This is a genomic window from Nocardiopsis sp. NPDC049922, from assembly GCF_040660275.1.
Classification (GTDB): domain Bacteria; phylum Actinomycetota; class Actinomycetes; order Streptosporangiales; family Streptosporangiaceae; genus Nocardiopsis.
Genome location: NZ_JBFAME010000001.1, coordinates 227,120 through 341,776, shown reverse-complemented (window position 1 = coordinate 341,776; position 114,657 = coordinate 227,120). Strand labels below are relative to the sequence as shown.

Annotated in this window: 105 protein-coding genes and 1 pseudogene (2 of these 106 only partly in view); 63 read left to right on the top strand and 43 right to left on the bottom strand. The window is 72.5% G+C overall.

Annotated elements, in window-relative coordinates; translation table 11 throughout:
• The 15 genes from AB0I72_RS01665 to AB0I72_RS01595 all read left to right on the top strand — a co-directional run.
• Positions 1-55, top strand: partial view of a hypothetical protein gene (locus tag AB0I72_RS01665; protein ID WP_358561547.1) — the 3' end only. It extends 143 nt beyond the left edge of the window; 55 of the gene's 198 nt are visible here — the last part of the coding sequence; the start codon falls outside the window, past its left edge; the stop codon is at positions 53-55.
• Between the two features lie 80 nt (positions 56-135).
• Positions 136-366, top strand: coding sequence for a hypothetical protein (locus AB0I72_RS01660; protein WP_358561544.1), 231 nt, complete (start codon positions 136-138; stop codon positions 364-366).
• A gap of 67 nt (positions 367-433) precedes the next feature.
• Complete coding sequence (locus AB0I72_RS01655) at positions 434-1,714, top strand: YcaO-like family protein (protein WP_358561541.1); 1,281 nt, start codon at positions 434-436, stop codon at positions 1,712-1,714.
• Positions 1,693-2,325 (top strand): TOMM precursor leader peptide-binding protein, encoded by a 633-nt coding sequence (locus AB0I72_RS01650; protein WP_358561538.1) that lies wholly within the window; start codon positions 1,693-1,695, stop codon positions 2,323-2,325. Before AB0I72_RS01655 ends, AB0I72_RS01650 begins: the two co-directional genes overlap by 22 nt.
• Entirely contained in the window at positions 2,322-3,797 is a 1,476-nt protein-coding gene (locus tag AB0I72_RS01645; RefSeq protein WP_358561535.1) for a hypothetical protein, read from the top strand. Before AB0I72_RS01650 ends, AB0I72_RS01645 begins: the two co-directional genes overlap by 4 nt.
• A gap of 127 nt (positions 3,798-3,924) precedes the next feature.
• Positions 3,925-4,497 (top strand): hypothetical protein, encoded by a 573-nt coding sequence (locus tag AB0I72_RS01640; RefSeq protein WP_358561532.1) that lies wholly within the window; start codon positions 3,925-3,927, stop codon positions 4,495-4,497.
• The gene (locus AB0I72_RS01635; protein WP_358561529.1) at positions 4,497-5,675 is read left to right on the top strand and encodes a hypothetical protein; all 1,179 of its coding nucleotides are present in this window, start codon (positions 4,497-4,499) and stop codon (positions 5,673-5,675) included. Before AB0I72_RS01640 ends, AB0I72_RS01635 begins: the two co-directional genes overlap by 1 nt.
• A complete protein-coding gene (locus AB0I72_RS01630) occupies positions 5,672-7,087 on the top strand; it encodes a SagB family peptide dehydrogenase (RefSeq protein WP_358561526.1) in 1,416 nt (471 codons plus the stop codon). The genes AB0I72_RS01635 and AB0I72_RS01630 overlap by 4 nt, the downstream gene beginning before the upstream one ends.
• Positions 7,084-7,779, top strand: a complete 696-nt coding sequence (locus AB0I72_RS01625) for a flavoprotein (RefSeq protein ID WP_358561523.1) — start codon at positions 7,084-7,086, stop codon at positions 7,777-7,779. The genes AB0I72_RS01630 and AB0I72_RS01625 overlap by 4 nt, the downstream gene beginning before the upstream one ends.
• The gene (locus tag AB0I72_RS01620; protein ID WP_358561520.1) at positions 7,779-8,909 is read left to right on the top strand and encodes a hypothetical protein; all 1,131 of its coding nucleotides are present in this window, start codon (positions 7,779-7,781) and stop codon (positions 8,907-8,909) included. The genes AB0I72_RS01625 and AB0I72_RS01620 overlap by 1 nt, the downstream gene beginning before the upstream one ends.
• On the top strand, positions 8,906-10,741 hold the full coding sequence (locus AB0I72_RS01615; RefSeq protein ID WP_358561517.1) for an ABC transporter ATP-binding protein: 1,836 nt from the start codon (positions 8,906-8,908) through the stop codon (positions 10,739-10,741). The genes AB0I72_RS01620 and AB0I72_RS01615 overlap by 4 nt, the downstream gene beginning before the upstream one ends.
• Before the next feature lie 140 nt (positions 10,742-10,881).
• Positions 10,882-11,319 carry an ATP-binding protein gene (locus AB0I72_RS01610; RefSeq protein WP_358561514.1) on the top strand — a complete coding sequence of 146 codons (438 nt, stop codon included), beginning with the start codon at positions 10,882-10,884 and terminating at the stop codon, positions 11,317-11,319.
• A gap of 130 nt (positions 11,320-11,449) precedes the next feature.
• Complete coding sequence (locus tag AB0I72_RS01605) at positions 11,450-12,340, top strand: sulfotransferase (RefSeq protein ID WP_358562787.1); 891 nt, start codon at positions 11,450-11,452, stop codon at positions 12,338-12,340.
• A gap of 111 nt (positions 12,341-12,451) precedes the next feature.
• Positions 12,452-13,573, top strand: a complete 1,122-nt coding sequence (locus AB0I72_RS01600) for a glycosyl hydrolase family 26 (protein WP_358561511.1) — start codon at positions 12,452-12,454, stop codon at positions 13,571-13,573.
• 57 nt (positions 13,574-13,630) lie between these two features.
• A complete protein-coding gene (locus tag AB0I72_RS01595; protein ID WP_358561509.1) occupies positions 13,631-14,209 on the top strand; it encodes a 3'-5' exonuclease in 579 nt (192 codons plus the stop codon).
• 110 nt (positions 14,210-14,319) lie between these two features.
• Here the strand turns inward: AB0I72_RS01595 and AB0I72_RS01590 are convergent, their stop codons facing one another.
• From AB0I72_RS01590 to AB0I72_RS01550, 9 genes are all read right to left on the bottom strand, one after another.
• Entirely contained in the window at positions 14,320-15,822 is a 1,503-nt protein-coding gene (locus AB0I72_RS01590; protein WP_358561506.1) for a glycosyltransferase, read from the bottom strand.
• A gap of 29 nt (positions 15,823-15,851) precedes the next feature.
• Entirely contained in the window at positions 15,852-17,282 is a 1,431-nt protein-coding gene (iscB, locus tag AB0I72_RS01585) for an RNA-guided endonuclease IscB (protein WP_358561503.1), read from the bottom strand.
• Positions 17,283-17,502: 220 nt separating this feature from the next.
• Entirely contained in the window at positions 17,503-17,961 is a 459-nt protein-coding gene (locus tag AB0I72_RS01580; RefSeq protein WP_358561500.1) for a UDP-N-acetylglucosamine--LPS N-acetylglucosamine transferase, read from the bottom strand.
• A gap of 387 nt (positions 17,962-18,348) precedes the next feature.
• Positions 18,349-19,896, bottom strand: a complete 1,548-nt coding sequence (locus AB0I72_RS01575; protein WP_358561497.1) for a polysaccharide biosynthesis C-terminal domain-containing protein — start codon at positions 19,894-19,896, stop codon at positions 18,349-18,351.
• A complete protein-coding gene (locus tag AB0I72_RS01570) occupies positions 19,866-20,747 on the bottom strand; it encodes a sulfotransferase (protein ID WP_358561494.1) in 882 nt (293 codons plus the stop codon). Before AB0I72_RS01570 ends, AB0I72_RS01575 begins: the two co-directional genes overlap by 31 nt.
• Before the next feature lie 82 nt (positions 20,748-20,829).
• Positions 20,830-22,053 carry an aminoglycoside phosphotransferase gene (locus AB0I72_RS01565; protein WP_358561491.1) on the bottom strand — a complete coding sequence of 408 codons (1,224 nt, stop codon included), beginning with the start codon at positions 22,051-22,053 and terminating at the stop codon, positions 20,830-20,832.
• The gene (locus tag AB0I72_RS01560; protein WP_358561488.1) at positions 22,050-23,438 is read right to left on the bottom strand and encodes a ligase; all 1,389 of its coding nucleotides are present in this window, start codon (positions 23,436-23,438) and stop codon (positions 22,050-22,052) included. Before AB0I72_RS01560 ends, AB0I72_RS01565 begins: the two co-directional genes overlap by 4 nt.
• Positions 23,438-25,225: a Wzz/FepE/Etk N-terminal domain-containing protein gene (locus tag AB0I72_RS01555; RefSeq protein WP_358561486.1), complete on the bottom strand. Its 1,788-nt coding sequence runs from the start codon at positions 25,223-25,225 to the stop codon at positions 23,438-23,440. Before AB0I72_RS01555 ends, AB0I72_RS01560 begins: the two co-directional genes overlap by 1 nt.
• 174 nt (positions 25,226-25,399) lie before the next feature.
• The gene (locus tag AB0I72_RS01550; protein ID WP_358561483.1) at positions 25,400-25,795 is read right to left on the bottom strand and encodes a DUF4190 domain-containing protein; all 396 of its coding nucleotides are present in this window, start codon (positions 25,793-25,795) and stop codon (positions 25,400-25,402) included.
• Positions 25,796-26,204: 409 nt separating this feature from the next.
• Between AB0I72_RS01550 and purN the strand changes: the two genes are divergently transcribed.
• From purN to AB0I72_RS01535, 3 genes are read left to right on the top strand one after another with little or no spacing between them, the layout of a single operon-like run.
• Positions 26,205-26,840, top strand: coding sequence for a phosphoribosylglycinamide formyltransferase (purN, locus tag AB0I72_RS01545; protein WP_358562785.1), 636 nt, complete (start codon positions 26,205-26,207; stop codon positions 26,838-26,840).
• A complete protein-coding gene (gene purH, locus AB0I72_RS01540; RefSeq protein ID WP_358561480.1) occupies positions 26,837-28,405 on the top strand; it encodes a bifunctional phosphoribosylaminoimidazolecarboxamide formyltransferase/IMP cyclohydrolase in 1,569 nt (522 codons plus the stop codon). Before purN ends, purH begins: the two co-directional genes overlap by 4 nt.
• A gap of 14 nt (positions 28,406-28,419) precedes the next feature.
• Positions 28,420-29,271, top strand: a complete 852-nt coding sequence (locus tag AB0I72_RS01535) for a bifunctional methylenetetrahydrofolate dehydrogenase/methenyltetrahydrofolate cyclohydrolase (RefSeq protein ID WP_358561477.1) — start codon at positions 28,420-28,422, stop codon at positions 29,269-29,271.
• Between the two features lie 139 nt (positions 29,272-29,410).
• Here AB0I72_RS01535 and AB0I72_RS01530 read toward each other — a convergent pair whose 3' ends face one another.
• A complete protein-coding gene (locus tag AB0I72_RS01530; RefSeq protein WP_358561475.1) occupies positions 29,411-30,016 on the bottom strand; it encodes an FHA domain-containing protein in 606 nt (201 codons plus the stop codon).
• Between the two features lie 519 nt (positions 30,017-30,535).
• Between AB0I72_RS01530 and AB0I72_RS01525 the strand changes: the two genes are divergently transcribed.
• Positions 30,536-30,970, top strand: coding sequence for a DUF3017 domain-containing protein (locus AB0I72_RS01525; protein ID WP_358562784.1), 435 nt, complete (start codon positions 30,536-30,538; stop codon positions 30,968-30,970).
• A 180-nt stretch (positions 30,971-31,150) separates the two neighbouring features.
• Positions 31,151-32,368 carry an NADP-dependent isocitrate dehydrogenase gene (locus AB0I72_RS01520; RefSeq protein ID WP_358561472.1) on the top strand — a complete coding sequence of 406 codons (1,218 nt, stop codon included), beginning with the start codon at positions 31,151-31,153 and terminating at the stop codon, positions 32,366-32,368.
• A gap of 550 nt (positions 32,369-32,918) precedes the next feature.
• Here the strand turns inward: AB0I72_RS01520 and AB0I72_RS01515 are convergent.
• Both AB0I72_RS01515 and AB0I72_RS01510 read right to left on the bottom strand, forming a co-directional pair.
• Positions 32,919-34,208 (bottom strand): LCP family protein, encoded by a 1,290-nt coding sequence (locus AB0I72_RS01515; protein ID WP_358561470.1) that lies wholly within the window; start codon positions 34,206-34,208, stop codon positions 32,919-32,921.
• A 140-nt stretch (positions 34,209-34,348) separates the two neighbouring features.
• The gene (locus AB0I72_RS01510) at positions 34,349-35,470 is read right to left on the bottom strand and encodes a galactokinase family protein (protein WP_358561468.1); all 1,122 of its coding nucleotides are present in this window, start codon (positions 35,468-35,470) and stop codon (positions 34,349-34,351) included.
• Positions 35,471-35,599: 129 nt separating this feature from the next.
• On the opposite strand from AB0I72_RS01510, the gene AB0I72_RS01505 reads away from it, so the two are divergent.
• The 5 genes from AB0I72_RS01505 to AB0I72_RS01485 all read left to right on the top strand — a co-directional run bounded on the left by AB0I72_RS01505 (position 35,600) and on the right by AB0I72_RS01485 (position 41,150).
• Entirely contained in the window at positions 35,600-36,715 is a 1,116-nt protein-coding gene (locus AB0I72_RS01505; RefSeq protein ID WP_358561465.1) for a YhjD/YihY/BrkB family envelope integrity protein, read from the top strand.
• Positions 36,716-36,873: 158 nt separating this feature from the next.
• The gene (locus AB0I72_RS01500; RefSeq protein WP_358561462.1) at positions 36,874-38,046 is read left to right on the top strand and encodes a glutamate--cysteine ligase; all 1,173 of its coding nucleotides are present in this window, start codon (positions 36,874-36,876) and stop codon (positions 38,044-38,046) included.
• Positions 38,047-38,071: 25 nt separating this feature from the next.
• Positions 38,072-39,310: a M20 family metallopeptidase gene (locus tag AB0I72_RS01495; protein ID WP_358561459.1), complete on the top strand. Its 1,239-nt coding sequence runs from the start codon at positions 38,072-38,074 to the stop codon at positions 39,308-39,310.
• A gap of 110 nt (positions 39,311-39,420) precedes the next feature.
• The gene (locus tag AB0I72_RS01490; protein WP_358561456.1) at positions 39,421-40,518 is read left to right on the top strand and encodes an adenosine deaminase; all 1,098 of its coding nucleotides are present in this window, start codon (positions 39,421-39,423) and stop codon (positions 40,516-40,518) included.
• Positions 40,518-41,150, top strand: a complete 633-nt coding sequence (locus AB0I72_RS01485) for a PH domain-containing protein (RefSeq protein WP_358561453.1) — start codon at positions 40,518-40,520, stop codon at positions 41,148-41,150. Before AB0I72_RS01490 ends, AB0I72_RS01485 begins: the two co-directional genes overlap by 1 nt.
• A gap of 603 nt (positions 41,151-41,753) precedes the next feature.
• Here the strand turns inward: AB0I72_RS01485 and AB0I72_RS01480 are convergent.
• Positions 41,754-42,578, bottom strand: a complete 825-nt coding sequence (locus AB0I72_RS01480; RefSeq protein WP_358561450.1) for a purine-nucleoside phosphorylase — start codon at positions 42,576-42,578, stop codon at positions 41,754-41,756.
• A 393-nt stretch (positions 42,579-42,971) separates the two neighbouring features.
• Here AB0I72_RS01480 and AB0I72_RS01475 point away from each other — a divergent pair, with 393 nt between their 5' ends.
• The 3 genes from AB0I72_RS01475 to AB0I72_RS01465 all read left to right on the top strand — a co-directional run bounded on the left by AB0I72_RS01475 (position 42,972) and on the right by AB0I72_RS01465 (position 45,518).
• Positions 42,972-44,354 carry an NAD(P)H-quinone dehydrogenase gene (locus tag AB0I72_RS01475; protein WP_358561447.1) on the top strand — a complete coding sequence of 461 codons (1,383 nt, stop codon included), beginning with the start codon at positions 42,972-42,974 and terminating at the stop codon, positions 44,352-44,354.
• Between the two features lie 140 nt (positions 44,355-44,494).
• Entirely contained in the window at positions 44,495-44,866 is a 372-nt protein-coding gene (locus tag AB0I72_RS01470) for a zf-TFIIB domain-containing protein (RefSeq protein WP_358561444.1), read from the top strand.
• 7 nt (positions 44,867-44,873) lie between these two features.
• Complete coding sequence (locus tag AB0I72_RS01465; RefSeq protein ID WP_358561441.1) at positions 44,874-45,518, top strand: AAA family ATPase; 645 nt, start codon at positions 44,874-44,876, stop codon at positions 45,516-45,518.
• 110 nt (positions 45,519-45,628) lie between these two features.
• Here AB0I72_RS01465 and AB0I72_RS01460 read toward each other — a convergent pair whose 3' ends face one another.
• From AB0I72_RS01460 to AB0I72_RS01440, 5 genes are all read right to left on the bottom strand, one after another.
• Positions 45,629-46,915 (bottom strand): chemotaxis protein CheA, encoded by a 1,287-nt coding sequence (locus AB0I72_RS01460; RefSeq protein ID WP_358561438.1) that lies wholly within the window; start codon positions 46,913-46,915, stop codon positions 45,629-45,631.
• A 154-nt stretch (positions 46,916-47,069) separates the two neighbouring features.
• Positions 47,070-48,509 carry a dicarboxylate/amino acid:cation symporter gene (locus AB0I72_RS01455; protein WP_358561435.1) on the bottom strand — a complete coding sequence of 480 codons (1,440 nt, stop codon included), beginning with the start codon at positions 48,507-48,509 and terminating at the stop codon, positions 47,070-47,072.
• A 734-nt stretch (positions 48,510-49,243) separates the two neighbouring features.
• Positions 49,244-51,013: a biotin carboxylase N-terminal domain-containing protein gene (locus AB0I72_RS01450; protein WP_358561433.1), complete on the bottom strand. Its 1,770-nt coding sequence runs from the start codon at positions 51,011-51,013 to the stop codon at positions 49,244-49,246.
• A gap of 81 nt (positions 51,014-51,094) precedes the next feature.
• A complete protein-coding gene (locus AB0I72_RS01445) occupies positions 51,095-51,322 on the bottom strand; it encodes an acyl-CoA carboxylase epsilon subunit (RefSeq protein ID WP_358561430.1) in 228 nt (75 codons plus the stop codon).
• Entirely contained in the window at positions 51,319-52,929 is a 1,611-nt protein-coding gene (locus tag AB0I72_RS01440) for an acyl-CoA carboxylase subunit beta (protein ID WP_358561427.1), read from the bottom strand. The genes AB0I72_RS01445 and AB0I72_RS01440 overlap by 4 nt, the downstream gene beginning before the upstream one ends.
• A gap of 251 nt (positions 52,930-53,180) precedes the next feature.
• Here AB0I72_RS01440 and AB0I72_RS01435 point away from each other — a divergent pair, with 251 nt between their 5' ends.
• From AB0I72_RS01435 to AB0I72_RS01410, 6 genes are all read left to right on the top strand, one after another.
• Positions 53,181-55,826 carry a phosphoenolpyruvate carboxylase gene (locus AB0I72_RS01435; protein ID WP_358561424.1) on the top strand — a complete coding sequence of 882 codons (2,646 nt, stop codon included), beginning with the start codon at positions 53,181-53,183 and terminating at the stop codon, positions 55,824-55,826.
• Positions 55,827-55,943: 117 nt separating this feature from the next.
• On the top strand, positions 55,944-56,801 hold the full coding sequence (locus AB0I72_RS01430) for a biotin--[acetyl-CoA-carboxylase] ligase (protein WP_358561421.1): 858 nt from the start codon (positions 55,944-55,946) through the stop codon (positions 56,799-56,801).
• A gap of 323 nt (positions 56,802-57,124) precedes the next feature.
• A complete protein-coding gene (locus AB0I72_RS01425) occupies positions 57,125-58,117 on the top strand; it encodes an adenylate/guanylate cyclase domain-containing protein (protein WP_358561418.1) in 993 nt (330 codons plus the stop codon).
• 113 nt (positions 58,118-58,230) lie between these two features.
• Positions 58,231-58,848, top strand: coding sequence for an MBL fold metallo-hydrolase (locus tag AB0I72_RS01420; RefSeq protein ID WP_358561415.1), 618 nt, complete (start codon positions 58,231-58,233; stop codon positions 58,846-58,848).
• A gap of 177 nt (positions 58,849-59,025) precedes the next feature.
• Positions 59,026-59,685 carry a TetR/AcrR family transcriptional regulator gene (locus AB0I72_RS01415; RefSeq protein WP_358561413.1) on the top strand — a complete coding sequence of 220 codons (660 nt, stop codon included), beginning with the start codon at positions 59,026-59,028 and terminating at the stop codon, positions 59,683-59,685.
• 34 nt (positions 59,686-59,719) lie between these two features.
• Positions 59,720-62,179 (top strand): MMPL family transporter, encoded by a 2,460-nt coding sequence (locus tag AB0I72_RS01410; RefSeq protein WP_358561410.1) that lies wholly within the window; start codon positions 59,720-59,722, stop codon positions 62,177-62,179.
• Between the two features lie 147 nt (positions 62,180-62,326).
• On the opposite strand, the gene AB0I72_RS01405 is transcribed toward AB0I72_RS01410, so the two are convergent.
• From AB0I72_RS01405 to AB0I72_RS01395, 3 genes are all read right to left on the bottom strand, one after another.
• Positions 62,327-62,875 carry a flavoprotein gene (locus AB0I72_RS01405; RefSeq protein ID WP_358561407.1) on the bottom strand — a complete coding sequence of 183 codons (549 nt, stop codon included), beginning with the start codon at positions 62,873-62,875 and terminating at the stop codon, positions 62,327-62,329.
• 89 nt (positions 62,876-62,964) lie between these two features.
• On the bottom strand, positions 62,965-63,591 hold the full coding sequence (locus AB0I72_RS01400; RefSeq protein ID WP_358561404.1) for a TetR/AcrR family transcriptional regulator: 627 nt from the start codon (positions 63,589-63,591) through the stop codon (positions 62,965-62,967).
• Positions 63,554-64,231 carry a hypothetical protein gene (locus AB0I72_RS01395; RefSeq protein WP_358561401.1) on the bottom strand — a complete coding sequence of 226 codons (678 nt, stop codon included), beginning with the start codon at positions 64,229-64,231 and terminating at the stop codon, positions 63,554-63,556. Before AB0I72_RS01395 ends, AB0I72_RS01400 begins: the two co-directional genes overlap by 38 nt.
• Before the next feature lie 510 nt (positions 64,232-64,741).
• Between AB0I72_RS01395 and AB0I72_RS01390 the strand changes: the two genes are divergently transcribed.
• Both AB0I72_RS01390 and AB0I72_RS01385 read left to right on the top strand, forming a co-directional pair.
• The gene (locus AB0I72_RS01390) at positions 64,742-65,263 is read left to right on the top strand and encodes a hypothetical protein (RefSeq protein WP_358561398.1); all 522 of its coding nucleotides are present in this window, start codon (positions 64,742-64,744) and stop codon (positions 65,261-65,263) included.
• Positions 65,260-65,910, top strand: coding sequence for a hypothetical protein (locus AB0I72_RS01385; RefSeq protein ID WP_358561395.1), 651 nt, complete (start codon positions 65,260-65,262; stop codon positions 65,908-65,910). Before AB0I72_RS01390 ends, AB0I72_RS01385 begins: the two co-directional genes overlap by 4 nt.
• A 72-nt stretch (positions 65,911-65,982) precedes the next feature.
• Here the strand turns inward: AB0I72_RS01385 and AB0I72_RS01380 are convergent, their stop codons facing one another.
• The 4 genes from AB0I72_RS01380 to AB0I72_RS01365 form a co-directional block, all read right to left on the bottom strand.
• On the bottom strand, positions 65,983-66,816 hold the full coding sequence (locus AB0I72_RS01380) for a succinate dehydrogenase/fumarate reductase iron-sulfur subunit (RefSeq protein WP_358561392.1): 834 nt from the start codon (positions 66,814-66,816) through the stop codon (positions 65,983-65,985).
• Entirely contained in the window at positions 66,813-68,783 is a 1,971-nt protein-coding gene (locus AB0I72_RS01375) for a fumarate reductase/succinate dehydrogenase flavoprotein subunit (RefSeq protein WP_358561390.1), read from the bottom strand. Before AB0I72_RS01375 ends, AB0I72_RS01380 begins: the two co-directional genes overlap by 4 nt.
• 26 nt (positions 68,784-68,809) lie before the next feature.
• Complete coding sequence (locus AB0I72_RS01370; protein WP_358561387.1) at positions 68,810-69,622, bottom strand: hypothetical protein; 813 nt, start codon at positions 69,620-69,622, stop codon at positions 68,810-68,812.
• 428 nt (positions 69,623-70,050) lie between these two features.
• The gene (locus tag AB0I72_RS01365; protein ID WP_358561385.1) at positions 70,051-71,046 is read right to left on the bottom strand and encodes a LysR substrate-binding domain-containing protein; all 996 of its coding nucleotides are present in this window, start codon (positions 71,044-71,046) and stop codon (positions 70,051-70,053) included.
• A 131-nt stretch (positions 71,047-71,177) separates the two neighbouring features.
• On the opposite strand from AB0I72_RS01365, the gene AB0I72_RS01360 reads away from it, so the two are divergent.
• The 3 genes from AB0I72_RS01360 to AB0I72_RS01350 are packed head-to-tail and all read left to right on the top strand — an operon-like array spanning position 71,178 to position 74,522.
• Entirely contained in the window at positions 71,178-71,840 is a 663-nt protein-coding gene (locus AB0I72_RS01360) for a succinate dehydrogenase cytochrome b subunit (RefSeq protein WP_358562782.1), read from the top strand.
• On the top strand, positions 71,833-73,779 hold the full coding sequence (locus AB0I72_RS01355) for a fumarate reductase/succinate dehydrogenase flavoprotein subunit (protein ID WP_358561382.1): 1,947 nt from the start codon (positions 71,833-71,835) through the stop codon (positions 73,777-73,779). The genes AB0I72_RS01360 and AB0I72_RS01355 overlap by 8 nt, the downstream gene beginning before the upstream one ends.
• A complete protein-coding gene (locus tag AB0I72_RS01350) occupies positions 73,776-74,522 on the top strand; it encodes a succinate dehydrogenase/fumarate reductase iron-sulfur subunit (RefSeq protein WP_358561379.1) in 747 nt (248 codons plus the stop codon). The genes AB0I72_RS01355 and AB0I72_RS01350 overlap by 4 nt, the downstream gene beginning before the upstream one ends.
• Before the next feature lie 79 nt (positions 74,523-74,601).
• Here the strand turns inward: AB0I72_RS01350 and AB0I72_RS01345 are convergent, their stop codons facing one another.
• The gene (locus tag AB0I72_RS01345; RefSeq protein ID WP_358562780.1) at positions 74,602-74,676 is read right to left on the bottom strand and encodes a hypothetical protein; all 75 of its coding nucleotides are present in this window, start codon (positions 74,674-74,676) and stop codon (positions 74,602-74,604) included.
• 36 nt (positions 74,677-74,712) lie between these two features.
• Positions 74,713-74,822 (bottom strand): annotated as a pseudogene (locus tag AB0I72_RS01340) (FAD-dependent monooxygenase); the annotation flags it as partial.
• A 90-nt stretch (positions 74,823-74,912) separates the two neighbouring features.
• On the opposite strand from AB0I72_RS01340, the gene AB0I72_RS01335 reads away from it, so the two are divergent.
• A complete protein-coding gene (locus AB0I72_RS01335; RefSeq protein ID WP_358561376.1) occupies positions 74,913-75,536 on the top strand; it encodes a TetR/AcrR family transcriptional regulator in 624 nt (207 codons plus the stop codon).
• On the opposite strand, the gene AB0I72_RS01330 is transcribed toward AB0I72_RS01335, so the two are convergent.
• The 5 genes from AB0I72_RS01330 to AB0I72_RS01310 form a co-directional block, all read right to left on the bottom strand.
• Positions 75,506-76,150 (bottom strand): GNAT family N-acetyltransferase, encoded by a 645-nt coding sequence (locus tag AB0I72_RS01330; RefSeq protein ID WP_358561373.1) that lies wholly within the window; start codon positions 76,148-76,150, stop codon positions 75,506-75,508. The genes AB0I72_RS01335 and AB0I72_RS01330 overlap by 31 nt on opposite strands.
• A 103-nt stretch (positions 76,151-76,253) precedes the next feature.
• Positions 76,254-76,889: a GNAT family N-acetyltransferase gene (locus AB0I72_RS01325; RefSeq protein ID WP_358561370.1), complete on the bottom strand. Its 636-nt coding sequence runs from the start codon at positions 76,887-76,889 to the stop codon at positions 76,254-76,256.
• Positions 76,890-76,981: 92 nt separating this feature from the next.
• A complete protein-coding gene (locus tag AB0I72_RS01320) occupies positions 76,982-77,656 on the bottom strand; it encodes an RNA methyltransferase (protein WP_358561367.1) in 675 nt (224 codons plus the stop codon).
• A gap of 21 nt (positions 77,657-77,677) precedes the next feature.
• A complete protein-coding gene (locus AB0I72_RS01315) occupies positions 77,678-78,067 on the bottom strand; it encodes a hypothetical protein (RefSeq protein ID WP_358561364.1) in 390 nt (129 codons plus the stop codon).
• A gap of 48 nt (positions 78,068-78,115) precedes the next feature.
• Entirely contained in the window at positions 78,116-78,490 is a 375-nt protein-coding gene (locus AB0I72_RS01310; RefSeq protein ID WP_358561361.1) for a DUF3054 domain-containing protein, read from the bottom strand.
• 220 nt (positions 78,491-78,710) lie between these two features.
• On the opposite strand from AB0I72_RS01310, the gene AB0I72_RS01305 reads away from it, so the two are divergent.
• Positions 78,711-80,489 (top strand): serine/threonine-protein kinase, encoded by a 1,779-nt coding sequence (locus AB0I72_RS01305; protein ID WP_358561358.1) that lies wholly within the window; start codon positions 78,711-78,713, stop codon positions 80,487-80,489.
• Between the two features lie 19 nt (positions 80,490-80,508).
• Positions 80,509-82,380 carry a serine/threonine-protein kinase gene (locus AB0I72_RS01300; protein WP_358561355.1) on the top strand — a complete coding sequence of 624 codons (1,872 nt, stop codon included), beginning with the start codon at positions 80,509-80,511 and terminating at the stop codon, positions 82,378-82,380.
• A gap of 54 nt (positions 82,381-82,434) precedes the next feature.
• On the opposite strand, the gene AB0I72_RS01295 is transcribed toward AB0I72_RS01300, so the two are convergent.
• Positions 82,435-84,645 (bottom strand): prolyl oligopeptidase family serine peptidase, encoded by a 2,211-nt coding sequence (locus AB0I72_RS01295; protein ID WP_358561352.1) that lies wholly within the window; start codon positions 84,643-84,645, stop codon positions 82,435-82,437.
• 163 nt (positions 84,646-84,808) lie between these two features.
• Here AB0I72_RS01295 and mshB point away from each other — a divergent pair, with 163 nt between their 5' ends.
• On the top strand, positions 84,809-85,675 hold the full coding sequence (gene mshB / locus AB0I72_RS01290) for an N-acetyl-1-D-myo-inositol-2-amino-2-deoxy-alpha-D-glucopyranoside deacetylase (protein ID WP_358561348.1): 867 nt from the start codon (positions 84,809-84,811) through the stop codon (positions 85,673-85,675).
• 38 nt (positions 85,676-85,713) lie between these two features.
• Positions 85,714-86,184, top strand: a complete 471-nt coding sequence (locus tag AB0I72_RS01285) for a hypothetical protein (protein ID WP_358561346.1) — start codon at positions 85,714-85,716, stop codon at positions 86,182-86,184.
• Between the two features lie 160 nt (positions 86,185-86,344).
• Here AB0I72_RS01285 and AB0I72_RS01280 read toward each other — a convergent pair whose 3' ends face one another.
• From AB0I72_RS01280 to AB0I72_RS01270, 3 genes are all read right to left on the bottom strand, one after another.
• A complete protein-coding gene (locus AB0I72_RS01280) occupies positions 86,345-87,325 on the bottom strand; it encodes a site-2 protease family protein (protein WP_358561343.1) in 981 nt (326 codons plus the stop codon).
• 96 nt (positions 87,326-87,421) lie between these two features.
• The gene (locus tag AB0I72_RS01275; protein WP_358561341.1) at positions 87,422-88,783 is read right to left on the bottom strand and encodes a hypothetical protein; all 1,362 of its coding nucleotides are present in this window, start codon (positions 88,781-88,783) and stop codon (positions 87,422-87,424) included.
• 238 nt (positions 88,784-89,021) lie between these two features.
• Positions 89,022-89,279, bottom strand: a complete 258-nt coding sequence (locus tag AB0I72_RS01270) for a hypothetical protein (protein WP_358561338.1) — start codon at positions 89,277-89,279, stop codon at positions 89,022-89,024.
• Between the two features lie 186 nt (positions 89,280-89,465).
• Between AB0I72_RS01270 and fdxA the strand changes: the two genes are divergently transcribed.
• Together fdxA and dapC are read left to right on the top strand one after the other, a co-directional pair.
• Positions 89,466-89,786 carry a ferredoxin gene (fdxA, locus tag AB0I72_RS01265; RefSeq protein ID WP_358561336.1) on the top strand — a complete coding sequence of 107 codons (321 nt, stop codon included), beginning with the start codon at positions 89,466-89,468 and terminating at the stop codon, positions 89,784-89,786.
• A 192-nt stretch (positions 89,787-89,978) separates the two neighbouring features.
• Positions 89,979-91,088 carry a succinyldiaminopimelate transaminase gene (gene dapC / locus AB0I72_RS01260; protein ID WP_358561333.1) on the top strand — a complete coding sequence of 370 codons (1,110 nt, stop codon included), beginning with the start codon at positions 89,979-89,981 and terminating at the stop codon, positions 91,086-91,088.
• A gap of 57 nt (positions 91,089-91,145) precedes the next feature.
• On the opposite strand, the gene AB0I72_RS01255 is transcribed toward dapC, so the two are convergent.
• Positions 91,146-92,030 (bottom strand): hypothetical protein, encoded by an 885-nt coding sequence (locus AB0I72_RS01255; RefSeq protein WP_358561330.1) that lies wholly within the window; start codon positions 92,028-92,030, stop codon positions 91,146-91,148.
• A 208-nt stretch (positions 92,031-92,238) separates the two neighbouring features.
• Here AB0I72_RS01255 and AB0I72_RS01250 point away from each other — a divergent pair, with 208 nt between their 5' ends.
• The 7 genes from AB0I72_RS01250 (at position 92,239) to AB0I72_RS01220 (ending at position 98,689) form a co-directional block, all read left to right on the top strand.
• On the top strand, positions 92,239-93,075 hold the full coding sequence (locus tag AB0I72_RS01250; RefSeq protein WP_358561327.1) for a 2,3,4,5-tetrahydropyridine-2,6-dicarboxylate N-succinyltransferase: 837 nt from the start codon (positions 92,239-92,241) through the stop codon (positions 93,073-93,075).
• Between the two features lie 138 nt (positions 93,076-93,213).
• The gene (gene dapE / locus AB0I72_RS01245) at positions 93,214-94,278 is read left to right on the top strand and encodes a succinyl-diaminopimelate desuccinylase (protein ID WP_358561324.1); all 1,065 of its coding nucleotides are present in this window, start codon (positions 93,214-93,216) and stop codon (positions 94,276-94,278) included.
• A gap of 132 nt (positions 94,279-94,410) precedes the next feature.
• Positions 94,411-95,184, top strand: coding sequence for a TIGR00730 family Rossman fold protein (locus AB0I72_RS01240; RefSeq protein ID WP_358561321.1), 774 nt, complete (start codon positions 94,411-94,413; stop codon positions 95,182-95,184).
• Between the two features lie 129 nt (positions 95,185-95,313).
• The gene (locus AB0I72_RS01235; RefSeq protein WP_358561318.1) at positions 95,314-95,778 is read left to right on the top strand and encodes a hypothetical protein; all 465 of its coding nucleotides are present in this window, start codon (positions 95,314-95,316) and stop codon (positions 95,776-95,778) included.
• A 186-nt stretch (positions 95,779-95,964) separates the two neighbouring features.
• Positions 95,965-96,549 carry a hypothetical protein gene (locus AB0I72_RS01230; protein ID WP_358561316.1) on the top strand — a complete coding sequence of 195 codons (585 nt, stop codon included), beginning with the start codon at positions 95,965-95,967 and terminating at the stop codon, positions 96,547-96,549.
• Between the two features lie 378 nt (positions 96,550-96,927).
• Positions 96,928-97,095 (top strand): DUF3117 domain-containing protein, encoded by a 168-nt coding sequence (locus AB0I72_RS01225; protein ID WP_358561313.1) that lies wholly within the window; start codon positions 96,928-96,930, stop codon positions 97,093-97,095.
• A 100-nt stretch (positions 97,096-97,195) separates the two neighbouring features.
• Positions 97,196-98,689 carry a leucyl aminopeptidase gene (locus AB0I72_RS01220; protein ID WP_358561310.1) on the top strand — a complete coding sequence of 498 codons (1,494 nt, stop codon included), beginning with the start codon at positions 97,196-97,198 and terminating at the stop codon, positions 98,687-98,689.
• A gap of 97 nt (positions 98,690-98,786) precedes the next feature.
• Here AB0I72_RS01220 and AB0I72_RS01215 read toward each other — a convergent pair whose 3' ends face one another.
• Entirely contained in the window at positions 98,787-99,377 is a 591-nt protein-coding gene (locus tag AB0I72_RS01215; protein ID WP_358561307.1) for a class I SAM-dependent methyltransferase, read from the bottom strand.
• A 320-nt stretch (positions 99,378-99,697) separates the two neighbouring features.
• Here AB0I72_RS01215 and sigE point away from each other — a divergent pair, with 320 nt between their 5' ends.
• Genes sigE through AB0I72_RS01200 form a run of 3 tightly spaced genes read left to right on the top strand, consistent with a single transcriptional unit; the run spans position 99,698 to position 102,155 of the window.
• A complete protein-coding gene (gene sigE, locus AB0I72_RS01210; RefSeq protein WP_358561304.1) occupies positions 99,698-100,309 on the top strand; it encodes an RNA polymerase sigma factor SigE in 612 nt (203 codons plus the stop codon).
• Complete coding sequence (locus AB0I72_RS01205) at positions 100,306-101,064, top strand: zf-HC2 domain-containing protein (RefSeq protein ID WP_358561301.1); 759 nt, start codon at positions 100,306-100,308, stop codon at positions 101,062-101,064. The genes sigE and AB0I72_RS01205 overlap by 4 nt, the downstream gene beginning before the upstream one ends.
• Positions 101,061-102,155, top strand: coding sequence for a transcriptional regulator (locus AB0I72_RS01200; RefSeq protein ID WP_358561299.1), 1,095 nt, complete (start codon positions 101,061-101,063; stop codon positions 102,153-102,155). Before AB0I72_RS01205 ends, AB0I72_RS01200 begins: the two co-directional genes overlap by 4 nt.
• A 487-nt stretch (positions 102,156-102,642) precedes the next feature.
• On the opposite strand, the gene AB0I72_RS01195 is transcribed toward AB0I72_RS01200, so the two are convergent.
• Positions 102,643-102,798 (bottom strand): hypothetical protein, encoded by a 156-nt coding sequence (locus AB0I72_RS01195; RefSeq protein WP_358561297.1) that lies wholly within the window; start codon positions 102,796-102,798, stop codon positions 102,643-102,645.
• A 78-nt stretch (positions 102,799-102,876) separates the two neighbouring features.
• Here AB0I72_RS01195 and AB0I72_RS01190 point away from each other — a divergent pair, with 78 nt between their 5' ends.
• Entirely contained in the window at positions 102,877-103,944 is a 1,068-nt protein-coding gene (locus AB0I72_RS01190; protein ID WP_358562778.1) for a trypsin-like peptidase domain-containing protein, read from the top strand.
• Positions 103,945-104,117: 173 nt separating this feature from the next.
• Here the strand turns inward: AB0I72_RS01190 and AB0I72_RS01185 are convergent, their stop codons facing one another.
• Positions 104,118-105,257: an Mrp/NBP35 family ATP-binding protein gene (locus AB0I72_RS01185; protein WP_358561295.1), complete on the bottom strand. Its 1,140-nt coding sequence runs from the start codon at positions 105,255-105,257 to the stop codon at positions 104,118-104,120.
• 439 nt (positions 105,258-105,696) lie between these two features.
• Between AB0I72_RS01185 and AB0I72_RS01180 the strand changes: the two genes are divergently transcribed.
• Positions 105,697-106,671 (top strand): type II CAAX endopeptidase family protein, encoded by a 975-nt coding sequence (locus AB0I72_RS01180; protein WP_358561293.1) that lies wholly within the window; start codon positions 105,697-105,699, stop codon positions 106,669-106,671.
• A gap of 1,110 nt (positions 106,672-107,781) precedes the next feature.
• Positions 107,782-108,366: a TIGR03086 family metal-binding protein gene (locus AB0I72_RS01175; protein ID WP_358561291.1), complete on the top strand. Its 585-nt coding sequence runs from the start codon at positions 107,782-107,784 to the stop codon at positions 108,364-108,366.
• Positions 108,367-109,347: 981 nt separating this feature from the next.
• Here AB0I72_RS01175 and AB0I72_RS01170 read toward each other — a convergent pair.
• Positions 109,348-109,827 carry a GtrA family protein gene (locus AB0I72_RS01170; protein WP_358561289.1) on the bottom strand — a complete coding sequence of 160 codons (480 nt, stop codon included), beginning with the start codon at positions 109,825-109,827 and terminating at the stop codon, positions 109,348-109,350.
• 271 nt (positions 109,828-110,098) lie between these two features.
• Here AB0I72_RS01170 and AB0I72_RS01165 point away from each other — a divergent pair, with 271 nt between their 5' ends.
• Genes AB0I72_RS01165 through AB0I72_RS01150 form a run of 4 tightly spaced genes read left to right on the top strand, consistent with a single transcriptional unit; the run spans position 110,099 to position 112,691 of the window.
• Entirely contained in the window at positions 110,099-111,256 is a 1,158-nt protein-coding gene (locus AB0I72_RS01165) for a 5-(carboxyamino)imidazole ribonucleotide synthase (RefSeq protein ID WP_358561286.1), read from the top strand.
• Positions 111,253-111,804, top strand: a complete 552-nt coding sequence (gene purE / locus AB0I72_RS01160) for a 5-(carboxyamino)imidazole ribonucleotide mutase (protein ID WP_358561283.1) — start codon at positions 111,253-111,255, stop codon at positions 111,802-111,804. The genes AB0I72_RS01165 and purE overlap by 4 nt, the downstream gene beginning before the upstream one ends.
• A gap of 11 nt (positions 111,805-111,815) precedes the next feature.
• Positions 111,816-112,232 carry an AraC family transcriptional regulator gene (locus AB0I72_RS01155; RefSeq protein WP_358561280.1) on the top strand — a complete coding sequence of 139 codons (417 nt, stop codon included), beginning with the start codon at positions 111,816-111,818 and terminating at the stop codon, positions 112,230-112,232.
• A 48-nt stretch (positions 112,233-112,280) separates the two neighbouring features.
• The gene (locus AB0I72_RS01150) at positions 112,281-112,691 is read left to right on the top strand and encodes a VOC family protein (protein WP_358561277.1); all 411 of its coding nucleotides are present in this window, start codon (positions 112,281-112,283) and stop codon (positions 112,689-112,691) included.
• A 124-nt stretch (positions 112,692-112,815) separates the two neighbouring features.
• Here the strand turns inward: AB0I72_RS01150 and AB0I72_RS01145 are convergent, their stop codons facing one another.
• Positions 112,816-114,147, bottom strand: a complete 1,332-nt coding sequence (locus AB0I72_RS01145; protein ID WP_358562776.1) for a UDP-glucose/GDP-mannose dehydrogenase family protein — start codon at positions 114,145-114,147, stop codon at positions 112,816-112,818.
• Positions 114,148-114,395: 248 nt separating this feature from the next.
• On the bottom strand, positions 114,396-114,657 hold the 3' portion of the coding sequence (locus tag AB0I72_RS01140) for a YIP1 family protein (protein WP_358561274.1). The gene runs 473 nt beyond the window's last position; the window shows 262 of its 735 coding nt (coding positions 474-735); its start codon lies beyond the right edge, outside the window — the gene reads right to left on this strand; it ends in the stop codon at positions 114,396-114,398.

Below are 114,657 nucleotides of genomic sequence, written 5' to 3'. Positions count from 1 at the left end.
CTTCGTGATCTTTTTGTTATGTAAACATCCTTTCCAGTTCGGGATCTGGCGCTAGAGTTCCATTTCACGGATGCCGGTCCGAGGAATCTCCGGCAGCCGATAATCCTTTGTGTCCCCCCATATTTCGGAGGAATCGTGTCGAACACCGTCGATGAGACCACCGAACTCGACCTGGACGTCCAGGACGCCTCCAACGGCGACTGGGACGCCCTGGTCAGTGACATCCTGCGCAACGCGGGCGACCTGACCCCGGCCGACCCGGAGACCACGATCATGGCCGGCTGCAGCGGCTGCGGCCTCAACACCAGCTGCCACTGCGGCGCCGGATGCTGCGCCGCCACCGGTGGCGGCTGCTGCATGTGCTGATCCACGACCGGTCCCGGCGGGCCGGGCCGCGTGCCCGGCCCGCCTTCCCACCACCGAGAGCGGTGCCATGAACCAGACCCCCCTCTCCGGCCTCGTCGACCCGCTCGGGGTCGTCTCCGAGGTGCGCTCCATGCTCACCGGCCGCGGTCTCGAACGCCTCCACCTGTCCGTGGCGCTGGGCGGCGATCTGCACAACCACAACCACGGGCGCTCCGCGAACGAGGGCCTGAACGGGACCGGCCGCGTGTTCGACGACGAGCGGCACGCCCGTACCGTCGCCGTCGCCGAGGCCGCCGAACGCTACGCCGGCGCCCACCCCGCGGCTGAGACCACAACCGCCACGGCGGCCCGCCTGGAGGGGCCCGTCATGGACACCGACCGCATCCCCCGCTGCTCCGAGGCCGAGTACGCGCGGCCGGACTGCCCGTTCACCCCCTTCGACCCCGACGCCGAGATCCGCTGGGTCCGCGGCACGGACCTGATCACCGGCGAGCCGACCTGGCTCCCCGCGGTCATGGCCTGCTACGGGCTGCACCCGCTGCCCCAGGAGCGCTTCGCCTACCGCATCTCGACCGGCCACGCCGTCCACACCGACCCCGCGCGGGCCGTCCTGGGCGGGCTCATGGAGGTCGTCGAGCGTGATGCCATCGCCCTGACCTGGCTACAGCGCCTGCCCCTGCGCCCCGCGGCCCCGGAGGTCCTCGGTGAGCGGGCGAGGCACCTGCTCGACCACGGCCGCCGCCGGTTCCTGGAGACCCACGTCTTCGACGCCACCACCGACACCGGGATCCCCACCGCCTACGTGCTCCAGCGGTCCCCGTACGACGCGTCCGCCGCCAACCTGGTCGGCGCCGGGACCGGGACCGACCTGGCCGAGGCCGTCGAGGGAGCCCTCGGCGAAGCCTTCACGTTCCGGCACCTCTACCACGACGACGAGGACGCCAAGTCCGACTTCGGCTCGTTCACCGGGGTCATGGACGGCGCCCGCTACATGGCCCACCCCGACCGCGCCCACGCGTTCTCCTTCCTCACCGACGGGCTCGCCGACCGCACCCCGTCGACGGGACCGACGCCCCTCCCACGCGAACCGCGCGCCGCCCTGGCCCGCGCCCTCGAACGGCTCGACGCGCTGGGCGCCCAGGTCCTGTGCGTGGACCGCACCACCAAGGAGCTGCGCGCCGCGGGGCTCACCGCGGTCGCCGTGGTCATCCCCGAACTCCAACCCATGTCCCTGCAGCCGCTGGGCCAGTTCCGCGGCCACCCGCGACTCATGCAGGCCCCGCCCCGCATGGGCTTTCCCGCCTACCCCGAGGAGGAACAGAACCCGTGGCCGCAGCCCTTCGCCTGACGGACACCGCCGTCGCCGCGGTCGGCGACTTCGGTCGCGCCGTCCAGCGCCGCCTCGTCGACGCCGGCGCCGTTCCCGTCGACCCCGAACACGTCGAACACGTCGAGCCGCGCCCCACCGTCCTGGTGACCTGGCGGCCCGAACCCGAGCTCGGAGAGGCGTTCGACCGGATCTCCCGCGATCGCGGCACTCCGTGGCTCCCGGTCGCCGTCGACCACCCCCGACTCGTCGTCGGTCCCTGGCTCGACCCCTCGGACGGCCCCTGCCACCGCTGCTATCTGGGGCGTCGCTCCCAACACGACTCCCGCTCCGACGTGCGCGCCCGAGTGCTCGACGCCTACGCGAACGACGACACGCTCGGCGTCCTCGGGTACCTGCCCCACCACGTGCGCACGGCCGAGGCACTGGTCCGCCGTGAACTGGGCGCGCCCCGCGCGGGCCGCGTCGCCATGGTCGACCTGTTCGGCGCGCGGCCCGCGTTCGCCCGCGTCGCCGCCCGGCACGGGTGCGAGCGCTGCGGCGCGGACGACCGTTGGGGCGGCGCCCTCCCCCTGGCGGAGCTGGCGGCGCGGGTCCGACCCGGCCGCATCGCGGAGGTGGCGGCGCGATGACCCCGACGAACACGAAGGGCGCGACGACCGCGGCGGCCGGTCCGCTGCCCGCGCTCGCCGCCGGTCTGGTCGTCATCGAGGGCGACGACGACCTCCTCGTCGAGGGCGGGGCCGTCCGCCGCGTCTTCACCGGCCGGGCCGCCCGCGACCTGCTGCCCCGCCTGCTGCCGTTGCTCGACGGCTCGACCACCGCCGCGCGGGCGGCCGAGCTGCTGGGCGTCCCCGAGACGCACGTCGTCCAAGCCCTGGCCGCCGTGGACCGCGCCGGTCTGCTGAGCGGCGGTGTCCCCGACTCCCTTCCTCCCGGTGACCCGGCGGCGGCCTTCCTGTCCCGGGCCCTGCCCGTCACCGGACGGCGCGGGATCGGCGGACGGCGACCGGCCCTGGCCGCGGCCGTGGTCGCGGTGCACGCCGACGCTCCGCTGCGCGACCCCCTCGCCGCCGATCTGCGCGGGGCCGGTGTCGCGCGGGTCGTGGAGTCCGGCGGGGCCGAACCGCTGGCGGACGCGGACGGCCCCGATCTGGCCATCGTCCAGGACGACGGCGGCCCGCGCCTCGCCGACGCGTGCGCGGCCTACGGTGCCCGCGGTGTCCCGGTCCTCCGGATCGGCGGTGCGGGCGACCGCCCCCAGGTGGGTCCGCTGCTGCTCCCCGGGGTCACGGCCTGCCCCGCGTGCGTGCTCCGCGCGTCGGCCGACGCGCCCAGCGCACCGCTCTCCTCCGACGGGGCGCTGCTCGCCTGCGGCTTCGCCGCCGCGGAGGCGTTGGCACTGCTCACCGGGCACACTCCACCGCTCACCGGGCACCGTGTGCTGCGTCCGGGGTCGGAGGACGCCGTGGAGGACCGGCGCACGCTGGTGCCCGACGACGCGTGCGCGACCTGCGGCGTGGGCGGCGACACCGCCGAGGGCCTCCTTCTCGCGCGTCTGGAGTGGCTCGGCCGGGACGTGCCCTGGGCCGTGGCCCCGGTGCCCGACCGCGGCCCCCGGCGGCAGTTCGACCTGGTCACCTCGCCCCGGATCGCACTGTCCGAGGCGCCCCTGCCCCCCGGCCTGGCGGCGACCATCGCGGCCTGTGCCTCCGGGCACGCCGTCGACGCCTACGTCCTGGGCGCCCGGGCCCTGCCGCACCCGCTCTACCGGTACGACCCGGCCGACGAGGCGCTCATCGCCACGCGGGGGGATCTGGACGCGCCGATCCTGCCCGACGGTCTCCCACCCGGCCCCGACGCCGTGCTGGTCGTCGTCGCCGCTCCGGGACGCCTGACCCCCGACCACGGCGCCGGAGGGCTGCGCCGGGCCTACCTGCGCGCCGGTCGGGCGGTGGCCAGCACGGTCGCGGCGGCGGACGCCGCGGGTCTCTCCCTCACGGTGGCCCCCGGGGTCGACGCGCGCCTGCCCGGACTGCTGGAGCTGTACGAGACCCGTGAGCAGATCGCCGCGGTCATCGGCGTCCACGGGGAGAGACCATGACGACCGCTCGCCGGGACCGGGCCCCTGCCTCCGCCCGACCGCCGGTGGATCCCACGCGGGGCCACCGTACCCGTGCACCGGAACACCCGCCGGTGCACGGACCGATTCCCAACGAAAGGCGGCCGTGATGCCCTTCGTCACCGAACACCGGCTGTGGGCCGACGCGGCCGCGCTCGACGCCACCGCGGCCCCGGACGGACACCCGGCGAGCCCGCTGCGGGCCGCGACGGATCGGGCCGGCGGGGCGGAGCCCGCCGGTGCCGCCGTATCCGGGGCCGACACCCCGGCCGCGCCCCCCGAGGCGTGGTCGGCGGGGATCGCGGCGGCGCTGCGGACCGCCGCGCCGATCACCGAACTGGAGGTGTGCGCGCTGCTGCCCGCCTCGTCGGGCGGACCGGCGGTCCTCCACGCCTGGAACGGGACGGGACTGCTCCCGGCCGGCGCCGAGACGCCTCCGGCCGCCCTCCTCCCACAGTCCGGCGGCGGGACCGCCGTCCTGTTCGGCGGTCCCGCCACCGCCTCGGCCTCCTCCTTCCGGCTGCTGTGCACCGCCGCCGGAGCCGCCGCCGAGGAGTTGGCGCGGCGGATGCGCTCCACGGCGCCGGAGGTCACCGTCGACGAGCGGACCGGCCCCTGGCCCCTGGCGACGGCCGGCACCCCGGTCGTCCACCTGGTCGCGGTGACCGCGGGGGAGCCGTGATGGGCGACGACGTGCGGCTCTCCACCGCGATCATGGCCCACCCCAGTCGGCGCGACCGGGCCGAGGCCCTGGCCGCACGGCACCCGGAGCTGGCCGCCCGGGTCGTCCTGGACCCCCGGCCGCAGGACGGCCCCTCCGCGCTGCGGACCGCGGCCGCCGCCTGGTCGGCCGCTCCCGAGGACGCGACCCACCACCTCGTCCTCCAGGACGACGCCGTTCCCTGTGCCGACTTCCTCCCCAAGGTGCTCGCGGGCGTTCGCGCCCTCCCCGAGGCGTCCCTGTCCCTGTTCGCCGAGTGGACGTCGATGACGGCGCACAACCTGCGCCTGGCCGCGATGGCCGGAGCGGTGTGGGCCGAAGCCGTGGACGAGTACGTCCCCTGCGTCGCCCTGGTCCTGCCCGCCGCCCTCGGCCGGGAGTTCGGCGAGGCGGCACGGAGCCGTCTCCACACGTGGCCGGCGCAGGACGACGTGTCGCTGTCGCACTTCCTCTACGAGCGGGGTGTGACCCGGCTCTGCCGTATCCCCACACTCGTGGAACACGACGGCCCCGCCAGTCTGACCGGGAACGACGTCCAAGGCCCACGGCACTCGGTCTGCTTCGCCGACGACGTCCCCGACGGCCCGGACGGTGAGACGGTGCTGATGTCGGGCGGGCTCCCGTTCTTCTCGCACTTCCTGTTGACCGAAGCCCCCTCGCGGCCGTTCTACGCGGTCCGGCGACCCTACTCCGCGCACGGCGGCATCCCCTGGGACATCTCCCCGGCGGAGCAGTGGATCCAGACCCGGGGGCTGAGCCCGGCGCAGGTCGACGCGATGGCGCGCGTCCACGTCGCCGAGTGGCGGCGCCGCTGGTCCGACGTCGGCGGCGAGGTACTCGACCGACTCTGGCTGACGCCCTTCACCGCGGGGATCACGCTTCTCGGCCCCAACGCGTGGAAGTTCACCCCCGACGGCCGGGCACTGCCCGACCCGTTCCCCCTCCGCGACCCCTTCGACCTGGAGGCTCTCCTGGCCGCCCCGATCGTCCGGCGCGCCTTCGCCACCCTGCCCCAGGCCGCGCTGCACCCCTACGCCGACCGTGCGGAGCTGGAGCGGCTGCGCGAGCCCCTGACCGAACTGATGCTCGACGCCGTACGCGTCGGACACCGCCACGCACGAGAGGCCGCTCCCGCATGATCGCCCTGCGCACGGCCTCCGACGCGGACGTCGATCCCTCCGGCGGCGCCCACGGCGGCGTGCTCGTCTCCCGTCCGGGGACGGGACGGGCCGTCGTCCCCGACCCCGACGGAGCGGTCGCCGCCCTCCTGCGCCTGCTGCGGACACCCGTCGCCTGGGAACCCCTCATCGAGAAGGCCGCCGAGCTCGCCCCCGACGCCGACCCGGGCGGCCTCGCGGCGCGGGTCGCGCGCCTCCTCGGCGTCGGACTCGTCGTCGCGGTCTGCGTCGCCGACGACGGGGCGGAGGCGGCCGAGGCCCGACTCACCTCCCGACTCGGGCACTACCGGCCCGGCTCCGAGCCGCTGCCCGGGGCGCGCCTGCGCCTGTCCCGTTTCGCGGCCGTGCGCCGCGACGGGGACACGGCCGTCCTCGAATCGCCCGCCGCCGCATGCCAGGTGATCCTCAACCGTCCAGCCCTCGCCGCGCTCCCCGCGGCACTCGCCGTCCCGCGCACCCCCGCCGAGGCACTGGCGCACTGCCCCGACCCCGCCGCTGCAGACCTCCTCCAGCTGCTCGTCGACCTCGGACTCGCCGCGGAGACCGACGCGGCCGGCGGGCTCCCCGAGGACGAGGCCCCGGGCCACGCTGGGCGCACCTTCCGCGACCTGTGGGCGCACGGGGGCCGCGCCGGAATCGCGATGTCCCCGCCGAGGGCAGGCGGGCCGTCGACCGCGTTCCCCCCGCCACCCGCCCTCACTCCCGCGGACGGGCCCGTGCGGCCGCTGCCCCGTCCCGACATGGCGCGGCTGCGCCGGACCGATCCTCCGCTCGCCGAGGTCATGGAGCGCCGGCGCTCAGTACGGACCTTCGGCGACCCCCCGGTGACAGCCGCCCAGGTCGGCGAGGTGCTGTACCGCGTCGGCAGGATCACCACGCGGCTCGCGGCCGACCCGGACACCCCCGGCTCCTACGACCGCGCCCTGCGCCCCGTCCCCGGCGCGGGCGCCCTGCACGAGCTGGAGTACTACGTGGCGGCGCGCCGCTGCACGGGTCTGAGCCCCGGCGTCTACCGCTACGACCCCGCCGACCACGCGCTGGTCACCGTCGCCCGCGACCCGAGCGCCCTGGTCCCCCTCGTCGACCATGCCTACCGGGCCCTGGGCTCCTCCGACGTCCCACAGGTGCTGATCACCCTCGCGGCCCGCTTCCAGCGGCTGAGCTGGAAGTACGGGGAGATCGCCCACACGCTCGCGCTCAAGGACACCGGGGTGGTCATCCAGTCGGTCTACCTGTGCGCCGAGGCCGCCGGCCTCGCGGCCTGCGCCATCGGTCCGGCCGACACCGCCGCCTTCGCCGAGGCGACCGGGTGCGACCCGCTCGACCAGGCGCCCGTCGGCGGGATCGTCCTCGGCTCCCGGCCCGCGCCATGAGGGGCGAGGCGGCGAGCCGCCCTGCGGGCGGCCCGACCGACGAGGCGAAGGGCGCCGCGCACCGCTCCGCCGACGGAGCCCTGCCGCCGATCGGTTTCTCCCGGCTGCTGCTCGTGGGCAGCGGCTCCATGCACGCCGCCTACCTTCCGGGGGAACTCACCTGGCTGCGCACCGCCTTCCCCGACCTGGCGGTCCAGGTGGTGCTGACCCGGTCGGCCCACCGCTTCGTCACTCCCACGGCTCTCGGGATGATCACCGGACGCGACGTCATCCCCGACACCTGGCCCGACGAGCCCGTCTCCGAGGCGGTCCACGTGCGCCTGACCGAGTGGGCCGACGCCGCCGTGGTCTTTCCCGCCAGCCTCAACTTCCTGGCCCGGCTGGCGCTCGGACTCGCCGACAGCCCCGCCCTGCTGGCGTTGCAGTGCACCCGCGCGCCCATCGTGGTGGCGCCCTCGGTCCCGTCGGGAGGCTGGAACACCCCGGTCTCCGAGCGGCACACCGACGCCCTCGCGCGACGGGGCAACGTCGCCGTCGTGCCGCCGGTCCCCGTCCGGAGTTGGACGACCGGGCGCGACGACGGCCACGGCGCGGCCCCGCTGGCCGCGGTCGTGGGCACCCTCGAACTCCTCCGGCGTCGGACGACCAGCGCCGACCCCGACCCCGAGCCCCATGATGAGAGGAGCCGCTGATGCCCCGCATGCTCATGCTCGCCCGCGGACACGGCTTCGGTCACGCCGCGCGCGACCTGCGCGTCATCGAGGCGATCCGGGCCGAGCGGCCCGACGTCGACATCGAGGTCCTGGCCTCCGGAAGCGCCGCCCGCTACCTGGAGATGTACGGCGAGCCGTTCACCGATCTGGGCATCGGCGACCACGAGGACATGTCCCCGGCCGCCGGCAAGCGGATCTGGGAGGTGATGGGCCGCCTCGACCCGCCCGACCTGGTCGTCGCCGACGAGGTCGTGTGGGCGCTGCCGTTCTGCGTGCGCGAGTGGCGGCGCCGCGCGATCCTCATGACCGACTGGTTCTTCTCGGAGTTCGGCCAACCCCGAAGCGACGCGTTCCTCGACTACGCGGGCGAGATCCTGCTCCTGGACTTCTCCGTCGCCCACCCCGGCCCGTTCGGCACCTCCACGCCGATCCGCCGCTTCGGCCAGGTCGTCGCCGACTTCGACACCGACCGGGGGGCCTCGCGCACGAGTCTGGGGCTGGATCCCGACACCCCGGCCGCGGTCCTGACCGTCGGCGGGCTCGGCAACCGCCTCGACAACCAGCTCATCTCCGACGCGGTCCTCACCACCTGGCTGGAGCACGCCCCGCCCGGCCACCGCCTGTACGTCCTCGGCGAGCCCTTCCGCGAAGTCCCCGACGACCGCGCCGACGACGTCGTGTGGGCCGGGTTCACCCCCGCACCCGAGCGGTACTACACCGCCGCCGACCTGGTCATCGCCAACGCCTACGGCACCGTCACGTGCGACCTGGTCTGGAACGGTGTGCCGGTGCTGGGCATGACCTCACCCGAGGTGGAGTTCGCCGCGTCCTTCACCACACGTGTCGAGGCGATGGCCGACGCCGGGCTCATCGCGCACGCGCGGCCCTCGGCGTCCTCTGAGGAGCTGTGGGAGCTCATGCGCGCCGGAATCGAACGCGGCCGGAACCCGGAGGTCCGCGGCGTGCGCGGCGGCGGGGACGACGCGGCCATGGCGGCCTTCGAATGGACGACCGGGGCGCGGGTCGCCGAGCACCTGCTGCGCCGCCTCGACCACATGGCGGCCAAAAGCGCGCCGACCCCCGCCCGGAAGTCGCAGGCCCGCCCGTGACCGGGGGAGACACGGCCGGGGGCGCCCCCGGCCTGCGGGCGCTGCTGTCCTACACCCGCGGTCAGCGCGGGACCCTGGTCACGGGCGGTGTCCTGTCACTCCTGGGCGGCGCGGTCTCGCTGGCCCAGCCCCTCCTCGCCGCCGCCGTCGTCGACGCCCTCCAGGCCGGCCGTTCGGCGTGGGGGCCGGTCCTGCGGTTGGCGGGCGTGCTGCTCGGCGGCGCGGTCGTCACGGCGTGCGGCTACTACCTGATCGACCGGGCCGGCCAGCACCTCGTGTTCGCGGTGCGGGGGCGCCTGATCGGGGCGTTCGTCCGCATGCGCGTTCCCGAGGCCGACCGGCTCAAACCCGGCGACCTGGTCACCAGGATGACGGCCGACACGACACTGCTGCGTACCGTCGCCACGGCGTCCGTCAGCAACGCCGTGACCCACGGGCTGTTGCTCGTCGTCGGGATGGCGCTGCTCGCCTGGATGGATCCGGTGCTGTTCTCCGTCACCGCCGCGGCGGTCACGGTCGTGGCGCTGGTGTTCCGGGTGGTGCTGCCCCGTGTCCGGCGGGCCTCCGACGCCTCCCAGGAGGCGCTGGGCGACCTGGGCGACGCCCTGGAGCGGATGTTCGGCGCGCTGCGCACGGTCAAGGCCAACTCGGCGGAGGAGGACGAACGCGCGCGTCTCGGCGACGCCAACCTCCGCTCGCGGAGGGCGGGGCTGGCGGAGGTCGCCTGGCAGTCGTCGACGACGGTCCTGACCTGGCTGCCGTTGAACACGTCCTACCTCGTGGTCCTCGGTCTGGGCGGGGCACGGGTCGCCACGGGGGAGATGGGCGTCGGCGACCTGATCGCCTACATCCTGCTGCTGTTCTACCTGCTCTCCCCGCTCCAGATGCTCACGGGCGCGCTGACGCAGATGCAGAGCGGCCTGGCGGCGCTGCGCCGCGTCGAGGAGAGCCTGACCGTCGGTCAGGAGGAGCCGGACCGGCGGGAAACCGCGGAGCGCGGCGCCGGGCGGACCGCCCCCGCCCCGGACACCGCGCCGCTCACGGTGGAGTTCGACGGGGTGGGCTTCTCCTACGGGCCCGACTCGCCCCCGGTGCACCGCGGTGTCTCGTTCCGCGCGGAGGGGCCGGGGCTCACCGCGGTCGTCGGCGTCTCCGGGGCCGGGAAGACCACGCTCTTCTCCCTCGTCGAGCGCTTCTACGACCCCGACGAGGGGCGCGTCCTCGTCGGAGGCACGGACGTCCGCGCCTGGCCGTTGGCCGACCTGCGCCGCGCGATCGGCTACGTCGAACAGGACGCCCCCGTGCTCGCTGGGACACTGCGCGAGAACCTGACGATGGCCGCGCCCGGCGCCTCCGACGCGCTGCTGGCCGAGGTGGTGCGCCTCGCGGAACTGTCCGGTCTCATCGCCCGGCTCCCCGAGGGGCTGGACACGCGGGTCGGCCACCGCGGTACGACACTCTCCGGGGGCGAACGGCAGCGCGTGGCCATCGCCCGCGCCCTGCTGCGCGCGCCGCGACTGCTGCTGCTCGACGAGGTGACCTCGCAGCTCGACGCCGCCAACGAGCGGGCGCTGCGCCAGGTGATCGAGGCCGCCGCCGCCCGTACCACCGTGCTGGTCGTCGCCCACCGGCTGTCGACGGTGGCCGCCGCCGACCGGATCGTCGTCATGGACGCGGGCCGGGTACGCGCCGTGGGAACGCATGAGGACCTGCTCCGGAACGACCCGGGTTACCGGGAGTTGGCGGCCTCGCAGATGCTGGCCGCCGACGGGGAGGGCTCCGAGGTTCCCGTCGAAGTCGGTGAACACCGTGAACAGAAATATTCACAATGATCACAATGTTTACGGGAGGGCAACGCGTGGGTCATCCTCGGACCATCAGTGCATGTGAGACCGGCACCACTGGCCAGGGTGGCGTACGACACGCTCCACCTCCGAGATCGACACCGGTACCCGTTCGAAGGAATGGCGTGATGCCCTCCATAGCCGAGGCCGAACCGGGCCCCGTCACCACCGCCGATCCCGGCGAGTCCCACCGACTGCCCGGGGTCCTGGACAGCGCGCGCACGGCCCGCCGCGTGGTCGACCGCTTCCTGCACCGCCTGGGCCGCTCCGACCTGGTCGAGTCGGCGACGCTCGTCGTCGGCGAACTCGTCGCGAACGCCGTCGTCCACGGCCGCCCGCCCGTGCACCTCGACCTGGCCTGGTCGACCGGTGCGCGACCCCTTCTGCGCCTCGACGTCCACGACCACGGGCGCATCCTCCTGCACGCGGTGGACCGCCACGCCGACGACGAGGCCGAGTCCGGCCGCGGGCTGGTCATCGTCGACCACCTGGCCGACCGCTGGGGCCTGAGCCCGCACCCCGTCCACGGGACCCGTGCCTGGGCGGAGATCGCCGCGACGGGATGACCCCGACCCCTCTCCCACTGTCCGCGCTTCGCGCGCGACCCCCCGCACATGTCACGTTTTCGCCACGCAACGTGACCGGACGTCCTACGCTTGACCCGTGGATGGCTATCGTCTGGTGTTCGTCGGCGGCATGGGGCGCTCCGGTTCGACCCTGATCGAACGGCTCCTCGGTGAGCTGCCCGGGTTCTGTTCGGTCGGAGAGGTCGTGCACCTGTGGCGGCGCGGTCTCCTGGAGAACGAGCGCTGCGGCTGCGGACAGCCGTTCGCCGACTGCGGCTTCTGGTCGGACGTCGGCAAGGAGGCGTTCGGCGGCTGGGACCGCCTGGACGCCGGCGCGGTGCTCCGGCTCAAGGACGGCGTCGACCGCACGCGGTACCTGCCGATGCTGCTCAACGGGTCCGGCGGCGGCGTCCTCGCCACGCGCAGCGATCGCTACACCGACCTCTACCACCGCCTCTACTCGGCGATCGCGCTGGTCAGCGGGGCGCACGTGGTCGTGGACGCCAGCAAGCACGCCTCCCTGGCGGCCTGCCTGCGGCTGCGCTACGGGGCCCGCATGCGGCTGCTGCACGTCGTCCGCGACCCCCGGGCGGTGGCCCACTCCTGGGGCAAGCGCGTTCCACGCCCCGACGCCTCCCCGGACAGCAGCGAACCGGAGATGGCGCGGTACTCGGCGGGCCGCGCGGCCGTGCAGTGGATGACCCAGAACGCGACCCTGGACGCGCTCACCCGCCGCGGCACCCCCAGCCTGCGCGTGCGCTACGAGGACTTCGTCGCGGATCCGGCGGCCGAGTTCGCCCGGATCGCCGAGTTCGCCGGGTACGCGGGCACGCCGCCCGCCGTGGGGGAGGGCGGCGTCCGGTTGTCGCGGACGCACGCGGTCTCGGGCAACCCGATGCGGTTCGCGCAGGGCCCGCTGGGGGTCCGTCCCGACCACGGTTGGCGGGAGTCCCTGGCGCCGTGGCGGCGGGGGCTGGTGAGCGCGGTCACGGCGCCCGCCCGGGGGCGCTATGGCTACTGATCTGGGGAAGCGCGGAATCGCCATGGGCGGAAAGGTTGCCGCGTGTCCGAATTTTAACGTAAAGTCGTCATCCAAGTACTCTACGTAGTTCTGCGTCTGGGGGCGTTCACCGTGAACAGGAGACCGACACGAGGACTGGCGGCGGCGGGGGCCGTGCTCACCGCCCTGACACTGGCGGGACCGGGGATCGCGGCCGAGGCGCGCGTGCGACCGGTCGACGACCTCCCCGTCGACACGCCCGGGAGGAACACCGCCGCCCTCCTGGGCCTGCCGACCCTGGTCGAGTCCGCGTGCACGGTCTCCGAGATCCTCGAACCCTCCTGCGGCGTGTGGTGGGGGGCCAGCCCCCACGACAACCGCGTCGAGCCGCTGGAGTCCGCCGTCGACCGGGGCATGGACATCGTCTACACCTGGCGCGGCGTCGACCAGGCCGACGTGCCCGGGGACCGCGAGCGGCGGATGATCGCGGAGGGCCGCTTCGTGCACACCAACATCGAGGCGCGCCGCTTCGAACGCTCCGGCCACCCCGCCGTCGACTACGACGACATCATCGACGGTGAGTTCGACTCCTCGCTGCGCGCCCAGGCCCGCACGATCGCCGACCTGGACGTGCCCTACTTCGTCACCTTCGACCACGAGGCGGACGCCGACAAGCGCTACCGGCGGCGCGGAAGCCCCGACGAGTTCGTCGCCGCCTGGCGGCACATCGTCGACCTCTACCGTCAGGAGGGCGCCGACAACGCCATCTGGGTGTGGAACGTGACCGGCTGGCGCGGCAACCTCGACCGCCTGCCCGGCCTGTGGCCCGGCAACGACCACGTCGACTGGATCAGCTACGAGGCGTACAACATGACCGGCTGCGCGCTCATGCCGAAGTGGACCGGGGTGCACACCTTCGAGGACGCCCTCCGGCCCGCCTACGAGTGGTTCCAGAACGAGGGTCCCCGGCACGGCATCGACCCCGCCAAGCCGATCATGATCGGCGAGATGGGCACCACCGACATCGGCCCGCGCGACACCCTGCGCTGGTACGCCGACATCCCCGACGTCCTGCGCAGGTACGAGCGGGTGCGCGCGGTCAAGGTCTGGGACGACGAGGTCGCCGGGTGCGACTTCCGGATCGGCGCCAACGAGTACGCCCGCCGCGGCTTCGAACTGGCCGGCCGGGACCCCTACGTCAACCTGCCCGACCGGGTCCGCCGCCTGGCCGCCTACGCCGAGAGCCGCGACTGAACCCGACCGGGCCGAAAACCGGGTGACAGGCGCGGCGCGCCTCCCTAGGGTCGCCGCATGGAACGGAACCTGCTGAACGTGGTCGACGTCGAGGCGACCTGCTGGAGCGGCCCCCGACCGCCGGGGCAGGCCAACGAGATCATCGAGATCGGACTGACCGTCGTCGACCTGGACGAGCGCCGACGGGTGGCCAGGCACGGCCTGCTGGTGCGGCCCGCGCGGTCCGAGGTCAGCGACTTCTGCACCGAACTGACCACGCTCACCCAGGCCGAGGTGGACACCGGCGTGAGCTTCGCCGACGCGTGCCGGTGGCTGGTGGAGGAGCACGGGGCGAGGGAACGCCCGTGGGCCAGTTGGGGCGACTACGACCGCAATCAGTTCACCCACCAGTGCCGGGTCACCGGAACCGGCTACCCGTTCGGGAAGCGCCACACGAACGCCAAGCGCGTGTTCGGCGCGTTCCACGACAGGCCGAAGGGCCCGGGCATGCACCGTGCGCTGGGCATGGCCGACCTTCCCCTGGAGGGACAGCACCACCGGGGCGAGGACGACGCCTGGAACATCGCCGCGCTGGTGCTGTTCCTCGTGGAACGCGACGCGTGGCCCGAGATCCCAGATCCGAGTGTCGAGCCCTGAGACCTCAGGCCGTGGACCCGGGAACCGAGCCCTGAGACCTCGGAGCTGAGCGTTCAGACCCGGGCATCAAGGACTGCCCGGGAGGGCCCCGGGCCGCCGCGCCCGGAGGTTCACAACCCCTTGCCGCGCAGGTGGAGCGTCCGCAGCACCCATCCCGCGGGCACGCCGCACACGACGAGCAGGGCGACCACGGCGCGGCCCTCGGTGGGCCGGTGCCGCAGGGTGGTGCGGATCCAGCGCAGCGCCTCGACGCGCCGCCCGGACGCCGCCTCCGCGAAGGCGATCTGACCGGCCACGCGCGCGTACCCGCGCGGCACGAGGGAGAACTCGGGGTAGCGCTCCAGCAGCCAGCGCAGCGCCGTGGAGATGGTCCGCCACCGGCCCGCGAAGTGCGACCTGCGGTGCCACAGCACGCGCACGCCCGGTTCGGGCAGGTTGCGGATGGGCGCCCGGCGCGCCATGCGGAGCAGCAGTTCGTAGTCCTCGGCGTAGCTGCCCGGGATCTCCTCGCTCACCGCACCGCATCCGTCGATCATCGCCCGGCGGCGGATGAGGAACGTGGACGGGTGCAGCTCGGTCAGCCGTGAGCCGAGCAGGTCGCCGAACGTGACCGAGGTGCGGTCCAGGACGCGTTCGGCCTCGACCCGGTCGTAGACCACCCGGATGCCGCAGCACACCATCTCGGTCGCCGGTTCGGCCATCATGACCAGCGCCTGGGACCGGAGCTTGTCGGGCAGCCAGGTGTCGTCGTCGTCGCAGAAGGCCACCAGGTCGGTGTCGGCGGCCAGTACCCCGGTGTTGCGCGCCCCGGCCAGCCCGGGCGTGAGGGTGTTGGTGACCACGCGCACCGGGCGGTCGCCGTCGTCCTCGGCGAGCGAGGTGTCGGGCTGGTCGTTGTCGAAGACCACGATGGTGGTGATCCGCCCGGGGTACTCCTGCTCGCGGATCCCGCGCAGGGTGCGCCGCAGCAGTTCCGGGCGGTCCCGGGTGGGGACGACGACGGTCACCTCGGGCCAGTCGCCGCCGACCGGCGCCGTCACGGGTTCGGTGCGGGGAGCCTCGGGGGCCTCGGTGAGCAGGTCGATGAGCTCACCGGCGCGCCGGGCGGCCCGCTCGGGACCGCCGTCCTCGCCGGGGCGGACGCGGAAGCCGTCGGGGGAGGCGAGCGCCCGGTCGATCAGCGCGGCGAGCTGCTGGGGGGTCGAGCAGGACCGGACCCTGCCCGCCTCCTCCAGGCGGGTGACGAACAGGAGTTGGTGGTCGTCGACGTGTTCGTCCAGCTCGGGGTCGCGCGCCACGACGATCGGCAGGTGGCCGGCCGCGCGCGCCTGGACGATGGTGCCCGGTCCGCCGTGCGTGACCACGACCCGTGCCGAGCGCATGTGCTCGCCGAGCTCCTCACCCGCGAGGAACGCGGTCCCCGTCGCGCGCTCGGGCGGGGAGCTGTGCCCGTACTGGACCAGGACGCGCAGGTCCCGGTTGCGCCGGGCGTAGTCGTCGGCCCACCTGACGAGCCGGTCGAACCGGTGGTGGTCCGTGCCGAGGCTGACCACCACGTCGGGATGGAGGCGGTCGTCGGAGAGCGGTGTCGTGCGGGTGGTCTGTTCGGTCACAGGATTCTTGGGGCGGTCACCCAGGGCCTTCAGTCCAGGGAGGGAGCCCCTGCCTCCTTTTCCATGGTGTAGGCATAGCCGTCGGCTCGTTGCAGCAGCCGAAGGTTCTTGTATGAGGTCTTGACCAGCCCCTGGGGGGTGGAGACGGTGTGGCTCCCGCTGGAGCGCACCGCGGCTCGGCCCGTCCGCGTTCCGGCCCACTTTCCCTTGGGGACGACGGCACGGACCAGGTCACCGGTGCTGAAGCCGCGGAAACGCTTGGTTCGGGGCAGCCGGAGTCGGGGAAAGCCGTGCTTGTCGGGCTGGGTACGGGCATAGGAGCCGCGTCCGGTGCATCTCGCGATCAGGACCGCGCCGACGGTTTCGGTGATTCTCTCGGTCACGCCGACGGCGAGGGCGTCGAGGGTGTGGGACTTGGGCAGGCGGTTGCGGGTGCGGTTCCACTTGGTGCGTCCACCCGAGGCCACACGGGTGGGCAGGTGTTCGTCCAAGGAGCGCCACAGCGCCCACCGGGTCGAATTCACTACCGCCGTGTGCCGCAACGGCACCTGAGCCCGAGCTCGGATGCGTGACAACGTGGTCGGGCGGGCGACGAACTCCTCAATCGGGCGGGCGCCCTTGGCCTGATTGCATGGCACGCAAGCCAGGACCAGGTTCGACACTCGATCGGAGCCACCGCGTGAGCGTGGTCGAACGTGATCAAGGTTGAGCGGCACGTCGGTGACACCGCAGTAGACACACGTTCGGTCGAACTTCGTGAGCAGGTATTCGCGAACCTCGTAGTCGAGCAAGGTGCCGTGCTGGTACTCGACTCCCTCCAACGAACGTCCGGTGGACAGGGCGTGGGTATCGAACGCGGTCCGCTCCAGGTGCACCGCGCGGATGGGTGCCCACCCGCACAGCCTGTCCACCCAGGACGCCGTCGTGTCCACCCGGTGCCGCAGGCTCGGGGCCAGCCACCCCTTCGGTCGGGTGCGGTTGTTGAAACGTGGGGCGCGATAGCGCAGGTTCGCCGAGCGCCGACGCCGCCGGTAGGCGGACCGTTGGTGAAGTTTCTTGCGGATGGCTGGTCCGCGGTGGTCGAGTTGGATCGCGTACCGGCCCCGGCGTTCTCCTCCGAGGGAGGTGAACACGGCGATACCGGTGTGCTTCGATCCGGGGTCCACGCCGATCTCGAGCCCGTCGATCTCGGAGTCGGCGGCGTTGCGGTCCTTGAGTCGGATGGTGAAGGGGGTGTGGCGGTGGATGACCGCGCGTTCCTTCGCCAGGAGGATGCGGGCCCGTGCGGGCGGGCAGGGCTGCAACGGTGCGCCGTGTTTGTCGAGGACGAACACGTAGGGGTGGGCGATGTGGGCCTCACGGCCCTTCTCCCCGGCCCCGCAGGGCTCGGGGGTGACGCCGGAACCGCCAGGTGAAGCGGTACCGGTCTCCCCTCGACCATGTTCCGCACCGGGTACCACCTGCTGGTGGTCTCCGCGCCCCGTTTCGTCCCTGATCCCGGGGTTTTCTGCTGGCGCGGATTCCAGAGCGGGCCGCTGAGGAAGCACGGTCCGGTGGGTCTTCCGTCCTGTACGGAACGTAGCCATCGAGGTCACCTCCGCATCGGTGATGGCTGGGTCTGGTAACGGTGGCCTTCAGACACATCCGCTGAAAGCTCGGCCACGCGGGGCCGGGATCCCATTACAGGAGCGGTCCTACCGTGATGGCACTGGGCATGAACGATCGCTGCTCCTCCCACTGGGCCAGGAACAGCCGGGTGAAGGGGCGGCAGAGGCGAGCGGTGAGGGTGGGGGTGTCGAGCCGGTCGTAGACCTCGATGTAGACCGTCGGGACCCGCAGGAACCAGGCCAGGACGAAGAACGGCAGCGCTACCCCGGCCCCGGTCGTCACGACCGCGCTGGGCCGCCCCTCACGCAGCACCCGCATCGCCAGCCACGTGTTCCGCAGCAGGTTGCCGACGTGGCGGGTCGTGGGGTGGAAGGCCCAGCGCACGTCCTCGCCGTCCAGGGCGGACACGGCGTCGGGCGTACGGAAGGTCACCCACAGTCGCGTCCGATCCCGCCACCAGGGCCGCAGGGACAGGAGTTGGGCGAGGTGGCCGCCGCTGGAGGCGACCAGGAGAACCGGTCGTGCAGACATGGAGTCATCATGGCATAACTCAACGTAGTGGGTTGGGGGTCTGGAGAGGACGGTGCCATAGCGCTGGACCGTGTGAACGGGAGCATCCCGCTCTGCGGTCAGGCGGCGCGGTGGTCGGGGGACCCGCGGCTCCGTCGGCTACGGGGACCGCCGTGTCCGGGTGAGCGGAGGCTCGGTGCATCGGCTGGTGTCGTGGGTTGCACTGGCACCTCCTGATCCGTGTGGGCGGAGGCGCGGTGGCCGGGGCCCTGTGGCTTCGTCGGCTCCGGGACCGCCGTGTCCTGGTGGGTGGAGGGTCGGTGCATCGGCTGGTGTCGTGGGTTGCACTGGCACCGCCTGGTCCGTGTGGGCGGGGGCGCGGAGGCCGGGGACATGACCGTGGAGAGCTCACCTCCGCAGGCGAAGGTCGAGATGCCCGCGCAGCCGCCACACGGTGGCCAGATGGCCCACGGACCCGACGGCCACCGACGCGGTCAGGGCCGCCAGCCCCTGCCCGAGGACGCCCACCGCGAGCAGCGGGACGGCTCCGAACCAGACCAGCGCGCTGCCCGCCGCGACCATCACCGGAGCGCCGAACGGGTGCAGGACCACCCTCGCCCGCAGCTGCCACAGCGGGAACACCTTGCGTACCGCGACCGAGGCCACCAGGGCCACCGCGGCCCCCGTCGCACCCAGCGACGGCACCAGCCACACGCACACCGCGAGGTTGGCCACCAGCGCCAGGACGTTGTTGACCAGGTTGAGGGTGCTGCGCCCGGTCATCGCCAGGATCAGGTCGCCCATCCCCAGCGCGGACCCGATCAGCTGCCCCGCGCACACGACGACCAGCGCGCTCGCCCCCGCCGCGTACTCGGCGCCGAACAGGGCCATCACCTGGGGCGCGAACACCAGCGCCGACAGGTACAGCGGCCACGTCAGGCACACCAGCCACGACGTCCCCGCCTGGTAGAGGGACCGCACGCCCGCGCGGTCGTCCGTCGCCAGCTGCTCCGCGAACTGCGGCTGCGCGGCGGACAGCACGGCCTGGTTGCCGAACTGGCCGAGCACCATGATCCGCGTCGCGGCCGTGTACACCGCCGCGCCCGTCAACCCGCTGAGCAGCGCCACGAGCACGACCCCGCCGCGCTGGACACCCATCTGGGCAACCCCCGCCACCGCGCGCGGCAGCGCGAAGGACCAGAACTCCCTGGACCGGACGTCGCCGCCGTTCCGGGGGGCGTCGCGCACGTCGGATCCCGGCCCCGCGTCCCCGGAGTCCGGCACCGCGCGGGACAGGATCCGTCCCAGCCAGAACCACGCGAGCACCCCCGCCGGGAGGTAGGGGCCCGCCCACGCCAGCGCCAGCAGCCCGGCCGATCCGGACAGCGCGACCGCGCCCACCAGCCCCAGCTGGGCCAGCGGTCGACCCACCTTGTCCACCAGGACGGTCGTGGCCATGTCGTGGTGCGCGCGGGTGGCCGCCAGCGCGGTGTCGACCATGACCGCGAACGGCACGAACGCCGCCAGCAGGCGCAGGTAGGTCGCGGCGTCCTCGGAGGCCAGGGCCCGCGCCATCGGATCGGCGAAGACCACCATCAGCACGCCGGTCAGCCCCGCGACGGCCACGGCCGGACCCATCGCCACGCGCAGCAGCCGGGCCACGCCGTCGGTCCGGCCGACGACGCGCAGGCGGGCGATGAAGTAGACCAGGCCGTCCGGCGCCCCCGCACCGGCCACGGTCGCCGCGATGAGGAACACCGACGTCGCCGAGAACAGCAGACCCGCCGTCTCCTGGGTGAACGCCCGTGTGATCGCCACGATGAGCGCCAGGTTGAGCCCCGCGCCCACGACCGCGCCCGCCATGTTGAGGACACCGCCCCGCAGGACGCGTCGGAGTCCGGCGCCCGCGGCGTCCTCCGTGGCGGTCACGCGCGCCACGAGGGTGTGCGGCCCCACCAGGCGGCCAGCCGGGCGTCGCTCTCGGCGAACCGGGCGGTCAGTTCGGCGCGCAGCGGCTCGGGCATCGAGGAGCGGCGGCGGGCGTTGTGGTGCCCGGGCGGCGCGCCGGGGCCGGGCGGCAGGCCGAGGAACCGCTCGATCCCGGCCAGCGCCCGCGCGGTGCCGTCGAACAGGTCCGCGTAGTCCACGACGTGCATCCGCTCCCGGCCCAGGTGCCGCTCGAACCGCGCGAGCTGGTCGGCGTACCTCCCGCGGGCCAGGTACGCGTGGTGCTGGTGGGCGAACGAGTAGTATCCGGGATCCGCCACCAGCCGTTCCTCCTCCCCGGACAGCCGCTTCTCCTCCAGACCGATCGCCCGCTCGAACGGCTCGGTCTCGAAGCCGCGCGCGCTCTCGTGGGCGTGGGCCGAGTAGGCGCGCTCCACGGGGTCGCGCAGGATCACCACGACCAGCGCCTCCGGGAGCGTGTGGGCGATCCGTTCCGCCGACAGCGGGTGGAACAGGTAGTAGGGGCTGGACTCCGTCACGAGCACACGCGGTCGTCCGCGCCGGGCCCGCAGCGAGGCGCGCAGCGGAAAGCACGACCGGTACCAGTCCACGCCCCGCGGGTACCCGACGTCGAAGTAGTGCACGCCCTTGCGCAGCGTGGGCCCGGTGACCGCCGGATGTCGGGCCAGGGCCTTGAACAGCGACGTGGTCCCCGACCGCTGCGCGCCGCAGATGAGTACGTCGGGCAGGGCGCGCGCGGCGCTGGTCACGCCGCCCAGCCCGTCCGCCAGGGGCAGGAGTACCCGCCGCACCGGGTCTGACAGGCGGCGGAGGGCGGCGGGCGGCGTGTCCACGGGCATCACGGTGTCCTTCGCTGTTCGTGGCGGGAGGCCCGTCCTCGGTCGGGCCGGTCTTGACGGCGTGGCGGCGGTCGGGGCGGCGTCACCCCGGGTGAGCGGCCTCGTGCGTCGCTCTCTCCTGGAGGCCCTCCAACGCGGGGAGCAGCCAGTCGTCGACGGACGCCAGGTGGCCGCCGCTCTCGTCCTGGCGGTCGTGCAGGTAGCGGGTGGCCAGGTCGATCAGGTACAGGGCCATGACCGTGGACACCGCGTGCGGGCGCAGTCCCGTCTCGGCGATCAGCGGGTCGCGGAGCAGCCGCGAGCCGCTGTCCAGCCACCGGTGCACGCCCGGGTGCACCCCCGCCTGGACGCACTCGTTGAGGTCGTAGTGCAGGGCGTCGAACCCGGCGGGCGAGTCCAGGGCCAGCCGCTCCCAGTCCCACACGAACGCCCGGCGGGCGGTGCTGGCGATGTTCCACCGGGTCAGGTCCCCGTGCCAGGCTCCGAACGGGATGGTCACGTCCGGCAGGCGACGCAGCGCCGCCCGCAGCGGGGCCGCCTCGGGGCGGGACCCGAGGGCCGCGATCCGTTCCTCCAGGGAGATCCGGTACGGGCTGTCGGACAGGCGCCGCTCGCGCACGCGGGTCAGTTCGATGATCTGGGTGACGCAGCGCAGCAGCTGGCGCCGGGTCGGACGGTCGGTCTGGTCCCCGACCGGGAGCGCTTCCTGGACCAGCAGGGGGTGGCCGTTCCACTCGCCCTCGTAGAGCAGACGCGGGACCGTCACGTCACGCAGCCGGGCGTCGGCCAGCCGCCGCAGGGCGCGGGTCTCGGCGCGCACCAGGCGCGACGTCAGGTCGTTCACGGCGACCTTGGCGTACCCGATCGTCCGTCCTCCCGGCGTGAGCAGGAGCAGGACGGGTTTGCGGTTGGCCCGGGGCGGACCGAGGTGGATGGCGATCGCCAGCCTCCGGTCCAGGGCGGAGGTGAGCGCGTGCTCGATGCCGGGCCCGGCGCCCACGTACAGGCGGTCCCGCAGCAGCAGGGGCGCGAGCCCGGTCGCGAAGGCGCCGGTGAGCAGGGCCGCGCGCGTCCGTTCGGACAACGAGTGCCCCCGGCAGAAGGACGCGATGCCCCGGAGGGCCGCCGAGCGGTCGTGCGCGGGCAGGATCACGCGCGGACTGCGCGCGTTGGGGACCGGCAGGTACTGGTTGCCGCGTTCCTGGCGGACGAGTCGCCGGACGCCCCCGTCTCCGGGGCCGAGCAGTCCGCCGCACGGCCACAGGACCGCGGCCAGATCCGTCAGGTAGGTCGTCTCGCTGTTCACCGAAGACCCCCGCTCGCGCGCGCGGCGTCCCGGCCGGGCGTCGGACCCGCGTCGCCGCGCCAGAGAAGGGCGACGGCGACCATGGTGACGGCCAGCGGGGACATCAGCGCGACGTAGAAGAACATGTACCAGAACAGCAACAGCACGGTGAGCAGCGCGCCCTGCCCCGCCGGGGAGGCCGTGGCCCGGTGGCGCCACGCCGTCCAGGCGAGGAAGGCGAGGAGGAACGCGGTGCCCACCCATCCGTTGGCGATGAGCGTGATCCACAGCTGACCGGCGTTGCCGATGACGTGCTGGCCGCAGCCGGGGCAGTCGGCGGTCGGCCCGATGGCGATCGACTCCGAACTGCCCGCCATCTCCCGCGTGGTGCCCCAGCCGAGGACCGGGGACAGGTCGGCGGCGGCCACGGACGCGGCGTTGCTCGCGGCCCGGCCGTCGTCGCTGTGCGGGTTGTCGGCCCGGGCGCGGACCACGTCGGCCAACGGTGACGCGGCCAGCACGAGCAGGGCGGTCGCGCAGGCGACCGCGCAGGCGCCGACGAGCACCACACGGCCGCGGCGCAGTGCCTGGAGGGCGGCGTAGACCAGCGACAGCACCAACCCGGCCCACAGGGCGCGGTTGAGGGAGTGCACGACGGGGACCACCGACGCGGCCGCGGCGGCCAGGGCGGCCCACCGCGTGACCCCGGACCCCTGGAGCACCCAGCCGACCACGAGCCACACCAGGAGCAGGGAGATCATGTAGCCCCAGATGTTGGTGTACTCCCAGGGCGCCTTGGGCCGGGCCGACTCGTATCCGAAGATGTCCATGATCTGGGCGGAGGCGGGGTGCACGAGGGTCTGGAGGTAGGGGTCGGCGGCCAGCGCGCCGGGCAGCAGGTACTCCAGCGGAGCGGTGAACTCGAACTGGGGCGCGAGCATGCCCAGGTAGCCTCCGGCGATCGTGGCCAGGCACAGCACGGACAGCGACCACACGACCGTCCGCGTCGGCAGCTCGCGCTCGGACAGGTTGCCGACGTAGAGCATGAGGACGGTCAGCACCAGGTAGTTGACGACGCGCAGCACCGCGCCCGCGAGTCCGCCGCTGCCGGGAACCGTGCCGGGCACGTCCAGGGGGACCATGGCCAGCCCGAGCACGCACCACAGCAGGAACAGCCCCCACATCCAGAAGCCCGGGGGCAGCCGCAGGCCGACCGTCCGGTGGCGGCGGACCAGTTCCGCCGCCATGGGCACGGCGAACAGCCAGTAGGCGAACTGGCCCATGCCCAGTGCCCACCAGAGCGGGTACCCGGCCAGGAGCCAGACCACGGGCCCTCCGGTGACCGGGGGAGGGCCGATCGGGACCCCGGCCCAGGAGCGAGGGCACGGGGTGGCGGGAGCCGCCATCAGTTCCGGGCCCCGACGGCGTCCTCGCCGGAGGAGGCCTCGTCGACGGTGTCCTCCTCGGCGGTGTCCTTCTCGGCGGGGGCCGACGCGGTGTTCCGCTCGTCGGGGGCGTCCTCCCGAGCGGCCTCCTCCCGCTCCCGGGGGGCGTCCGGTCCGGCGGTCCCGGCGACCGCGTCGGCCTGCTCCGGGGCGGACTCCCGCGCCTCGGCGGTCTCGCTCCGGGCGGTCTCGCTCCGGGCGGCGTCGGCGACCGCGTCGTCCTTCCCTGCCTTCCCGGCCTCGCCTCCGGCGCTCCCGCCCTCCGGGCCCCGGGCACGGCGCGCGTCGGGCTGGCGGGGCAGCGCGGCGACACCGGCGACGGCGAGGTCGAACGGGGCGGCCATGGCGACCAGCGACGCGAGGTCGGCGCGGCGGGTGCGGCCCAGTTCGACGGCCGGGAGCAGGAGATCCGCGGAGGCGGCCAGGGCGTGGGCGTCGGCGCGCTCGGCGGCGGGCGCCACGGCGATCACGACGTACTCGGCCCCCTCGCTCAGCAGGTCGAGCAGCTCCGGCATCGCGGTCCCCTGGACGGGTGCGACGGCGCCGGGGCGGCCGTACCGCAGGACGCGCAGCCGGGGCGCGGCGTCGGGCCGCACCTCCAGCTCGGCGGGGTCCTCTCCGTCCAGGAGCGCCTCCGCCAGGCCGGGACCCTCCGGCAGGTCCAGCGGGTCGGTCGCGGCGGGGTCGGCGCGGACGAGCAGGGTGTCCGAGCCGGTGCGGGCGAGCGCCATGGCCAGGTGGAGGGCGGCCGTGGGGCCCGAGCGGCCGGGCGCGGTGGCGGCCACGAGCAGGACGCCGGGGGCGGGGACCCGGGCGCGCACCGCGTGGGCGCACTCGTTGGCGCGCTGACCGGCGCGGTCGTCGTCGGAGAGCGGGCCGTAGGCGTCGTCGCCCGTCGCGGACAGGTCCAGCAGCACGGGCACGCGGCCGATCCGCGCGGTGCCCTCGGTGTCGCGGAGGACGGGGTCGAGGCGGTCGCGCGCGAACGCGAGCAGGAGTCCGGCGAGCAGGCCGAGGGCGCCGCCACCGGCTACCCAGACGGGGAGCACGGGGCTGGTCGCGCTCTCGGGGAGGCGCGCGGGGGTGATGATCCGGCCGGGCTCGACGGTCTGCCCGAGCGCGCTGAGCGGGCTGATGCCGCGGCCGAGGTCGGCGATCTCCGTGCGCAGGGCGTCGGCCCGCGCGTCGGAGGCGCCGGACAGCTCGGCCAGCTCCTGGTAGCGGGCCTCCTGCTCGTCGCGCAGGGCCGTCAGGTGGGTGGAGATGAGGTCGCTGACCTCGGCCTCGCGCTGTTCGAGGTAGGCCTCGGCGTAGGCGGTGGCCCCGTCGCGCGCGGCCTTCGGGGTGCGGGCCGCGTACGTGATCTCCAGCACGTTGCTGTTGGGCGGCACGGACAGCGACACGCGCTCGCGCAGGTCGTCGGTGCTCGGCGGGGTGGCGTCGGGTCCGGCGAGGCGCCGCGCCGCGGCGGCCGAGACGCGGTCGGAGGTGAGGATCTGCGCCTCGGTGTCGAGGTTGACGTCACCGGCCAGCCGCCCGGAGCGCTCGCCGGTGAACTCGGCCATGCCGGTCGGGCGGACCTGGACGGCGGCGGTGGACTCGTACGTGGAGGGCAGCGCGAACACCCCGGCCGTGGCGAGGACCAGCCCCCCGAGGACCCCGGCCCCGACCATCCGCCACCGGCGACGCAGCAGGGCCGTGTACTCCTTCAGTTCCGGTCCGGGCGGGCCAGGGGCGTCGGTGTCCATCGGGTCCTCTCCACACACACGTGTGCAACACTTTTAGTGAACGATTGCATACTAAGTGTAGTCCCTTTGGGGGTGTGTGGCGCTTGCCGAAACAGCCGATTCCGGGTGGGGTGAGATGTCCGGAACGACCGCGTCCCCCGGGCGGGCCCGGGGGACGGCGCGGAGCGGGAGGGATCAGCTGGCGAACAGCGGCGACGGCGGCATCCCGGTCTCGGACTCCCAGGTCTGGTCGCACTGCTCCTGCGTGGACACCGTGTGAGCCCGGGCCGAGCAGTCGCGGTAGGCCCGCACCTCCTCGTCGTAGACCACGAACACCGAGGTCACCGCGAGTGACATGACGATGCCGAGCGTCCCGACGGCCACGCTCAGCAGCGCGCCCGGCGCCTGCGTGCTGTTCGCCCTGGCGGCCCGGCGCGCACGGAACCCCTGGACGACACCGAACACGGACAGCACGACGCCGTAGGGCTGGAACAGGAGGCCAGCCATCCCCAGGAAGAGGCCCCACAGGCCGCCTCTCTCGACCCTGGGCAGCCGCCCTTCGGTCTGGGGCTCCGGGCTCTTGTCGGTCACAGGTTCACTCCTTCGACGCGCCCCGGTCGGGCGCCGTGGTCCGCGTTCGCCCGCGCGGACCGTACTCGGTGTCAGCGGCTCCGGAGAGGGTCCGGAACCCGGTGGGGTGCGGTTCCGGGCAGGGTGGGCCCGGTCCCCGTGGGTCCGACGCTACCCGGACCGATAGGGTGGGACCACGGACGGGCCGCCACGGTCCGACCGCCACCCGTCATGGCCCCACGGACACCGCTCCGCGGGGGACCGGCGGGCCACTCTCCAGCGACGCCCCTCGGCACGGCCCTGATCGGGCCAGAGGCCGCACGGGCGCGCGACCTTTCCGGATGCTGCGCCGTCCCCCGGCGCCCCCGGACACGGGAGCCCGCTCCCGCACCGCCTTCGACACCATGGGAGAAGCACATTGTCCGCGCGAGTGGTCGTCCTCATATCGGGCACGGGCAGCAACATGGCCGCCCTGGTCGACGCGGCCGAGGACCCCGCGTACGGCGTCGACGTCGTCGCCGTCGGCTCGGACCGGCGGGGAACCCGGGGCGTCGAGCTGGCCGAGAAGGCCGGCGTGCCCACGTTCGTCGTCCCCTTCCGAGACTACTCCGACCGCGCCGAGTGGGACACGGCCATGGCCGACCGGATCAGCGAGTACGCACCCGACCTCGTGGTCTCCGCCGGGTTCATGCGCCTCCTGGGTCCCGCCGTCCTCGGCCGGCACACCGCGGTGAACATCCACCCCGCGCTGCTCCCCTCCTTCCCCGGCGCGCACGCCGTGCGTGACGCGCTCGCCCACGGTGTCCGGGTCACCGGCACCACCATCCACTTCCTCGACGAGGGCGTCGACTCCGGTCCGATCATCGACCAGGTGGCGGTGCCCGTCGAGGACGGCGACGACGAGTCCAGCCTCCACGAGCGGATCAAGGCCGTGGAGCGGCGGATGCTGGTCGACACGGTCGGCCGGCTCGCCCGCGAGGGCTGGACGGTCGACGGCAGGCACGTGCGGTTCGGCCGCACCGAGCACAGCGTCACGGACGCGACCGACACGAAGGAGCAGCGGTGACCCAGCAGGCCATCAGGCGTGCGTTGATCAGCGTGTACGACAAGACCGGTCTGGAGGAGCTGGGGATCGGCCTGGCCGAGGCCGGGGTGGAGATCGTCTCCACCGGCTCGACCGCCGCGCGGCTGCGCGACGCGGACATCCCCGTCACCCCCGTCGAGGACGTCACCGGCTTCCCGGAGATCATGGAGGGCCGGGTCAAGACCCTGCACCCGAACGTCCACGCGGGCCTCCTCGCCGACCAGACCAACCCCGACCACGTCGCCACCATCGAGGGCCTGGGCATCGCCCCCTTCGACCTGGTCGTGGTCAACCTCTACCCCTTCCAGGACACGGTCGCCTCCGGCGCGTCCGAGGCCGACTGCATCGAGAAGATCGACATCGGCGGCCCCGCGATGGTCCGCGCCTCGGCCAAGAACCACGCCAGCGTCGCCGTCGTGGTCGACCCCGCCGCCTACGACGCCACCCTCCAGGCCGTCCGCGACGGCGGGTTCACCCTGGAGGAGCGCAAGCGCCTGGCCGGGCTCGCCTTCCGCCACACCGCCGTCTACGACGCGGCCGTCGCCTCCTGGTTCGCGGGCGCCTACGCCCCCGACGAGGAGACCGCCGAGTCGGGCTGGCCCGCCTACCTGGGCATCGGGTACACCCGCCAGGACGTGCTGCGCTACGGCGAGAACCCGCACCAGAAGGCGGCGCTGTACACGGTCGACGGCGCCCCCGCGGTCGGGCTGGCCGGCGCGCGGCAGCTGCACGGCAAGGCCATGTCCTACAACAACTACGTCGACGCCGACGCCGCCCTGCGCGCGGCCCACGACTTCGACCGGCCGTGCGTGGCGATCATCAAGCACGCCAACCCCTGCGGCATCGCCGTCGGCGCGGACAACGCCGAGGCCCACCGCCTGGCGCACGCCTGCGACCCGGTGTCGGCGTTCGGCGGTGTCATCGCCACGAACCGCCCGGTCGGCGCGGAGCTGGCCGAGCAGATCTCCGAGATCTTCACCGAGGTCGTCGTCGCGCCCGGCTTCGACGCCCAGGCGACGGCGATCCTGACCAGGAAGAAGAACATCCGCCTCCTGGTCGTGGACACCCCCGGCTTCGGTTCGGGCGTGGAGAACCGCCAGATCAGCGGTGGCCTGCTGGTGCAGTCCCGCGACGCGATCGACGCCGAGGGCGACGACCCCGCGCACTGGACGCTGGCCGCCGGCGAGCCCGCCGACGAGGCCACCCTGGCCGACCTCGCCTTCGCGTGGCGCGCCGTGCGCGCGGTCAAGTCCAACGCCATCCTGCTCGCCTCCGGCGGCGCCACCGTGGGCGTGGGCATGGGCCAGGTCAACCGGGTCGACTCCGCGCGGCTGGCGGTCACCCGCGCGGGCGACCGCGTCACCGGCTCCGTCGCCGCCAGCGACGCCTTCTTCCCGTTCGCCGACGGCCTGGAGATCCTCACCGGGGCGGGGGTGCGCGCCGTCGTCCAGCCGGGCGGCTCCGTCCGCGACGAGGAGGTCGTCGCCGCAGCGAAGGCGGCCGGGATCACCATGTACATGACCCGCACCCGCCACTTCTTCCACTGACGCGAGGAACCGACATGAGCGCGACGATTCTCGACGGCAAGGCCGTCGCCAAGGCCATCCGCGGGGACCTGGCCGAGCGGGTGGCCAAGTTGAGGGCCAAGGGCATCACCCCCGGACTCGGCACGGTCCTGGTCGGCGACGACCCGGGCAGCCACTCCTACGTGCGGGGCAAGCACCGCGACTGCGCCCAGGTGGGCATCGCGAGCATCCGCCGCGACCTGCCCGCCGACGCCACCCAGGAGGACGTGGAGCGGGCGGTCCGCGAGCTGAACGAGGACCCGAACTGCACCGGCTACATCGTGCAGCTGCCGCTGCCGAGGGGCCTGGACGAGAACCGGGTGCTGGGCCTCATCGACCCGGCCAAGGACGCCGACGGCCTCCAGCCCTCCAACCTGGGCAAGCTCGTCCTGATGCAGGAGGCTCCGCTGCCGTGCACCCCGCGCGGCATCGTGGAGCTGCTCACCCGCTACGACGTGCCGCTCCGGGGCGCGGAGGTGGTCGTGGTGGGCCGCGGCGTCACCGTGGGCCGTCCCCTCGGCCTGCTGCTGACCCGCCGCTCGGAGAACGCCACCGTCACCCTGTGCCACACGGGCACCCGTGACCTGGCCGAGCACACCCGCCGCGCCGACGTCATCGTCGCCGGCGCCGGCGTGCCCGGGCTGATCACCCAGGACATGGTCCGGCCGGGCGCGGCCGTGCTGGACGTCGGCGTCTCGCGCACGGAGGACGGCCTGGTCGGCGACGTGCGGCCGGACGTGGCCGAGGTCGCCGGGTACCTGTCCCCGAACCCGGGCGGCGTGGGCCCGATGACCCGGGCGATGCTGCTGGTGAACGTCGTGGAGGCGGCCGAGCGCGAGCTCGCCTGACGACGGTTTCGGCCGCGGGGGCGGCGGCGGGCGACGCCACCGCCCCCGTTCGCGTTCGCACGGGGGCGGCGACGCGCGGGGCGCGGGCGGCGACCGGACGGGACCGGGCGCGGGCGCCGGGGACCGGCGCGGTCCGGGGTCAGCTGGCCCGGCGGGACGAACCGGTGGTCGGCATCGGGCGCACCAGGCCGAGCGCCACGACCTCGTTGGCGAGGCGGGTCCGGCGGTTCTGGCCCTCGGGGATGCGGAACTTCTGGTAGAGCCGCAGCAGGTGCTGCTTGACCGCGGCCTCCGTCACGACCAGGGCCTCGGCGATGTCGCGCGCCGTCGCCGGGGCCACGAAGGCCTCCTCCGACAGCGCGGGCTGGCACAGGGCGGTGAGCACGTCGAGTTCGCGTCGGGTCAGCTCGGGCGCGGCGCCGCGCCGGAGTTCGATGTCGGGGCTGATCTGCTCGTGGGGGAGCCCGCCCACCCGGCAGCGCGCGGTGCCGAAGGTCACCACGTCGTCCTCCTCCAGCACCCGCCGGGCGATGGGGCGGCCGTTGACGCGGGTGCCGTTGCGGGACAGCCCCAGGTCGACGACGTACACGTAGGGCCCGCGGCGGACGAGTTCGGCGTGGAGCAGGGAGACACTCGGATCGTCGAGCCGGACGTCGGCGCCCGCGCCGCGTCCGACCGTGGTGACCTCACCGGTGAGCTGACGAATGTCCCCGGTCTCTTCGACCCGGAGGTAGGGCCCGTCCACGGTGACTCCTCCCGGGCTGGTGGTGTGGCGCGGCCGGTGGGGGTGCGGGTGACGGCGGGGGAGCGGAGGCTGTCGAGTGGTCGGTCGGTCTGCGCGTTGAGTGGGCTTCATGGGGGCTTGTCCTCGCTCACCGTTGCACTCGTCTCAGGTTGGATTACCCGGGTGGTACGCGTTCTACGCGCTTACTCCGGAGTTAGGCGGATACGACGCGGATACACGCCTGTGTGACCGAACCGGAAGTGGGTAACGGACGTAGCGGCCCCGGGGGCAGGGCTCGACCGATTCCGTGAGCGCTGGGGCTTCGGCGATCCGAATCACTACAATGGGCCGCGTCTCGACCGCTCGGGCGGCGGTTTCCCCCGCGGCGGACCCTCGTAGCCACCAGGTCGGTGCGGCCTCGTGGCGGTGTGTGCCGTTTCGGACACGTCGGCGGGCGCGGTGTGGCCGGTCTGGGCCAGGGACGAGCACGTGGACGAGCCGCGCGGCGGCCGGAGGATGGCGGAACGGGTCGGGTACGCGGTGGACGAGACGGGGCGGGTGGAGTTGGCGGACACGGAACAGGGTGGCCCGGCGGGGGAGGCCCCCGGCGACGGGGATCACGCCTCGGGGGGCCCGACCGACGGAGGTCGTGACGACGGGCGCCCGGCCCCCGAGTCCGAACCGGAGGCCCCGGCACACCCGGAGGTCCCCTTCTGGCTGGCCCAGGTGCCCTACGCGCTCGTGCTCTCGGCCCTGGTCGCCGGGATCGTGGTGGTGGCCGCCGCCCACTTCAAGCGGGGCCCCGCGATCATCGCGGGTGCGTTGCTGCTGGCCGCCGCGTTCCGGACGGTGCTGCCCAAGGACTGGATCGGCCTGCTGGCGGTCCGACGCCGGTGGATCGACCTCGTCACGTGCGTCAGCCTCGCCGTCCTGCTCATCGTGCTGGCATGGGTGGCGCCGCAACTCTCGGCCTAGCCGTGGAATAAGCTTGATGTCGAGATACCGCGACACCGACGAGCCACCGCCTCCCCGGTCAGCACGGACACCGGGCGGGATCAGGGGATTGCCGAGCGGGCGGTGCGGTCACGGCCACGAACCAGCACCGCGCCGGCCGCGTGAGGCGGTAGCACAGACTGAAGGGACAGCCACACAGCCATGGCCAAGATCAAGGTCGAGAACCCCGTAGTCGAACTCGACGGCGACGAGATGACCCGGATCATCTGGTCCTTCATCAAGGACCGTCTGATCCTTCCCTACCTCGACATCGACCTGAAGTACTACGACCTGGGCATCGAGGAGCGCGACCGCACCGACGACCAGGTCACCGTCGACTCCGCCAACGCCATCAAGAAGTACGGCGTCGGCGTCAAGTGCGCGACCATCACCCCGGACGAGGCCCGGGTCGAGGAGTTCGGCCTGAAGAAGATGTGGCGGTCGCCCAACGGCACCATCCGCAACATCCTCGGCGGCGTCGTCTTCCGCGAGCCGATCATCTGCGAGAACGTCCCCCGGCTCGTCCCGGGCTGGACCAAGCCGGTCATCATCGGCCGTCACGCCCACGGTGACCAGTACAAGGCCACCGACTTCAAGGTTCCCGGCCCCGGCTCGGTGACCATGACCTACACCCCGGCCGACGGCGGCGAGCCGGTCGAGTTCGAGGTCGCCAACTTCCCCGAGGGCGGCGGCGTCGCCATGGGGATGTACAACTTCCGCAAGTCCATCGAGGACTTCGCGCGCGCGAGCCTGAACTACGGCCTGGACCGCGAGTACCCGGTCTACATGTCCACCAAGAACACGATCCTCAAGGCCTACGACGGCATGTTCAAGGACGTGTTCCAGGAGATCTACGACACGGAGTTCAAGGAGAGGTTCGAGGCCGCCGGTCTCACCTACGAGCACCGTCTGATCGACGACATGGTCGCCGCCGCGCTCAAGTGGGAGGGCGGCTACGTCTGGGCGTGCAAGAACTACGACGGTGACGTGCAGTCCGACACCGTCGCGCAGGGCTTCGGCTCGCTGGGCCTGATGACCTCGGTCCTGCGCACCGCCGACGGCCGCACCGTCGAGGCCGAGGCCGCGCACGGCACGGTCACCCGCCACTACCGCCAGCACCAGCAGGGCAAGCCCACCTCGACCAACCCGATCGCCTCCATCTTCGCGTGGACCCGCGGTCTGGAGCACCGGGCCAAGCTGGACAACACCCCGCAGCTGACGGAGTTCGCCAACACGCTCGAGGACGTCGTCATCAAGACCGTCGAGGGCGGCCAGATGACCAAGGACCTCGCGCTGCTGGTCGGCGGCGACCAGGAGTGGCTCACCACCGAGCAGTTCCTCGCCGCCCTGGACGAGAACCTGTCCAAGCGCCTGGCCTGAGTCCGTGCCCGCCCCCGGGCCCGCGCTTCGCCCGGCTGACCCCGGGGAGAGCCGGAACGCGGCCCGGGGCGGTGGGCGCGGGTGAGACCTTGGCCACGCCCGGGCGTCCCCGCGCGGGGACGCCCGGGCGTCGTCGTGCCCGGGGGAGTCCGAGCGCCCCGAACGTCCCGATCACGCTGTCGGCGGGCGCTTTGGGTGCTCGGGAGGGGTGAACTTTCCCGGGGTGTTTTCCGTGTTCGGGGCACATCCGGGGTCGTGGGATGCGAGGATGGAGGGGTCGCGCGGGGCGGGTGACCGCCGGGTGCGACATAGGCCACGCGAGCAGGATTTACACCTTTCGCGAACTTTGACCTATTGTGGAGAAGCGCCGGTGAGAACCGGCAGGCCAGAGTGGGTGTCAGCCCCTCTGAGCCACCACGAACCGACGTACCGGCCGTGCGCCCGCTGGGGGGTAGGCGCGCACAGTACGGAACGTCACGAAGAAGGGCCCGTCGCCTCGTGCGGCGGGCCCTTCGCCTTGTTCACGCGGCCTCGCAAGCTCGGCCGGGGCTCAGTCCTGCATGGCGCTCTCGGGGATCGGCTCGCCCGCCCGCATGGCCGCGAACATCTCCTCCGATCGGGCCTCGTCCCAGATCACCACGGAGCCGACACCCTCCAGCGTCGGGGTGTCGCCCACCGGGACCGCCGTGGTCTCGGTGCCGCCCCGCATCGCCAGCATCATCGTGACCAGGTGCCGCAGGTGGACGTCCTCGTCGACCATGAACGTGTCCGTGCCCGCCGCCACCAGCGGCAGCGCGCGGAACGGGTTGAACATCGTCGACGGCGCGGACGCCGTCTCGACCAGCACCGAGAAGAACTCCCGCTGCCGCTGGATCCGGTCCAGGTCGGCGCGCGGCGTGGCGCGGGTGCGCACGTAGCCCAGGGCCGTGCCGCCGTCCATCAGCTGGCAGCCCGCCTCGATGTCCAGACCCGCCTTCGGGTCCTCCATCGCCTCCTCCGGGCACAGCTCGACGCCGCCGACCGCGTCCACCAAGTCGACGAACCCGCCCATGCCGATCTCGACGTAGTGGTCGACGCGCACGCCCGAGGCGCGCTCGAAGGTCTCCACCAGGGGGCCGGGGCCGCCGCAGACCTCCTCGCCCGCCTCGTCCGTGCCGCACACCGCGTCCGCGAAGGCCGTGTTGATCTTGTTGTCGGCGTAGCCCGGGATCGCCATGGGCACGTAGGAGTCGCGCGGGACGCTGACGATGGTCGGCTCCCCGTCGTCGGGGAGGTAGAGCACCATGATCGAGTCGGTCCGGCGGCCCTCGGCGTACCCGGTGGCCAGCTGGTCCATCTCCTCGTCGCTCAGCCCGTCCCGGCTGTCCGAGCCGACGATCATGTACGTCGTCCCCGGCTGCTCCTCCGGCCTGCCCTCGTAGTCGCCCAGGGCCTCGACGCGGGTCAGCCGCCCGTCGGCCCACAGGTAGATGGCGGCCGGGGGCACGATCAGGACGACGAGCAGGACCGCCAGGACCGTCAGCGCGATGTTCCTGACCCGGTTCTCGCGCCGCTCCCTGGCCCGGCGGGCCCGGCCCGTGCCGTCGTACTCGCGCGCGGTCCCGTGCGTCCGGCTCCGCTGCCGCGAGGACCGCGGCTCGGGCACGCGCCGCCGCGGCGGCGCCTCCTCCGCGGTGGGGACCCGCCTGGCCCCGCCCAGGGACCGCTGCTCCGACTCGCGCTGGCGGTACAACCGCTCGAACTCGTCCGGCTTGCCGGGGTCGCCCGCGCGTCGGAACACGCCAGGCCTGTCGTGTTCACCGGTCGGGCCGGACCCGTCCCGGTTCCGTGGGTCTGCCATCGAACCGCCTTATCCGCTCCACGCCCGCAGGCCGACTGCGCCTGTCCGTCGTCTGTGTGATCGCGGAAACTGTAGCGGGGTTCACCCCGGATCCGTCCGGGTGCCCTCGGCGCCCCCGGGCGGCGGGCGTGGCGCGCGGGTCAGCGCAGCCGGTGGGCGCCCGCCGACGGGAGGGCGGCGCGCACGCGCGGAGGGACCCGGCCCCGGTCGGCGAAGGCCCGGGCCAGCGCCGCGCCGATCCGCTCCACCCGCTCCTCGGCGGCGAGCGCCACCACGGTCCCCGCCCAGCCGGTCAGCCGGACGCCGCGCGCGCCGGCGCGGGAGGCGGTCTCCGCGGCGAGTTCGACGTCGGGCGAGGGCAGGCCGAACCCGCGCAGGGACAGGTGCGAGGCGCTCAGGATCGGGCCGACCTCCCCGGCACGGCCCGCGCGCAGCAGTCCGACCGCGGCGTTGAGCCGGTGCGTCTCCGTGCCCTCGAACTCGACCCGGTCGCGCTGCCGCCGGTCCGGCAGGTCCGCCAGGGCGGCGCGCAGGTCGCGCACGGCGCGGAGCGGGCCCAGGACCTCCTCGGCGGCCTCGATCGCGGCGGTGTGCGCGGACCTGGGGTCGCGGCGGGGGCGCGCCCCGGTGTCGACGACCAGCAGCCGCAGCCCCTCGGCGGCCAGGTCGAACGGCAGGACCCGGGTGCGCAGCGTCCGCTGGTTCACCCTGACCACGTGCCCCGGCCGCGCCGCGAGCACCGCCCGCTGGTCCGCCGTGGAGCCCTCCGGCGGCGGCCCGCCCGCGAGGTCGGCGAGGGCGAGCGCGACGGCGGCCCCCACGGCGGCCGTGCGGCCCAGGGAGGCGTGCGCGGGCAGATCGGACTCCAGGAGTACCCGGAGCCCCTGATCGGCCCGGAGAAGGCCGCTCCGGCGCGCCTCGCCGACCGCCTCGGCCGCCGCGCGCGCGGCGGCCTCCCGGGGTCTCAGGGGGCCGCCGGGCGTGGCCACGCGCACGCCGCCGTCCGACGCGAGCCCCGCGGCGGCGGTCACACCCCAGGGCAGCGCCGCGTACAGGGCGGCGCCGCCGCTGGCGGTCGTGTGCTCGCCCATGAGCGCCACCCGGCCCGGCGCGCGCCAGACCCCCTCGGCGGCCGTCCCGTACCGGAGGTCGAAGGCCTCCGCCAGTACGTCGGCGTCCGGGGCCGACGACGGCCAGTCTCCCCGCGGTCCCGCCGGACGCAGGCCCAACACGGCATGCCACCGAGCCCCCAAGCCCCCCACCGGTCCACCCTTCTCCCTCGTCACACGGCTGCCCCCAAGTCTGCCCCCACCGAGGGGCCGCGCGTCGGGTTCCCCCTTCCCGCGCCGCTGGTTACGGTGACGGTCCACGACCGGCGCGGAGGGGGAGCCATGCCCGCAGCCCTGGATCGGGCCAAGGACACGTCCCGTCACTACCGGAACCTGGCCATGGACGCCTACTGGGGGCTGCGGCGCCGACGGCCGGGAGTCGACCACCTGGTCCGCGCCTACGAGCGCTACGCCGACCGGAACGGAAGCCTGCTCGCGGGCGCCGTGACGTATTTCACCTTCCTGTCCTTCTTCCCGCTGATCGCGCTCGCCTTCGCGGCGCTCGGCTTCGTCGTCGCCGCGGGCGGGCCGGAGCTCACCGCCTACCTCGAACAGGCTCTGGACGAGGTCCTGCCCGGACTGTCCGACCGGCTGCCGATGGACCAGGTGGCCGGCGCGCGCGTCGGGGCGGGTGTGATCGGCGCGCTCGGCCTGCTCTACGCGGGGCTGAACTCGGTCTCCGAGCTGCGCCAGGCGCTGCACTCGATCTGGCTCAGGAGCGTCAAGGACGGCCCCAACTACCTCCTGCGCAAGGTCGGCGACCTGGTGTTCATGCTCGGGCTGGGGGCGGCCCTGCTGATCACGGTCTCCTTCACCAGCGTCGCGCAGGCCGCCACGACCTGGCTGCTGTCCTGGGTGGGGCTGGACGGCTCGGTGCTCGCCAACCTGGCTCTGCGCGCGCTCGCCGTGGCGATCGCGGTGGGGGCCAACTCGCTGATCTTCCTGCTGACCTTCGCGCTGCTCTCGGGGAGCGGGCGGCCGACCCGGGCGATGTGGCGCGGCGCGCTGATCGGCGCGGTGGGCTTCGAGATCCTCAAGGCGGCCGCCGCGATCCTGCTCGCCGGGACCCTGAGCAACCCGGTGTACGCGTCCTTCGCGGTGCTGGTGGGGCTCCTGGTGTGGATCAACCTGGTGATGCGCCTGGTCATGTTCAGCGCGGCGTGGACGGCGACCTGGCTGCCCATGCCGCCTCCGTACACGGGCACTCTGCCGCTGCCGGAGCAGAACGGGCTGGACTGGTCCCGGCCCGCCCCCGCCCCGCCCGTCCAGCGGGGGGTCGGACGGGAGCGCCGCGCCGCCCAACGAACGTTGGCGGCGGCGTTGTCACTGGTCGGCGCCGCGGGTGCGGCCGGGGCCGCCGTGTGGGCGCTCCGCCGCCGCCATTCCGGTCGGGAATGACGAAGGTTTACGCACGAGGAAATTACCTCACTGTCCGTTCTCGTCCCGTATGCGCGGGGTGTCGACAGGGTAGTCCTCCCCTGTCCCGGTTGACCGATTCATCCGGGCGCACCGACCGCCGGCCGTGAGACCGCTGGCGACACCCCCTCGGAGGGCAGATGGGAATCGCATTCAAGTCGTCCGAACGCGCGACGCTCGGAGTGGAGTGGGAACTCCAGCTCGTCGATCGCAGGACGCGCCACCTGAGGCAGGAGGCGCAGGAACTCCTGTCCGAGCTGCCCGACCTCAGCGCGGGCGCGGACGTCCCCCCACTTCGGCACGAACTGATGCAGTCACAGGTCGAGGTCGTCACCGGCATCTGCGAGACGGTCGAGGACGCCAAGCGGGACCTCACCCGCAACATCCAGCGGATGCGTGACGTGCTCGAACCGCGCGGGACCACTCTGACCTGCTCCGGAACCCACCCGATCGACGACTGGCGGGACCAGTCGCTCAGCCCCGGCGAGCGCTACGGCGAGCTGGTCGAGCAGATGCAGTGGCTCGCCCGACGCATCCTCACCTGCGGGGTCCACGTCCACGTGGGGGTGCGCAGCAAGGAGAAGGCCATTCCCATGGTGAACGCCCTTGCGAAGTTCCTCCCACATTTTCTTGCTTTGAGTGCTTCCAGCCCATTCTGGAGTGGGCACGACACGGGTCTGGCGTCCGCGAGGTCGGTCGTCTTCGGCGCCCTTCCCACGTCGGGGCCGCCGCCGAACCTGTCGGGTTGGACTGCTTTCGAGGAATACCTCGAAACGCTTCTGCGGGCGGGTACCATCGCCTCTATCAAGGAAGTGTGGTGGGACATCCGGCCGCACCCGGATTTCGGCACCATCGAGATCCGGATGTTCGACGGGATTCCCACCCTGCGCGAGGTGGGAATGGCCGCCGCGCTCTGCCAGAGCCTGGTCGAGCTGTTCGATCACCAGCTCGATCGGGGATACGGGCTGCCCAACCCGCCGTCCTGGCTGGTGAGCGACAACAAGTGGCGGGCCACCCGCTACGGACTCGACGCTCGTGTGATCACGGACGGGCACGGAACCACGGTGCCGATCCGGGACGACCTCTACGAGTTGGTCCGCGAGCTGCGACCGGTCGCGGCCCGCCTGGGCTGCGCCGAGGACCTGGACCTGGTCTCCGAGACCCTGGACAAGGGCGCCTCCTACGAACGGCAGCGCGCGGTCGTCGCCGAGGGCGGTTCGCTCGACGACGTCGTGGACATGCTCGCCGCCGAGCTCAGGGGCAGCCTCACCCGCGCAGAGGTCAGTGTCAGCGACGGAGCCGGTGCGCGCTGACACGCGATGAAGAGGGGACCCTCGCATGCAGGGACGTGACCTGCCGGAACAGTTGACCGCTTTTCTGGCGCGCCATGAGCGGGAGTTCACCGGATTCCGCCGGGACCTGCACATGCACCCCGAACTCGCCTTCGCCGAACACCGCACGACCGGGCGGATCGCGGAGCGGCTGCGCGAGGTGGGCCTGCGCCCGCGCGTCCTCGCGCAGGGCACCGGGCTGGTGTGCGACATCGGCTCCGGGCCGGGTCCCCTGGTCGCGCTCAGGGCCGACATCGACGCCCTCCCGCTCACCGACGAGAAGGCGGGGGTCCCCTACCGCTCGACGGTTCCGGGCGCGGCGCACGCCTGCGGGCACGACGTGCACACCACGGTCCTGCTGGCGTCGGCGGTCTTCCTCGCCCAGCAGGACCGGATGGGCGCCCTGCCCGGCCGGGTGCGGCTGATCTTCCAACCCGCCGAGGAGCTGCCCGGCGGCGCGGTCGAGGTGGTCAACGACGGGGCGATGAAGGGCGTCGACCGGATCTTCGCCCTGCACTGCGACCCCCGCCTCATGGTCGGCAAGGTCGGTCTGCGCGTCGGCGGCATCACCGCCGCCTGCGACCAGCTGATGGTCCGCCTGTCCGGGCCGGGCGGCCACACCGCCCGGCCGCACCTGACCTCCGACCTCGTCTACGCCATGGGCAAGGTGGTCACCGAGCTGCCCGCCGCGCTGTCCCGCCTGGTCGACCCGCGCGCCGGGTTCAGCCTGGTCTGGGGCCGGATCAGCGCGGGGGCGGCGCCCAACGTCATCCCCGACGACGCCGTCGCCGAGGGCACTGTCCGCTGCCTGGACGACGAGGCCTGGCACTCCGCACCGGACATCGTCAAGGGGCTGGTCGAGTCGGTGGCCTCCGCCTACGGGGCGGAGGCCGAGGTCACCTACCGGCGCGGCGTCCCGCCGACGATCAACGAGGCGGAGAGCGTGGAGATGATGCGCGAGGCGGTCGGCCGCTCGCTCGGCTCGGACGCGGTCGCCAGCACGCCCCAGAGCCTGGGCGGGGAGGACTTCGCCTGGTACCTGGAGCACGTCCCCGGCGCGCTGGCCCGACTGGGCACGCACTCCCCGGACTGGGACGGCCCCATGCTGGACCTGCACCGGGGGACCTTCGACGTCGACGAGCGCGCCATCGGCGTGGGAACCCGGTTCATGGTCACCACGGCGCTGACCGCGCTGTGGAACACCGCCCATAGGGGCGATCGCGTCGACGACGAGGCCCTGGCCTGAGCTGTGCCGGCTTCGGCCCGCCGGGACCCCGCGGGCGGATCTGCCGGATTCTCGGAAACTTGGCGTCGGCGTGGGCGGTCGCGTGCCGCCCGGGTGGCATTCTGAGGAGTATGAACCACCCACTCACAGTTGAGCAGATCCGGCGGGCGCCGAAGGTCCTGCTGCACGACCACCTCGACGGCGGCCTGCGCCCGTCCACCGTCGTCGAACTGGCGCGGGAGGTCGGGTACACCGGTCTGCCCACGTACGACCCCGACGAGCTGGGCGTGTGGTTCCGCGAGGCCTCCGACTCCGGGTCCCTGGAGCGCTACCTGGAGACCTTCGCGCACACGACCGCCGTGATGCAGACGCGCGACGCGCTCGTGCGGGTGGCGGCCGAGGCGGCGGAGGACCTGGCCGCCGACGGCGTGGTCTACGCCGAGCAGCGCTACGCCCCCGAGCAGCACCTGTCCGCGGGGCTCACCCTGGAGGAGGTCGTCGAGGCCGTCCAGGAGGGGCTGGAACTGGGTGAGAAGCGCGCCGCCGACCAGGGACGCGGCATCCGCACCGGGCAGCTGGTCACCGCGATGCGGCACGCCGCGCGCTCGTCGGAGATCGCCGAGCTGGCCGTGCGCTACCGGGACGCCGGGGTGTCCGGCTTCGACATCGCGGGCGCCGAGGCGGGCAACCCGCCCACGCGTCACCTGGACGCGTTCGAGTACCTGCGCCGCGAGAACTTCCACTTCACCATCCACGCCGGTGAGGCGTTCGGGCTGCCGTCCATCTGGGAGGCCCTCCAGTGGTGCGGGTGCGACCGCCTGGGCCACGGCGTGCGCATCGTCGACGACGTCACCATGAACGAGAACGGCGTGCCGCGTCTGGGCCGCCTCGCGCAGTACGTGCGGGACAAGCGCGTGCCGCTGGAGATGTGCCCCAGCTCGAACGTCCAGACCGGGGCCGCCGAGTCCATCGCCGCGCACCCGATCCGGCTCCTGCACGACCTGCGGTTCCGGGTCACCGTGAACACCGACAACCGGCTCCAGAGCGGCGTGACGCTGTCGGAGGAGTTCGCCAAGCTCTCCGAGGCCTTCGACTACGGCTGGGACGACCTGGAGTGGTTCACGGTCAACGCCATGAAGTCGGCCTTCCTGCCCTTCGACGAGCGCTTGGCCCTGATCAACGGCGTCATCAAGCCCGGGTTCGCCCAGCTGAAGTGGGCGGCGCTCTGATGGACCGGCCCCAGTCCACCACGCACGCCTCGACCTCCTCGCGGGTCATGGCGTTGGTGTGGGTCGTCATCGCCGTCCTGCTGCTGGTCGACGTGCTGCTGCGCGGCGAGGGCCGTTCGGCGTGGGTGGCCTCCGCGGTGCTGGTGGCGAGCGTGGCCGGCGTCTACCTGGTGTGGCTGCGACCCCGCGTGGTCTCCACCGAGCGCGGGCTGCGGATGATCAACCCGCTGCGGGAGACCTTCGTGCCGTGGTCCGCGGTGGTGTGGGTGGACGTCACCGACGTGCTGCGCGTGCACACGCCGGGCGGGATCGTGCGGTCGTGGCCGTTGCGCGAGACGAAGCGCGCCAGGGTCCGCGAGAACCTGCGCCGCGATTCGGGGCTGGCGGACGCCGCCGACGACGACTCCGACCCCGCCGGGCAGCGCCCGGTCGACGTGGTGGCGCGGCAGCTGCGCCGGGACGCCGAACGGTACAAGGCGCGCCCCCTGAGCGGGCCGATCCGGGACGTCGGCGAGGCGGGACCGGCCGCGTTGGGCGCCGAGGACGCGCCGCAGACGATGGTGCCGGTCGAGGTGATCGTCGTCCTCGCGGTGACGGCGGTGTTCTTCGTGGGGGCGCTGGTGCTGGCCTGAGCGCCCTCGCCCCCCGAGCGTCGTCGCTCGGGGTATCGCCTGGTGGGACCCGGTCCCCGCGTCGTGCGGGGGCCGGGTCCCTTTCTCGTGTCACGGGGTTGACGCCGCCTCTCGCTTCTGGTTAGGTAAGGCATGCCTAAGGGAGAGCGCGCCGAGCGGACGGGCTTCGCGCGGATGGTCATCCGCTCGGTTCCTCCCCCTGGGCGTCGCGCGCGGTCCAACTGAATAACGGGAAGGTGTCCGGTTCGCGAGTCCAACGGGATCTGCGGGGATCCCGCGCGAACGGACACCGGGGAAGCACCGCCTCCGGCCGCACCACGGTCGGTACCGTCCACCCCAGGCCTCGGGGTGTACGCTCGCCACGCCGGTACCGGCCTCGCCCGGTGCGGCCGGAGGTGCCCCAGCCACACGACCTCGCGGGCTCGGCCCGCCGGTCCACGGGCTTCCCGGAGCGCGAGTCAGGAGGCGCCTCGGCACGTCGCGAGTCCAACGGGGTCTGCGGGGATCCCGCGCGACACCGAGGCCCGTCCAACCCTGACGCGAAGCGAGCCCGGCGGTCACCGCCGGGCTCATCGCGTGTTCGGGGTCGTTCGGAGGCCGGGATCAGGCCCGGTCGAGGACCCGATGCAGCAGTTCCCCCAGCCGCCGGGCCCGGTGCCTGACGATCTCCAGGGCCTGGTCGGACTCGAAGCGCTCCAGCACCGAGCCCACCGCGTCGTTGGTGATGATCGCCAGACCCAGCACCTCCGCCCCCATCTCCACGGCGGCGATGGTCTCCAGGGCGATCGACCGTCCCACCACGTCCGCGCCCGCCTGGCGGAGCAGGGCCAGTTCGGCGGGGGTCTGGAGCTGGGGGCCCACCGTGGAGACGTACACGCCCTCCGCCAGCGACGGGTCGACGTCGTGGATGATCTCCCGCAGCCGTGGGCTGTAGGCGTTCGACAGGTCGACGAACCTCGCCCCGGCCAGCGGTGAGCGCGCGGTCAGGTTGATGTGGTCGCGCACCACCACGGGCAGGCCCGGCGCGAAGTCGGCTCGCAGCGATCCGGCGGACCCGGTGAGGACGGCGAGCCTCGCTCCGGCGGACAGGCCGGTGCGCACGGCGTGCGTGGCGCGCATGGGGTCGTGGGTCTCGTACTCGTGGACGCGTCCCATGAACACGATCACCCGCTTGTCGCCCACCCACATGCTCCGGACCTTGCTGGAGTGTCCCTTGGCGGCGGGAGTGACGAAGCCGGGCAGTTCGGTGACGTCGAACTCGATGTCGGACGCGCCGAGCGTGTCGACCGCACCCGCCCAGCCGGAACCGAGCACCACCAGGGCGTCGAAGCTGTCGGCGCCGGCGCGGGACAACAGCTCCCGTGCCGCGTCGGCCGCGAGGTCCTTGGCTTCGTCCGTCGTCTGGGACGCCTGCTCTGTTTCGCTCACAAGTCGGATGCTACCGCTGTGTAGTCGGATTGTTCCGGAACGCAACGCAGTGTGTCCGTCGGGTGGAATGGGCGGGCGTCCGCCCCCGTGGAGAGGGGGATAGGGAGACGCACGGTGACGCGGGGAGCGCCCCGAGCCATCCCTCACAGCGTCCGTTTCGCACGCGTGCAGTGGTGTTCGTCCCATTCTCGGCGCCTGTGGGGCGGCGCACGGGTCGTGAGACGGGCCACGGCGCCGTCCGGGCCCCGGGGCCGGGGGCGCCTGCGGTTTCCTCCGGTCGGCATGGACGACAATGGGAACAAGCGAAAAACCTGGTGGTGCCCTGCCATGCCCGATTTTCGCCCCGGACCGGGAACGGGCGCGGCGGTCCAACCGAAGAGGGAGTGAAGCAGCGTGACGAAGGTCGTGATCATCGGTGGCGGACCCGGGGGCTATGAGGCGGCGCTGGTCGCGGCACAGCTCGGCGCGGACGTGACCGTCGTGGAACGCGACGGCATCGGCGGCGCCTGCGTCCTCACCGACTGCGTGCCCTCCAAGAGCCTCATCGCCACCTCCACGCGGACCACCTACGTACGCGAGGCGGACGCCCTCGGCATCAACGTCCCCGAGCTCCACGACGGCAAGGCCGAGGTGGAGGTCGACCCCGGCCGCATCAACCCCCGGATCAAGGCCCTCGCCCGCGCCCAGTCCGACGACACCCGCGCCCGTCTGGCCAAGGAGGGCGTGGACGTCCTCCTCGGCGAGGCGCGTCTGGTCGACCCGCACATCGTGGCCGTCGGCGACCGGCGGATCCGCGCCGACGTCATCCTCATCGCCACCGGCGCCCACCCCCGCGAACTGCCCAGCGCCAAACCCGACGGCGAGCGCATCCTCACCTGGCGGCACCTGTACGACCTCCACGAACTCCCCGAGAAGCTCATCGTCGTCGGCTCCGGCGTCACCGGCGCCGAGTTCGCCAGCGCCTACCAGTCCCTCGGTTCGGACGTCACCCTCGTCTCCTCGCGCGAGCACGTCATGCCCACCCAGGACGGCGACGCGGCCGAGGTGCTGGAGGACGTGTTCATGCGACGCGGCATGACCGTCCTCAGCCAGACGCGCGCCGAGTCGGTGGTGCGCACCGCCGACGGCGTCCGGGTCACCCTCACCGACGGCCGGACGGTCGACGGCAGCCACTGCCTGATGACGGTCGGCATGATCCCCAACACCGAGGGGCTCGGCCTGGAGGAGGCCGGTGTCCGGCTGGGGCAGGGCGGGTTCGTCGAGGTCGACCGGGTCTCCCGCACCACCGTGCCGGGCGTGTACGCGGCGGGCGACTGCACCGGCGTGAACATGTTGGCCTCCGTCGCCGCCATGCAGGGCCGGATCGCCATGTGGCACGCGCTCGGCGAGGCCGTCGCCCCGCTGAAGCTGTCCACGGTCGCCTCCACCGTGTTCACCCACCCGGAGCTCGCGGCGGTCGGCGCCAGCGAGGACGACGTGCGCAGCGGGCGCATCGACGGCCGGTCGGTGACGCTCCCGCTCAACACCAACCCGCGCGCCAAGATGAACGAGGTCAAGGAGGGCTTCGTCAAGCTGATCTGCCGCCAGCACACCGGCATCGTGCTCGGCGGCGTCATCGTCGGCCCGCGCGCCAGCGAGCTCATCCTGGCGGTGTCGGTCGCCGTCCAGCAGCGCCTGACCGTCGACGACCTCGCGCACACCTTCGCGGTGTACCCGTCGCTGTCGGGCAGCGTCACCGAGGCGGCGCGGTCGCTCATGCTCGCCTCGCCGGAGTAGGGACCCGCGGGGGGCGGGGAACGAGAGGGGGCGCGCCGGGCGTCGGGCCAAGGACGCCGACGGCGGCCCCCGGGGAACCGCGCGCGGGGAGATCGCCCCGTTTACACCGATCTCACGGTGCAGGCGGTAGTGTCTGGGGTGTGATCTGTCCCAAGTGCCAGAGCCCCATGCGTACCTACGACCGACAGGGCGTCCACATCGACCGGTGTGACGTCTGCCAGGGCGTCTTCCTGGACCGGGGTGAGCTGGAGAGCATCATCGCGGCCGAGCAGCGCCACTACGCGGCGCCGCCTCCGCCGGACCCGAGCGCGCCCCAGCCCGGTTACCAGCAGGCCCCGCCGCGCTCCTACCCCCAGGCTCCGCCGCCCGGATACCACCAGGGCGGCTACCCCGACTCCCCGCGCGGGTACGGCGGTTACCGCGACTCGCCGCGCGGCTACGGCGGCTACCGGGACTCTCCCAAGCCCTACCGCGGCCGCAGGAAGAGCTTCCTGGAAGAGCTGTTCGACTGAGCCGCGCGTGCATCCGCTGATCTGCACGCGCTGCGGAGAGCTGGACGAGGCCCCGGACACCAGCGCGGGCCCGTTCGTGCTGCGTTGTGCCTCCTGCGGTCAGACCCGGCCGTTCGCGCGCCTGCCGCTGTACTGCGTGTCGGGCCCCAGCGGCACCGGGAAGTCCACCATCGCCGGGATGCTGCTCGAACGGCTTCGCGACCGCTTCGTCGTACTCGAACAGGACCTGCTGTGGGTGGGCGGTCTGCGTGACCCCGCCGAGCACCACCGCCTGTTCCGCTCCACCTGGCTGCGCACCGCGGCCATGGTGCAGCAGAACGGGCGGCCGGTCGTGCTCTGCGGGACCGTGGTGCCTCCGGAGTTCGAGCCCCTCCCGGAGCGCGCACTGTTCTCCGACGTCCACTACCTCGCGCTGACCTGCGACCCCGACGTGCTCGCCGACCGGCTGCGCGCCCGCCCCGCCTGGCGGGAGTGGGACGAGGAGCGGATCGAGGAGACGCTCGACTTCGCCGCGTGGGTGGCGGGGGAGGGCCCCCGCCTCGACCCGCCGCTGACCCTCGTCGACACCACCGACGCCGAACCGGCCCAGACCGCCGACACGGTGTGCCGGTGGATCGAGGAGCTGCACGCGCGCTCCGGCACGGCGGCCTGACGGCGTCGCCGCCGCGCGGGACCCACGCACCGCGACGCCGACGGCCCCGGGCACGTGCCCGGGGCCGTCGGCGTTCGTGGGGTGCCGGCGCCCGTCGAGGGGCGCGGACCTCAGAAGTCGAAGCCGCCGAAGTCGCCTCCGCCGAAGTCCCCTCCGAAGTCGCCACCGCCGAAGTCGCCGCCACCGAGGTCACCGGCGTCGCCCATGTCACCGGCGCCCATCATGCCGCCGCCCAGCATCGACCCCATCATGGAGCCCATCATCATGCCGGTGAACATGCCCATCATCATGTCCATGCCGAAGTAGCCGCCGGCGTAGGGCGAGTAGGCCGGGCCCGCGTCGTAGTACGGGCGGCGCTCCCCGTTGACCTCGACGAGCCGCACGTCCGGCTGTCCGCCGGTCCGCACGGCCTGCGCGCACGCGGGACAGGCGGTGACCGACCGGGGCGAACCGCCGGGCGGGGCCCAGAGGACGTCCTCGGAGGACGGGCCGTGCTGCGGGTTGAAGAAGCAGGGGCCGCGCCGCTCGGGCACCGGATCGCCGTTCATCCGCGCCCGGGTCGCGCTCATGTAGTAGCGGCCGTCCTCCAGGGCGCTGGTGACCATGCGGACCTGGTCGGGCTCGGAGATGGTGTCGAGCAGGGACTTGGCCTGGTCGTAGGAGTCCATGGCCCGCGTGTAGTCGGCGCGGGTGGCCTCGTCGACGGCGGTGAGGTCGATCTCCAGGCGGGCGACGTCCTCACCGAGCCGGACGACGTCCTCGGTGGCCATCTGCCGGATCTCGGCGAGCTCCTTGGCCTTCTGGGCCGCGCGCTTCTTGCGGCTGTTGTAGACGAACCAGCCGCCCGCCGCGACGACGAGCACCAGGAGGGCGAGCAGGACGAGTGCGGAACCCGCGCCGCCACCGGAGGCGGCGCCGGACTCCACGCTCTCGGCGGCGTCGGGTACGGCCGTGAGCGTGTCGATCTGGTTCCCCGCGCCCTCGGAGAGCGCGATCTCCCGGATCGCCGCGGTGTCCTCGATGTTCGGGGACGTGACCAGGAAGGCGTCGGAACCGGCCAGGATGCCGTAGGCGCCGTCGCCGACCTCGGCCATCACGGGCTCCATGACGGCGTCCACGCCGGAGTTGGATCCGGCCGCCCCCGTCGGCAGGATCACGTAGTAGACGGGCACGTCGGACCCGGCCGCGGCCGCCTCCAGGGCGGCCTCGTCAGCCGCGGGGATCTGGTCGATGCTCGGGTCGATGAAGACACCGTCGCCTTCCAGCTCGTCGACGATGGCCTGGGTGTCGGGGAGTTCGGGTGCGGTGTCGGCCGCGGCGGGCATCGCCGAGGCGGTCACGACCGCCGCCGCGAGTCCGGCGGTCAGGACTGTGGGTGTTACCAAGCGGCGCAGCATGTCGTTCCTCTCGCCTCCGTCACTAGCAGGGACGAACGGGGTGTCCGCACAGTTCCCGCCGTGCCCACGGTCTCACCGTGTCCTTCGCCCCACAACGCGGCGCGGCCCGCCGGAACGTCTCCGGCGGGCCGCGGTGCGTCGCGGGGATGAGGGCTCAGGTCTTGGCGGCGGGCTCGGCGTCCCGCTCGACCGACTCGGCGGCCTCGTCCTCGACCTTCACCGTGAGGGGCCGGGCGGGCTCCTCGTCCAGGGGCACGAAGCCGCTGGAGCCGCGCGGGGCGTGGTAGCGCGCCACGTCGAGGATGCCCTCGCGCTTGGCGACGATCGCCGGGACGAACGCCTGACCGGCCACGTTGGTGGCGGTGCGGCCCATGTCCAGGATCGGGTCGACCGCCAGGAGCAGGCCGACGCCCTCCAGGGGCAGGCCCACCGTGGACAGGGTCAGGGTGAGCATCACGGTCGCGCCGGTGGTGCCCGCGGTCGCGGCGGAGCCGATCACCGAGACGAACACGATGAGCAGGTAGTCGGTGACGCCCAGGTCGATCCCGAAGAACTGGGCGACGAAGATCGCCGAGATCGCCGGGTAGATCGCGGCGCAGCCGTCCATCTTGGTGGTGGCGCCGAACGGGACGGCGAACGCGGAGTAGTGGCGCGGAACGCCGAGGTTCTGCTCGGCGACCCGCTGCGTGACGGGCAGGGTGCCCATCGACGAGCGGGAGACGAAGCCGAGCTGGACGGCGGGCCAGACGCCCGTGAAGTACTTGACCGGGGACAGGCCGTGCAGGCGGGCCAGCACCGGGTAGACGACGAACACCACCAGCGCCAGGCCGACGTAGACGGCCGCCGTGAACTTGCCGAGCGCGCCGATGGTGGTCCAGCCGTAGCTGTAGACCGCGTTGCCCAGGAGGCCGACGGTGCCGATCGGGGCGAGCCGGATGACCCACCACAGGGCCTTGAGCACCACGTCCAGGGCGGAGGCGGTGAAGTTGATGAACGGCTCGGCGGACTTGCCGACCTTCACCGCCGCGATGCCGAGGACCACGGCGATCACGATGAGCTGGAGGGCGTTGAACGACAGCGACGTGCTCAGCGAACCGTCGTCGGCCTGCGAGGTGCTCGCGGCCAGGCCGAGGAAGTTGGACGGGACGATGCTCTCGATGAACGCGATCCAGGAGCCGTGGGTGGTGGGCTCCGCGGCGGTCGACGCGTCCACACCGCTGTTCAGGCCGGGCCGGAAGAGCAGCCCGAGGGTGATGCCGATCGCGACGGCGACCAGCGCGGTGATCGCGAACCAGAGCAGCGTCTGCCCGGCGAGGCGGGCCGCGTTGGTGACGTTGCGCAGGTTGGCGATCGAGGAGATGACGGCCAGGACGATCAGCGGCGGGACGATCGTGCGCAGCAGCGTCACGAAGATCGAGCCGACGGTGTCCAGGGCGGTGGCGAGCCAGTTCGGGTCGCCGTCGCCCGTGGTGCCGAGCTGGAGGGCGACGACGCCGAGGGCGAGGCCGAGGACCAGACCGGCGAGGACCTGGACGGAGAAGGGGATACGTACGAACGGATTTCGCGAACGTGCGGTGGCACTCTGCGAGGACACGGAGGTGGCTCCAGAAGGATGGCGATGACAGCCGAGGACGCACGGCGGCACGGTCGGCGCCGCCGGGGTCGGCTACGGGGCGAGGAAGGGGGTGTCACCGGGAACGGGTGACACACGGGGCGGGTGTGCGGCGCGCGCCTCGACGGGCGCGCGTGAACCTAGCTACACGCGTGACAGCCGCGGCGGCACAGGTCGATGTGCCACCGTCGCGTCAGTCCCCAGATGTTCGTCACGATCAAGGACAATAACCCGTGCGCCTGACTTATTCCATACGTGTCATGGGATGAATCTTGCGTGGTTCCGTCCGGATCGTCCGATGCCCAGGGGCTCCGTCGCAGGGGGAGGCGGCGGGAGTGCGGCGAGGATCACGCCGGGCGGGAGGCCGCGCGGGCCGGTCTGTGGACAACGGCCCGCGAGACGGCGAAGGCGGCTACCGTGGGTGACGAGAGTGATCCGTCGACCTGAGGGGGCGTCGTGACCGTTCCACCCATGGCCGAGCAGCCCGACCCCGAACGATGCCGCCGTTGGACGGGTTCACCGCCGCCGACCTCGATCGTCTGCCCGGCCTTATCGACCTGACACGGCCCGAACGGTACTGAGCGACGGGGCGCCGAGGGGCGTCCGACGCGCTCCCCTCCCGGCACGACCCGAACGGTGCACAGCGGCCCCGACACACGCGGAGGGGAGGCACCGATCCCCCGGTACCTCCCCCCCTGCCGTGCGGGCGGCGCGCCCTACGCGTCCTTGATCTCGCAGACCACCGCGCCGTTGGCCACGGTCTCACCGGCGGCGAGCGTCAGCCCGGTCACCGTCCCGGACCTGTGCGCGTTCAGCGGCTGCTCCATCTTCATCGCCTCGATGACCACCACCGGGTCGCCCTCGGCGACCACCTGGCCCTCCTCGGCCACCAGCTTGACGACCGTGCCCTGCATCGGCGACACCAGCGCGTCCCCGCTGGCCGCGGCCGAACCGCCGCCGCCACGGCGCGCCGACCGCTTCTTCTTCGCGGCGCCCGCACCCGGGCCCGCCGCCGCGGCCGAACCCAGACCGGCGGGCAGCACCACGTCGATCCGCTTGCCGCCGACCTCCACGGTCACCGTCTCGCGCTCGACGGCCGCCGCCGTGCCCGGCTCGCCCGCCCACGGCTCGATCCGGTTGTCGAACTCGGTCTCGATCCACCGCGTGTACACCCTGAACGGCTGCTCCGCATCGGCCGGGGCGAACGCCGGATCGGCCACCACCGCCTGGTGGAACGGGATCACCGTCGGCATCCCGCCGACCGTGAACTCCGCCAGCGCCCGCTTCGAGCGCGCCAGCGCCTCCTGCCGGGTCCGCCCCGTCACGATCAGCTTGGCGACCATCGAGTCGAACGCCTGCGGCACCGTGAACCCAGCCTCGCACCCGGTGTCCACGCGCACGCCCGGACCGCCCGGCAGCGACAGTTCGGTGATCGTCCCCGGGGCGGGCATGAAGCCCCGTCCCGCGTCCTCGGCGTTGATCCGGAACTCGAACGAGTGGCCGCGGATCTCCGGGTCGCCGTACCCCAGTTCCTCGCCGTCGGCCACCCGGAACATCTCCCGCACCAGGTCGATGCCGGTGACCTCCTCGCTCACCGGGTGCTCCACCTGCAGACGGGTGTTGACCTCCAGGAACGAGATGGTCCCGTCGACGCCGACCAGGAACTCGCACGTCCCGGCGCCCACGTACCCGGCCTCCTTGAGGATGGCCTTGGAGGCGCTGTACAGCCGCTCCACCTGGTCCTCGGACAGGAACGGCGCCGGGGCCTCCTCCACCAGCTTCTGGTGGCGGCGCTGGAGCGAGCAGTCACGGGTGGAGACCACCACGACGTTGCCGTGGGAGTCGGCCAGGCACTGGGTCTCCACGTGGCGCGGCTTGTCCAGGTAGCGCTCGACGAAGCACTCGCCGCGCCCGAACGCGGTGACCGCCTCGCGCACGGCGGACTCGTAGGCGTCGGCCACCTCGTCCAGGGTGTGGGCGACCTTCAGCCCGCGCCCGCCGCCGCCGAACGCGGCCTTGATCGCGATGGGCAGGCCGTGCTCCTCGGCGAAGGCCACGACCTCCTCGGCGCCGGAGACCGGATCGGGGGTGCCGGCGACCAGCGGCGCGCCGACCTTCTGCGCGATGTGGCGGGCCTGGACCTTGTCGCCCAGGGCGGTAATCGCCGACGGGGGCGGGCCGATCCAGGTCAGCCCGGCGTCGATGACCGCCTGGGCGAACTCGGCGTTCTCGGCCAGGAACCCGTATCCGGGGTGGACGGCGTCGGCGCCGGAGGCGGCGGCCACGGCCAGGAGCTTGGCGATGTCGAGGTAGGAGTCGGCGGGGGTCGAACCACCGAGGGAGTGGGCTTCGTCGGCGATCTTGACGTGCAGCGCGTCCAGGTCGGGCTCGGCGTACACGGCGACGCTGGCCAGTCCGGCGTCGCGGCAGGCGCGGGCGACGCGCACGGCGATCTCGCCGCGGTTGGCGATCAGAACTTTACGCACGGTGGGAAATCCTCCTGCTGTGGCACGGAGCTGGAGAGCGCCGTCCGCTCAACGGAAAGTCTATGAATCGGGGCGACGAGGTCACCTCATGCTGAGGCGCCAGGCGCCGGGGCCGGGTCGGGGCGGCACCTGCGCACGCAGGTTCCGCGCGCGGTCCCGCCACCCGGAGACCGGTTCCGTCGCTTCGGCGGCGTCGGTGGCGCGTCGGGCCGCACGCGCGCTGAGCACGGCGGCGAGGGCCGCGAGCTCCTCGTCGGAGGGGGCGCCGCGGACCACGACCACGTGCGGCGGTGTCGTCGGTTCGTTCACAGCGGGATATTCCCGTGCTTCTTGGGCGGAAGCTGCTTGCGCTTGTTCCGCAGGGACCTGAGGGCCTTGGTGATCTGGTCGCGGGTCTCGGACGGCAGGATGACCCCGTCCACGTAGCCGCGTTCGGCCGCCGAGTAGGGGTTGAGGAGCGTGTCCTCGTACTCCGCGACCAGCCGCGTGCGCTCGGCCTCGACGTCCTCGGACTCGGCCAGGGTGCGGCGGTGCAGGATGTTCACCGCGCCCTGGGCGCCCATGACGGCGATCTGCGCGGTGGGCCAGGCCAGGTTGACGTCGGCGCCCAGGTGCTTGGAGCCCATGACGTCGTAGGCGCCGCCGAACGCCTTGCGGGTGATCACGGTGATCAGCGGGACGGTGGCCTCGGCGTAGGCGTAGAGCAGCTTGGCGCCGCGCCGGATGATGCCGTCCCACTCCTGGTCGGTGCCGGGCAGGAAGCCGGGCACGTCGACGAAGGTCAGGACCGGGATGTTGAAGGCGTCGCAGGTGCGCACGAAGCGCGCGGCCTTCTCGGAGGCGTCGATGTCGAGGCAGCCCGCGAAGCTCATGGGCTGGTTGGCGACCACCCCCACGGAGCGGCCGTCGACGCGGCCGTAGCCCACCACGATGTTGGTGGCGAACTGGGCGTGCACCTCCAGGAAGTCGCCGTCGTCGAGGACCGCCTCGACGACCTGCTTCATCTCGTAGGGCTGGTTGGCCGAGTCCGGGATGAACGTGTCCAGCGCCAGGTCGGTGTCGGTGAGCTCGGGGCCCGGGTCGTCCTCGGGAGGCAGGATCGGCGCCTCCTCCAGGTTGTTGTCGGGCAGGTAGCCGAGCAGGGTGCGCACGTAGTCGATCGCGTCGTGCTCGTCCGCGCCCATGTAGTGGGCCACACCCGACTTGGTGTTGTGGGTGCGGGCGCCGCCCAGCTCCTCCATCGACACGTCCTCGCCGGTGACCGTCTTGATGACGTCGGGGCCGGTGATGAACATCTGGGAGGTCTCGTCGACCATGACGACGAAGTCCGTGAGGGCGGGGGAGTACACGTGGCCGCCCGCCGCGGCGCCCATGACGAGCGAGATCTGCGGGATGACACCGGAGGCGTGGGTGTTGCGCTTGAAGATCTCCGCGTACAGGCCCAGCGAGACCACACCCTCCTGGATGCGCGCGCCGCCGCCCTCGTTGATGCCCACGACGGGGCACCCGTTGGTGAGGGCGTGGTCGAGGACCTTGGTGATCTTCTCGCCGTAGACCTCGCCGAGGGAGCCGCCGAAGACGGTGACGTCCTGGCTGAAGACGGCGACGGGACGCCCGTCGACCGTCCCGTGGCCGGTGACGACGCCGTCGCCGTAGGGGCGGTTGCGCTCCAGGCCGAAGCTGGTCGAGCGGTGTCGCGCCAGGGCGTCGAACTCCACGAACGAGCCCGGGTCGAGCAGGGCGTCGATCCGTTCGCGCGCGGTCATCTTGCCCTTGGCGTGCTGCTTCTCCACGGCTCGCTCGGAACCGGCGTGCACCGCCTCGTACCGGCGTCGTTGCAGGTCGGCGAGCTTTCCAGCGGTGGTGTGGATGTCGATCTCAGCCGCGGACGGTGGTTCTGGGGCTTGGGTGGCCATAGCACCTCAGGTTAGTCGTGTGGACGTCCAAGTATCGGAGGCGGCCCTGGGTTACTCGCGGGTAGGGGTGAGGGGGTGCACAGGGGCGCGGGGCCCGGTGCGGGGCCGGAACGGGGCGGACTCCCGGAATTCGCGCGTGATCGAATGTGAATTTATCGCCGCCGCACACAATTGTTAACGCACTGGCAAAACCGACGAAATCCACCCCCCGAACGCATCCGAGCAGGCAGGACCTCTGTAGTCTCGGCCCCATGACAGCGGTTAGCGCAGAACGCGACAGTGCCCGGCAGGAAGTTCCCGAGCAACTCCGGAATGACGTCAAACTGCTCGGCGAGATGCTCGGAACGGTCCTGGCCGAAAGCGGCGGCGAGGACCTTCTCGCCGACGTGGAGAAGCTCCGGCACGCCGTGATCGGCGCACGTGACGGGGCGGTCTCCACCGACGAGATCACCGCGATCGTGTCCGCGTGGCCCCTGGAGCGGGCCAAGCAGGTGGCGCGCGCCTTCACCGTCTACTTCCACCTGGCCAACCTGGCCGAGGAGCACCAGCGGATGCGCGCCCTGCGCGAGCGCGACGACGCCGCCAACCCGCCCCGCGAGTCCCTGGCCGCCGCCGTGCGCGCCATCCGGGAGACCGACGGGGGCGAGGAACGCCTCAACGAGCTCGTCGCGGGCATGGAGTTCCACCCCGTGCTCACCGCGCACCCGACCGAGGCCCGCCGACGCGCCGTGTCGACGTCCATCCTGCGGATCAGCGCCCAGCTGGACGCCTGGCACGCCGCCCACGAGGGCAGCAGCGCGGCGGCCGAGGCGCACCGGCGCCTGCTGGAGGAGATCGACCTGCTCTGGCGCACCTCCCAGCTGCGCTACACCAAGCTCGACCCGCTCGACGAGGTGCGCACCGCGCTCGCCGCGTTCGACGAGACGATCTTCCAGGTCATCCCGCAGGTGTACCGGACCCTGGACGCGGCGGTCGACCCCGGGGGAACGGGGGTGCGCGCCCCCCGCGCGACGCCGTTCGTCCGCTACGGCAGCTGGATCGGCGGCGACCGCGACGGCAACCCCTTCGTCACGCACGAGGTGACGCGCGAGGCCATGCGCATCCAGTCCGAGCACGTGCTGCGCGGTCTGGAGAACGCCTGCGACCAGGTCGCCCGCACCCTCACCGCCTACTCCAACCTCACCCCCGCCAGCCCCGCCCTCCTGGACGCGATCTCGGCCGCCAAGGCGGGACACCCCGCCCTCCTGGGCGAGATCACCGGGCGCTCGCCCAACGAGCCGCACCGCCAGTTCCTGCTGCTGTGCGCCGCGCGGCTGCGCGCGACCCGCGAGCGCGACGCGGACCTGGCCTACGCCACCGCCGACGACTTCCTCGCCGACCTGCGCGTGGTCCAGGACTCGCTGGTCGCGGCCGGTGCGGTCCGGCAGGCCTACGGCGAGCTCCAGCACCTGATCTGGCAGGCGCAGACCTTCGGGTTCCACTTGGCCGAGCTGGAGATCCGCCAGCACAGCGAGGTGCACGCCGCCGCCCTGGCCGAGCTGCGCGCCGGTGAGCGGCCGTCCGAGCGCACCGAGGAGGTGCTGGCGACCCTGCGGGTGATCTCCTGGATCCAGGAGCGTTTCGGGGTGGAGGCCTGCCGCCGCTACATCGTCAGCTTCACGCGCTCGGCCGAGGACGTCGCGGCCGTCTACGAGCTCGCGAGCTACGCGCTGCCCGCCGACCGGGTGCCCGTCCTGGACGTCATCCCGCTGTTCGAGACCGGCGCCGACCTGGACGCCTCGCCCGGAGTCCTCGACGGCATGCTGGAGCTGCCGGGGGTCCAGCGCCGCCTGGAGGAGTCCGGTCGGCGGGTCGAGGTCATGCTCGGCTACAGCGACTCGGCCAAGGACGTCGGCCCGGTCAGCGCCACGCTGCGGCTGTACGACGCCCAGGCCCGACTGGCCGCGTGGGCGCGTGAGCACGACGTCCGGTTGACCCTCTTCCACGGCCGGGGCGGGTCCCTGGGCCGCGGCGGCGGCCCGGCCAGCCGGGCGCTGCTCGCGCAGGCGCCGGGTTCGGTGGGCGGCCGGTTCAAGGTGACCGAGCAGGGCGAGGTCATCTTCGCCCGCTACGGCCAGCCCGCGATCGCCCGCCGCCACGTCGAGCAGGTGGGCCACGCGATCCTCATGGCCTCGACCGACGCCGTCCAGGAGCGCGAGCGCTCGGCCGCCGAGCGGTTCCGCCCGTTCGCGGACACGATCGCGGCGGCGGCCCAGGAGACGTACCTGGAGCTGATCAACACCGAGGGCTTCGCGGTGTGGTTCTCCCAGGTCAGCCCGCTGGAGGAGCTGGGGGAGCTGCGGCTGGGCTCGCGCCCGTCGCGGCGCGGCGCGGCCAAGGGGCTGGGCGACCTGCGGGCGATCCCGTGGGTGTTCGCGTGGACGCAGACCCGCGTGAACCTGCCCGGCTGGTACGGCCTGGGCACCGGCCTGGCGGCCGTGGAGGACGTCTCGGTGCTCCAGGAGGCCTACCGCGAGTGGCCGATGTTCGCGTCGCTGCTGGACAACGCGGAGATGAGCCTGGCCAAGACCGACCGCACGATCGCCGAGCGCTACCTGGCGCTGGGCGGGCGGCCGGAGCTGAGCGAGCGGGTGCTGGCCGAGTACGACCGCACGCGCGAGCTGGTCCTCAAGGTGACGGGGCACAGCCGTCTGCTGGAGAACCGCGCGGTGCTCTCGCGCGCGGTGGACCTGCGCAACCCGTACGTGGACGCGCTGTCGCACCTCCAGCTGCGGGCCCTGGAGGCACTGCGGGGCGAGGAGGCCGACTCCCTGTCCGAGCAGGACCAGCAGCACCTGGAGCGCCTGCTGCTGCTGTCGGTCAACGGCGTGGCGGCCGGGCTCCAGAACACCGGCTGACCCGGACGGACGCGACGCGCCCCCGTGCCCGGGAAGGGCACGGGGGCACGGTCGACGCGACCTGCCAGCGGGAGGAGGGGACGCCCGTCGGGATTCCGACGCTGCTGTAATGGGCGTATGACCGACGACGACGTCCTCCGCCCGCCGCTCGACCCGGCCGCGCTCAACGCCGCCCTGGTGCGCCCCGGAGGGATGTGGCGCGGCGTCGACGTGCTCCCGGCCGTGGGCTCCACCAACACCGAACTCCTCGCGCGCGCCAAGGCCGGTGCGCCGCACGGCAGCGTGCTGGCCACCGAGCACCAGACCGCCGGGCGCGGCCGTCTCGGGCGCGAGTTCACCACGCCCGACCGCGCCGCGCTCACCTTCTCCGTCCTGCTGCGCATCACCGTCCCCGCCGACACCCTCGGCTGGCTGTCGATGCTCATGGGCGTGGCCGCCGTCGGCGCGGTCCGCCGGGTGTGCGGGGTCCGGGCCGCGCTGAAGTGGCCCAACGACGTCATCGTCCCCGCCGAGCTGCGTGCCGAGGGCGCGACCGGGGACGGCAAGCTGGCGGGCATCCTCTCCGAGGCGGACTTCTCCGACCCGGACGCCCCGGCCGTCGTGGTCGGCATGGGAGTGAACGTCTCCCAGACACGCGCGGAACTTCCCGTGGACACCGCGGTCTCCCTGCGGGGGGAGGGCGCCACCGACACGGACCGCTCCGCGCTGCTCGGCGCCGTCCTGGGCGGCTTCGAGGAGCTGTACACCGTGTGGTCGGCCGCCGACGGGGACGCCGAGGCCAGCGGACTCGCCGACGCCTACCGGGACATGTGCGTGACCGTGGGGCGGCGGGTACGCGTCCACCTGCCCGGCGACGCGCTGATCGAGGGCGCCGCGACCGCCGTCGACCGCCACGCCCGGCTCGTGGTGGACGCGCCGGGCGGAACCCGGGCGCTCAGCGCGGGCGACGTCGTCCACGTGCGCCCCGGCGCCTGACCGTTCCCCACGCCGGTTCGGGAACGCGACGGGGCCGCGGAACGTTGTCGGTTGCGTCCGCGTCCGAACGGGGGAGGCCGTGCCTTCCCGCCTCCGGGCGCGGTCCCGGGGCCGACGACGGCCCTCGCCGCGGGCTGACCTCGCGCACCTGGTCCGTCACCGACGGTCAGGTACCGGGCCTGGCCGTCCGGGACCCCGGGCGTAAGCTGGAGGGGAACCTCCGGAACGAACCCGGGCGCCGCGCGCCGCGCGGTGCCGCACCGTCGGCCCAGTGACGAAGTGCTGGTTCCCCGTGTAGGCGGGGATGGTCTGAGAGAGAACGTATGCCGTCGCGTCCCGACCCGAAAGCGATCGAGTCCGCCCTGCTCGGCGGCGAACCGGTCTACACCAGGGAACAGGCGGTCGAGCTCTCCGGAGCCGACGCCGAACTCGCGGGCCGCGTCTGGCGTGCCCTGGGCTTCCCCGCACAGGGCGACGGCGACCCGGTCTTCGCCGAGAGCGACGTCGAGGCCCTGCGCATCGCCCACTCGCTGCTGGAGGAGGGCGTCCTGGACGAGGAGGGCGTCGTCCGCTTCGCCCGCGCCATGGGGCAGACCATGGCCCGCCTCGCCGACTGGCAGACGAGCATCCTCAGCACGCTCATCTTCAAGGACGGCGACGAGGCCGCGGCCAGTCCGCTGATGAACCGGGTCAAGGAGCTCCTGCCCGACGTCGAGCGGCTCCTGCTGCACATCTGGCGGCGCCAGCTGGCCGCCTCCACCGCACGCACCCTGGCGGTGATGTCCAACAACAGCGACATCGTCCCCAACTACTACCCGCTCATCGTCGGCTTCGCGGACCTGGTCTCCTTCACCACGCTCAGCCGTGAGCTGGACGAGGTCGAGCTGGCCGAGGTGGTCGAGGGGTTCGAGGCCACCGCGGCCGACATCGTCGCCTCCGGCGGCGGCCGGGTGGTCAAGACCCTCGGCGACGAGGTGCTCTACGTCGCCGACTCCCCGCGTGAGGCCGCCGAGATCGCGCTGCGCCTGGCCTCCGGCGTCAAGACCCACGTGGAGGTCCCCGACGTCCGGGTCGGCGTCGCCTACGGGCCCGTCCTCACCCTGCACGGGGACGTGTTCGGCACGACCGTCAACCGCTCCAGCCGCCTGACCTCCTTCGCCCGCCCCGGCACCGTCCTCATCGACGACAGCCTCGCCGAGAGCCTCGCGGGCGAGGACGGGCTCCAGGTGGTGAAGGTACGGGCCCGCCACGCGCACGGCCTCGGCCTCATCCAGCCCTACACCCTGCGGCGCGACTTCGAGCCCGGCGGGCACTGACCCGCGTTCGGCGGTAAGCCGTGTGTGCCGGGGGATTCGGGGGATAGGCTCATAGCGCCGGACCCGCCCGCGACACGTACAGGTGGTGAGCCTTGTCGAGTGCCCCTCCCCCCGTGGAGAGACTCCGCACCTCGGGCGTCTTCAGCCTGGAGGGCAGCGAGTTCGACGTCGAGAACAACGTGTGGATCGTCGGGGACGCCGACTCCGCGATCGTCGTCGACGCCGCCCACGACCACGAGCGCATCGCCTGGGGTCTGGGCGACCGCGAGCTCATGGCGATCGTGTGCACCCACGGGCACAGCGACCACGTCAACGCGGCCGTCGCCCTGGCCGACCTCACCGACACCCCGATCCTGCTGCACCCCGACGACGCCGAGCTCTGGCACCACGTCCACCCGAACCGCGAGCCGGACGCCCCGCTCCTGCACGGGGAGACCCTCGTCGCCGGGGGCGTGGAGCTGAAGGTCCTGCACACCCCGGGTCACACCCCCGGCGGGGTCTGCCTGTACGCGCCGGAGATCGGCACGCTGTTCAGTGGGGACACGCTGTTCCCCGGCGGGCCGGGCGCCACGGGGCAGCCGTTCTCGGACTTCCCGACGATCATCGCCAGCATCCGCGACCACCTGGTCGACCTGCCGCCGGAGACCGTCGTCCACCCCGGGCACGGCGAGTCGACCACCATCGCCGAGGCCGCCGCGCACCTGGAGGAGTGGGCCGCCCGGGGCTTCTGACGCCGGGAGAACCCGTGGCGCGGGGCGTCGGCCCCGGCGGGCGCGTCCCCGTTCGGACGGCGCCCCGGGGCGGGAACGATCCGTCGTGCGAACCGGTCGTAGCGGTGGAAACCGACGTGATCTATTGCACTCGGTGCATCGGTGCACTGGAGTGCAATTAACTCCTAATGTGACCTCATGGCCACCACCCGAACCTCCACCACCGACCGCCGCGAAGCGCTCAAGGCCCGGCACCGACGCGCGATCATCAACGCCGCCGCCGAGCTCATCGACGAACGGCGAGGGCCGACCTTCACCGTCGACGAACTGGCGGAACGGGCTGACGTGGCCAGGCGGACCGTGTTCAACCACTTCGCGTCCCTGGACGACGTCGTCATGGAGGTGTGCGGCGAGGCCGTCAGCGACCTGGTCGACACCTTCCGCCGCAGCCTGGAGGCGCGCGCGGAGAGTGGCGCGGGGTCGATGGCGGACCAGTTCACCGACGCCCTGCACGAGACCGACCTCCTCTCCACCATCACCTACCTGACCGGGATCCTCGGCGTCCGCAAACGGGCCACGTCGGCCCGGGAGCTGGTCCTCGTCGACCGGGTGATGAACGAGTTCAGCGTCTCCCTGGCGGAGACCCTGGAGAGCCACCACACCGACGTCGACCCCTTCGACGTGCACGTGCTGGTCGCCTCGTCCATCGCCGGGCTCATGGCCGTCCTCCACCACTGGGACAGGGCCACGGGCGGGGTCGACACGCCCGAATCCCGGCGGGTGTGGAACGACCTCCAGGAACGCCTCTTCACCACCCTGCGCGACGGGTTCGGCCGTATCCCCGCCGACCCCTCCTGACCCACCGCCCCCACCACACGACCGGAAGATCACCATGGCAGAACTGCTCCACCGACTCGGTCGCGGCGCCGCCAGACGCGCGCGCACCGTGATCATCCTGTGGTTGGCCGCTCTCATGGCCGCCGCCGGCGCCTACGCGCTCTTCGCCGGAGAGCTGGAGGAGACCTTCTCACTCCCCGGAACCCCGACCACCGAGGTCAGCGACCGCCTCGCCGACGAGTTCTCCGGCCTGGGCGGCGGAACGGGCACCATCGTCCTGCGCACACAGGACGGCGAGCCCTTCACCGACGGCCAACGCTCCGACATCCTCGACCGCATTGACGAGGCCGCGGCGGTCGACGGCGTCGACTCCGTCAACGACCCGTTCGCGATCGAGGCGCAGCGCGACGCGCAGCGGGAGGAGATCGACGCGGGACGCGCCGAGATCACCGGCGGCCGCGAGGAGATCGAAGCCGGGCTGGACGGGCTGGCGGCCGCCCGTGCGCAGGCGGAGGAGGCGGGGACGCTCGACCTCGTCGCCCCCGAGGTCGACCCGCAGATCGAGGAGCTGGAGGGCCGCCTCGCCGAACTGGACGCGGGCGAGGAGAGCCTGGACCAGGGCGACCGCCTGCTGGAGCTGTCCGACGCGATCCGCGTGGTCTCCGAGGACGGCGCGACCGCGCTGGTCACGGTGGCGTTCACCGAGGAGCAGAACGAGATCACCCCGGAGACCAAGGGCGCCGTCACTGCGGCCTTCGAGGAGATCCCCGGCATCGACAGCGACTTCGGCACCGACATCGCCATGACGCCCCCCGAGATCTTCGGCGTCGGTGAGGCGGTCGGCCTCGCCGTGGCCGCGGTCGTCCTCGTGGTCATGCTGGGCACCCTGATCGGCGCCGGACTGCCGCTCGTGCAGGCGCTCGTCGGCGTGCTCGTGGCGGTGCTCGGCGCGCTGGCGCTGTCGGACCTGGTGGCCATGTCGTCGGTGACGCCGATCCTGGGCACGATGCTCGGCCTGGCCGTCGGGATCGACTACGCGCTGTTCATCATCCACCGGCACCGCCGCCAGCTGCGGCAGGGCCTGGACGTGAGGGAGTCGATCGCCCTCGCCAACGGCACGGCGGGCAACGCCGTGGTGTTCGCGGGCGCCACCGTGCTCGTGGCTCTGCTCGGACTCAACCTGACCGGGATCGACTTCCTGGGAATGATGGGGAACGTCGGCGCCATCGCCGTCACGGTCGCGGTGCTCGTGGCGGTGACCCTCACCCCCGCGCTGCTGGCGCTGGTGGGCGAGCGCATCCTGTCCCGCCGGGAGCGGGCCGAGCGGGGGACGGCTCCCGCCGGGGACGGCGACGACGCCCCCGCGCGCCCGATGAGCACCCTGGGAGCCGTCGTCCGGGTCGTGCTGGTGACCGCCGCGCTGCTGGTCGTCGCCGTGCCCGCCCTCGACCTGCGCCTGGGGCTCCCGGACGGATCGACCGAGGCGCACGACTCCACCCAGTACCGCGCCTACGCGGCCGTGGACCAGGCGTTCGGGGCGGGGGCCAACGGGCCGCTCGTCGTCGTGGCGGACCTGCCGGGTTCGGAGACCGACGAGGAGGCCGTCGCGCGGCAGCTGGACGTCGCCGAGGCGATCGCCGAGCGGGACGCGGTGGAGGCGGTCGCGCCGGTCGCGCTGTCCGACGACCGGACCGTGGGCGTGTTCCAGGTCGTGCCGGTCGAGGGGCCGTCGAGCGAGTCGACCGAGGCGCTCGTCCACGAGCTGCGCGGACTGGACCCGTTCGACGACGGCGCGGAGTTGGGCGTGGCCGGAACGGCCAGCGGCAACATCGACGTCTCCGACAAGCTCAGCGACGCCCTGCCCGGCTACCTCGCGGTGGTCGTCGGGTTCTCGCTGGTCATCCTGCTCGTGGTGTTCCGCTCGCTGCTGGTGCCGGTGGTGGCCACGCTCGGCTTCGTGCTCTCCTTCGCCGCCGCCCTCGGCGGCGTGGTGGCCATCTACCAGTGGGGGTGGCTGGGCGCCGTGTTCGGCGTCGAGTCCCCCGGGCCGGTGCTGAGCTTCCTGCCGACGATCATGGTGGGCATCCTGTTCGGGCTGGCGATGGACTACATGCTGTTCCTGGGCTCCGGCATGCGCGAGGCGTACGTCCACGGGGCCCCGGCCCGGGTGGCGGTCCAGAGGGGGTTGATCGCCGGACGCGCCGTCGTCACGGCGGCCGCGGTCATCATGATCTCGGTGTTCGCGGGGTTCATGTTCTCCCACACCGCCATGATCCGGCCGGTGGGCTTCGCCCTGGCGTTCGGTGTCCTGGTGGACGCGTTCGCGGTGCGGCTGACGCTGATCCCCGCGCTCTTGCACCTGGCCGGTGACAAGGCGTGGTGGCTGCCGCGGTGGCTGGACCGGATCCTGCCGGACGTCGACGTGGAGGGGGCCCGCCTGGAGCGGGTGCACACGCCGGGCTCCGAGCGGGGCGAGGAGGCCCCCGAGCCGGTGGGCACCGCGGCCGGCGGGTAGCCGAAGGCTCCGCCGATCCCGCCCCGTCGACGCGGCCGTCCGCGTCGGCGGGGCGGTCCTCGACCCGGCCTCCGGCACCGGTGTCCGACGCCGGCGTGCGCGCGTTCGGTGCGGACTTCTGGGCGGACTTCCGCGCCAACCCCCCGCTCAGAGGTGCGATCGGTCCGTGACCGACGAGGACGGCCCGGCCATGGCGCTCCGGATGGTTTCCATGAGGTCTTCCCAGGGGGGAAGGCGGGATGCGCCGGGGGCGTCGTGGTCGTACACGAGCGTGACGGCGGGGATTCCCCGGAGGGTGTGGAGCGACCGTCGGAACGCCGGGTGCGAGGCGAGTTGCGGTTTGCACTGGGGGACGACGATGGTCGGCACGCCGTAGCCGACCATTTCGCACAGGAGCCCGATCGCGAAGTTGTCGGCATGGCCGTCGGCGAACTTGTTCACGCTGTTGAAGGTGAGCGGGCACGCCACGACGAGGTCGGGGGGTGGAAGGCTCCTGCCGGTGCCGGGCATCCGGTACTCGACCCGGACGGGCTCGCCGGTCAGTCTCTCCAGCTCGTCGAGGTCGTGGAACCTCGTGCCGACGGGGGTGGACAGGCACACCGCCGTGTAGCCGTCGCGCTGCAGTCGCCGCACGAGATCGGGCACGCCTTCGGGAGCGGAAGCGCCGGAGACGACGAGGTAGAGGGTCTTCGCCATGGGGGAAGTGTAGGTGTCGGGGCTCCGACGCCTGGAGGGCGCACCGAAAGCGAAGGGGACCCGGGTGACGTCGGTGAGCCGAACGAGCCCTAGGCGTCCTGTCCTGAGGGCGGATGCCGGAGCACGCCGCGCAGGCACACGCCGACGACCGTGTCCGCGAGCGCGGTCAGGTCCACGCCCGGGTCCATCAGCCACTGCACCAGGCATCCCTCGATCGCGCCGACGACCACCGTCGCCTCCGCCTCGCCCGCGCCGGGGAGGGCGTCTCCCTCGGCGTCGGCCTCCCGGAGCAGGTCGGTGACCACCCGGCGGTACTCGCCGTAGACCCCGGCCATGTCCAGGGCCGGGGCCGCCGTGCTTCCGCCGTGGCGGCCCGCCGCCCACAGGTCCACGATCACCCGGGTCAGATCGGGCTCGTCGGCGAGCATGGCGAGCGCGGCGCGCACCAGCGCCTCCAGCCGTTCGGCCGCGGGCCGTCCGGGCTCGCCCGCGAGGCGCAGGACCCGGGCGGAGCGCTCCCCGAGCTGGTCGAACGCCGCGGACAGGAGGGCGTCCCTGCTGTCGAAGTACAGGTAGACGCTGCCCTTGCCAATCCCCGCCGCCGCCGCGACGTCCTCGATCCGGGTCGAGGCGAACCCGTGTTCGGCGAACAGACGCATCGCGACGGCGAGGATGTGCTCACGCCGTGCCGCGCGGTCGACTTTCCTCGGCGCCATGGGCTCCCTCCCTCATCGCCCCCGCTCCCGTTTCGGGAAGCATATGGCCCAGCAGGAGCTTGACGAGCATCACCGGTGCCAGCCAGGTCAGCGCCGCGGGCACGGGCAGCCACAGCAGCGCCGTGGCCGTGCCCGTCACCGTGAAGGCGAAGGCGAGCGGGCGGCGCGGAGTGGGTGGTGCGAGGGCGACCGCGACCGCCCCGGTCAGGGTGAACAGGTACAGGGCCGTGACCGTCCACCAGTCCAGTCCGGGCACGACCAACGCCAACAGGAAGGGCTGGACGTGGACGGCCACGAAACCCAGATGATGGCGTCGGCCGCGCTCCGGCGCGTGGTAGCGGCGCTTGGCGGCGCTGGTGGAGGTGGCCACGGCTCCGCCGAAGAAGTCGAAGGCGACGATGCCGATCACCACGATGGCCAGGGTCGGCAGGCCCGCGGCCCAGGCTCCGCTCACCGCCAGGGCGGCTCCGGCGCAGGCCGTGACCAGGGTCGAGGCGACCTCGCCGGGGGAGGGAGCCGTGCCCACCAACGCCGACGCGGTCCACCGCCATGCGCGCGTGAGGGGCGCGGGGCGACGTGGCGTGGGCGGACGTGTGTCGGAAGGGCTCGCGGTGGAGGCCGGGCCGGGCTGTTCGGCCATGGAGGATCACGCTCCTGGGTACTGTGCCGATAAATGACTGACTGGTCAGTCATATTGCCAACCAGAGTCCGACCGCGTCAAGCGGGGTCGCCGTCGCGGGGGCGGTGGTTCCGAGTGGTCGCCGCTCGCGCCTCCGGTCGCCCGTCGCGGCTCGCCCCTCGGAGTCAGTGCGGTTCCTCAGGGTTCAGCGTTCGCCCGCTTCGAGGGTTCGCCGCCTCCCGCCCGTCATCTGATCCAAAGGCATAAGTGCGTTTAATTCGGACGAAGTGGATAGTTCTGGCGAGGCGAAGAAATGGGGTCTCTGTTTATAGGAGTATGCTCTGAGCTGGCCTGATGTGGGGAAGAGTGAAGTTCTTCTGGCCCAGTTCCCAGAAAGGTGCGCCTCCGCTCGCCGCGTGCCCTAGTCTTCTCTCCAAACCCACAACTCCATACGACGAAGACCCCGCGACGCTAGCAAGCGCCCGGGGTCGTGGTCAGCAACTCACGATCTTTAAGCAAAGGATTGCCGACATGGCTCAGTTTAGCCGTGCGGTCCTCAGGTCTGCCCTGGAGACCCTCAAGACCCTCCTCGCCCCCGCGTGCGGCCGCCACTCGGCCCGCCACCGCTCCACCCGCGTCCGCCGCTACGCCCCGCTTCCGACTCCCGAGCAGGTCAGCGCGCTGCCCGCGGTGCCGGAACCGACTGTTTCCGGACCCCGCCTCGCCCCGCCCACCGAGCACGTGCCCGCCGACAAGGTCGCGCTCGTGCGCCCCTACTACGTGGCCTTCGACCGGGAACTCGCCTACGCCCAGGCCCACCCCGCCCGCCGTCTGCGCGCCCGCACCACCCGGCCGACCATCGCCGTCGCACCCACCACCACACGCGCGAGCGCCTACACGCCCAGGCACGCCGCCCCGCGGGTCCCCGCCCCGCGCCCGACCCCGGACAGCGACCTGCTCGCGGCCCCGATGACACGGATGGCCGGTGAGTTCGACGAACTCGCGCACCTGGTGCGCACCTGGCAGCGCCTGCGCAGCGAGGTGGTCGCGTGAACACCACCGTGATGAAACAGCCCCGGTCCCTCGTGTTCTGGGAGCCCCGCGGCTATCGGGGGGAACTCTCCGGACTCGCCCAGGTCCGGGTCGACCTCGCCCGCGACCTGGCCGGATTCGCCCCCGACCTGGTCGACACCCTCCAGCTCTGCGCCAGCGAGCCGCACGCCGACTGCGCCGAGTACACCGACCCCGACCGACGGTACGGCGAGGTCATCCGGGGCCTGTGCCTGTCGGACGAGGCCACCGTGCCGATGCGGTTCAGCGACTCGGGCGGCGGCGCCCCCCACGGGCCGGTCCGGAAAAACTGTGGCGCGGGCCAGGCACCGCTGCGTAGTGTCGCCAGCCGTCGGAGGACAGCCGAGAGGGGACACGCGATGACCATGCCGCGCAAGGGCACCCGGCGGATCACGGTGGACGGCGTCGCCTACCGGTGGCGAGTCACGAGGAGCCTCGACTACTGGCTCCAGGATGGCGCGGTCGTGGTGGAACGGGCCGACTGCCGGGGACGCCTCCTGGTGGTGACCCTGCTGGCCGGCCCGGGGCTGCCGATCACCCCCGGGCAGGTGGCCGCGGCGATCCACGAGGCCGGGGTCCGGGGATGGGCATCGGACGTGCCCGGTGCCCCGTTCCGCCACCGGGGGTGACCCGCCGGTCCCCTCCCGGAACCGCGGGGCGGGGAGGGGACCGGCTCGGCGACGGCCGTCAGCGGGCGGGCCTCACGTCGCCGGGTCGGTCGGTGTCCCGGAGCCGGTGTCCTCGGGGCCGGTGGCGGGACGCCGGATGTTCGGCACGATCGGGGTGTCCTTGGGACGTACGCCGATCTTCGACCCCAGCCAGACGAGCGGGTCGTACTTGCGGTCCACCACGCGCTCCTTGAGCGGGATCAGCGCGTTGTCGGTGATGTGGATGCCCTCCGGGCACACCTCCGTGCAGCACTTGGTGATGTTGCAGTACCCCATCCCGAAGTCGTCCTGCGCGATCCTGCGCCGGTCGGCGGTGTCCTCCGGGTGCATCTCCAACTCGGCGACGCGCATGAGGAACCGCGGCCCCGAGAAGTGCTCCATGTTCTCCTCGTGGTCACGGATCACGTGGCACACGTTGTTGCACAGGAAGCACTCGATGCACTTACGGAACTCCTGCGACCGCTCCACGTCCACCTGAGCCATCCGGAAGTCACCGGGGCCGGTGGCGGGATCGGGGGCGAAGGAGGGGATCTCCATCGCCTTCCGGTAGTTGAACCCCACGTCGCACACCAGGTCCCGCACCACGGGGAACGTGCGCATCGGCGTCACGGTCACGACCTCGTCGGGCTCGAACACGCTCATCCGCGTCATGCACGACAGTCGGGGTCTGCCGTTGATCTCCACCGAGCACGACCCGCACTTGCCCGCCTTGCAGTTCCATCGCACCGCGAGGTCGGGCACCTCCGTGGCCTGGAGGCGGTGCAGCACGTCGAGCACGACCTCGCCCTCGTGGACCTCCACCGTGTACTCCGTCAGTCGGCCCTCGTCGCCGGAACCGCGCCACACCCGGAACGTACGCTCGCTCATGACCGGCCCTCCTCGACCGCCGTGTCCTCCGCCGCGCCGCCCGGCTCGGGGTCCTCGGGCAGCTCCTCCTTGGTCAGGTACTTGGCCAGCTCGTCGCGGTCGAACAGGTCCAGCAGCTCGCGCGGGACGTCGGCGACCGGCCGCCGCGACAGCGTCACGCCGTCGTCGCGGTCGGCCCTGACCTCCAGGTTGACCCGCCGCCACTCGGGTGACATCTCCGGATGGTCGTCGCGGGTGTGCCCGCCGCGCGACTCGGTCCGTTCGAGCGCGGCGGCGGTGATCGCCCGGGACACCAGGATCATGTTCGGCAGTGCGAGGGCCAGGTGCCAGCCCGGGTTGTACACCCGGTCACCGGGGGCGCTCAGCAGCCGCGACCGTTCCTCCAGGGCGTCCAGGCGCTCCAGTGCCCGCTCCATCTCGGGACCGCGCCGGATGATGCCGACCAGGTCGTTCATCGTGTCCTGGAGCTCGCCGTGCACGTCGTAGGGGTTGACGCCGTCCCCCTGCTTGAGCGGGTACAGCGCCTCGGCGACCGCCTGTCCGACCGCGCGGTCCACGGCGGCGCGCGGCGGCTCGGAGCCGTCGAGGGAGTCGAGGTAGGCACTCGCCCCGAGCCCGGCCCGCCGCCCGAAGACGAGCAGGTCGGACAGGGAGTTGCCGCCCAGCCGGTTGGACCCGTGCATCCCGCCCGCGACCTCGCCCGCCGCGAACAGCCCGGGCACGTCGGAGGCGGCGGTGTCGGCGTCCACGCGTACCCCGCCCATGACGTAGTGGCAGGTGGGGCCGACCTCCATCGGTTCGGCGGTGATGTCCACGTCCGCCAGCTCCTTGAACTGGTGGTGCATGGACGGCAGCCGTCGGCGGATCTCCTCGGCGGGCAGTCGCGAGGACACGTCCAGGAACACCCCGCCGTGCGGGGACCCCCGCCCCTCCTTGACCTCGTTGTTGATCGCGCGCGCCACCTCGTCGCGGGGCAGCAGCTCGGGCGGTCTGCGGTGTCCGGAGGGGTCGGTGTACCAGCCGTCGGCCTCCTCCTCGGTCTCGGCGTACTGGGACCGGAACACGTCGGGCACGTAGTCGAACATGAACCGCGTGCCCTCGGAGTTGCGCAGGACCCCGCCGTCGCCGCGCACCGACTCGGTGACGAGGATGCCCTTGACCGACGGCGGCCAGACCATCCCGGTCGGGTGGAACTGGACGAACTCCATGTTGATGAGGCAGGCCCCGGCGCGCAGGGCGAGCGCGTGGCCGTCGCCGGTGTACTCCCAGGAGTTGGACGTGGTCCGGAACGCCTTGCCGATGCCGCCGGTGGCCAGGATGACCGTCGGCGCCTCGAAGAGCACGAAGCCGCCGTCCACGCGCCGGTATCCGAACGCGCCGAGGACCCGACCGAGTCGGCCGTCGGAGGTCTCCTCGGTGAGCAGCCGGGTGACGGCGGTCTCGGCGAACACCCGGAGGCGGGCCTCCGGATCGCCGAACTCGGCGGCGTCGGCCTGTTGGAGCGCCACCACCCGCTGCTGGAGGGTGCGGATCATCTCCAGGCCGGTGCGGTCGCCGACGTGGGCGAGGCGGGGGTACTCGTGCCCGCCGAAGTTGCGCTGGCTGATCCGACCGTCCTCGGTGCGGTCGAACAGCGCGCCCCAGTACTCCAGTTCCAGGATGCGTTCGGGCGCCTCGCGGGCGTGGAGTTCGGCCATGCGCGGGTCGTTGAGGAACTTGCCGCCGCGGAGGGTGTCGCGGAAGTGCACCCGCCATCCGTCGTCGGGGTTGACGTTGCCGAGCGCGGCCGCGGCGCCGCCCTCGGCCATCACGGTGTGCGCCTTGCCGAACAGCGACTTGGAGATGACGGCCGTGCGTTTTCCCTGTTCGCGCGCTTCGATCGCCGCGCGGAGACCGGCTCCGCCCGCGCCGATCACCACGACGTCGTAGGCGTACCGGGTGATGTCGGGTTCTGCTGTGGAGGGCATGTACGGGTGTCTTCCTTCCCCGGGGCTCAGTTGAGGATCCGCAGGTCGGTGATGGCGCCGCTGGCCAGGAGGGCGATGTAGGCGTCCGTGGTCATGAGGGTGGCGATGCTGAACCAGCCGAAGTACATGTGCCGGTTGTTGAGCGTGGACAGCCGCGTCCACACCCAGTACTGGACGGGTCGGGTGCCGAAGCTGCGCAGGCGACCGCCGAAGACGTGGCGGCAGGAGTGGCAGCTGAGCGTGTACCCCCAGAGCATGAGCACGTTGACGAGCATGACCAGGTTGCCGACGCCGATCCCGAACCCGCCGTCGGTGCCGTGGAAGAAGGCGATCGCCATGTCCCAGGTGTTGACGGCCGTGATGGCGAAGGCGGCGTAGAAGAAGTAGCGGTGGCCGTTCTGGGGGAGCATGAGCGGCCGGGTCTCGCCGGTGTAGGAGCGGTGCGGCTCGCGCACGGCGCAGGCGGTGGGCGCCTGCCAGACCGACCGGTAGTAGGCCTTGCGGTAGTAGTAGCAGGTCACCCGGAACAGCAGCAGGATCGGCAGGCTGATCAGGGCGTAGGGGATGAGGGGCGGGAACTCCACCGGGAGCCGCCCGAACAGGGCCGCGTCCGGCGCGCACTGCTGCGCCAGGCAGGGCGAGTAGAACGGGGTCAGGTAGTGGTGTTCCTGGACCCAGTAGTGGTCTTGTTGGAGCACGCGGACCGTGCCGTAGACGAGAAAGGCGGCCAGGCCCAGTGTGGTGAGGGTCGGGCCGAGCCACCATCGGTCGGTGCGCAGTGTGCGCTGGGCGATGCGCACCCGGCCGCTGCTCGGACGCGCTCTTTCTGTCGAGGTCACCGTGGTCTCCACCTCTCTGTGGAGGGGCCCTCGGCCCGCGGGTGGGCCAACGCTCCCCGTGGCCGCGGCCGCTCTCCGTGCGTGCTGGACGGCTGGGGAGAAGCAGTGGCGAAGCCGTGCTGCAACGCAACGTTAGGGCGCTGTGATCACGGTCACGTTCCAGTGGCCAAGAAACACGGGATGGACGTGTGTGAAATACGCCACTCCTGGGAGTTGTTTTGTCAGAATTTGTGGTGATTCGCCGCAAATGGTGTTTTCGGAACTTTCACCCTTTGTGGTAAAGGGGTGAATTGTGGGGAAGCTGCTGCTTTCCGCCCTTTTTCCTGGTTCGCGCTGTGCTGGATCCCGGGGCCCTCCGTTCGCCCTCGTGCCCCCGGCGACCGTCTTCGCGCCCGGGTCGCCGCATCCGCGCCGCCCCCGATACCCGTCTACGCGCCGCCCGTGCCCGCGCCGCCCGTGTCGTTCGCTCCGTCGGCCGTCCCCGCGTCCGTGGCCGAGATCAGCACCTCCAGGTCCGGACCCAGTTCCTCCGGGGTCAGGGCCAGCAGGTACCGGTTGAGGTGGCGGCGGAAGGCGTCCGCCGAGTGCGACGGCTCCACGTCCTTGCGGTGCGCCAGCGCCACCGTCCGCAGCAGCCGGGGGCGGGCGAGCGGGGTCCCGCGCAGCCCGGGGCGGTTGCGCAGCACCATGCTCGGCACCACCGCCAGGCCGAGGCCCGCCTCCACGAACCGGAGGACGGCGTCCATCTCCCCGCCCTCCACGGCCAGCTCGGGGTCGAACCCGGCGGCCCGGCACGCGCGCAGCGTCGCCTCGCGCACGTCGTACCCGCGCCGGAACATGACCAGGGGGCGGCCCTCCAGTTCGGTGATGCGGATCGAGGCGCGCCCGTTCGGCGAGGGCTGCGCCATCGGGCTGGCCACCACCAGGTTCTCCCGCAGGATCGGCGTGGTGGCGAAGTCCGGGTCGCTGCTCTGGAGCGGGAGGATGATCAGCGCCAGATCCAGCTCGCCGCGGCCCAGGTCGCGGACGAGGTCGCGCGAACCGCTCTCCTCCACCTGGAGTTCGATGCCGGGGAAGCGGGTATGGAAGTCCGCGAGCACGTCGGCCAGCAGTCCCGCGCACAGCGACGGGGTCGCGCCCAGGCGCACCCGGCCCCTGCGGACGCCGGCCAGCTCCGCCACCTCGCGGCGGGCCGTCTCCAGGTCGGTCAGCATCCGCTGCGCCAGCGGCAGGAGCGCCTCACCCGCCGGTGTGAGTGTGATGTTTCCCCTGGCACGACTGAATAACGGCGCTCCCAACTCCCTCTCAAGGCTGCGGATCTGTTTGCTCAAGCTCGGCTGGGCGACGCGCGAAAGCTCGGCTGCGCGGGTGAAATGGCGTGTGCGGGCCACGGCGACGAAGTAGGCGAGCTGTTGGAACTGCATGCTCCATAGCCTAGAGCTATGGACACCAGGGTCCTGATGACTTGGACGTCAGACTTATCTCGATTTTAAAGTGACAGGCTGTGGCGAACAGTACCTTGACCAAGAAGCGGTCTACGGCCTACGGGTCCACGGTGGCGCTCAAGGCAGCGATGGCGGTCACCGGTGCGATCCTCGTGCTGTATTTGATCGCGCACATGTACGGCAACCTCAAAGTCTTCCTGGGCCAGGAGGCCTTCGACGGCTACGCCGAGGGGCTCCGCGACCTCGGCTATCCGCTCCTGCCGCATGAGGGCTTCCTGTGGATCGCGCGGGTCGTCCTCCTGACGGCCGTCCTCATTCACATCTACTGCGCCGTGGTCCTCACGCGGCGCGACAACCGCGCGCGCGGCGGCGTCAGCCGCTACCAGGTGACGAAGCGCGTGCAGCGCACCTACGCGTCCTACACCATGCGCTGGGGCGGAGTCCTGATCGCGCTCTTCGTGATCTTCCACATCCTGCACCTGACGGTGAACGTCATCGCGCCGGGCGGCGCCTCCGACAGCCCCTACGAGCGGCTCGTCAACGGCTTCCAGCCCGCGTACTGGTACGTGACCCTGTTCTACGTGGCGGCGGTCATCGCGGCCGGCTTCCACCTGCGGCACGGCATCTGGAGCGGCGCGGCGACGCTCGGCGCCAACAAGGCCGACCGACAGGGCAAGATCAACGTCGTCGCCGTGGCCATCGCGCTGGTCGTGACCGTCGGCTTCCTTCTCCCGCCCCTGGCGGTCACCTTTGGACTGGTGAGCAATGTCTGACAACGACCTGTACATCGAGGGCGCCCCGATCAGGGACGAGAAGGCGCCCGAGGGCCCGATCAACGAGCGCTGGGACAAGCGCCGTTTCTCGGCCAAGCTGGTCAACCCCGCGAACCGGCGCAAGCTCTCGGTCATCATCGTCGGCACCGGTCTGGCCGGGGCCTCGGCCGCCGCGACCCTGGGCGAGGCGGGCTACAACGTCACGTCCTTCTGCTACCAGGACAGCCCGCGCCGCGCGCACAGCATCGCGGCACAGGGCGGCATCAACGCGGCCAAGAACTACCGCAACGACGGCGACAGCATCCACCGGCTGTTCTACGACACCGTCAAGGGCGGCGACTTCCGCTCCCGCGAGTCGAACGTCTACCGCCTGGCCCAGACGTCGGTCGAGATCATCGACCAGTGCGTCGCCCAGGGCGTGCCCTTCGCCCGTGAGTACGGCGGCCTCCTCGACAACCGCTCCTTCGGCGGCGTGCAGGTCTCCCGCACCTTCTACGCGCGCGGCCAGACGGGTCAGCAGCTGCTGATCGGCGCCTACCAGGCGCTGGAGCGCCAGGTCGCGGCGGGCACCGTCAAGATGAACACCCGCCACGAGATGCTCGAGGTCATCGTCGTGGACGGCAAGGCGCGCGGCATCATCGCCCGCGACATGGTCACCGGCGAGATCGAGACGCACTTCGCCGACGCCGTGGTCCTGGCCACCGGCGGCTACGGCAACGTGTTCTTCCTGTCGACCAACGCCATGGGCTGCAACGTCACGGCCGCCTGGCGCGCGCACCGCAAGGGCGCGCTCTTCGCCAACCCGTGCTACACGCAGATCCACCCGACCTGCATCCCGGTCAGCGGCGAGTACCAGTCCAAGCTGACCCTGATGAGCGAGTCGCTGCGCAACGACGGCCGCATCTGGGTGCCCAAGAAGACGGGTGACGACCGCGACCCGCGCCAGATCCCCGAGGACGAGCGCGACTACTACCTGGAGCGCATCTACCCGTCCTTCGGCAACCTGGTGCCGCGTGACATCGCCTCCCGTGCCGCCAAGAACGTCTGCGACGAGGGTCGCGGCGTCGGCCCCGGCGGTCTGGGCGTCTACCTGGACTTCGCGGACGCGATCAAGCGCATGGGGCGGGCCGCCGTCGAGGCCAAGTACGGCAACCTGTTCGACATGTACCAGCGCATCACCGGCGAGAACCCGTACGAGGTTCCGATGCGCATCTACCCGGCCGTGCACTACACCATGGGCGGCCTGTGGGTCGACTACGACCTCCAGAGCTCCATCCCGGGCCTGTTCGTGACCGGTGAGGCCAACTTCTCCGACCACGGCGCCAACCGCCTGGGCGCCAGCGCGCTGATGCAGGGTCTGGCGGACGGCTACTTCGTCCTGCCGAACACCATCAACGACTACCTGGCGGACGGTCCGTTCGAGACGATCGACGAGAGCCACCCCGAGGCGGCCGCCGCCAAGGAGCAGGTCACCTCCCGGATCGAGACGCTGCTCTCCATCAACGGCTCCCGCACCGTGGACTCCTTCCACAAGGAACTCGGCCACATCATGTGGGACTACTGCGGCATGGAGCGCAACGAGGAGGGCCTGACCAAGGCCATCGAGCGCATCCGCGAGCTGCGCGCCGAGTTCTGGCGCGACGTCAAGGTGCTCGGTACCAACGACGAGCTCAACCAGGCCCTGGAGAAGGCCGGCCGGGTGGCCGACTTCCTGGAGCTCGGCGAGCTCATGTGCGTCGACGCCCTGCACCGCCGCGAGTCCTGCGGCGGCCACTTCCGCTCCGAGAGCCAGACCGAGGACGGCGAGGCGCTGCGCCACGACGACGAGTTCGCCTACGTCGCGGCCTGGGAGTTCGGTGGCGAGAACGAGAAGCCCGTGCTCCACAAGGAAGCCCTGGAGTACGAGTACGTCGAGATGAAGCAGCGGAGCTACAAGTGAACATCACCCTGCGCGTATGGCGCCAGAAGGGCCCGGGCGACGAGGGCCGGATGGTCAACTACGAGCTCTCGGACGTCTCCCCGGACATGTCCTTCCTCGAGATGCTCGACGTCCTCAACGAGAAGCTCACGCTCCAGGACGAGGACCCGATCGCCTTCGACCACGACTGCCGTGAGGGCATCTGCGGCGCCTGCGGTGTCGTGATCGACGGCGAGGCGCACGGTCCGGAGGTCACCACCACCTGCCAGCTGCACATGCGCAGCTTCAAGGACGGCGACACCATCACCGTGGAGCCGTGGCGCGCCAAGGCGTTCCCGGTGGTCAAGGACCTGGTCGTGGACCGGGGCGCGTTCGACCGGATCATCCAGGCGGGCGGCTACATCAGCGCCCCGACCGGTACCGCCCCGGACGCCCACGCCAACCCGATCCCGAAGCCGGACGCCGACCGCGCGTTCGACGCCGCGACCTGCATCGGCTGCGGCGCGTGCGTGGCGGCCTGTCCGAACGCCTCCGGCATGCTGTTCACCGCCGCGAAGGTCACCCACCTGGGCATGCTCCCGCAGGGGCAGCCCGAGCGGGCCTCGCGCGTGGTGAAGATGGTCAACCAGCACGACGAGGAGGACTTCGGCGGCTGCACCAACATCGGTGAGTGCGCCGCGGTCTGCCCCAAGGGCATCCCGCTGGACACCATCTCCCAGCTCAACCGCGACCTGCTGGGCTCGCTCAGCAAGGGCATCGGCTGACGCCGGGTCCGTCGTCGCACGGGGCCGCGTTCCTTCCGGTGAACACCGGGGGCGCGGCCCCGTCGCGTGTCCTGGGCCGCTACCCGCCTGGGGCGACCAGTCGGCGGACCGTGCTGCGGGATCCGTCGCACCCGGCCAGCCAGCGGGCCTCCAGGGTGCGGGTGTGCAGGCGGCGGACCTGGTCAGCTCCAGGACGCCGTCGTGCTTGTCGATGATCCGTACGCGGACACCGAGGTCGTGGAGGCGTGTGGCGAGGGCGAGCCCGGTCGGGCCCGCTCCCACGATGAGGACGTCGATCATGGCCACTTCAAAAACGAATGTTCGTTCTTTTTAAGAATCCTTCGTCGAGGCGTGTCTGTCAAGAACGGTCGTTCGTTCTACGATGTGCGCATGCCACGAGTCTCCGACGCCTACCTGGCCGAACGCCGGGAGCACATCCTCACCGCGGCCGCCGCGTGCTTCGCGCGGGAGGGCTTCCACCGCACGTCCATGCGGAACGTGATCGATGAGGCCGGGCTGTCCCCGGGCGCGGTCTACCGCTACTTCGGGAGCAAGGACGACATCATCGTCGCGATCGCGATGGACGCGATCGGCGCGGTGCAGAGCGTCGTACGGGACTCCATCGCCCGGCGGAAGCCGTTCCCGGAGCTCGTCGGGGCGCTGCCCGCGACCATCGAGGCGATGGACCGCGTCGACTCCCGGACGCGCCTGGCCGTCCAGGCGTGGGGGGAGGCCCTGCGCGACACCGCCCTGGGCGACGCGATGCGCACCGGGGTCGACGGAGTGCTCGACCAGCTGCGCGAACGGGTCGCGCTCGGCCAGGCCCGCGGTGAGATCCCGGCGCGGGTGGACGCGACGGCCACGGCACGCGTGCTGCTCGGCGTCGTGCAGGGGTACATCCTCCAGCGCGCCTGGGATCCGGCCCTGTCCGCCGACGACTACGGTCGTGCCGCCCGGGACCTGGTGGCGGGCTCGCTCGGCGCTCAGACCGCGGCGGGGCGCAGCATGCAATAGGTCGGCGGCGCCGACGGCTGGTTGACCGCGCGCACCACCCGGAAGTCGTGGCGCTCGTAGTAGCCGATGTTGGCCGCGTTCATCGTCTCCAGGTAGACCGGGACCGCGTCGGCGTCCGCCCGGGCCAGTCCCTCGCGCAGCAGGCGCGCACCGACGCCGGTTCCGCGCGCCACCGGGTCGGTGCCCAGCATCGACAGGTACCAGTGCGGCTCCTCCGGCACGGCGTCCCGCAGCTCGCCCATGAACCGGGCGACCCGGCGCAGCCGCGAGGGCCCCAGCAGCCGCACCCAGTGCGGCAGGGCGCGCACCACGGCCAGCGGCCGTTCCGCGTGCTCCCCCGGAGGGGTCCACAGGGCCGCGCCGCGGATCACCGGAGGCCCGTCGGGGGTCTCGCGCGACTCGTGCACGCGTGCGGTCCCGTTCGGCACGTGTCCGAACCCCGCGATCAGGGCGCACGCGCGGGCGGTCCCGGCCAGGCGTTCGTCCTCGTTCGGGAAGAACCAGCGAAAGAGCGGATCGGTGTGGAACGCGCGGCTGAGAACGCGCACCACGGCTGGAACGTCGTCCATCGTCGCGGTGCGGACGCCGGCGTCCGCCGGGGCCGTGGGGGTCATGCGCACTGCCTCTTCCCGTGTGGCGGGGCCTCGGTCACCGCTCATGCTAGATCACGGAAACATCACGGGTGGGGAGTTCCCGCGAACCCGCCGGAGTTCGCCGTCAGGACGGGGTGTGCAGGAGGAAGTGACTGGTCCCGATGCCGGGGTGCTCGACCTCGCGGACCACCGTGAAGCCGAACCGCTCGTAGAAGGCCGCACTCTCGGGATCGAGCGTCTGCGTGAAGACGGGCGTGTACGCGGCGTCGGCCTGCGCCAGCCCGGAGGTCAGCAGCTCCCGCGCCAGACCGGCGCCCGCGACCGCGGGGTCGACGCCCAGCCCCGCCAGGTACAGGTGCGGCTCCTGGGGCGCGGCCATCCTCCACTCCGCGAACACGCGGACGAAGGCGCTCATCCGCGACCGCCCGATCAGCGGTGCCCAGTGGGGCCAGGTGCGCGGCGACACCAGCGGACCCTCGGGGTTGGTCGACGGCGGCGCCCACAGCGCGACCGCCCGGACGACGGACGCCTCCCCCGGTCCGTCGGCGACGGTGGCGACGCGGGTGTCCCCGGACGGGACGTAGCCGAAGCCCGCCGTCACGGCGAAGAACCTGCGGGTGCGCGCCATGCGCTGCTCGTCGTCGGGGAACAGCCACCGGAAGAGCGGATCCTCGTGCAGCGCCCTGCTCAGGACACGTGCCACACCGGGCACGTCGTCGATCGTGGCGGGGCGGGCGGAGGCGGTGACGATCGAACTCATCCCAGGGACTCTCTGCTAGGCGAGGGGCGTTCCCGACATGTTAGATCACGGGACTATCACGGTGACCCGGGGTGAGGCGGTGGTGGGCAGGCTCACACCTGCTGGTCGAACACGTGCGCCCGCACCCAGGCGTGCATGGCCACGGCCGCCGCGGCACCGGCGTTGATCGACCGCGTCGAGCCGAACTGGGCGATGGACAGCACCGCCTCGCACACCTTCCGGGCCTCCTCGGACAGCCCCGGCCCCTCCTGGCCGAACACCAGCACGACCTCGCGCGGCAGCGGGTGGGTCTCCAGGGGGACCGCGCCCGGCAGGTTGTCGATCCCGACCAGCGGGAGCCCCCGCTCCCGCGCCCACCCCAGGAGCGACGCGGTGTCGGGGTGGTGGTGGACGTGCTGGTAGCGGTCGGTCACCATGGCGCCCCGGCGGTTCCACCTGCGGCGGCCCACGATGTGCACGGCGGCGCACCCGAAGGCGTTGGCGGTGCGCACGACCGACCCGATGTTGAAGTCGTGCGACCAGTTCTCCACGGCGACGTGGAACGGGTGCCGCACGGCGTCGAGGTCGGCGACGATCGCCTCGCGCCGCCAGTAGCGGTAGCGGTCCACGACGTTGCGGCGGTCGCCCCCGGCCAGGAGGTCGGGGTCGTACCGGTCGTCCTCGGGCCAGGGGCCGACCCACGGGCCCACGCCCACCTCGCGCGCCTCGTCCTCGCCGGGGGCGGGAGGGGGCGTCGGGGCGGTCGCGGGCGCGGCGTGTTCGTTCATCCGTTCCAGCTTACGGAGCCGTCACAGGTTGACGGGCCCGTGGATGTCCCTGGTCTGGATCACCTTGGCGTTGCCGCTGACGTCACCCTGGATCGAGTTGTACACCGCGCCGTCCCCCTCCTGGGCGACCTCGACGGTCAGGGCGTCGACGAGGCGTCGGAGCTCCGGGTCGGCCGCGGCCGCGCGTTCGATGTGGTCGGCGACCGAGGCGATCGCGTCCGCGTCGTCGGGCTCGACACGGGCCTCGTCCAGCGCCTCCTGGGCCTCGGGGACGCCCCGGAAGAACCGGAAGAGGGCCTTGCGGAAGGACGCGAAGTCGTCGATCGTCGCCTGGCTGACGACCTCGGCGATCTTGGACACGGCGCCGGTGGCGACGGCCGTGGCGAGGGCGAGGGTGGCGGGGTCGGGCATGGGGGCTCTCCTCCCGGAGGGGGGTGCGGTCACCCTCAGTCTTCCCCGTCAGACCGCGCGCTGTCGCCTCTTCGCGACGACGAGGGCCACCGCGCGCCAGCCGAGGAGGGCCACGGCGAGGAACACGGACGTCACCACGACGAAGCCGATCGGCGCCCCCTCGCCCGTGGCCAGGCGCGACACCATGCCCCCGGCGACGGTCACCGCCCACACGAACACCCCGGTCGGCCAGATCCGGACAGGCGCGCGCCACGCCCGGGTGACCAGCCACCCGAGGGCGAGGGCCGCCAGGAACGGCCACGCGGTCCAGGCCACGGCGGTGGGGGCGAGCCCGGTCTCGTGGTCGGCCTTGCCGATCACGACGAAGGCGAGCACACAGACCACATCGGCCGCGAGAGCGAGCGGTACGGCGAAGGAACGCATACCCCCAGGCTATGACCGCCGTCGGCCAGGCGCCCGGCGGGTGGGGCGGTCGAGGGGTCGGCGCGTCCGGGACGGATCCACGGGTGCGATGGGTGACGTAGCCAGGTCGTAAGGTGAACCTGGCGTGCGTCACACGCGTCTCCCCCCGATGGGGAGGCCGCCGGGGTGTCCGGTGCCCTCTCCCAGTACGACCCGCCCCGAGTGACAGATCGGCCGCCGCATGCCCCCGCCTCCGTCCCCCCGACGGCCAGCCCCGCCACCGCCCGCCCTCCCGGCCGGGATCGAGCCCCTCACAGCCGACGAACCCCGTCGGGTCGGCCCGTTCCGCGTGGTCGGACGAATTGGCGCGGGCGGGATGGGGTCGGTGTACGCGGCGCTGGACGACGCCGACCGGCGCGCCGCCGTCAAGTGCGTACACCGCGTCTACGCCGCCGACTCCGAGTTTCGCGAACGGTTCGCGCGCGAGGTCGCGCTCGTGCGCCGGGTCCGCGCCGCCTGCGTGCCGCGCTTCCTCGACGCCGCACCCAGGGCCGACCTGCCCTGGCTCGCCACCGAGTACGTCGCCGGACCCACCCTGCACGAGCACGTCAGGACGCACGGGCCGCTGACCGGGGGCGTGCTGGTCGCCCTGGCGGTCGGGCTGGCGGAGGCTCTGACCGCGATCCACGCCGCCGGGGTGATGCACCGCGACCTGAAGCCGGGGAACGTGATCCTGTCGCCGGACGGGCCCAGGGTGCTGGACTTCGGCATCGCGCGGGCTGCGGAGGAGACCGCGCTGACCCGGACCGGAGGGCTGGTCGGCACCCCGGGGTGGATCGCCCCGGAGCAGTACCGGGGGGTTCCGGCGAGCGAGCGCTCCGACATGTTCGCGTGGGGCGGGCTGGTGGCGTTCGCCGGAACCGGCCGCCACCCGCACGGTTCCGGAGCCTCCGACACGATGGCCGCCAGGATCCTGTCGGAGCCGCCGGATCTGGAAGGGGTGCCCGACGGCCTGCGGGGAGTCGTGGAGCGGGCGCTGGACAAGGAGCCCGAGCGCCGCCCCGACGCGGTCACGGCGATGCGCGAGGTGTCCGCGCTGCTGAGCCCCGACGAGTCGGTCACCGCGGTGGCCGGGGGCGGGGATGTCGACGTGACCCGGGTGCTGCGGCAGGCGTGGACCGGGATCCGGATCGAGGACGCCCCGCTGGAGGAGTGGCGGCGGTGCGCGCCGCCGAGGCGCTCGTGGTGGGCGCGGCGGCGTGTGCCGCTGGCGGTCGGTGCGGTCGGCACCGCTCTGGCGGTGCTGGTCGGCACGGGGGCGGGGATGCTCGCCCGGGAGGGCGCGCCCTCCGGTGGGGTGGGCGACTCGGGCGGGCGGGCGCCGGTGCAGGAGGCGGGAACCGGGCAGGAATCGGTCTCGGCGTCCGACGTCCCCGAGGAGTACCGCGACCTGTACGAGAACGGTCGTGTGGTGGTGGAGCCGGTGTCGGACCTGGAGCTGGTCAGCTCCCTGGTGCCCGCCTCCGGATCGGGTGAGGGGCGGCTGGAGCAGCTGCGCATCACCTTCGAGGGGGCGGAGTACGTCGGGCTCGACTCGCCGGTCCTGGAGTTCGCGGTTCGGGTGGAGTACCTGCCCGACTTCGGGGAGGTACGGCTGCACGCCAACGACTTCGCCCGCGTCGGGTGGTACGACGACGGACAGGAGTACCCGGCCGTCGACCGGCCGGGCAGCGCGGGCGTCGTCGCCCAGCTTGGTCCGGCCGACCGCACGACGGAGACGACCGTGACGTTCTTCGGGTACCCCCGCGCCGGAATCGTGTACTACCTTCCTGAGCGCGCGATGGTCGACGGCGAGCTCGATCCTGGTCACCCGGGCGGCGTCTGCTACGAAATGGCCCAGGACGAGCAGAACCGGCAGACCCCCTTCCGGATCGACGTCACGCCCTACGACGTCGCCACGGCCGCGGGTGTCCCCCAGGACGGCTGCACCGCGTCCGGTCCCCCGGCGACCTCCCCCTGACTTCCTCGAAAGGCCTCACGTGACGACACAGGGTCCCCCCTTCGACCACGACCGCCTGCCCCCGGGCATCGATCCTCCCGCCAAGGGCGATCCGGATCGCATCGGGCAGTACCGCATCGTGGGCAGGATCGGCGCCGGTGGCATGGGCGCCGTGTACGCGGGCGTCGATCCGTCCGGTGGGTGCGCCGCCGTCAAGGTGATCCATCCGCAGTTCGCGGCCGATCCGCGGTTCCTCGCCCGTTTCGCGCGTGAGGTGGAGTCGGTCTCCAGGGTCCGGGCGACGTGTACGGCGGCGTTCCACGGAGCCGACGTCCGTGCGGACACCCCCTGGTTGGCCACCGAGTACGTGCGGGGTCGGACCCTTCGCCAGCACGTTCGGGCCAACGGTCCCCTGGCGGGCGGAACGCTGCTCGCGTTCGCCGTCGGACTCGCGGAGGCCCTGACCGCGATCCATGCCGCGGGCATCGTGCACCGGGACCTCAAACCCGGGAACGTGATCCTGTCGCCGGACGGGCCCAAGGTGCTCGACTTCGGCATCGCCCGGGCGGCCGACGCCACGGCGCTCACACAGACGGGCGGCCTGCTCGGCACCCCCGGGTGGATGGCTCCGGAGCAGTACCTCGGCCAGGACGCCACGGCACGCTCGGACATGTTCGCCTGGGGAGGGATGGTCGCCTTCGCCGCCACCGGGCGCAACCCGTACGGAACGGGGAACGCGGAGGTCCTGATCCACCGCACCCGGGAGGAGGAACCCGACCTGGCCGGGCTCCCGCCGGAACTGCTCGACCTGGTGCGCCGGGCCATGGACAGGGACCCGGAGCGACGCCCCACGGCCGAGCAGGCACTGAGGGAGCTCGTGGGCGGATGGGCGGCCACACGCGTCGAGCCCGTCTCCTCGGAGGAGCCCACCCGAGTCGTGCCCGGTCTCATCGCGACGGAGTGGCGGGGCGTCGAGGCTCCCGCGGCGCGTCGCGTCCGACGCACACGGCACCGGCCGCTCATCGCGACCGCGGTCACGGCCGTGGTGCTCGTGGCGGCGCTGCTGGCGGTGTGGCTGGTCGATCTCCCCGACGGCGGTGCCGGGCCGAACGGCCAGGCGGCGGACCGGGGAGGTCAGGCGACGGGGACCGAGGAGGGAAGCGCCTCGGCGGCGCCCGTGGAGGACGGTCGGGCCAGGCTGGCCCAGGCGGTCGACCTGGTGCGGGCGGCCTCCAGTTTCGACTACTACGAGCTCATCACCACGGGTACCCCGGGGTCCTACCCCGACCGCTACCGGTACGCAGAAGACCCCCACACCCTGTACCTCCACACCGGTTGGGAGGGGCCCTTGATGAGCGAGGTGCTGGAGATCGGGGACGGGCCGGACGACGTCATCCACCGCATCAGACCCTACGACTCCATCGCGTTGGAGTACGCGGAGGGGGGATACTACCGTGACCCCGACGGGGTCTCCGGCTACACCGAACCCCTCGACCGCGAGGAGCCGGTGGAGGAGCTCGCGTGGATCGCGGACAACGACGTGGACGTCGAGTACCTGGGCGAGGGTGCGGTTCCCGAGAACTCGGACCTGATCCTGGAGGACGCGGCGGACCTCGGTCGTGTCCAGGGAGTCATGGGGCACCAGTACACCGGGGCCTTCGTCCGGGAGTACGTGAACGAGTTCGACGGGACCTCGTTCGGAGACTTCTCCTACACCTTCGACGTGTGGCTGGACGACGACGGGTATCCGCTGGTCCTCCAGCTGTACTACGAGCAGGCGGGTGCGGCCGGGGCGGACGCCCGCACCATGACCGGCACCTACCTCAGCTTCAACGAGTCCATGGACATCGTGGTCCCGGACGAGTCCGAGATCGCGCCGAGCCGGGACACCGCGGACATCGGCGGCCTCTGAACGTCCGGCGCCGGGGCGGTCCCGTCCGGAACCGCCCCGGCCCCACCGTGCCGACTACTCCCCGGTGAGGCTGTCCTTGAGGAACTCCACCTGGAGCAGCATCAGGTTCTCCGCCACCACCGGGTCCGACGGCATGTGCGTCACCCCCGACAGCGGCAGCACCGTGTGCTTGCGCCCCGCCGCCAGCAGCGCCGAGGACATCCGCTGCGTGTGCGCGAACACCACGTTGTCGTCCGCCAGCCCGTGGATCATCATCAGCGGCCGCTCCAGCTTGCCCGCGTCCGCGAGCAGCGAACTGCCCTCGTACGCCTCCGGCCGCTCCTGCGGTGTGCCCAGGTACCGCTCGGTGTAGTGCGTGTCGTACAGCTTCCAGTCGATCACCGGGGCGCCCGCGATCGCCGCGTGGAACACGTCCGGCCTGCGCAGCACCGCCAGCGCCGACAGGTACCCGCCGAACGACCACCCCTGGATCCCCACGCGCGAGGTGTCCAGGAACGGGTACCGCTCGGCCGCGTCCCGCAACGCCGCCACCTGGTCCTCCAGCGCGGGCGTGGCCAGGTCGAGATGGATCTCCTGCTCCCACTCCACGCCTATCCCGGGCGTGCCGCGCCCGTCCGCGATCAGGACCGCGAACCCCTGCTCGGCGTACCACTGCGCGGTCAGGTAGGCCCCCCGCGCGTTGAGCACCCGCTGCGCGTGCGGACCCCCGTACGGCGCCATGAGCACCGGCAGCGGGCGCAGGTCCTCCCGGTACCACGACGGCAGCACCAGCGCCGTCGGGATCTCCCGCTCACCCGCCCGCCAGGTCGTCACCCGCAGCTGCTCAGGCAGGTCCGGGGTCTCCGCGAAGCTCTCGATCTCGGACCGCTCCCGCTGCGTCTCCGAACTGGCGTTGCGGAAGACCAGCGTGTGCACCCCCGGGAACTCCATCGACCGGTGCTGCACCACGAGCGTGTCCCCGCGCAGCCGCCCCGACCGCACGCCGCTGTGCGCCTCGGCGTCCGAGGCGGTGCTGCACCCGTGCCCGGGAACCTCCACCGGCGCCGCCAGCCCCGTCGGCAGGTCCACCAGCCACAGGGACACGTCCCCGGGCCGCCCGGCCGGGGAGCCCGAGTACAGGATCCGGTCCCCGTCCACGTCGACCACCGACCGCACGTACACGTCGGGCGGGCTGACCGGGTCGCCGCCCACGTACACCCGCCGCTCGCCGCGGTCGGGGTCGCGTGCCACCCACACCAGGTCGCCGGAGGCGGTGTGGTCCGGCACGCCCGACACGATCTCCAGCCACACGTCGTCGGTGTCGGTGCGCACGTCCGCGACCAGGCCGGTCACCGGGTCGGCGCTGAACAGCGTCATCATGCGCTGGTTCCGGCTCTGCGCGGTGAAGACCACCGTCGGCGTCCCGTCCGGGCCGGTGGTCCATCCCGCCCGCGCGAGGTACGGCAGTGCCTCCCGGTCCCACTCGATCCACGCGGGCGCGTCCGGGCCGCTCGCCCGGTGCCGGCCCGCCGTCCCGACGGACAGCACGGCCAGCCGCACGTCCGCGTTGGCCGTCCCGGCCGCGGGGTAGCGCAGGGTGGTCGGTTCCCGTTCCGGGCTGCCGGGGTCGTCCACGTGCCACCGGGCCACGTCGGCCTCGTCGACCCGCGTGGCCAGGATCGATCCGCCGTCGGGCGCCCACCAGAAACCCCGGTACCGGCTCATCTCCTCGGCGGCGACGAAGTCGGCCAGGCCCCACGTCACGTGCTCGCCGTCGGGCTCGACCAGGACACGGTCCCCGTGCTCCCCCTCGGCCGCGTTCACGTCGATGACGCGCAGCGCGCCGCCGCTGACGTAGGCGACGCGGTCGCCGCGCGGGCTGATCCGGGGATCCACGACCGGCTGGGTGGCGGGGAGTTCGCGGGGCTCGTTGTCGTCACCCACCAGGTCCACGTAGAAGAGCCGTCCCGAGAGGGCGAAGACGGCCCGCGTGAACGCGTCGTCCACCGCGTAGGAGACGATGCCGCCGCCGCTCTCCCGCAGCCGTTCGCGGCGGGCGCGCTCCTCCGGGGGGAGGTTCTCGTCGTCGGCGCCGAGCGCGTGGGGGTCGGCGGCCACCCACGCCGTACCCTGCTCGGTCTCGTGCACCCACAGGCAGGTGGCGGTGTCCACTCCGTCCCGTCCCCTCAGGAAGGCGACACGCCGTCCGTCCGGGGAGATCTCGAACGCGTACGGGACACCGATGCTGAAGCGCTGGGTTCGGGCCAGTTGGCGAGGAAAACTCATAGGGCGATTGTGTCCCATCACCGCGCCGGACCGTCGCGCCGGTGGCGGCGTGCCCCTCCGCGCGCCAGGTCACGGCCGTGGGGCCGGGCGTGGAGACCGCGCGTCCGAGCCGACCGAGGGCATACGTCGGGGAAACGGCGCCTCGCCCGGTATCGTTCGCTACGTGATGGACAGGCGACTGATGATGGTGCACGCGCATCCCGACGACGAGAGCATCGTCACGGGGGCGACCCTGGCGAAGTACGCGGCCGAGGGGGCCCAGGTCACGCTGGTGACCTGCACCCTGGGCGAGGAGGGCGAGATCATCCCCGACGACCTCGCGCACCTGGCCGCCGACCGCGAGGACACGCTCGGCGAGCACCGGATCGGCGAACTCGACAAGGCCTGCGTCGCCCTAGGGGTGCGCGACCACCGGTTCCTCGGCGGCCCCGGCCGCTACCGGGACTCGGGCATGATCGGCGCCGCCGCCAACGACCACCCGCGCGCCTTCTGGGGCGCCGACGTCGAGGAGGCGGCGACCCTCCTGGCCGAGCTGATCCGTGAGACGCGCCCGCACGTCGTGGTCGGCTACGACGAGAACGGCGGCTACGGCCACCCCGACCACATCCAGGCCCACCGGGTCATGCGCCGCGCCTGCGTCAAGGCGGGCGAGCGCACCATGCCGGGCTCCCCCTGGCAGGTCCGCAAGCTCTACGCGATCGCCCAGCCCGTGTCCCGGATCGAGGCGTCCATCGCCCGGCTCGCCGAGGACTCCGGTTCCCTCACCCCGCCCTCACGCGTGTCCGACATCGCGCTGGGCACCCCCGACTCGACGGTGACCACGCGCGTCGACGCCACCGACCACTGGGCGGCCAAGACGCTGGCGATGCGGGCGCACGCCACGCAGATCACCGTGGAGGGCGAACGGTTCGCGCTGTCGAACGGCATCGCGCAGGAGATCGACGCCGTGGAGCACTACACGCTGCTCATGGGACCGAGTCCGCGCACCTCCGGAGGCGAGTTCGAGACCGACCTCTTCGCGGGCCTGTGAGCGCTTCCGGAGGTGTCGGCCGCGTATCCTCCACTCCCATGAACACCTCGCGTCCCGGTTCCGGCCCGGAGGACCAACGCGCGCGCGGCACCGCGGTCCTGGTGCGCCTGGCGACGCTCGCCGCCGTGGCGCCGTTGGGCGCGGTGGTCGGGTTCGCGTCGTCCATCTGCGCGGGGTGGCTGACCCGGTACTGGGAGGCGGGCCAGCCCGCGCAGCTGATCGCGGTGGTCGCGCTCCTCGTCTACGTCGCCCTGCTCTACACCGGCTGCCGTCTCCTGGTGTGGGGGAGCGGGACGCCGGACGCGGCGATGGCCTTCACGACCGGGTTCGTCGTCGCCCTCTTCGTGGTGATCGGCTACAACCCCGGCGGCGACATCGTGCTCACCGGCCACATGATCCACAACGCGTTCCAGCTCGGATCGATGCTGGCGCTGGCGTCGGCCGTGGTGGTCAGCTCGATCCGGAAGGCGCGCGGCGGACGGTTCGCCGCGCGCGGCGGTAGGGGTTAGGGCGTGTGCCGTGGATGCTGCCCGTCGCGAGCGGCGTCTCCAGTGCGGCTGTCGCAAGGCCGAAGAAGGAGTAAGCCTGGGTGTGCTTTCGACTGATGAGAACGCAGCGAGAGTTGTGCTGGGGCGTCGCGCAGCAGGGTATGTGTCCGCGGCACACGCCCTAGTTTCCCCAGAACTGCAGCAGCAGCTGTCCGTGGAACACCATGCCCGGATAGACCGGGTTCGGCAGGACCACGTCGTAGAACCAGTAGAAGGCGTTGAGGAAGGGCCCGTTGACGAACGGGAGCCACAGCAGCGCGAAGACCGCGATCGAGCAGTACAGCGCGTTGGTCCGCAGGGCGGAGGCCGCCTTTCCGGGCAGCGCTGGAGCGAGCGGTTCGAAGGCGTCCAGCCCCGGGACCGGAAGCAGGTTGACCACGGCCGCGGTCAGGTTGGCGAGCGACAGGAACGCCATGGCGGCGATCGCCCAGTTGGTGGTGTCGTTGCCCGGCGGGACCAGGATCGACACGGTGACCGTCAGCGCAGCCGCCACCAGGAGACTGGCCAGCGGTCCGGCGAGCGCCACCAGGACACGCCCGGGGCGGGAGATCCGGTCCCACTTCACGTAGGTGGGGGGCCCGGTCAGGCCCATACCGCCGAGGCAGAGGTAGGCCACCGGCAGGACCACGCCGCCGAAGAGCTCGCGGAAGGCGAACGGGTTGAGCCGCAGGTACCCGCTCCCGCGCAGCGACCGGTCACCGGCGAGGTAGGCGGCGAGCGCGTGCCCGAACTCGTGGACGGTCGCGGAGACGATCCACCCGAGGACGATGAGCACGGGCGGGATCAGCGGTGTGACCGTCGTGTCCTCGGCCGCCCAGTCCAGTTCGACCGCTTCCCACGACAGCCAGCCGGCGAACCCGACCAGACCGAGCAGCAGCACGAACACCGGGCTGGGCAGGAAGTCCGTCCATCCGCCGGACGCGGAGGACCCGTCCGTCGCCTTGGCCTCGGTGACCTTCGCGGCCTCCGCGGGCACGTCGCGCCTCTCGTCCTCGGCGATGTCGGGGACGTTGAGCGCGTCCTGCGGCATCTTCTCCCACGGGTCGGTGCCGGGCGCGTCCTCCGTCGTGTCCGCGCTCGGCGGCGTCTCGGGCGTGGGCATGCTGCTCCTGCTGGTCGCGGGTGGTTCGCGGTCCAGCGTATGCCCACCCGTCACCCACCATCGCCCGGGGGCGCTTCGCGCAGGGGGCTGCCGCCCTCACACCACCGCGCGCGGCGCCACCGCCGACGTGTGCAGACACGTGATCGCGAACGCCCGCCCCGGCCCGGTCAGCTCCCGGCGGCTCCCGCCGTCGTCCTCCGTGAGCAGCCCCAGCGTCTCCAGCAGCCACCCGACCGCCATCACCAGCGCGCGCACCTGGTCCGACGCGGTCTCCGCGGTCCTGTGGTGCGCCGCGGCGTGCCGCCCCGCCGACACCGGGCCATCCGCGGGCACCCACCCCGACTCGGTGAGCGCGCGCTCCGCCGCCACCACGTCCGACTCCCCGCGCTCGGCGTGCGCCCCCGTGCCCTGCGGCGACCGCGTCAGCAGCACGCCCAGCAACGTCTCCGCCGCCGCCTGCTCGATCCCACCGGTACGGCACAGGGTCTCCGCGGCGGCCAGCCACAGCGCCTCGGGGTCCTGCCTCAGCTGGCGCCCACGCCGTGTGAGCACCAGCCGCCGCCCCGACCGCCGCACCGCGCGCATCCCGCGCAGCATCTGGTGCAGCGCGATGAGCTGGGTCGCGTCGGTCTCGCTGCGTGGCGGCTCGGGCGAGGTCCGCCATCCGAAGTCCGCGCACAGCAGTCGGACCACGCCCGGCGCGATGTACCCGATCTGCGTCAGCGCGATCCCCTCCGCGGCCAGGTCCAACAGCGTCCGCAGCGGCGCCATGGCCGTGTCCGCCGCGCGCGGCACGTCCACACCGGCGATGATCCGCCCCACCAGCGGCCACAGTCGTTGCCTGTGCGGATGCACGGGCGAACCGATCCACGCGCGCACCCTCTCCTCGCGCACCCGGTCCAGGTGGCTCAACCCCCGGCGGTCGGGTTGGGTGAGGAAGGAACGGGTGAACCGCGCCTGCGCCGTGCGCCACCCGTGCTCGCCCGGGCGGACGTCACCGACCGAGACCGCCAGCTCCAGGGCCGCCGCCGTCTCCAGCCGCGCGTGGATCTCGGCGTCGCCGACCGCGCCGCCCCACGTCAGTTCGGGCAGGTCCGGCGGTTCCACGCCCGACTCCCACATGAGCCGCTCGTACATCGCCAGACCGGCGTCGTGGTCCTCGTCGTAGGCCGACGACAGCGCGACCGTCTCGGGCCCGGAGCACACCCGCGCGTAGCGTTGGAGGTTCAGGAGGGTGAGGAGACGGCCGAGGGAGCGGGCGGCGAACATCCGGTCGTCGGGAGACCCCTGGAACCGTACGGGGAGCTCGAACCAGCAGAACCGCTGGACGGAGTACTGGGTGAGCCGTTCGATGTCGTGGTCGGGGGCCAGCGTGTCCAGCGCCTCGCGCGCGGCCACGGCCGCCCGCTCGTCCCGGCCGGCCAGTTCCGCGAGGGCGGACACGACTGCTTCGCGCATGATGGGCGCTCACCACCTCCCGCCGTGCACCGCGCCCACTCGACGCGGGGAGTCGTCGGGGCGCGCCGCTGTCCTACGTCCCGCGCCGAGCTGGCTCGGCTCGCGGCGGGACTCTGCCGTCTCCTACCCCGGACGGGGCGAAGAATGCCTGTGTCCAGGCGTGTTCTCACGCCCGACCGGCAACGTCCGGCGGGCGGTGGTCGTGTTCCGAGTGGCCGTCGTGGAGCCGGGGCGCGCGTCAGGGCGCCTGGGAGGGGCGCCCACCGCGTCGGCGCGGGGGCACGGGGGGAACGACACGGCTGGCGGCGATGCTCGACTCGGCGACCTCGACCACCGAGTCGTCCCGACGGCGCAGGGTCAACACGCCGTCCTCCCAGGACTCCACCACACCGACGATATCGGTGAACCCCCCGTCGGTGAGGTGGATTCGGACGGATACGCGCTTTCCCACGTCCTCGCGGGTGATCCGGTGCACCAGACGACCCCTCATGTGCATCGAACTCCACCCCCGATGGTGCGCTGGGTATTCTCCGACGCCATACTAGGAGAACGACATCTGTGCCAACAGCTTGCGGAGCCCGGAAACCGGGGGAGTCGGCGCCCGCACGCCGACACCTCGCCGGGACTCCGAAGGTCCCCGCCCTCCCCGTGGGAGCGCGGGGGTGAGATCAAGGAGTTCGACGTGACCTACGTCATCGCGCAGCCCTGTGTCGATGTGCTGGACAAGGCGTGCATTGACGAGTGCCCTGTGGACTGCATCTACGAGGGCGAGCGCATGCTCTACATCCACCCGGACGAGTGCGTCGACTGCGGTGCGTGCGAGCCGGTCTGCCCCGTCGAGGCCATCTACTACGAGGACGACCTGCCCGACCAGTGGCAGGACTTCTACAAGGCCAACGTCGACTTCTTCGACGACCTCGGCTCGCCGGGCGGAGCCTCGAAGGTGGGCAAGATCGACCGCGATCACCCGCTCATCGCCAAGCTCCCGAAGCAGGCGGACTAAGAGGTTCCGAGCGACCGGCCGCCCCACGCCGGGCGGTCGAACGCACCCCCTTGGCGCAGAGGGTGCTGTCCCCGGACGGACAGCCGAACGTGGGTGTCGCGCCGATCCCCGACCGGGGGTCGGCGCGATGCTTGTTCGGAGCCCGCCCCGACCCGACACTCCCGAACCCCGATCCGGATGGAGAACGCACCGATGGCCGCACGGCGACGCGTGACGGACCGCCTCCCGACCTTCCCCTGGGACCGGCTGGCGCCGTACAAGCGCACGGCCGCGGCCAACCCGGACGGCATCGTGGACCTGTCCGTCGGCACGCCCGTCGACCCGGTGCCCGCGACCCTCCGCACGGCCCTGGCCGACGCCGCCGACTCGCCCGGATACCCCCTGACCTGGGGAACCCCGGAGCTGCGCGCGTCGATCGCCGAGTGGCTGGCGCGCCGCCACGGCGTCCGGGTCGCCGACGGAGCCGTCCTGCCGACCGTCGGCTCCAAGGAACTCGTGGCCTGGCTGCCCACCCTGCTCGGCCTGGGCGAGGGCGACACGGTCGTCCACCCCGAGCTGGCCTACCCGACCTACGACGTCGGCGCCCGCATGGCCGGAGCCACGCCGGTGGCCTCCGACGGGCTGACCGCCCTCGGCCCGGCCCCGGTCGGCCTCGTGTGGGTGAACTCGCCGAGCAACCCGACCGGTCGCGTGCTGGACGTCCCGCACCTGCGCAAGGTGGTCCAGTGGGCGCGCGAGCGGGGCGCGGTCGTCGCCTCCGACGAGTGCTACCTCGACCTCGGCTGGGAGGACCGGGAGCCGGTGTCGATCCTGCACCCGGACGTGTGCGACGGCTCCCACGCCAATCTGCTGGCCGTGCACTCGCTGTCCAAGCGCTCCAACCTCGCGGGCTACCGCGCCGCGTTCGTCGCCGGTGACCCCGCCCTGGTCGAGGAGCTGCTCGCGGTCCGCAAGCACGCGGGGATGATCGTCCCCGCCCCGGTGCAGGCCGCCATGCGCGCCGCGCTGGACGACGACGACCACGCCGCCGAGCAGAAGGAGCGCTACCGGGCGCGCCGCAGCCGTCTGCGGACGGCCTTCGAGGGCGCGGGGTGGCGGATCGAGCACTCCGACGCGGGGCTGTACCTGTGGGCGAGCCACCCCGAGTACGACGCGTGGGGCGCCGTGGCCGCCCTCGCCGACCGGGGGATCCTGGTGGCGCCCGGCGACTTCTACGGCACGGCGGGCGCGCGGCACGTCCGGGTGGCGTTCACCGCCACCGACGAGCGGGTCGACGCCGCGGTCAAGCGCCTGGCGTCGTAGCCGTCGACGGGCGGGCGTCCGGCCGCGGGCGCGGCCGCCGGGGCGGGGCTCCGAGCGTCAGCCGAGGGCGATGCCGCCCTCGGAGTCGAACTCGGCCGCGACGGTGGTCCACGCCTCGGCGCCGTCCAGGCCGTCGGACACCCGCCAGCGCTGGTCGCCGTAGGTCACCGAGGTCAGCCCGTACTCCTCCGCGTGGGCGACGGCCCAGAGCGTCATCGCCCAGCCCAGGTCACCCGTGCGCGGGTCCTCCTCCACGGGCAGCGCGGTCGGGTCGACGCCGAACACCCGCGCCATCTCCTCCCGGGCGCCCTCCACGTCGGCCTCCCCGGCGGTCAGGGACCCGACGGTCTCCGCGTCGTACCAACACGTCATCGCCGGTCCCAGGGCGCCGGTGATCGCCTCGGCCATGTCCGCCGACAGCGTCTCGTGCTGGTCGTAGGCGTAACCGTCGGCGCTGCGCTGAACGGCCTGGGCCGCCTCGAACACCGGCAGCTGCTCCCAGCCGTCGATCTCCGCCAGCGCGTCGTAGAACGCGGCGCTGGCGTACACCGGGTCGAGGATCTCCTCCGGTTCGCCCCACTCCTGGGACGGCCGCTGCTGGAACAGGCCCAGCGAGTCCCGGTCGCCGTACTCCAGGTTGAAGAAGGTCGACTCCTGCCACACGGTCGCGAACGCCACCGTGACCGCCTCTTCGGGGAGGTCGCGGCTGAACGCCACGCCCCCGACGGTGACGGCGTTCACCGCCTGGAGCGGCTCCAGGGTGTAGGAGCCCTGCGCCAGGTCGAGGCGGCAGGCGGGCTCGAGCGGCTCCACGGTGTCCTGTTCCAGCGGCTCGACCGTGGTCAGCACGTAGTATCCCCCGGCGACGAGGGCGCCGCACACGAGGAACAGGGCCAGGAGGATCTTGACGAAGGCGGAGATTTTCCGACGCTTACTGGGCACGGGCGAACCAACGGGTCGGTGACGGGTGGAGCGCGTCGCACGGGGCGGAGGGGCCCTGCGTGCGCCGCGCGGGGCGCGGTGAGGTGTGCGCCTCGGGCGCATTGTAGTCGGCGGTGCGCTCCCGGACGGAACGTGACGGAGGGGGACCCCGGCTCAGGTCCCGGGGCCTCAGCGGTGTACCCCCGCGGAACCGCTAACGTGGGTGCACATGACCAGCTCGTACACAAGTCCGCTGCCAGACCGGATCGACGAACTCTGGGAGCGGCGCTCCGAACTCACCCCCGGCCACACCGAGGCGCGCCAGACCATCATCGGCGCGATCGACCAGATCGACGAGGGCAAGGCGCGCGTCGCCTTCGTCGACCCCAGCACCGACGAGGTCGTGGTCGACGAGCGCGCCAAGCGCTCCATCCTGCTCGGCTTCAAGGTCCTGGAGATGAAGGAGTCGCACGTCGGCGACTTCTACCACCACGACCGCATGCCGTTGAAGACCCGCTTCGACGGTGTCCGCGTCGTCGCGGGCGCCATCGCCCGCTGGGGCTCCTACCTCGCCCCGGGCGTCGTGCTCATGCCGTCCTTCACCAACATCGGCGCCCACGTCGGCTCCGGCACCATGGTGGACACCTGGGCGACCGTGGGCTCCTGCGCGCAGGTCGGCGAGAACGTCCACCTGTCCGGCGGCGTCGGCGTCGGCGGCGTCCTGGAGCCGCCGCAGGCCTCCCCGGTCGTCATCGAGGACGACGCCTTCCTCGGCTCCCGCAGCATGGTCGTCGAGGGCGCCCGCGTGCGCACCGGCGCCAAGCTCGGCGCCGGGACCATCCTCACCTCCTCCACGCGCGTCTTCGACGCCGAGACCGGTGAGGAGCTGCCGCGCGGCGAGGCCCCGGCCTGGTCGGTGTGCGTGACCGCCAACCGCGTCAAGAGCTTCCCCGGCGGGGACTTCGGCATGCCGGTCCTGCTGGTGCTCAAGCGGCTGGAGAAGGGGCAGGAGCACGACAAGCTCGCCCTGAACGAGCTGCTCCGCGAGCACGGCGTCAACGCCTGACGCGACCGGAGCTCCCGGGGCGCCCCCCGCACGGTGCGGAGGGGCGCCCCGCGCTTGTCTAGGGTGGACGACGGGCGCCCCCGCCGCACGGGGCGCGGCGTCCGCGACCAACGACGACGACCTGAACGGGGCGAGACGATGCTGGACCTGACCTCGGACGTGGCGGACCTGACCGCCGCCATCGTGGACATCCGCTCCGAGAGCGGCGACGAGCGGACCCTCGCCGACGCCGTCGAGCGGGCCCTGTCCGACCTGCCGCACCTGAAGGTCTCCCGGGACGGTGACGCGATCGTCGCCCGCACCGACCTGGGGCGCCCGCGCAGGGTCGTCGTCGCCGGGCACATCGACACCGTTCCCATCGTCGACAACGTCCCCTCCCACGTGGAGGACGGCCGGCTGTACGGCTGCGGGACCTCCGACATGAAGGCCGGGGTCGCGGTCCAGCTCAAGCTGGCCGCCCTGGTCACCGAACCGGTGCACGACGTCACCTACGTGTTCTACGACAACGAGGAGGTCGACGCCGCCCGGAACGGCCTCCGCCGCCTGGCCAAGAACCACCCCGCGTGGCTGGCGGGCGACTTCGCCATCCTCATGGAGCCGACGGACGGCGTCATCGAGGGCGGCTGCCAGGGCACGATGCGCGTGCGCGTCGTCGCCCGGGGCGAGCGCGCGCACAGCGCCCGCTCCTGGATGGGGCGGAACGCGATCCACGACGCCGGGGCGATCCTCGACGTCCTGCGCGCCTACACCCCCCGGGAACCCGAGGTGGAGGGGCTGCGCTTCCACGAGGGCCTCAACGCGGTGTTCGTCGAGGGCGGCGTCGCGGGCAACGTCATCCCGGACGAGTGCGTCGTGACGGTCAACTACCGCTTCGCCCCGGACCTGTCGCTGGAGGACGCCGAGGCCCACCTGCGCGAGGTGTTCGACGGCTTCGAGGTGACGGTGACCGACGCCGCCGCCCCGGCCCGCCCCGGGCTCGACGACCCGTCCGCCGCGGCCTTCGTGGCCGCGGTGGGGGAGGGGCGGGCGCGCGCCAAGCTCGGGTGGACCGACGTCTCGCGCTTCTCCGCGCTGGGCGTGCCCGCCGTCAACTACGGCCCGGGCGACCCGACGCTGGCCCACACGCGGAACGAGTACGCCGAGATCGCGAAGATCCGCGAGGCCGAGGAGCGGATGGTCGCCTGGCTCGCGGGCTCGCGCTGACTCGGGCGCGCGGCCGATCGCCGCTCGGAACCGCTCCGACCAGCACGTTCGGGATGAATCTGCCGTTTCCGGTCACCGTGGGTCCACACGCGGTTCAGGCGGCGTCCGCCCCCGCTCGGATAGCCTCACGACATGACGGAAGAGGAACACATTCGGCACGCCGGCCCGCTGACGTACCGGGGCCGGGCCATCCCGCAGACCACCACCGACCAGCGGCTGCTGGACCAGCGGGGGCCGACGGACTGGGTGCACACCGACCCCTGGCGGGTGCTGCGCATCCAGTCGGAGTTCGTCGAGGGTTTCGGTCTGCTGTCCGAACTGCCGTCGGCGGTGAGCGTGTTCGGGTCGGCCCGGGTCAAGCCGGACAGCGACCACTACGCGCTGGGTGTCACGGTCGGCGCCAGGCTGGCGCGGGCCGGGTACGCCACGATCACCGGTGGCGGCCCGGGAATGATGGAGGCCGCCAACAAGGGGGCCCAGGAGGCGGGCGGGATGTCCGTCGGGCTGGGCATCGAGCTGCCGTTCGAGCAGACGCTCAACCCCTACATCGACGTGGGGATGACCTTCCGGTACTTCTTCGTCCGCAAGACGATGTTCGTGAAGTACGCGCAGGCCTTCGTGGTGCTGCCCGGCGGGTTCGGGACGCTGGACGAGCTGTTCGAGGCGGTCACGCTCGTCCAGACCAACAAGGTGACCCGGTTCCCCGTCGTGCTGGTCGGCAGGGAGTTCTGGGGCGGCCTGTACGAGTGGATCGAGTCGCGGCTGCTGGAGAACGGGCTGATCAGCCCGGCGGACACGGAACTGCTCCAGCTGACCGACGATCCCGACGAGGTCGTCGACATCATCCGCAAGTCGCACCTGGACATCGCCCAGCGCAACGGCGAGGTGCCGCCCGGCGTCGGCTGACGGCCGACGGCGCGGGCGTGCGGCGCCGGGGCGCCCGCTGAGGGCGACCGCGCGGTCCTGCGGGACGCGGTCGTCCACAGGCGGCGGCGTGTGGTGGCCATCGGCGGGTGGGCATGGCACGATCGTTCCGTGCCTGTCTTCATCATGATCCTGGTCGGCGCCGCCGCCTTGGCCGTGCTCGTGGGCGTCGTCTACATCGTGCTCGGAAAGGGCGGACAGCTCGCCCGTTTCGAGGCCGACTACCCTCCGCTGGACCTGCCCGCCGACGGCGCGGTCGGGTCGGCCGACCTCGGTCGGCTCCTGCTGCCCCTCTCCATGTGGGGCTACCACGTGCGCGCCGTGGACGAGCTCCTGGCGCGACTGACCGCCACGCTGCGCGAACGCGAGGAGCGGATCGAGGACCTGGAGTGGCGGCTGTCCCGGCTCGACGCTCCCTACGTCCCCGAGGGCCACGGACCCGGCGGCTCCCGTCGGCTGCCCGGCGACGCCTACGCTCCGGAGAAAGGCGGGGAGCCCCCGGTCTCCGGCGACTCCGGCGAGTCCAGACCCGAGGAGCCCGCGGAGAGCGCCCGCACCGCGCCTGGCCAGGGCTGACGCCTCCCGTTCGGCGGTCCGGGGCGGTTCACCCCGCCCTGGCCGGGTTCCCCGGTATGTCGTGAGTCACAGCTGACCTCCCGCTTCCGGCGGCCGCGTCGGGTTCGGGTGCCCTATTCTCGTTCGCTGTACACATGTACCCCCCGTTCCACCGGAGCGGGCGGAGCATCGCTCAGGATGGCGAGGATGGACACAGCAGCCGATCTCGACCCGGGACCCGAGGGCGGGCGCGGCGACACCGCCGCCCCCGTTCGCCAGATGTCCCTGTGGCAGCCGCCCCGATCGACCCGGTACACGCAACGTCGCCGCCGTCGGGTGGCCGTGGTGTCCGGTATCGGACTCGGGGCCCTCGTGCTCGCGGGCGGTATCGCCACCGCGTGGACCCTGGTCGGCGACGAGGGCGCCGACGTCGCGGAGAGCACCGAGCACCTGGAGCGGTTCGTCGGTTCCTGGTCGGGTGACATGCACCAGGTCGACACCGAGGGCGATCCCGTCGCCGACTGGCACGCCGAGATCCGCATCGAGGAGGGCGCCGAGCGCGGCAGCACCGCCTGGACGACGTTCACCTGTTCGGGGACGTTGGAACTGTCGGCGCGCGACGGAGACCGCGTCGTGTACGTCTACACCGAGACCGCCGACCCCGAGGACCGGTGCGTCGACGACGCGGAGCTGACCCTCTGGCCGGGTGACGACGACCGGGCGCTCATGTCGGAGTGGTCGTCCGTCACCGACGAGGGCACGCGGATGACCTCCACCGGGGAACTGGGCTGACCCCGTCGAACACCAGGTCACGACCAGGGCGCCAGCGCGGTCGAATCCCGCTGTTTCGACCGGCGGAGTCGGGGCAGTAGTCCGTTCGGCCCCTCACGCTCCCATCGGAATTCGGTCAGGACCGATATAACCTTTACTGACCAACGATTCCTCGCCGGCGGAGGCTCGCGCGGTCGCGCTTCGGTCGCCCGGCGCACACACCGGGGCCAACCTCCGAGATAATGGACGAAGAGTGGTTCACGTCCCTTACCTCACGCGGGCGCGAGTCACACGGATCCGGTCGACGGTTCCGGAACCGGGCCGCACACGGTGGCCCGGCGCCGGTGCCGTGGGTCGGCCCCCGGCCACCTGCGAGGAACATCTAGAAAGGGGAATGGCATGGCGGCGATGAAGCCGAGGACCAGCGATGGGCCGTTGGAGGTCACCAAGGAGGGTCGCGGCATCATCATGCGAGTCCCCCTGGAGGGCGGCGGACGCCTGGTCGTCGAACTGACGCCGGAAGAGGCGGGTGATCTCCGGGACGAGCTGCAGAAGGTCGTCGGCTAGCGACGACGACCCGTGCCCGTCCCCCCACCCCGGGCCGGAGTCCCCTGACGACCCCCGAGGTTGTACACCTCCCGAATCAGTGAACGATTGTGAGCGGCCCGTGCCCTTCGCCACGCAGATCCAGTCCCGACCGGGAAACCTCGCCGATTCCACCGCGGACCTGCTGGTCCTGCCCGTGCGCGCGGAGGACGGCGGACCGAAGGCGGTCGAAGGGATCGCTGGGAGCGGGCTGACCGGGGTCCTTCCCGCCCCGCTCACCGATCTGTTCACGCACTACGCGCTCACCGGCAAGTCCGGCGAGTTCGTCCAGTTCCCGGTGTCCCGGGACGAGGGCCTGGCGCGGCTGGCGCTTCTGGGGGTGGGCTCGGCATCGCCCGAGGACCTCCGGAAGGCCGGAGCGGCCCTGTCCCGGGCGGCCAGGGGGCGACGGAGCGTCGCCCTGGCCTGGCCCGGCGCTGACGCCGAGGCGGCGACCGCCTTCGCCGAGGGCGCGCTGCTCGCCTCCTACACGTTCAGAATGAAGACGGGCGAGACCCCCGAGGACAGGCGCCCCGCCGAGAGCATCGACGTGGTGGGCGAGGCGGACGCGGACCTCGCGGACGCCCTGCGCCGAGGCGCGGACCTCGCCGCGGCCACCGCTCTGGCGCGCGACCTCATCAACACCCCCTCCCTGGAGAAGGACCCGGAGTGGATGGCCTCGCGAGCGCGCGAGGTCGCCGCCGAGAAGGGCCTCCAGGTCCGGGTCTGGGACGAGAAGGACCTCGTGGACGGCGGCTTCGGCGCCATCCTGGGCGTCGGCCAGGGCTCCTCCCGGCCCCCGCGCATGGTCCAGCTCTCCTACACCCCCGAGAACCCGACCGAGCACGTCGTGCTGGTCGGCAAGGGCATCACGTTCGACACCGGCGGCCTGTCGCTCAAGCCGAACGACAACATGATGCTGATGAAGACCGACATGAGCGGATCGGCGATCGTCCTCGCGGTGCTCTCCGCTCTGGCCGAGGTCGGGGCGTCGGTCCGGGTCACCGGTCTGCTTCCGTTGGCGGAGAACGCCTTCTCCGGAAGCGCCACCCGGGTCGGCGACGTGCTCACGACCTACTCGGGCACCACCGTCGAGGTGCTCAACACCGACGCCGAGGGGCGGCTGGTCCTGGCCGACGCCATCGGCTACGCGGTCGCGGAGCTCGCCCCGGACGTCCTGGTGGACGTGGCGACCCTGACCGGCGCGGCCAAGGTCGCGCTCGGCACCGGAACCGGCGCCCTCTTCAGCGACGACGACACGATCGCCGCCGAACTGGAGCGCGCCGGCCGCGACTCCGGCGAGCCGCTCTGGCGCATGCCGCTCACCGACGCGTACACCCCGACCACCGAGTCCCGGGTCGCCGACCTCGCCAACATCGGCACCCGCGGCAGGGACTTCGGTCCGGCGGGCGCGACCGAGGCCGCGCTGTTCCTCCGCGCGTTCACCGGCGACGTGCCCTGGGCCCACCTCGACATCGCCGGTCCCGGCCGGTCGATGAAGGAGAACGGCGTCCTCAGCAAGGGCGGCACCGCCTTCGCCACGCGCACGCTGCTGCGCTGGCTCGCCGCGCGCTAGCGGCCGCCGCCCGACACGGCGGCCGGACCGGGCGCAGGCGGGGTTCCCGCGTGGCGGAGAGGGCGGGGTCGACGGCGGATCGGCAGGGGAGACGCCGTCAGGGGCGGATGGCGGCCAGCAGCCCCTCGCCCACCGGCATCATCAGCGGAACGAACGCGTCGTCCTCCCGGACCCGTCGCACCACCTCGCGCACGGCGGTCTCGGCCGGGTCGGGGGCGCGCAGCGGCCCGTCCGGTTCGGAGGAGGCCGCCAACGCACCGTGGAACACCACCACGCCGCCCGGGCGCAGCAGCCGCTGTGCCTCGGCCAGGTACTCGGGGTGGGACTCGCGGTCGGCGTCGACGAAGACCAGGTCGTATCCGCCGTCGGTGAGCCGGGGGAGCACCTCCAACGCCCGTCCGCGGATCAGCCGCGCCCGGCCCGTGCCGAACCCCTCGCCGGCGAACACCGTGCGGGCGTAGGCCTGGTACTCGGCGTCGGTGTCCACGGAGGTGAGGATCGCGTCAGGGGCCATGCCGCGCAGGAGCCACACTCCGGACACACCGCACCCCGTGCCGACCTCCACGACCGACCGGGCCCCGATCGCCGCGGCCAGGAACCGCAGCGCCGCACCCGTCACGGGGTCCACGGGCGGTGCCGACGACCGCTCCGCCGTCTCGTAGGCGTCGACCAGGGGTCCGTCCCCCACGGCGTCCTGGGCGAAGCGGTCCTGCTCGGCCCGGACCCAGGTGATCCGGGCCGCGCTCTGATCCGTGCTGGTGATGACGGCCTCCCGCTGCGGTGGTCACGGTGTGGGCGGACTCCCTGACCAGCGACACGTCACACAGGGTGGTGCGACGTTCGCGATCGGGTCACGTCCCTGGCGCAAGATTAGCCTGAACGGACGCGAACTCCGAGCGTGGCGGCGGGAACTTAACGGGCGTCCCCCAGCGTTTAATCGGGAGGAACGCACGTCGATCGCCACGAAGTACCTCCCCCCGAGCAACCCACGTGCGTCGCGTCGACGGGATGAAGGGAGCAACGGTGCCAGAGACCGGCCCAGCCGTGGAATTCGAGGCATGGGAACCCCCGAGCTGGGAAGAGGTCGTCCGGGTCCACTCACCTCGGGTGTACCGGCTCGCCTACCGGCTCACCGGCAACAAGCACGACGCCGAGGACCTCACCCAGGAGGTCTTCATCCGTGTGTTCCGCTCCCTGGCCAACTACACGCCCGGCACCTTCGAGGGGTGGCTGCACCGCATCACCACCAACCTCTTCCTCGACATGGCCCGCCGCAAGGCGCGCATCCGCTTCGAGGGGCTGGCCGAGAACGCCGACGAACGCCTGGAGGGGCGGGAGCCCTCGCCCGCCCAACGCTACGACGACCGCCACTTCGACGCCGACGTCCAGAGCGCCCTCGACGCCCTGCCCGCCGAGTTCCGTGCCCCCGTGGTCCTGTGTGACATCGAGGGCCTCTCCTACGAGGAGATCGCCGCGACGCTCGACGTCAAGCTCGGAACCGTCCGCAGCCGTATCCACCGGGGCCGCGCCCAGCTGCGCCGTGCCCTGGAACACCGGCGGGCCCTGGCCGCCGAGAAGGAGGCGCGCGGCGCTCACGTGACCAACGGGGAGGCGGAATGAGCATGGACCACCTCGGAGAGCGGCTCTCCGCGCTCGTCGACGGCGAACTGGGCCCGGCCGAGCACGAGCGCGCCCTGATCCACCTGGCCAAGTGCGAGGCGTGCCGGTTCGAGGCCGACATGACGCGCAGGCTCAAGCGGCGGCTGACCGGCCTCGGCGAGCCCGAGCCGGACCACGACTTCCTGGGCCGCCTGACCAGCCTGTCACGCGACGGCGGCCCCGCCCCGGACGATCGCGACCGCCCGGGACCGCCGCCCGGAGGTGCCGGGTTCGGGATGCGTCCGCCCCTGGGCTCGTCCCGCCCCCTCGGCGGCCGCCCTTTCGGAGGGTTGGGCGGTCCTTCGGGTCCGTTCGCCGCTGAGGCGGCCGAACCCGGTCCGGTGGCCACCGCGACGGAGCCCGCGGTCGACGCCCGCGCCATCCCCGACGTCCGCCCGGCGCGCCGCCGTGGCGCCGAGCGCCTCGCCCACCTGTTTCCACCGTTCCCGGGCGGGCGGTACGCGGTCGCGGGCGTGGCGGTGGCCACGGCACTGCTCGGCTCGGCCTTCGTCGCGGGCGGGGAGGACGAGGGGACGCCGGTCGTCGAACCCCGGCTCGCCGACTACGCGGTCGAGCACGCGATGACCACGCGGCAGGTGCCGGTCGTCGCCCCGGAGAGCCCGGCTCCCGAGTCGGGCGCGTCCGAGTCCGTCGGGGTCCGGGGAGGGCAGCCCCAGACCGTCGGAGCCCCGAACCCGACCGCCACGACCCGGTGAGCGCGGAGGAGCCCTCCTCCCGTCCGTCCCTCGCCCTGGTGGTCCTGGTCGCGCTGTGCGTGCTGTGCCTGACGGCCGGGTCCCACCCCGCCTCCTCCGACGTGCCCGCCGAGGGCGGTGACGACGGGATGCGCGTCCTGCGGCGGGCCGCCCTCGCCGAGGACGAACTGTCCTACACGGCGGTGCGCACGATGTCCGGACCCGCGGACGGGACCGGGACGGCGGGCCGCACGGATCGGGAGATCAGGCTGCGCGTGGTGAACCGGCCCGGGCAGGGGATCGCCCTGGCCCATCTCGGTGTGAGCGAGGACGGTGGGAGCGCTGACGCCTTCGTGGTGCGCGACTCCTCGGAGCTGGACGCCCTCGACGAGCGCCTGCTGCGGATGCTGGAGGACACCTACCGCGTCACCGACGTCGGCCCCGCCGAGCTGGACGGGCGCGCGGTCCGCCTGGTGGAGGCCGACCGGTCGGACGGCTCGGTCGCCGGCCGGTTCTGGGTGGACACCGAGACCGGGCTGCTCGTCGGCCGCACCGTCTACGCGGAGTCGGGTGAGGTCGCGCTGAGTTCCCGCCTGACCGACGTGCGCGTGGGGGACGGCGACTGGCCCGAGGACGCCCTCGGCGGCGAGCCCTGGGGCGACGTGCTGACCGCCGACGAACGCGACGCCCTCCGCGAGGGCGGCTGGTGCCTGCCCGAGGACCTCACGTGGAACCTGCGGCTGGTGGACGCCCGGTCCACCTACCTGGGGGAGCACCGTGTCGTGCACGCCATCTACTCGGATGGTCTGTCCCAGGTGTCCGTCTTCACCCAGCGTGGGAAGCTGGGATCGGAACATCCCTCCACACTTCGTGACGGATACACCGGAACCGGGGCGGGGGGAAGTGACGTCACAACACAACATGGCACGGTCTTCGGCGGTGACGTCGGTCAGTACCAGAGCGTGTGGCAGTCCGAGGGGTTCGTCTTCACGGTCCTGGCGGACGCTCCCGCGGGTCTGGCCTCCTCCGCGGTGACCGCGCTGCCGGGGCCCGACGGCTCCGGATTCTGGGCCAGAGTGCAGCGCGGTCTGTCCAGGTGGGGGATCCCCTAACCCCCACCCGTACGCGCCGCGCGCCGACCCCCGACCACACAGATGTACGGAGCAGGTCTTGAGCGAGGACAACGGCCGCTCGGCGCAGGGGACCGGGCCGGACCCGGTCGCCCCGTCGCGCGGCGGAACACCCCCCGATCCGGGCGGACGCGGTGGTGCGCCCGCCTCGGACCAGGCACCTGCGGAGCTCCCCCGGTGGCCGGTTCCGGTCACTCCGCCTGATCCGACGAAGCAACGGGAGGGCGTCCGCGTCGGCGCGTCCCCACCGACCCCGGCCGCCGGTCCCCCCGGCCACGGAAGCGCCCCCCAGCCCTCGCCCCCCGGCAGCGGAGATCCCATGAACCCCAACCCCACCCCAGGCCCGGGCGACGCGTCCGGTACCCCACAGAGCAACCCGTACGTCCAGCTCTCGCACACTTCCCAGGTGATCAAGCCGCAGGCGGGCCAGCCGGCGCCGTCAGCGCAGGCGGGCCAGGGACACCAGGGCTCACAGCAGGGCCAGCACCCTCAGGGGCGGGAGCGAGCACAACAGGCCCAGGGACAGCACCCGCAGGGGCCCCAGCAGGCTCAGCATCCTCAGGGACAGCAGCCCCCGACTCCGCAGTTCCAGGCTTCGCCGGATCAGGCGGCGCGGCCACCTCACCAGTTCCAGACGCAGCAGTTCGCCGTGGCGGCTCAGCAGCCCCAGCCCGAACGCCGCCGACGCGGGGTGCCCGCCTGGATGGCGCTGTCCGGCATGCTCGTCGTCGCCCTCATCGCCGGTGGCGCGGGCGGGGTCGCGGGGGCCCTGTTCAACAACGCGTCCAGCGAGGAGGCGGCGCCCGAGGAGGAGGGGCCCGTCATGAACGAGCCTCCGCCCGAGGCGCCCCAGCGCGACCCCGACACCATCGCGGGCGTCGCCCAGCGCGTCAGCCCCAGCGTGGTGTACATCGGCAGCGCCGACCCGAGCGTGCCCGGCGGCGGCTCGGGCTTCGTCATCGAGGGGAACTACGTGGTCACCAACGATCACGTGTCCTCGGCGCTGGCGGACGGCGGTATCCGGATCGAGTACCAGAACGGGAGCCTGTCCGAAGCGACCATCGTCGGCGCCGATCCCAGTTCCGACCTGGCGGTGCTCTCCCTCGCGGACCCGATCGACGTCGAACCGCTGGCGTTCGGCGACTCCGAAGCGGTCGTGGTGGGCGACGAGGTCATCGCGATCGGAGCGCCTCTGGGGCTGCAGGGCACGGTCACGCAGGGCATCATCAGCGCCGTCGACCGCCCGGTCAGCCCCGAGGGGAGCAGCGCCAGCCGGTTCTACGCGCTCCAGACCGACGCCGCGATCAACCCCGGCAACTCCGGTGGGCCGCTGGTCGACCTCCAGGGCCGGGTGATCGGCGTCAACTCGATGATCTACACCATGGGCGGCTCGATGGGCGAGGGCACGGGCAGCATCGGCCTGGGCTTCGCGATCCCGTCCGCGGAGGTGCAGAGCGTCGTCGACCAGCTCATCGAGAACGAGTCGACCGCCTACGCCGACATCGGCGTGGAACTCGACCTCCAGAGCCCCGTCGCCGGCGCGGTGATCGCGGACGGTTCCGACGCCGTGGCGGACGGGGGACCGGCCGACGACGCGGGCCTGGAGCCGGGCGACGTGATCACGTCCTTCGACGGGCGGGCGGTCAACTCCGGCCAGGAACTCCTGGCCATGCTGCGGGACCGCGCGCCGGGCGACGAGGTGGACATCGTGTTCGAACGCGACGGCGACGAGGACACGAGCACGATCACGCTCGGGTCCTCCACCGACTGAGCGGCGGCGACCGGGCGGGACGAGGACTGCCGGGCAGGACGCCTCGGGACACGTCGACGAACGTCAGGGCACACGCACACGACAGGGCCCCGGGTTCTCCCGGGGCCCTGTCACGTCGTGCGCTCACTCCGCGGACGTGTGCGCGGTTCCGGCGTCCGCGTCCACTCCCCGGACTAACGTCCGGCGGGCGAGATGCCCAGCTGCATCCCGGCCAGCCCGCGCGGCTTGCCGACCAGGCCCTCGGCGATCGACGCGATGACCTTGCTGGCCTCGGCGTCGGGGTCGGTCAGGACGAGCGGCTTGCCCTCGTCGCCGCCCTCGCGTAGGCGGGTGTCCAATGGAACCTGGCCCAGCAGCGGGATCTCGGTGCCGAGCGTCTTGGTGAGCGCCTCGGAGACGGTCCGGCCGCCGCCCTCGCCGAACAGGCGGAGCGGCTCGCCCCCCTCCGGCGGCACGAAGTACGACATGTTCTCGATGACACCGGCGATGCGCTGGTGCGTCTGGGCGGTGATCGCGCCCGCGCGCTCGGCGACCTCGGCGGCGGCCTGCTGCGGCGTGGTCACGACCAGCAGCTCCGCGGAGGGGAGCAGCTGCGCGACGGAGATGGCGATGTCACCGGTGCCCGGGGGCAGGTCCATCAGCAGGACGTCGAGGTCGCCCCAGAAGACGTCGGAGAGGAACTGCTGGAGCGCGCGGTGCAGCATGGGGCCGCGCCACACGACCGGCTGGTTCCCCTGCGTGAACATGCCCACCGAGATGACCTTGATGTCGTGCGCGGTGGGCGGGAGGATCATGTCCTCGACCTTGGTCGGGAAGTCCGACGCGCCGAGCATGCGCGGCACCGAGTGGCCGTAGATGTCGGCGTCGACGACACCGACCTTGTGCCCCTGCGCGGCCATGGCGGCGGCGAGGTTGACGGTGACCGACGACTTGCCGACGCCGCCCTTGCCGGAGGCGACGGCGAAGACCCTGGTCAGGGAGTTGGGCTTGGCGAAGGGAATCTCCTTCTCCGCCTGGCCGCCGCGCAGCTTGGTCTGGAGGTCCTTGCGCTGCTCGTCGCTCATCACATCGAGCTCGACGGCGACGGAGGTGACCCCGGCGACCTTGGTCACCGCTTCGGTGACGTCCTTCTCGATGCGGCCCTTCATCGGACACCCGGCCACCGTCAGGTAGACACCGACGCGGACGGCGCCGTCGTCGGCGACGTCGATGCTCTTGACCATGCCGAGGTCGGTGATGGGACGGCGGATCTCCGGGTCTTGCACCGTGGCCAGGGCTTTGTGTACCTGCTCGGTGGATGGTGTGGAGGACATGTACTCAATCGTAGGTCAGCGGAACGGGGTGTTGGCCTGTGGTGTCTCTCCCACGTGCCATCCGTTCCAACGGGGTCCGCTCACCGCGCTATTCCGCCGGACGGGCGTGGGGATGGGCGGGGGCGGCCCGGTGCGCGGTCGGAACCGGAGCGGGTGATCGGCGGGGGACCCCTCCTGTGACCAGGCGTTAACGGCGTGCCCTTAACGCTGGCAATACACAGCCGGATAGTAGTCTCTGCGCACCATGGGAAATGCGCCACCACCGCCTGGTTCGTCCTGGCCCGCCGCCCCGGAGGGGCCGGACGGGCGGGCGCATGGTGCGTGGACGCACGAGCAGATGTGGGCGGGACCGCCGGGAGGCGGGCGGCTGACGCCCCCGGGAGGGCATCCCGCGGTCAACCCCGACCCGTCGGTGTGGGCGTGGCCGCCACCGAGACCGGTGCGGACCAGCGAGTTCGCCCCCGCGGAGGTCCCGGAGGGTGAGTTCTATCACAGGCTGGCGCGAGGGTCGCGGTACCGCTGGTGGGTGCCTGCCCTGTCCCTGGTGGTCCTCGCGTTCCTGCTGTTCTTCCTGTGGGTCGCCGTCGTCCTGGCGATGACGATCGTGGCGCTGGCGGGCGGCAGCGGGCTCTCACCGGGCTCCGTCCGGCTGGGGGAGATCGCGAGTCTGGCGATCGGCCTGGTCTCGACGGCGCTGCTGATCCCGATCGTGCTGCTCGTGGTCCGTGTGGTGCAGTGGCGCAGGGTGGGGACTCTGATGTCGGTCGACGGTCACCTGCGCTGGGCCTTCCTGGTCCGTTGCGTCGGGCTGGCGGCGGTACCCGTCGCGGTGACCACGGCGCTGTACATGGTGCTGTCCGACGAGTCCCGCATGGGCGCGATGTCCGGCGGGCTCGCGGTGTCCGTGTTGGTCATCGTGTTCCTGGTGCCGTTCCAGTCGGTCGCGGAGGAGTTCACGCTGCGCGGGCTGCTCATGCAGTGGGTCGGTGCGCTCGGGGGGACGGGAAAGAGCGCGATGGCCCGGGTGCTGAGGTCACCCGGCCCGGCGATCCTCGCCAGCGGCACCCTGTTCGCCGCCCTGTACGCCTCCGTGTATCCCGACGACCCGTGGACCACGGCCGCGCTCACGGTGATGGGCACGGGGGCGGCGTGGCTGACCTGGCGCACGGGCGGTCTCGAGGCGGCGATCGGCCTGCACCTGGTGAACGGTATGGCCCAGCTGATGCTGTGCGTGCTGGAGGACCGGACGGCGGCGATCGGTACGGGACTGGTGATCGGCGCGGGCCCGCCCGGGATGGGCGGGCCGATCGGGCTGGCGTTCGCGGTCGGGACGACGGGGGTGTACGCGCTCAGCGTCACCTGGCTCGCCCGCCGGACGGGAGTGCGGCGAAAGAGCCGCACGGCGGTGGGGTGAACCCCCTGGGGCGACGGGGGTGGTTGGGTGGTCGAGCGTCCCCAGCCCCCTCGGGTGCTGTAGCGGTCGGGTGTCCGGCTGGCCCCCTGTGGTGGGGCGGGTGGGGGGCTTCCGTGGACCCCCTGGGGTGGCCGGGGCGGTCGTGCCGTCCCTAGCCCCCTCGGGTGCTGTAGCGGTCGTGCCATCCCTAACCCCCTGTGGTGACCGGGACGGTCGGGTGTCCCCAGCCCCCTCGGGTGCTGTAGCGGTTGGGTGTCCGGCCGACCCCCTGTGGTTGGGCGGGCGGGGAGGCTTCCGTGAACCCTCTGGGGTGGCCGGGACGGTCGTGCCGTCCCTAGCCCCCTGGGGTGCTGTAGTGGTCGGGTGTCCGGCCAACCCCCCTGTGGCTGGGCGACCAGGGACGCTTCCGCGAACCCCCCCTGTGGTGGCCGGGGTGGTCGGGTGTCCCCAGCCCCCTGGGGTCCCGAAGCGGTCATGCCATCCCCACCCCCCCTGGGGTGACCGGGACGGTCGAGCTGTCCCCAGCCCCCTTCGGTGACCGGCGTGTGGACTTGTGTGGGGCTTGGGGCCGGTGGTCCCTGAACCGTCCACCCCCCGCTCCTGGGGCCGGGGGTGTCATCACTTCGGAATCACGTTTCCACGTGGTGGCCGTGTCCTGCATATCTGTGGAGGGCGGAGGGTGACCATAGGTGAGGGACCTCGCCCTCCGGAACGAATTCGCTCCGCGAACACGCCCTCCGGGTCGAGCCACACCCCCAGTGGTGACCGGGTGAGCAGGACACCACACCCAGCCCCCTATGGACCCGAGAACCGGTCGACCCAACCCCCCTTGGGTGAGTCGGGGCGGTCACGGTGTCCGTCCAACCCCCCCTGCGGCTGGGCGGTCGGGGGCGGTCACTCCGAACCCCCTGTGGCACGGGTCCCGGTCAGGTGAACCCCCCTGCGGTGACCCGAGGCGGACACGGTGTCCGTCCAACCCCCTGCGGCACAGAGGACCCAAACCGGGTGACCTTGTGGTGCTGTAGCGGTCGGTGGGGGCGCTGTGTCGTAACCGGGATTCCGTGAGCGGACCTGCGACGATGGAGCCTCACTCGCTGTGGTGGTGATGAAATGACGACCGACCTCCGTCCCGCGACCGCTGTGCTCACCGAACTCGTCCAGAGGGTGCGCGACGACCAGCTCGATGATCCGACTCCGTGCGCCGAGATGACCGTCGGCGCCCTGCTCGACCACATTGACGGCCTGTGCTTGGCGTTCACCGCTGCCGCAGCCAAGGAGCTCGGCGAGGCCACGAACCAGCCTCCGGAGCCCGGAGCTGCGCGCCCGGACGCGGGCTGGCGAGATCGACTGCCCGCCCGGCTCGACGAGGTCGCACGCGCGTGGCTCTCGGAGGACGCGTGGACCGGCATGACGCGGGTCGGTGGCGTGGACCTTCCGGGTGAGTCCGCCGGCGCCGCCGCGATCGATGAGGTCTTGGTCCACGGCTGGGATTTGGCCGCAGCGACGGGGCAACGCTTCCCTGACGATGATCCCGCGCTGGAGGACACGGTTCAGGTGGCGCACGACTGGGTCGTGCGGTTCGTCGAGCAGAACCCTGAGGGTGTCCCAGGGCTGTTCGGGCCGCCGGTGCCCGTGCCGGACGACGCGCCCGTCTTCGACCGGCTCATAGGCTTGACCGGACGCCGCCCTTCCTAACCCGCAGTCACCCGGTTTGGGTCCTGTACCGCAGGGGGGTTCGCCTGACCGGGACCCGTGCGACAGGGGGTTCGGGGTGACCGTCCTCGGTCGGCCAGCCGCAGGGGGTTTGGTCGGAGACCGTGACCGCCCAGGGTCACCGAAGGGGGGTTGGGTCGACTGGTTCTCGGGTCCATAGGGGGCTGGGTGTGGTGTCCTGCTCACCCGGTCACCACTGGGGGTGTGGCTCGACCCGGAGGGCGTGTTCGCGGAGCGAATTCGTTCCGGAGGGCGAGGTCCCTCACCCACACCCGCCATCTGCCCTCCACAGATATGCAGGACACGGCCACCACGTGGAAACGTGATTCCGAAGTGATGACACCCCCGGCCCCAGGAGCGGGGGGTGGACGGTTCAGGGACCACCGGCCCCAGGCCCCACACACGTCCGCGCGCCGGCCACCCCAGGGGGCTGGGGACACGTGACCGTCCCGGCCACCCCAGGGGGGTTCACGGAAGCGTCCCTGGTCGCCCCACCACAGGGGGGTTGGCCGGACACCCGACCTCCCCGGCACCCCAGGGGGCTGGGGACACGTGACCGCCCCGGCCACCCCAGGGGGGTGGGGATGGCATGACCGCTACAGCACCCCAGGGGGCTGGGGACACCCGACCACCCCGGTCACCCCAGGGGGGTTCGCGGAAGCGTCCCTGGTCGCCCCACCACAGGGGGGTTGGCCGGACACCCGACCTCCCCGGCACCCCAGGGGGCTAGGGACGGCACGACCACTACAGGACCACAGGGGGCTGGGGACACCCGACCACCCCGGCCGCCCCAGGGGGTTCGCGGAAGCGTCCCTGGTTGCCCCACCACAAGGGGTTGGCCGGACACCCGACCGCTACAGCACCCCAGGGGGCTGAGGACACCCGACCACCCCGGCCACCCCAGGGGGTCCACGGAAGCCCCCCGCCCGCCCCACCACAGGGGGCCAGCCGGACACCCGACCGCTACAGCACCCGAGGGGGCTGGGGACGCTCGACCGCCCCGGTCACCACATCCGCCACCGGGAACACCCACGTCCGGTACGACCAGAACCGGAACAACGTCCCCAGTCCCACGCCCACCACGTTCCCCGCGATGTTGTGCGCCAGCTGGCTCTCCAGCTCCAACACGTACACCGCGAACCCCTGGCAGCCGAGCTGGAGGAGCATCCCCACCCCGTTCATCACCAGGAACAGCACCGTCTCGCGCCCGTACCCCGTGCGCGCCCGGTCACGGTACGTCCAGAACCGGTTGCCTACGAAGGCCACCGCGATCGCGCACACCGTGCCGACCACCTGGCCGGTCATGGGCTCCACGCCCATGCCCCACAACGCGTTGGTCATCCCGAGTTGCACGACGTAGGCCACGGCGCCCACGGATCCGAACTTGCCCACCTCGGCGGCGAGACGCGCGATCCTGGGGTGCCGTTGACGGAACTCACGCACGGAATGGGCCTCCCGTCGGGGGTTGGCTTGGAGACTGGGGCTCCGGACGAGCCCTGGAGGTTCGCTCGCCTGGGCGAACGGTCCGTCTGGACGGCTTCGCCCAGGTCGGCCCGAACGGACCACCTGGGGGGTGCCGCTCGGGCACGCCCTAGACTCTAGCCCGGGGGCTGGAGTCAAGACCCCGGCCGCGGGTTCCGAGCCGTCACGGCCAGGTTCCGTTCCGTGCGGAGCCGTCCCGTCACCGCGGTTGACGAGCATGAGTTGAGGAACTGTGAGCGAGCGTAACCGCATCGTCCCCCGTGTCGGAATGGTGGGAGGCGGACAACTCTCCCGGATGACCCACCAGGCGGGCATCGGTCTGGGCGTGGACTTCTCGGTGCTGGCCGCCAGCCCGACCGACAGCGCCGCCCTGGTCTGCGGTGACGTCGTCCTGGGCGACGACCGGGGACTGGACGACGTCCTGGCCTTCGCGAAGGCCTGCGACGTGGTCACCTTCGACCACGAGCACGTGCCCGAACCCGTCCTGCGCGCCGTCGAGGAGGCGGGCGGCCTGTTGCGTCCCGGCCGCGACGCCCTCCGCTTCGCCCAGGACAAGCTGCGCATGCGTACCCGGATGGCCGAGCTGGGCGCCCCCTCCCCGCGGTGGCGCCCGGTCACCACGCCGGACCACGTGACCGCGTTCGCCGAGGACCTGGGGTGGCCCGTCGTCCTCAAGGCGGCACGCGGCGGCTACGACGGCAAGGGCGTGTGGATCGTCGGCACCCCTGAGGAGGCGGCGGAGGTCGTCGGCCGCGCCGTCGCCGAGGAGGTGCCGCTGCTCGTGGAGGAGAAGGTCGCCTTCTCCCGCGAGCTGGCCGTCCAGGTGGCCCGTTCCCCGCACGGCCAGGTCGCGGTGTACCCGGTCGTGGAGACCGTCCAGCGCGGCGGGATCTGCCACGAGGTGATCGCCCCCGCCCCCGGCCTCGACGAGGAGAAGGCCACTCGCGCCCAGGAGCTGGCCATCGAGATCGCGCAGGCCCTGGACGTCACGGGCGTGCTGGCCGTGGAGCTGTTCGAGACGGCGGACGGAGTGGTCGTCAACGAGCTGGCCATGCGCCCGCACAACTCCGGCCACTGGACGATCGAGGGCGCCCGCACCTCCCAGTTCGAGCAGCACCTGCGCGCGGTGCTCAACCTGCCGCTGGGCGCTCCGCGCACCACGGCCCCCTACACGGTCATGGCCAACGTGCTGGGCGGCGCGGATCCCGAGGTCTACCGTCGCTACCTGCACGTGATGGCCAAGGACCCCGAGGTGAAGGTGCACTTCTACGGCAAGGACGTGCGTCCGGGCCGCAAGATCGGGCACGTCACCGTGACGGGCGACGACTACCGGGACCTCCTGGAGCGTGCCCGTGACGCAGCCGACTACCTGCGAGGAGACGACCAGTGACCGACAGCGCCAACAGGCGGGGCCCCGTCGTGGGGATCGTGATGGGCTCGGACTCGGACTGGCAGGTGATGCGCGAGGCCGCCGACGCCCTGCGCGAGTTCGACGTCCCCTTCGAGGCCGACGTGGTCTCCGCGCACCGCATGCCGCACGAGATGATCCAGTACGGGACAGAGGCGGCCGACCGCGGTCTGAAGGTGATCATCGCCGGTGCGGGCGGCGCCGCCCACCTGCCGGGGATGCTGGCGTCGGTGACGACCCTGCCCGTGGTGGGCGTCCCCGTGCCGCTGAAGTACCTGGACGGGATGGACTCCCTGCTCTCCATCGTGCAGATGCCCGCGGGCGTGCCCGTGGCCACCGTGGCGGTGGGCGCCGCCCGCAACGCCGGTCTGCTGGCCGTGCGCATGCTGGCCGCGGGCGACCCGGATCTGACGGAGCGGATGTCCCGCTTCCAGGAGGGGCTCAGGTCGCAGGCCTACGCCAAGGGCGAGCGGCTGCGCCGGGAGGTCGCCGACGACGGCAAGCCCACCGGGTTCGGTCTGGGCCGCTGACCCGACACGCCATGAGCCGCGCCACCGAGGACAGCAACCGCCGCATGCTCCGGGCACGGGACGCGATGGACCGCGCGTACGCGCAGCCCCTCGACGTCCCGGCCCTGGCCCGGATCGCCCACGTGTCGGAGGCGCACTTCTCGCGGACCTTCCGGGCCACGTTCGGGGAGCCGCCGCACCGCTACCTCCAGCGCCGCCGCGTCGAGCGCGCGATGTTCCTGCTGCGCGCGACCGACCGCAGCGTGACGGACATCTGCTTCGAGGTCGGTTTCGGGAGCCTGGGGACGTTCAGCCGCACGTTCAGCGCCATCGTCGGGACGTCACCGAGGCAGTTTCGGCGGGAGGCGGCGGCCCCGGTCGTGCCCACGTGCTTCACCATGGCGTGGACGCGGCCGAGTGAGTCGTCGCCCGCACCGGCCGACGACTGAGCGGTTTCGGATAAGTCTTCTTCCGGCTTGCTCTCTAGAGTCATGGACATGTTCAACGCGATCACGCACTCACAGATCTTCGTCCTCGACCAGGACGAGGCCCTCGACTTCTATGTGGGCAAGCTCGGCCTGGAGATCAGCGCCGACGTCGACCTCGGGGCCATGCGGTGGCTGACCGTCCACGTGCCCGGCCACCCCGAGCGGGAGATCCTGCTGGAGCGCCCGGGCGGGCCCAGGATGTCCGAGGAGACGGCCGAGCAGGTCCGCGACCTGGTGACCAAGGGGGCGATGGGCGGCTGGTTCATCCTGACGACGGACGACTGCCGCAAGACTTACGAGACGCTGCTGGCGAAGGGCGTCGAGTTCACCGAGGAGCCCACCGAGCGTCCGTACGGCATCGACTGCGGGCTCCGCGACCCCTTCGGCAACCGGATCCGCCTCACGCAGATCACGGTCTGAGTCCGGTCCGGCCCTGAGCCCCCACCCGGCCGCGCCGACGACCGGTGCGATCCTCACCATCGGACTCCGTGCGATCCTCGAACACCCGGACGGCACCGGGCGTTGCGGACGCGGTACGGGTGGGCTACTGGCGGCCGAGGGCCCGGTAGGTCCACCCCGAGGCACGCCAGAACGTCGGGTCGAGCGCGTTGCGCCCGTCCACGATCCGCGTGGCCGACACGACCTCGGCGAGTTCGTCCGGGTTGGCCTCGCGGAACTCCTGCCACTCCGTGAGCAGCAGGACCACGTCCGCGTCACGCGCGGCCTCCAGCATCGACGAGCCGTACCGCAGCTCCGGGTGCGCCTCGCGGGCCCGCTCCAGGGCGGCGGGGTCGTACACCGTCACCTGGGCGCCCATCGAGGCGATGGTCGAGGCCACGTCGAGCGCGGGCGAGTCGCGGATGTCGTCGGAGTTGGGTTTGAACGCGGCGCCCAGCACCGTGACCGTGCGCCCGGCGAAGCTTCCGCCGATGAGCTCGCGGGCGATGTCGATCGTGCGCGCGCGGCGGCGCTGGTTGATCGCGTCCACCTCGCGCAGGAAGGACAGCGCGGGCTCGACGCCGAGCTCGTCGGCGCGCGCCATGAACGCCCGGATGTCCTTGGGCAGGCAGCCGCCGCCGAAGCCCAGGCCCGGGCCGAGGAACTTGCCGCCGATGCGGTCGTCGTAGGACAGCGCCTCGGCGAGCTGGATGACGTCGGCCCCGGCCGCCTCGGACACCTCGGCCATGGCGTTGATGAACGAGATCTTCGTGGCCAGGAAGGCGTTGGCCGACACCTTGACCAGCTCGGCGGTCTGGAGGTCGGTGACCAGGAAGGGGACGCCGTCGTCGACCTGCTGCCGCCACAGTTCGCGGACGGCCTTCTCCACGCGGGGGGAGTCGGTGCCGATGACGATCCGGTTCGGCCGCAGCGTGTCCTCCACGCCGAAGCCCTCACGCAGGAACTCCGGGCTCCACCCCAGCTCGGCCTCCTCGCCGACGGGGGCGAGTGCGTGCAGGCGGGCGGTGAGGGTCGCGGCGGTGCCGACGGGGACGGTCGACCGGCCCACGACGACGGTGGGCCGGGTCAGGTGGGGAGCGAGCCGCTCGATCGCCGAGTGGACGTAGGTGAGGTCGGCCGCGCCGGACTCGTCGCGCTGGGGGGTGCCCACACAGATGAGGTGCACGTCGGCGAACTCGGCCACCTCGGCGAACGACGTCGTGAAGGCGAGTCGCCCGGTGTCCAGGTTCGCGGTGAGCAGTTCGTCCAGTCCGGGCTCGAAGAAGGGGACGCGGCCGGAGCGGAGCAGCTCGATCTTGGCCTCGTCGACGTCGAGCCCGAGCACCTCGAAGCCCAGCTCCGACAGGCAGGCCGCCGTGGTGGCGCCGAGGTAACCGGTGCCGATGACCGAGACGCGCATTCGTTCCGCTTCGACCACTGCTGGAGTCCTTCCGATCTCGCCGTCCGCGTTCGTGTGCATGGTTGTGCCCGTTCACAGAGGTCAGCACCCCGCTCGGGGGCAGAAAACGGACACAGGGGCGAACGATGCTGCATTGGGGTGCATCACCCTACGCGCCGGGGTGTGGCGCGTGACCCAACACGACGTGAACAGTCAGGCGCACAGGTTACCGGGGCGGAGTGGGCGATACGCACCGGGTGTCCGCTCGTGGGGTGACCGGGCCGGTGTCAGCGGCCGTCGTCGTGGGTCCGGAACTCCTCGGGGTCCACGTCCAACGGCGTCCACACGGCTCCGCTGTCGCCGCGTCGGCGGAACGGCGTGGTGGTCTTCTCCGGGTCGCCGTCGTACCCGCCGCTCGGAGGCGGCGGGGGGACGGGGGGCGTGTCGGGGAGTTCGTCCTCGATGGTGTCGGTCACAGTGGACGGCTCGTCACCTCCGCGTCGCCCGCGGTTCCAGTCCCGGTCGTCCGCCTGACCCGCGTCCTCGCCC

Coding starts and splice junctions, on each gene's coding strand:
- AB0I72_RS01380 (WP_358561392.1), bottom strand. CDS start 66,816: ATGAGCGAGCGTACGTTCCGGGTGTGGCGCGGTTCCGGCGACGAGGGC.
- dapC (WP_358561333.1), top strand. CDS start 89,979: ATGGCCGCACGGCGACGCGTGACGGACCGCCTCCCGACCTTCCCCTGG.
- AB0I72_RS01330 (WP_358561373.1), bottom strand. CDS start 76,150: ATGACCCCCACGGCCCCGGCGGACGCCGGCGTCCGCACCGCGACGATG.
- AB0I72_RS01305 (WP_358561358.1), top strand. CDS start 78,711: ATGCCCCCGCCTCCGTCCCCCCGACGGCCAGCCCCGCCACCGCCCGCC.
- AB0I72_RS01285 (WP_358561346.1), top strand. CDS start 85,714: ATGAACACCTCGCGTCCCGGTTCCGGCCCGGAGGACCAACGCGCGCGC.
- AB0I72_RS01490 (WP_358561456.1), top strand. CDS start 39,421: ATGAACCACCCACTCACAGTTGAGCAGATCCGGCGGGCGCCGAAGGTC.
- AB0I72_RS01535 (WP_358561477.1), top strand. CDS start 28,420: ATGAGCGCGACGATTCTCGACGGCAAGGCCGTCGCCAAGGCCATCCGC.
- AB0I72_RS01365 (WP_358561385.1), bottom strand. CDS start 71,046: ATGCAGTTCCAACAGCTCGCCTACTTCGTCGCCGTGGCCCGCACACGC.
- AB0I72_RS01555 (WP_358561486.1), bottom strand. CDS start 25,225: ATGGACACCGACGCCCCTGGCCCGCCCGGACCGGAACTGAAGGAGTAC.
- AB0I72_RS01570 (WP_358561494.1), bottom strand. CDS start 20,747: ATGCCCGTGGACACGCCGCCCGCCGCCCTCCGCCGCCTGTCAGACCCG.
- AB0I72_RS01320 (WP_358561367.1), bottom strand. CDS start 77,656: ATGAACGAACACGCCGCGCCCGCGACCGCCCCGACGCCCCCTCCCGCC.
- AB0I72_RS01415 (WP_358561413.1), top strand. CDS start 59,026: ATGGCCACCACCCGAACCTCCACCACCGACCGCCGCGAAGCGCTCAAG.
- AB0I72_RS01610 (WP_358561514.1), top strand. CDS start 10,882: ATGCCCTCCATAGCCGAGGCCGAACCGGGCCCCGTCACCACCGCCGAT.
- AB0I72_RS01390 (WP_358561398.1), top strand. CDS start 64,742: ATGGCTCAGTTTAGCCGTGCGGTCCTCAGGTCTGCCCTGGAGACCCTC.
- AB0I72_RS01295 (WP_358561352.1), bottom strand. CDS start 84,645: ATGAGTTTTCCTCGCCAACTGGCCCGAACCCAGCGCTTCAGCATCGGT.
- AB0I72_RS01185 (WP_358561295.1), bottom strand. CDS start 105,257: ATGTCCTCCACACCATCCACCGAGCAGGTACACAAAGCCCTGGCCACG.
- AB0I72_RS01595 (WP_358561509.1), top strand. CDS start 13,631: ATGGAACGGAACCTGCTGAACGTGGTCGACGTCGAGGCGACCTGCTGG.
- AB0I72_RS01150 (WP_358561277.1), top strand. CDS start 112,281: ATGTTCAACGCGATCACGCACTCACAGATCTTCGTCCTCGACCAGGAC.
- AB0I72_RS01395 (WP_358561401.1), bottom strand. CDS start 64,231: ATGGCCGAACAGCCCGGCCCGGCCTCCACCGCGAGCCCTTCCGACACA.
- dapE (WP_358561324.1), top strand. CDS start 93,214: ATGCTGGACCTGACCTCGGACGTGGCGGACCTGACCGCCGCCATCGTG.
- AB0I72_RS01435 (WP_358561424.1), top strand. CDS start 53,181: ATGACAGCGGTTAGCGCAGAACGCGACAGTGCCCGGCAGGAAGTTCCC.
- AB0I72_RS01485 (WP_358561453.1), top strand. CDS start 40,518: ATGGACCGGCCCCAGTCCACCACGCACGCCTCGACCTCCTCGCGGGTC.
- AB0I72_RS01645 (WP_358561535.1), top strand. CDS start 2,322: ATGACCCCGACGAACACGAAGGGCGCGACGACCGCGGCGGCCGGTCCG.
- AB0I72_RS01620 (WP_358561520.1), top strand. CDS start 7,779: ATGCCCCGCATGCTCATGCTCGCCCGCGGACACGGCTTCGGTCACGCC.
- AB0I72_RS01400 (WP_358561404.1), bottom strand. CDS start 63,591: ATGGCGCCGAGGAAAGTCGACCGCGCGGCACGGCGTGAGCACATCCTC.
- AB0I72_RS01280 (WP_358561343.1), bottom strand. CDS start 87,325: ATGCCCACGCCCGAGACGCCGCCGAGCGCGGACACGACGGAGGACGCG.
- AB0I72_RS01225 (WP_358561313.1), top strand. CDS start 96,928: ATGGCGGCGATGAAGCCGAGGACCAGCGATGGGCCGTTGGAGGTCACC.
- AB0I72_RS01560 (WP_358561488.1), bottom strand. CDS start 23,438: ATGGCGGCTCCCGCCACCCCGTGCCCTCGCTCCTGGGCCGGGGTCCCG.
- AB0I72_RS01205 (WP_358561301.1), top strand. CDS start 100,306: ATGAGCATGGACCACCTCGGAGAGCGGCTCTCCGCGCTCGTCGACGGC.
- AB0I72_RS01375 (WP_358561390.1), bottom strand. CDS start 68,783: ATGCCCTCCACAGCAGAACCCGACATCACCCGGTACGCCTACGACGTC.
- AB0I72_RS01230 (WP_358561316.1), top strand. CDS start 95,965: ATGGACACAGCAGCCGATCTCGACCCGGGACCCGAGGGCGGGCGCGGC.
- AB0I72_RS01505 (WP_358561465.1), top strand. CDS start 35,600: ATGCCCGCAGCCCTGGATCGGGCCAAGGACACGTCCCGTCACTACCGG.
- AB0I72_RS01190 (WP_358562778.1), top strand. CDS start 102,877: ATGGCGCTGTCCGGCATGCTCGTCGTCGCCCTCATCGCCGGTGGCGCG.
- AB0I72_RS01460 (WP_358561438.1), bottom strand. CDS start 46,915: ATGCTGCGCCGCTTGGTAACACCCACAGTCCTGACCGCCGGACTCGCG.
- AB0I72_RS01605 (WP_358562787.1), top strand. CDS start 11,450: ATGGGGCGCTCCGGTTCGACCCTGATCGAACGGCTCCTCGGTGAGCTG.
- AB0I72_RS01495 (WP_358561459.1), top strand. CDS start 38,072: ATGCAGGGACGTGACCTGCCGGAACAGTTGACCGCTTTTCTGGCGCGC.
- AB0I72_RS01310 (WP_358561361.1), bottom strand. CDS start 78,490: ATGCGTTCCTTCGCCGTACCGCTCGCTCTCGCGGCCGATGTGGTCTGT.
- AB0I72_RS01580 (WP_358561500.1), bottom strand. CDS start 17,961: ATGTCTGCACGACCGGTTCTCCTGGTCGCCTCCAGCGGCGGCCACCTC.
- AB0I72_RS01155 (WP_358561280.1), top strand. CDS start 111,816: ATGAGCCGCGCCACCGAGGACAGCAACCGCCGCATGCTCCGGGCACGG.
- AB0I72_RS01425 (WP_358561418.1), top strand. CDS start 57,125: ATGCCGTCGCGTCCCGACCCGAAAGCGATCGAGTCCGCCCTGCTCGGC.
- AB0I72_RS01335 (WP_358561376.1), top strand. CDS start 74,913: ATGCCACGAGTCTCCGACGCCTACCTGGCCGAACGCCGGGAGCACATC.
- AB0I72_RS01240 (WP_358561321.1), top strand. CDS start 94,411: ATGACGGAAGAGGAACACATTCGGCACGCCGGCCCGCTGACGTACCGG.
- AB0I72_RS01355 (WP_358561382.1), top strand. CDS start 71,833: ATGTCTGACAACGACCTGTACATCGAGGGCGCCCCGATCAGGGACGAG.
- AB0I72_RS01325 (WP_358561370.1), bottom strand. CDS start 76,889: ATGAGTTCGATCGTCACCGCCTCCGCCCGCCCCGCCACGATCGACGAC.
- AB0I72_RS01500 (WP_358561462.1), top strand. CDS start 36,874: ATGGGAATCGCATTCAAGTCGTCCGAACGCGCGACGCTCGGAGTGGAG.
- AB0I72_RS01270 (WP_358561338.1), bottom strand. CDS start 89,279: ATGCACATGAGGGGTCGTCTGGTGCACCGGATCACCCGCGAGGACGTG.
- AB0I72_RS01630 (WP_358561526.1), top strand. CDS start 5,672: ATGATCGCCCTGCGCACGGCCTCCGACGCGGACGTCGATCCCTCCGGC.
- AB0I72_RS01315 (WP_358561364.1), bottom strand. CDS start 78,067: ATGCCCGACCCCGCCACCCTCGCCCTCGCCACGGCCGTCGCCACCGGC.
- AB0I72_RS01430 (WP_358561421.1), top strand. CDS start 55,944: ATGACCGACGACGACGTCCTCCGCCCGCCGCTCGACCCGGCCGCGCTC.
- AB0I72_RS01250 (WP_358561327.1), top strand. CDS start 92,239: ATGACCAGCTCGTACACAAGTCCGCTGCCAGACCGGATCGACGAACTC.
- AB0I72_RS01520 (WP_358561472.1), top strand. CDS start 31,151: ATGGCCAAGATCAAGGTCGAGAACCCCGTAGTCGAACTCGACGGCGAC.
- AB0I72_RS01640 (WP_358561532.1), top strand. CDS start 3,925: ATGCCCTTCGTCACCGAACACCGGCTGTGGGCCGACGCGGCCGCGCTC.
- AB0I72_RS01275 (WP_358561341.1), bottom strand. CDS start 88,783: ATGCGCGAAGCAGTCGTGTCCGCCCTCGCGGAACTGGCCGGCCGGGAC.
- AB0I72_RS01410 (WP_358561410.1), top strand. CDS start 59,720: ATGGCAGAACTGCTCCACCGACTCGGTCGCGGCGCCGCCAGACGCGCG.
- AB0I72_RS01655 (WP_358561541.1), top strand. CDS start 434: ATGAACCAGACCCCCCTCTCCGGCCTCGTCGACCCGCTCGGGGTCGTC.
- AB0I72_RS01405 (WP_358561407.1), bottom strand. CDS start 62,875: ATGGCGAAGACCCTCTACCTCGTCGTCTCCGGCGCTTCCGCTCCCGAA.
- AB0I72_RS01440 (WP_358561427.1), bottom strand. CDS start 52,929: ATGGCCACCCAAGCCCCAGAACCACCGTCCGCGGCTGAGATCGACATC.
- AB0I72_RS01515 (WP_358561470.1), bottom strand. CDS start 34,208: ATGGCAGACCCACGGAACCGGGACGGGTCCGGCCCGACCGGTGAACAC.
- sigE (WP_358561304.1), top strand. CDS start 99,698: ATGAAGGGAGCAACGGTGCCAGAGACCGGCCCAGCCGTGGAATTCGAG.
- AB0I72_RS01625 (WP_358561523.1), top strand. CDS start 7,084: ATGAGGGGCGAGGCGGCGAGCCGCCCTGCGGGCGGCCCGACCGACGAG.
- AB0I72_RS01635 (WP_358561529.1), top strand. CDS start 4,497: ATGGGCGACGACGTGCGGCTCTCCACCGCGATCATGGCCCACCCCAGT.
- AB0I72_RS01175 (WP_358561291.1), top strand. CDS start 107,782: ATGACGACCGACCTCCGTCCCGCGACCGCTGTGCTCACCGAACTCGTC.